The 115,343-nt window shown below is 37.2% G+C and carries 113 protein-coding genes and 2 pseudogenes (1 of these 115 running past the window's edge); 95 read left to right on the top strand and 20 right to left on the bottom strand.

Annotated features, from left to right (window positions below):
* The 9 genes from PCY10_RS04790 to PCY10_RS04750 all read left to right on the top strand — a co-directional run.
* A protein-coding gene (locus PCY10_RS04790; protein WP_021002994.1) for a response regulator transcription factor crosses the window boundary here: on the top strand, positions 1-631 show its 3' portion. It extends 56 nt beyond the left edge of the window; only the last 631 of its 687 coding nucleotides appear in the window; the start codon falls outside the window, past its left edge; its stop codon occupies positions 629-631.
* Positions 615-1,595, top strand: coding sequence for a sensor histidine kinase (locus PCY10_RS04785; RefSeq protein WP_021002992.1), 981 nt, complete (start codon positions 615-617; stop codon positions 1,593-1,595). The genes PCY10_RS04790 and PCY10_RS04785 overlap by 17 nt, the downstream gene beginning before the upstream one ends.
* A 122-nt stretch (positions 1,596-1,717) precedes the next feature.
* Positions 1,718-2,476 carry a TraX family protein gene (locus tag PCY10_RS04780; RefSeq protein ID WP_020998927.1) on the top strand — a complete coding sequence of 253 codons (759 nt, stop codon included), beginning with the start codon at positions 1,718-1,720 and terminating at the stop codon, positions 2,474-2,476.
* A gap of 217 nt (positions 2,477-2,693) precedes the next feature.
* Positions 2,694-3,473, top strand: coding sequence for an ABC transporter ATP-binding protein (locus tag PCY10_RS04775; RefSeq protein ID WP_021002991.1), 780 nt, complete (start codon positions 2,694-2,696; stop codon positions 3,471-3,473).
* A complete protein-coding gene (locus tag PCY10_RS04770; RefSeq protein ID WP_301558923.1) occupies positions 3,454-5,433 on the top strand; it encodes an FtsX-like permease family protein in 1,980 nt (659 codons plus the stop codon). Before PCY10_RS04775 ends, PCY10_RS04770 begins: the two co-directional genes overlap by 20 nt.
* A gap of 148 nt (positions 5,434-5,581) precedes the next feature.
* Positions 5,582-6,448, top strand: coding sequence for an ABC transporter ATP-binding protein (locus PCY10_RS04765; RefSeq protein WP_117283411.1), 867 nt, complete (start codon positions 5,582-5,584; stop codon positions 6,446-6,448).
* 1 nt (position 6,449) lies between these two features.
* Entirely contained in the window at positions 6,450-7,313 is an 864-nt protein-coding gene (locus PCY10_RS04760; protein WP_125363975.1) for an ABC transporter permease, read from the top strand.
* A 26-nt stretch (positions 7,314-7,339) separates the two neighbouring features.
* Positions 7,340-7,795, top strand: coding sequence for a LytTR family DNA-binding domain-containing protein (locus tag PCY10_RS04755; RefSeq protein WP_014829592.1), 456 nt, complete (start codon positions 7,340-7,342; stop codon positions 7,793-7,795).
* A gap of 12 nt (positions 7,796-7,807) precedes the next feature.
* Positions 7,808-8,197 (top strand): DUF3021 domain-containing protein, encoded by a 390-nt coding sequence (locus PCY10_RS04750; RefSeq protein WP_082311713.1) that lies wholly within the window; start codon positions 7,808-7,810, stop codon positions 8,195-8,197.
* Positions 8,198-8,270: 73 nt separating this feature from the next.
* Here the strand turns inward: PCY10_RS04750 and PCY10_RS04745 are convergent, their stop codons facing one another.
* Positions 8,271-9,236 (bottom strand): hypothetical protein, encoded by a 966-nt coding sequence (locus PCY10_RS04745; protein WP_301558922.1) that lies wholly within the window; start codon positions 9,234-9,236, stop codon positions 8,271-8,273.
* Positions 9,237-9,742: 506 nt separating this feature from the next.
* On the opposite strand from PCY10_RS04745, the gene PCY10_RS04740 reads away from it, so the two are divergent.
* The 7 genes and pseudogenes from PCY10_RS04740 (at position 9,743) to PCY10_RS04710 (ending at position 15,923) form a co-directional block, all read left to right on the top strand.
* Entirely contained in the window at positions 9,743-9,871 is a 129-nt protein-coding gene (locus tag PCY10_RS04740) for a hypothetical protein (protein WP_275895677.1), read from the top strand.
* A 139-nt stretch (positions 9,872-10,010) separates the two neighbouring features.
* Positions 10,011-10,778 (top strand): ABC transporter ATP-binding protein, encoded by a 768-nt coding sequence (locus PCY10_RS04735; RefSeq protein ID WP_009568235.1) that lies wholly within the window; start codon positions 10,011-10,013, stop codon positions 10,776-10,778.
* The gene (locus tag PCY10_RS04730) at positions 10,771-12,759 is read left to right on the top strand and encodes an ABC transporter permease (RefSeq protein WP_048784745.1); all 1,989 of its coding nucleotides are present in this window, start codon (positions 10,771-10,773) and stop codon (positions 12,757-12,759) included. The genes PCY10_RS04735 and PCY10_RS04730 overlap by 8 nt, the downstream gene beginning before the upstream one ends.
* 171 nt (positions 12,760-12,930) lie before the next feature.
* Complete coding sequence (locus PCY10_RS04725) at positions 12,931-14,319, top strand: APC family permease (RefSeq protein WP_301558921.1); 1,389 nt, start codon at positions 12,931-12,933, stop codon at positions 14,317-14,319.
* A 68-nt stretch (positions 14,320-14,387) separates the two neighbouring features.
* Positions 14,388-14,816, top strand: a complete 429-nt coding sequence (locus PCY10_RS04720; protein WP_301558920.1) for a GNAT family N-acetyltransferase — start codon at positions 14,388-14,390, stop codon at positions 14,814-14,816.
* Positions 14,817-14,828: 12 nt separating this feature from the next.
* Entirely contained in the window at positions 14,829-15,290 is a 462-nt protein-coding gene (locus PCY10_RS04715) for a GNAT family N-acetyltransferase (protein ID WP_301558919.1), read from the top strand.
* A pseudogene (locus tag PCY10_RS04710) lies at positions 15,287-15,923 on the top strand (RpiB/LacA/LacB family sugar-phosphate isomerase). The gene PCY10_RS04715 and the pseudogene PCY10_RS04710 overlap by 4 nt, the downstream one beginning before the upstream one ends.
* A gap of 145 nt (positions 15,924-16,068) precedes the next feature.
* Here the strand turns inward: PCY10_RS04710 and PCY10_RS04705 are convergent.
* Positions 16,069-16,272 carry a cold-shock protein gene (locus tag PCY10_RS04705; RefSeq protein WP_003069970.1) on the bottom strand — a complete coding sequence of 68 codons (204 nt, stop codon included), beginning with the start codon at positions 16,270-16,272 and terminating at the stop codon, positions 16,069-16,071.
* Between the two features lie 194 nt (positions 16,273-16,466).
* On the opposite strand from PCY10_RS04705, the gene PCY10_RS04700 reads away from it, so the two are divergent.
* From PCY10_RS04700 to PCY10_RS04645, 12 genes are all read left to right on the top strand, one after another.
* Entirely contained in the window at positions 16,467-16,703 is a 237-nt protein-coding gene (locus PCY10_RS04700) for a DUF2829 domain-containing protein (protein ID WP_003028259.1), read from the top strand.
* Entirely contained in the window at positions 16,696-17,394 is a 699-nt protein-coding gene (locus tag PCY10_RS04695; protein ID WP_021002985.1) for a 3-oxoacyl-ACP reductase, read from the top strand. The genes PCY10_RS04700 and PCY10_RS04695 overlap by 8 nt, the downstream gene beginning before the upstream one ends.
* 20 nt (positions 17,395-17,414) lie before the next feature.
* Positions 17,415-18,152 carry a GNAT family N-acetyltransferase gene (locus PCY10_RS04690; protein WP_021002984.1) on the top strand — a complete coding sequence of 246 codons (738 nt, stop codon included), beginning with the start codon at positions 17,415-17,417 and terminating at the stop codon, positions 18,150-18,152.
* Entirely contained in the window at positions 18,149-18,481 is a 333-nt protein-coding gene (locus PCY10_RS04685; RefSeq protein WP_301558918.1) for a hypothetical protein, read from the top strand. The genes PCY10_RS04690 and PCY10_RS04685 overlap by 4 nt, the downstream gene beginning before the upstream one ends.
* Positions 18,482-18,490: 9 nt before the next feature.
* Complete coding sequence (locus PCY10_RS04680) at positions 18,491-18,889, top strand: hypothetical protein (RefSeq protein ID WP_009568244.1); 399 nt, start codon at positions 18,491-18,493, stop codon at positions 18,887-18,889.
* Between the two features lie 35 nt (positions 18,890-18,924).
* On the top strand, positions 18,925-19,374 hold the full coding sequence (locus PCY10_RS04675; protein ID WP_021002982.1) for an ASCH domain-containing protein: 450 nt from the start codon (positions 18,925-18,927) through the stop codon (positions 19,372-19,374).
* Positions 19,375-19,458: 84 nt separating this feature from the next.
* On the top strand, positions 19,459-20,838 hold the full coding sequence (gene glmU, locus PCY10_RS04670; protein ID WP_301558917.1) for a bifunctional UDP-N-acetylglucosamine diphosphorylase/glucosamine-1-phosphate N-acetyltransferase GlmU: 1,380 nt from the start codon (positions 19,459-19,461) through the stop codon (positions 20,836-20,838).
* 8 nt (positions 20,839-20,846) lie between these two features.
* Positions 20,847-21,398: an NUDIX hydrolase gene (locus PCY10_RS04665; RefSeq protein WP_004233934.1), complete on the top strand. Its 552-nt coding sequence runs from the start codon at positions 20,847-20,849 to the stop codon at positions 21,396-21,398.
* Between the two features lie 10 nt (positions 21,399-21,408).
* Positions 21,409-21,717, top strand: a complete 309-nt coding sequence (gene macP / locus PCY10_RS04660) for a cell wall synthase accessory phosphoprotein MacP (protein ID WP_020998915.1) — start codon at positions 21,409-21,411, stop codon at positions 21,715-21,717.
* Between the two features lie 53 nt (positions 21,718-21,770).
* The gene (locus PCY10_RS04655) at positions 21,771-22,463 is read left to right on the top strand and encodes a 5'-methylthioadenosine/adenosylhomocysteine nucleosidase (protein ID WP_301558916.1); all 693 of its coding nucleotides are present in this window, start codon (positions 21,771-21,773) and stop codon (positions 22,461-22,463) included.
* Positions 22,464-22,480: 17 nt separating this feature from the next.
* Positions 22,481-22,789: a DUF898 family protein gene (locus tag PCY10_RS04650; RefSeq protein WP_020998913.1), complete on the top strand. Its 309-nt coding sequence runs from the start codon at positions 22,481-22,483 to the stop codon at positions 22,787-22,789.
* Positions 22,790-22,900: 111 nt separating this feature from the next.
* A complete protein-coding gene (locus tag PCY10_RS04645) occupies positions 22,901-24,442 on the top strand; it encodes an ABC-F family ATP-binding cassette domain-containing protein (protein ID WP_301558915.1) in 1,542 nt (513 codons plus the stop codon).
* A gap of 54 nt (positions 24,443-24,496) precedes the next feature.
* Here PCY10_RS04645 and PCY10_RS04640 read toward each other — a convergent pair whose 3' ends face one another.
* Positions 24,497-24,733 carry a zinc-ribbon domain-containing protein gene (locus PCY10_RS04640; RefSeq protein WP_301558914.1) on the bottom strand — a complete coding sequence of 79 codons (237 nt, stop codon included), beginning with the start codon at positions 24,731-24,733 and terminating at the stop codon, positions 24,497-24,499.
* Between the two features lie 35 nt (positions 24,734-24,768).
* Positions 24,769-25,572 carry a peptidylprolyl isomerase gene (locus tag PCY10_RS04635; protein WP_009570364.1) on the bottom strand — a complete coding sequence of 268 codons (804 nt, stop codon included), beginning with the start codon at positions 25,570-25,572 and terminating at the stop codon, positions 24,769-24,771.
* A 532-nt stretch (positions 25,573-26,104) separates the two neighbouring features.
* Between PCY10_RS04635 and PCY10_RS04630 the strand changes: the two genes are divergently transcribed.
* The 3 genes from PCY10_RS04630 to PCY10_RS04620 all read left to right on the top strand — a co-directional run bounded on the left by PCY10_RS04630 (position 26,105) and on the right by PCY10_RS04620 (position 29,194).
* Positions 26,105-26,314 (top strand): PspC domain-containing protein, encoded by a 210-nt coding sequence (locus PCY10_RS04630; protein ID WP_301558913.1) that lies wholly within the window; start codon positions 26,105-26,107, stop codon positions 26,312-26,314.
* Between the two features lie 89 nt (positions 26,315-26,403).
* On the top strand, positions 26,404-28,701 hold the full coding sequence (locus PCY10_RS04625) for a DNA translocase FtsK (RefSeq protein WP_301558912.1): 2,298 nt from the start codon (positions 26,404-26,406) through the stop codon (positions 28,699-28,701).
* A gap of 106 nt (positions 28,702-28,807) precedes the next feature.
* The gene (locus PCY10_RS04620; RefSeq protein ID WP_301558911.1) at positions 28,808-29,194 is read left to right on the top strand and encodes a VOC family protein; all 387 of its coding nucleotides are present in this window, start codon (positions 28,808-28,810) and stop codon (positions 29,192-29,194) included.
* 933 nt (positions 29,195-30,127) lie between these two features.
* Here the strand turns inward: PCY10_RS04620 and PCY10_RS04615 are convergent.
* On the bottom strand, positions 30,128-30,475 hold the full coding sequence (locus tag PCY10_RS04615; RefSeq protein ID WP_242758100.1) for a DUF3397 domain-containing protein: 348 nt from the start codon (positions 30,473-30,475) through the stop codon (positions 30,128-30,130).
* 161 nt (positions 30,476-30,636) lie between these two features.
* Between PCY10_RS04615 and rplK the strand changes: the two genes are divergently transcribed.
* The 7 genes from rplK (at position 30,637) to PCY10_RS04580 (ending at position 36,166) form a co-directional block, all read left to right on the top strand.
* Entirely contained in the window at positions 30,637-31,062 is a 426-nt protein-coding gene (gene rplK / locus PCY10_RS04610) for a 50S ribosomal protein L11 (RefSeq protein WP_004233911.1), read from the top strand.
* 89 nt (positions 31,063-31,151) lie between these two features.
* Positions 31,152-31,841, top strand: coding sequence for a 50S ribosomal protein L1 (gene rplA, locus PCY10_RS04605; RefSeq protein ID WP_003073378.1), 690 nt, complete (start codon positions 31,152-31,154; stop codon positions 31,839-31,841).
* A gap of 283 nt (positions 31,842-32,124) precedes the next feature.
* On the top strand, positions 32,125-32,865 hold the full coding sequence (gene pyrH, locus PCY10_RS04600; protein WP_003073377.1) for a UMP kinase: 741 nt from the start codon (positions 32,125-32,127) through the stop codon (positions 32,863-32,865).
* Between the two features lie 3 nt (positions 32,866-32,868).
* Positions 32,869-33,426, top strand: a complete 558-nt coding sequence (frr, locus tag PCY10_RS04595; protein ID WP_003069936.1) for a ribosome recycling factor — start codon at positions 32,869-32,871, stop codon at positions 33,424-33,426.
* A gap of 112 nt (positions 33,427-33,538) precedes the next feature.
* A complete protein-coding gene (gene cvfB / locus PCY10_RS04590) occupies positions 33,539-34,393 on the top strand; it encodes an RNA-binding virulence regulatory protein CvfB (RefSeq protein WP_301558910.1) in 855 nt (284 codons plus the stop codon).
* Between the two features lie 59 nt (positions 34,394-34,452).
* Positions 34,453-35,490 carry a DNA polymerase III subunit delta gene (gene holA / locus PCY10_RS04585; protein WP_301558909.1) on the top strand — a complete coding sequence of 346 codons (1,038 nt, stop codon included), beginning with the start codon at positions 34,453-34,455 and terminating at the stop codon, positions 35,488-35,490.
* A gap of 70 nt (positions 35,491-35,560) precedes the next feature.
* Positions 35,561-36,166 carry a superoxide dismutase gene (locus tag PCY10_RS04580; protein WP_021002972.1) on the top strand — a complete coding sequence of 202 codons (606 nt, stop codon included), beginning with the start codon at positions 35,561-35,563 and terminating at the stop codon, positions 36,164-36,166.
* A gap of 72 nt (positions 36,167-36,238) precedes the next feature.
* Here the strand turns inward: PCY10_RS04580 and PCY10_RS04575 are convergent, their stop codons facing one another.
* Positions 36,239-36,613 (bottom strand): hypothetical protein, encoded by a 375-nt coding sequence (locus PCY10_RS04575; RefSeq protein ID WP_041787483.1) that lies wholly within the window; start codon positions 36,611-36,613, stop codon positions 36,239-36,241.
* A 480-nt stretch (positions 36,614-37,093) separates the two neighbouring features.
* Between PCY10_RS04575 and PCY10_RS04570 the strand changes: the two genes are divergently transcribed.
* The 3 genes from PCY10_RS04570 to PCY10_RS04560 all read left to right on the top strand — a co-directional run bounded on the left by PCY10_RS04570 (position 37,094) and on the right by PCY10_RS04560 (position 40,865).
* Positions 37,094-39,244, top strand: coding sequence for a peptide cleavage/export ABC transporter (locus tag PCY10_RS04570; RefSeq protein ID WP_021002970.1), 2,151 nt, complete (start codon positions 37,094-37,096; stop codon positions 39,242-39,244).
* A 10-nt stretch (positions 39,245-39,254) separates the two neighbouring features.
* Positions 39,255-40,616, top strand: a complete 1,362-nt coding sequence (locus tag PCY10_RS04565; RefSeq protein ID WP_301558908.1) for a bacteriocin secretion accessory protein — start codon at positions 39,255-39,257, stop codon at positions 40,614-40,616.
* 96 nt (positions 40,617-40,712) lie between these two features.
* Positions 40,713-40,865: a ComC/BlpC family leader-containing pheromone/bacteriocin gene (locus PCY10_RS04560; RefSeq protein ID WP_003073362.1), complete on the top strand. Its 153-nt coding sequence runs from the start codon at positions 40,713-40,715 to the stop codon at positions 40,863-40,865.
* An 80-nt stretch (positions 40,866-40,945) separates the two neighbouring features.
* Here PCY10_RS04560 and PCY10_RS04555 read toward each other — a convergent pair whose 3' ends face one another.
* The 4 genes from PCY10_RS04555 to PCY10_RS04540 all read right to left on the bottom strand — a co-directional run bounded on the left by PCY10_RS04555 (position 40,946) and on the right by PCY10_RS04540 (position 44,090).
* On the bottom strand, positions 40,946-42,262 hold the full coding sequence (locus PCY10_RS04555) for a sensor histidine kinase (RefSeq protein WP_021002968.1): 1,317 nt from the start codon (positions 42,260-42,262) through the stop codon (positions 40,946-40,948).
* Position 42,263: 1 nt separating this feature from the next.
* Positions 42,264-43,010, bottom strand: a complete 747-nt coding sequence (locus PCY10_RS04550; protein ID WP_041787711.1) for a response regulator transcription factor — start codon at positions 43,008-43,010, stop codon at positions 42,264-42,266.
* A 168-nt stretch (positions 43,011-43,178) separates the two neighbouring features.
* Positions 43,179-43,892, bottom strand: coding sequence for a CPBP family intramembrane glutamic endopeptidase (locus PCY10_RS04545; protein WP_021002966.1), 714 nt, complete (start codon positions 43,890-43,892; stop codon positions 43,179-43,181).
* A gap of 18 nt (positions 43,893-43,910) precedes the next feature.
* Positions 43,911-44,090: a hypothetical protein gene (locus PCY10_RS04540; protein WP_041787481.1), complete on the bottom strand. Its 180-nt coding sequence runs from the start codon at positions 44,088-44,090 to the stop codon at positions 43,911-43,913.
* Positions 44,091-44,334: 244 nt separating this feature from the next.
* On the opposite strand from PCY10_RS04540, the gene PCY10_RS04535 reads away from it, so the two are divergent.
* From PCY10_RS04535 to PCY10_RS04460, 16 genes and pseudogenes are all read left to right on the top strand, one after another.
* Entirely contained in the window at positions 44,335-44,583 is a 249-nt protein-coding gene (locus PCY10_RS04535) for a bacteriocin class II family protein (protein ID WP_021002965.1), read from the top strand.
* 19 nt (positions 44,584-44,602) lie between these two features.
* Entirely contained in the window at positions 44,603-44,794 is a 192-nt protein-coding gene (locus PCY10_RS04530) for a class IIb bacteriocin, lactobin A/cerein 7B family (protein WP_021002964.1), read from the top strand.
* Between the two features lie 341 nt (positions 44,795-45,135).
* Entirely contained in the window at positions 45,136-45,357 is a 222-nt protein-coding gene (locus tag PCY10_RS04525) for a Blp family class II bacteriocin (RefSeq protein ID WP_021002963.1), read from the top strand.
* Between the two features lie 676 nt (positions 45,358-46,033).
* Positions 46,034-46,354 (top strand): hypothetical protein, encoded by a 321-nt coding sequence (locus PCY10_RS04520; RefSeq protein ID WP_039677379.1) that lies wholly within the window; start codon positions 46,034-46,036, stop codon positions 46,352-46,354.
* 7 nt (positions 46,355-46,361) lie between these two features.
* Positions 46,362-46,580: pseudogene (locus PCY10_RS04515) on the top strand (garvicin Q family class II bacteriocin).
* A 66-nt stretch (positions 46,581-46,646) separates the two neighbouring features.
* Positions 46,647-46,937 carry a bacteriocin immunity protein gene (locus PCY10_RS04510; RefSeq protein WP_301558907.1) on the top strand — a complete coding sequence of 97 codons (291 nt, stop codon included), beginning with the start codon at positions 46,647-46,649 and terminating at the stop codon, positions 46,935-46,937.
* Between the two features lie 150 nt (positions 46,938-47,087).
* Entirely contained in the window at positions 47,088-47,408 is a 321-nt protein-coding gene (locus PCY10_RS04505; protein ID WP_301558906.1) for a hypothetical protein, read from the top strand.
* A gap of 229 nt (positions 47,409-47,637) precedes the next feature.
* On the top strand, positions 47,638-47,856 hold the full coding sequence (locus PCY10_RS04500) for a Blp family class II bacteriocin (protein ID WP_020998889.1): 219 nt from the start codon (positions 47,638-47,640) through the stop codon (positions 47,854-47,856).
* 455 nt (positions 47,857-48,311) lie between these two features.
* On the top strand, positions 48,312-49,358 hold the full coding sequence (locus PCY10_RS04495) for a thiol reductase thioredoxin (protein ID WP_301558905.1): 1,047 nt from the start codon (positions 48,312-48,314) through the stop codon (positions 49,356-49,358).
* Positions 49,359-49,462: 104 nt separating this feature from the next.
* Positions 49,463-50,524 (top strand): serine hydrolase, encoded by a 1,062-nt coding sequence (locus PCY10_RS04490; RefSeq protein WP_020998887.1) that lies wholly within the window; start codon positions 49,463-49,465, stop codon positions 50,522-50,524.
* 133 nt (positions 50,525-50,657) lie between these two features.
* The gene (locus tag PCY10_RS04485; RefSeq protein ID WP_020998886.1) at positions 50,658-51,344 is read left to right on the top strand and encodes a Crp/Fnr family transcriptional regulator; all 687 of its coding nucleotides are present in this window, start codon (positions 50,658-50,660) and stop codon (positions 51,342-51,344) included.
* Between the two features lie 307 nt (positions 51,345-51,651).
* Complete coding sequence (gene arcA / locus PCY10_RS04480) at positions 51,652-52,881, top strand: arginine deiminase (RefSeq protein ID WP_009568298.1); 1,230 nt, start codon at positions 51,652-51,654, stop codon at positions 52,879-52,881.
* A gap of 23 nt (positions 52,882-52,904) precedes the next feature.
* The gene (gene argF / locus PCY10_RS04475) at positions 52,905-53,921 is read left to right on the top strand and encodes an ornithine carbamoyltransferase (protein ID WP_004233730.1); all 1,017 of its coding nucleotides are present in this window, start codon (positions 52,905-52,907) and stop codon (positions 53,919-53,921) included.
* 215 nt (positions 53,922-54,136) lie between these two features.
* Positions 54,137-55,084: a carbamate kinase gene (arcC, locus tag PCY10_RS04470; protein WP_003073322.1), complete on the top strand. Its 948-nt coding sequence runs from the start codon at positions 54,137-54,139 to the stop codon at positions 55,082-55,084.
* A gap of 237 nt (positions 55,085-55,321) precedes the next feature.
* On the top strand, positions 55,322-56,824 hold the full coding sequence (locus tag PCY10_RS04465; protein ID WP_003073321.1) for a YfcC family protein: 1,503 nt from the start codon (positions 55,322-55,324) through the stop codon (positions 56,822-56,824).
* Between the two features lie 20 nt (positions 56,825-56,844).
* Positions 56,845-58,185, top strand: a complete 1,341-nt coding sequence (locus PCY10_RS04460) for a dipeptidase (protein WP_301558904.1) — start codon at positions 56,845-56,847, stop codon at positions 58,183-58,185.
* Positions 58,186-58,494: 309 nt separating this feature from the next.
* Here PCY10_RS04460 and PCY10_RS04455 read toward each other — a convergent pair whose 3' ends face one another.
* Together PCY10_RS04455 and queA are read right to left on the bottom strand one after the other, a co-directional pair.
* On the bottom strand, positions 58,495-58,968 hold the full coding sequence (locus PCY10_RS04455; RefSeq protein WP_004233837.1) for an arginine repressor: 474 nt from the start codon (positions 58,966-58,968) through the stop codon (positions 58,495-58,497).
* Between the two features lie 10 nt (positions 58,969-58,978).
* The gene (gene queA / locus PCY10_RS04450) at positions 58,979-60,007 is read right to left on the bottom strand and encodes a tRNA preQ1(34) S-adenosylmethionine ribosyltransferase-isomerase QueA (protein ID WP_020998882.1); all 1,029 of its coding nucleotides are present in this window, start codon (positions 60,005-60,007) and stop codon (positions 58,979-58,981) included.
* 306 nt (positions 60,008-60,313) lie between these two features.
* Between queA and PCY10_RS04445 the strand changes: the two genes are divergently transcribed.
* From PCY10_RS04445 to alaS, 16 genes are all read left to right on the top strand, one after another.
* A complete protein-coding gene (locus PCY10_RS04445; RefSeq protein ID WP_301558903.1) occupies positions 60,314-61,021 on the top strand; it encodes a glucosamine-6-phosphate deaminase in 708 nt (235 codons plus the stop codon).
* A 116-nt stretch (positions 61,022-61,137) separates the two neighbouring features.
* Complete coding sequence (locus PCY10_RS04440; protein WP_301558902.1) at positions 61,138-62,496, top strand: DUF1958 domain-containing protein; 1,359 nt, start codon at positions 61,138-61,140, stop codon at positions 62,494-62,496.
* Positions 62,497-62,574: 78 nt separating this feature from the next.
* Positions 62,575-63,744: an MFS transporter gene (locus PCY10_RS04435; protein ID WP_301558901.1), complete on the top strand. Its 1,170-nt coding sequence runs from the start codon at positions 62,575-62,577 to the stop codon at positions 63,742-63,744.
* Positions 63,745-64,040: 296 nt separating this feature from the next.
* Positions 64,041-65,474 carry a 6-phospho-beta-glucosidase gene (locus tag PCY10_RS04430; protein ID WP_021002948.1) on the top strand — a complete coding sequence of 478 codons (1,434 nt, stop codon included), beginning with the start codon at positions 64,041-64,043 and terminating at the stop codon, positions 65,472-65,474.
* 88 nt (positions 65,475-65,562) lie between these two features.
* Positions 65,563-65,802, top strand: coding sequence for a SemiSWEET transporter (locus PCY10_RS04425; protein ID WP_020998876.1), 240 nt, complete (start codon positions 65,563-65,565; stop codon positions 65,800-65,802).
* Positions 65,803-65,917: 115 nt separating this feature from the next.
* Positions 65,918-66,232: a PTS cellobiose transporter subunit IIB gene (locus PCY10_RS04420; protein ID WP_009568310.1), complete on the top strand. Its 315-nt coding sequence runs from the start codon at positions 65,918-65,920 to the stop codon at positions 66,230-66,232.
* A gap of 55 nt (positions 66,233-66,287) precedes the next feature.
* Positions 66,288-68,279 carry a transcription antiterminator gene (locus PCY10_RS04415; RefSeq protein ID WP_301558900.1) on the top strand — a complete coding sequence of 664 codons (1,992 nt, stop codon included), beginning with the start codon at positions 66,288-66,290 and terminating at the stop codon, positions 68,277-68,279.
* A 12-nt stretch (positions 68,280-68,291) separates the two neighbouring features.
* Positions 68,292-68,609: a PTS cellobiose transporter subunit IIA gene (locus tag PCY10_RS04410; protein ID WP_006267580.1), complete on the top strand. Its 318-nt coding sequence runs from the start codon at positions 68,292-68,294 to the stop codon at positions 68,607-68,609.
* Between the two features lie 22 nt (positions 68,610-68,631).
* Entirely contained in the window at positions 68,632-69,138 is a 507-nt protein-coding gene (locus PCY10_RS04405; protein ID WP_301558899.1) for a hypothetical protein, read from the top strand.
* Positions 69,139-69,177: 39 nt separating this feature from the next.
* Positions 69,178-70,521, top strand: coding sequence for a PTS cellobiose transporter subunit IIC (gene celB / locus PCY10_RS04400; protein ID WP_021002945.1), 1,344 nt, complete (start codon positions 69,178-69,180; stop codon positions 70,519-70,521).
* Between the two features lie 88 nt (positions 70,522-70,609).
* Positions 70,610-71,641 carry a competence protein CoiA gene (locus PCY10_RS04395; RefSeq protein ID WP_021002944.1) on the top strand — a complete coding sequence of 344 codons (1,032 nt, stop codon included), beginning with the start codon at positions 70,610-70,612 and terminating at the stop codon, positions 71,639-71,641.
* Positions 71,593-73,395 carry an oligoendopeptidase F gene (gene pepF / locus PCY10_RS04390; protein ID WP_021002943.1) on the top strand — a complete coding sequence of 601 codons (1,803 nt, stop codon included), beginning with the start codon at positions 71,593-71,595 and terminating at the stop codon, positions 73,393-73,395. Before PCY10_RS04395 ends, pepF begins: the two co-directional genes overlap by 49 nt.
* Before the next feature lies 1 nt (position 73,396).
* Positions 73,397-74,080 (top strand): O-methyltransferase, encoded by a 684-nt coding sequence (locus tag PCY10_RS04385; protein ID WP_021002942.1) that lies wholly within the window; start codon positions 73,397-73,399, stop codon positions 74,078-74,080.
* Between the two features lie 106 nt (positions 74,081-74,186).
* The gene (gene prsA / locus PCY10_RS04380; protein ID WP_003073287.1) at positions 74,187-75,125 is read left to right on the top strand and encodes a peptidylprolyl isomerase PrsA; all 939 of its coding nucleotides are present in this window, start codon (positions 74,187-74,189) and stop codon (positions 75,123-75,125) included.
* Positions 75,126-75,349: 224 nt separating this feature from the next.
* Positions 75,350-75,835 carry an LURP-one-related family protein gene (locus tag PCY10_RS04375; protein WP_009568317.1) on the top strand — a complete coding sequence of 162 codons (486 nt, stop codon included), beginning with the start codon at positions 75,350-75,352 and terminating at the stop codon, positions 75,833-75,835.
* Between the two features lie 45 nt (positions 75,836-75,880).
* Positions 75,881-78,499, top strand: coding sequence for an alanine--tRNA ligase (gene alaS, locus PCY10_RS04370; protein WP_021002941.1), 2,619 nt, complete (start codon positions 75,881-75,883; stop codon positions 78,497-78,499).
* A 62-nt stretch (positions 78,500-78,561) separates the two neighbouring features.
* Here the strand turns inward: alaS and PCY10_RS04365 are convergent, their stop codons facing one another.
* The 5 genes from PCY10_RS04365 to PCY10_RS04345 all read right to left on the bottom strand — a co-directional run bounded on the left by PCY10_RS04365 (position 78,562) and on the right by PCY10_RS04345 (position 84,745).
* Positions 78,562-80,100, bottom strand: coding sequence for an ABC transporter ATP-binding protein (locus PCY10_RS04365; RefSeq protein ID WP_021002940.1), 1,539 nt, complete (start codon positions 80,098-80,100; stop codon positions 78,562-78,564).
* A gap of 61 nt (positions 80,101-80,161) precedes the next feature.
* Entirely contained in the window at positions 80,162-81,400 is a 1,239-nt protein-coding gene (locus PCY10_RS04360) for an aminoacyltransferase (protein WP_021002939.1), read from the bottom strand.
* Between the two features lie 12 nt (positions 81,401-81,412).
* A complete protein-coding gene (locus tag PCY10_RS04355; protein WP_301558898.1) occupies positions 81,413-82,627 on the bottom strand; it encodes an aminoacyltransferase in 1,215 nt (404 codons plus the stop codon).
* Entirely contained in the window at positions 82,627-83,436 is an 810-nt protein-coding gene (yidA, locus tag PCY10_RS04350) for a sugar-phosphatase (RefSeq protein ID WP_003073272.1), read from the bottom strand. The genes PCY10_RS04355 and yidA overlap by 1 nt, the downstream gene beginning before the upstream one ends.
* Positions 83,426-84,745, bottom strand: coding sequence for an HD domain-containing protein (locus PCY10_RS04345; RefSeq protein WP_021002937.1), 1,320 nt, complete (start codon positions 84,743-84,745; stop codon positions 83,426-83,428). The genes yidA and PCY10_RS04345 overlap by 11 nt, the downstream gene beginning before the upstream one ends.
* A gap of 123 nt (positions 84,746-84,868) precedes the next feature.
* Here PCY10_RS04345 and PCY10_RS04340 point away from each other — a divergent pair, with 123 nt between their 5' ends.
* The 8 genes from PCY10_RS04340 (at position 84,869) to ftsX (ending at position 92,685) form a co-directional block, all read left to right on the top strand.
* A complete protein-coding gene (locus PCY10_RS04340; protein ID WP_021002936.1) occupies positions 84,869-85,255 on the top strand; it encodes a DUF1934 domain-containing protein in 387 nt (128 codons plus the stop codon).
* 363 nt (positions 85,256-85,618) lie between these two features.
* Entirely contained in the window at positions 85,619-88,312 is a 2,694-nt protein-coding gene (locus PCY10_RS04335) for a cation-transporting P-type ATPase (RefSeq protein WP_021002935.1), read from the top strand.
* 57 nt (positions 88,313-88,369) lie between these two features.
* The gene (locus PCY10_RS04330; protein ID WP_021002934.1) at positions 88,370-89,161 is read left to right on the top strand and encodes a DUF2785 domain-containing protein; all 792 of its coding nucleotides are present in this window, start codon (positions 88,370-88,372) and stop codon (positions 89,159-89,161) included.
* Between the two features lie 162 nt (positions 89,162-89,323).
* The gene (locus PCY10_RS04325; protein ID WP_158459865.1) at positions 89,324-89,485 is read left to right on the top strand and encodes an HAD hydrolase family protein; all 162 of its coding nucleotides are present in this window, start codon (positions 89,324-89,326) and stop codon (positions 89,483-89,485) included.
* Between the two features lie 78 nt (positions 89,486-89,563).
* Positions 89,564-89,668 carry a hypothetical protein gene (locus PCY10_RS04320; protein ID WP_112384755.1) on the top strand — a complete coding sequence of 35 codons (105 nt, stop codon included), beginning with the start codon at positions 89,564-89,566 and terminating at the stop codon, positions 89,666-89,668.
* Between the two features lie 208 nt (positions 89,669-89,876).
* Positions 89,877-90,972, top strand: a protein-coding gene (prfB, locus tag PCY10_RS04315) for a peptide chain release factor 2 (RefSeq protein ID WP_100207842.1) whose coding sequence is annotated in 2 segments (ribosomal slippage) — positions 89,877-89,948 and positions 89,950-90,972 — 1,095 coding nt in all. Because the reading frame shifts where the segments join, the coding sequence is not laid out codon by codon here.
* 101 nt (positions 90,973-91,073) lie between these two features.
* Positions 91,074-91,766 carry a cell division ATP-binding protein FtsE gene (gene ftsE, locus PCY10_RS04310; protein ID WP_003073263.1) on the top strand — a complete coding sequence of 231 codons (693 nt, stop codon included), beginning with the start codon at positions 91,074-91,076 and terminating at the stop codon, positions 91,764-91,766.
* A complete protein-coding gene (ftsX, locus tag PCY10_RS04305; protein WP_003078109.1) occupies positions 91,759-92,685 on the top strand; it encodes a permease-like cell division protein FtsX in 927 nt (308 codons plus the stop codon). The genes ftsE and ftsX overlap by 8 nt, the downstream gene beginning before the upstream one ends.
* A 34-nt stretch (positions 92,686-92,719) precedes the next feature.
* Here ftsX and PCY10_RS04300 read toward each other — a convergent pair whose 3' ends face one another.
* The gene (locus PCY10_RS04300) at positions 92,720-93,355 is read right to left on the bottom strand and encodes an MBL fold metallo-hydrolase (protein WP_021002933.1); all 636 of its coding nucleotides are present in this window, start codon (positions 93,353-93,355) and stop codon (positions 92,720-92,722) included.
* Positions 93,356-93,491: 136 nt separating this feature from the next.
* On the opposite strand from PCY10_RS04300, the gene PCY10_RS04295 reads away from it, so the two are divergent.
* From PCY10_RS04295 to ezrA, 7 genes are all read left to right on the top strand, one after another.
* Positions 93,492-95,951, top strand: a complete 2,460-nt coding sequence (locus tag PCY10_RS04295; RefSeq protein ID WP_021002932.1) for a bifunctional DnaQ family exonuclease/ATP-dependent helicase — start codon at positions 93,492-93,494, stop codon at positions 95,949-95,951.
* A 120-nt stretch (positions 95,952-96,071) separates the two neighbouring features.
* The gene (locus PCY10_RS04290; RefSeq protein WP_021002931.1) at positions 96,072-97,052 is read left to right on the top strand and encodes a YeiH family protein; all 981 of its coding nucleotides are present in this window, start codon (positions 96,072-96,074) and stop codon (positions 97,050-97,052) included.
* 36 nt (positions 97,053-97,088) lie between these two features.
* A complete protein-coding gene (locus PCY10_RS04285) occupies positions 97,089-98,321 on the top strand; it encodes an FtsW/RodA/SpoVE family cell cycle protein (RefSeq protein WP_301558897.1) in 1,233 nt (410 codons plus the stop codon).
* A gap of 12 nt (positions 98,322-98,333) precedes the next feature.
* Complete coding sequence (locus tag PCY10_RS04280) at positions 98,334-98,882, top strand: DJ-1 family glyoxalase III (protein ID WP_117276031.1); 549 nt, start codon at positions 98,334-98,336, stop codon at positions 98,880-98,882.
* 127 nt (positions 98,883-99,009) lie between these two features.
* Entirely contained in the window at positions 99,010-99,573 is a 564-nt protein-coding gene (locus PCY10_RS04275; protein ID WP_021002928.1) for an HAD-IA family hydrolase, read from the top strand.
* A gap of 12 nt (positions 99,574-99,585) precedes the next feature.
* Positions 99,586-101,532: a DNA topoisomerase (ATP-hydrolyzing) subunit B gene (gyrB, locus tag PCY10_RS04270; protein ID WP_021002927.1), complete on the top strand. Its 1,947-nt coding sequence runs from the start codon at positions 99,586-99,588 to the stop codon at positions 101,530-101,532.
* Between the two features lie 87 nt (positions 101,533-101,619).
* Entirely contained in the window at positions 101,620-103,344 is a 1,725-nt protein-coding gene (gene ezrA, locus PCY10_RS04265) for a septation ring formation regulator EzrA (protein WP_021002926.1), read from the top strand.
* 115 nt (positions 103,345-103,459) lie between these two features.
* Here the strand turns inward: ezrA and PCY10_RS04260 are convergent, their stop codons facing one another.
* Positions 103,460-104,473 carry a lactonase family protein gene (locus PCY10_RS04260; RefSeq protein WP_041787479.1) on the bottom strand — a complete coding sequence of 338 codons (1,014 nt, stop codon included), beginning with the start codon at positions 104,471-104,473 and terminating at the stop codon, positions 103,460-103,462.
* Positions 104,474-104,861: 388 nt separating this feature from the next.
* On the opposite strand from PCY10_RS04260, the gene PCY10_RS04255 reads away from it, so the two are divergent.
* The 4 genes from PCY10_RS04255 to thrS all read left to right on the top strand — a co-directional run bounded on the left by PCY10_RS04255 (position 104,862) and on the right by thrS (position 109,817).
* A complete protein-coding gene (locus tag PCY10_RS04255) occupies positions 104,862-105,518 on the top strand; it encodes a response regulator transcription factor (RefSeq protein ID WP_003073252.1) in 657 nt (218 codons plus the stop codon).
* A complete protein-coding gene (locus tag PCY10_RS04250; protein ID WP_301558896.1) occupies positions 105,515-106,891 on the top strand; it encodes a HAMP domain-containing sensor histidine kinase in 1,377 nt (458 codons plus the stop codon). Before PCY10_RS04255 ends, PCY10_RS04250 begins: the two co-directional genes overlap by 4 nt.
* 327 nt (positions 106,892-107,218) lie before the next feature.
* Positions 107,219-107,860 carry an AAA family ATPase gene (locus PCY10_RS04245; RefSeq protein ID WP_080654573.1) on the top strand — a complete coding sequence of 214 codons (642 nt, stop codon included), beginning with the start codon at positions 107,219-107,221 and terminating at the stop codon, positions 107,858-107,860.
* Positions 107,853-109,817, top strand: coding sequence for a threonine--tRNA ligase (thrS, locus tag PCY10_RS04240; protein WP_021002922.1), 1,965 nt, complete (start codon positions 107,853-107,855; stop codon positions 109,815-109,817). Before PCY10_RS04245 ends, thrS begins: the two co-directional genes overlap by 8 nt.
* A 223-nt stretch (positions 109,818-110,040) precedes the next feature.
* Here thrS and PCY10_RS04235 read toward each other — a convergent pair whose 3' ends face one another.
* A complete protein-coding gene (locus PCY10_RS04235) occupies positions 110,041-110,595 on the bottom strand; it encodes a TetR/AcrR family transcriptional regulator (RefSeq protein WP_020998849.1) in 555 nt (184 codons plus the stop codon).
* 135 nt (positions 110,596-110,730) lie between these two features.
* Here PCY10_RS04235 and PCY10_RS04230 point away from each other — a divergent pair, with 135 nt between their 5' ends.
* From PCY10_RS04230 to PCY10_RS04220, 3 genes are all read left to right on the top strand, one after another.
* Positions 110,731-111,432, top strand: a complete 702-nt coding sequence (locus tag PCY10_RS04230; RefSeq protein ID WP_021002921.1) for an ABC transporter ATP-binding protein — start codon at positions 110,731-110,733, stop codon at positions 111,430-111,432.
* A 10-nt stretch (positions 111,433-111,442) separates the two neighbouring features.
* Positions 111,443-114,808: an ABC transporter permease gene (locus PCY10_RS04225; protein ID WP_021002920.1), complete on the top strand. Its 3,366-nt coding sequence runs from the start codon at positions 111,443-111,445 to the stop codon at positions 114,806-114,808.
* A 91-nt stretch (positions 114,809-114,899) separates the two neighbouring features.
* The coding region (locus PCY10_RS04220) for a metallophosphoesterase (RefSeq protein WP_301558895.1) at positions 114,900-115,343 on the top strand (444 nt) is incomplete at its 3' end.

Below are 115,343 nucleotides of genomic sequence, written 5' to 3'. Positions count from 1 at the left end.
AATGCTGGAACAATGGGGATTTGAGGTGATTGCTGTAGAGGATTTTATGCAGGTGTTGACGATTTTTGTCAAGGAAGAACCCCATCTAGTCCTGATGGATATTGGTTTACCGTTGTTTAATGGTTATCATTGGTGCCAAGAAATTCGCAAGATTTCTAAAGTGCCTATTATGTTTTTATCTTCACGTGATCAGGCGATGGATATCGTCATGGCTATCAATATGGGGGGAGATGACTTTGTCACCAAGCCTTTTGACAACAATGTTCTTCTTGCTAAAGTGCAAGGATTGTTGCGGCGCTCTTACGAGTTTGGTACTGATCAAAGTTTGCTGGAATACCATGGGGTTATTCTCAATCTCAAGTCCATGGATATGATGTATGGTGGAGAAGTGATTACGTTAACGAAAAATGAATTTCAAATTCTGCGTGTGCTATTTGAACATTCTGGCAGTATTGTTTCGCGTGATGATCTCATGAAAGAACTTTGGAATAGTGATTTCTTTATTGATGATAATACCTTATCTGTGAATGTTGCACGGCTGCGCAAGAAATTAGAAGAAGTTGGTCTCAAGAATTTCATTGAAACAAAGAAAGGTATAGGGTATAGGTTAATCAATGGAACATCAGAATAAGCATCTATTTTTCAAATATTATCTGCGTTCTCGAAAACTTTTATGTTCATTGTTATTTATTTTTTATAGTTTGTTGTTTATTTTTTCTTATCTTTTTGAAGATGAACGCACCGTTTTGCAATATGTTATGATACTCTTGCTTTTGACGAGCTTAATAGGACTCATCTTAGACTTTGTGAAACAATATCAAAATTTTCGTCATGCTGTCTTATATGGTGAAAGCGATGCGTACACTCCTTTAGAAGCATTGCTCACCTCCAAAATTAGAACTTTAGAAAAAGATAAAAAAGAGCTAAAAATACAGCATCAAGAAAAGCAGAGTGATTTACTGGATTATTACACACTTTGGGTGCATCAGATTAAGACACCAATTGCTGCTAGCAAGTTATTGGTACAGGATTTACAGGAGCAAATGCTCAAAAATCAATTGGAGCAAGAGTTGTTTAAGATTGACTCTTATACGAACTTAGTCTTGCAGTATTTGCGGTTAGAAAGCTTCCATGATGACTTGGTCGTAGAGAAAGAAAATATAGGGGATTTAATCAAAGAAGTCGTCAAAAAATATGCGCTTTTCTTTATTCAGCAAGGTCTTAGTTTGAATTTGCATGATTTAAATCACACCGTTATTACAGATAAAAAGTGGTTTCTTGTCATTTTAGAGCAAGTGCTTTCTAATAGTCTCAAATATACGAAGCAAGGTAGCATTGAAATTTTCTTTCAGGAAGATACCTTGTATATGAAAGATACTGGTTTGGGGATTCAAAATTCCGATCTTCTCCGCGTATTTGAGCGAGGTTTTTCTGGTTATAATGGACGTTTGACGCATCAATCTTCAGGATTAGGGCTCTATTTATCTAAGAAAATTGCGGATAAATTGGGCCATGAATTACATTTGCATTCTGTGGTCGGCGAAGGGACAACTGTGATGATTACGTTCAAAGAGAAGAAATTGTTATTTGAATGAATGCAATCTTACAAAATTGTAAGGTTGATATCTAAAAATGAAAGGTTATGTTATGGTAGCAGCCTTTCTTTTTTTGTATCATAAGATTAGAAAATAAACAATGTTTGATAAAGGAGGTAGTCATGAAAACAAAAGGATTGAATGCTTTTCAGCTGAAGCTCTTCATGGCTTTATTAATGGTTTTTGATCATCTTGGGAAAATACCAGGCTTACTGTCTGGTGAATGGGAGGGGATTTTTCATGCTTTGACACGTTGTGTAGCTGTTTGGTTCGCCTTCGCAGCAGTAGAAGGGTTTCGATACACACGGAGTCGCTTGCTTTACAATCTGCGTCTCTTTTTCTGGGCAATGATCATGTTTGTTGGAAATACTATTCTCAATCTGCTATTTCAGTCTAAAGGAATTCAGATCTACAATAATATTTTCCTAACGTTAGCTTGCGGTGTACTTGCGTTAATTCTCTTTTTTGGAATTTCGCCCAATGACGACCCAATTAACATTAAACGGCAGCCCATCCGCTTTATCTTAGGACTTATCGTTTGCTTATTAGCTGGGTTTGTAACGGAGGGTGGTCTACCTATCATTCCATTTATGCTGATTACGTATATCTGTCGAGAAAAGAAAAAGTTACGAAATCTTCTATATGGTATTTTAGCAGTAATCTTATTTTGTATGAGCATTCAGATTTATCCGACATGGGTTACAACCCTCTCAATGATGCTTTACAATTCGGATTGGCTCTTTATTACAGTGCTGCCATTCATTTCGCTCTATAATGGTGAGCGCGGTTCTATGACTAAGTGGAGCAAGTATTTCTTTTATATTTTTTATCCTGCTCATTTGTGGTTGATTACATGTATTGCTTATCTTGTCCAAAAATGAGAAAATTATGATGGAATAATGATTTAGCAGCGAGTAATTTGTTATAAACAAAGTCATCTCAAAAAGGAAGAACAAGATGATATCTGTTAAAATTTTTTTGAAACAAGCTAAAAATTGCTTCAGTAGAGAGATAAAGACATTGAAAAAGTACAATTTGGCTACGAAGTGAGTCAATTAGTATAACATTTATATTTTGGATTTCAAAGAGGAGCAAACGATGACACTATTAGATGTACAACATGTAAAGAAAATTTATAAAACACGCTTTCAAGGAAATCAAGTGGAAGCACTGAAGGACATTCATTTTACAGTAGATGAGGGTGACTATGTAGCGATTATGGGTGAGTCTGGGTCTGGAAAATCTACCTTACTCAACATTCTAGCCATGCTGGATAAGCCAACTGAAGGACGTGTCTTTCTCAACGGTACTGATACAGCAACGATTAAAAACAGTCAAGCTTCTAGCTTCCGTCGGGAGAAATTAGGTTTCGTCTTTCAAGATTTTAACTTGTTAGACACACTGTCAGTCAAGGACAATATTCTCTTGCCACTCGTCCTATCGCGCCGTCCCATCACGGAAATGATGCAAAAGCTAGTCACAATTTGTAACGAATTGGGAATTAACCAACTGCAAGAAAAATTTCCCTATGAAATCTCAGGTGGTCAAAAACAACGGGTGGCAGTAGCACGTGCTATTATCAGTAATCCAGAAATTCTGTTAGCAGATGAACCAACTGGAGCGTTGGATTCCAAATCGTCTGCGGCTCTTTTAGATGTCTTTGACGACATTAATGATCGTGGTCAAACGATACTTATGGTGACGCATTCGACCTCTGCAGCAAGTCGTGCTAAGCGGGTACTTTTCATTAAGGATGGCATTTTGTATAACCAAATTTTCCGAGGCGATAAGACGGAGCGGCAGATGTTCCAAGAGATTTCTGATACCTTAACGGTCATGGCGAGCGAGGTGAATGATTATGTTCAAACTAACGAATAGATTAGCCATCTCAAATCTGGTAAAAAACCGTAGTTTATATTATCCTTTTGCGTTGGCAACGATTGTAGCAACAGCAATTTTATATAGCTTTGTATCACTTGCTCACAGTCCAAACTTAGAAGCTACTTACGGTGGTACTGCGGCTCGTATGACTCTACAATTTGGTATCTCAGTCATTCAAATTGCAGTTCTTATCTTGATTACTTATGCCAATAGCTTTGTCATGAAAAATCGTTCCAAAGAGTTAGGATTATACAGCATTTTAGGAATGGAGAAACGTCATTTGTTGCTGATGACTTTCTTTGAAATGTTTTATTTCTCTCTAGTGACTATTGGACTTGGACTTGCTTTGGGTCTCCTTTTAGACAAAATCCTTTTTGCCGTTTTACTCAAATTCATGGGAATGAAAGTAGTCATTGCCTCGACCTTCCAATGGTTGAATGTCTTTATTGTTCTAGCCAGTCTAGGTCTTGCCTTTGCGTTGATTCTATTTTTAAATTCCACGCGTCTGCTTCGGTACAGCTCGCTTCATTTGATGAAAGAAAAGAAGGCTGGAGAGAAGAAAGGACGATTTCTTGGCTTGCAGACACTTTTAGGACTTGGACTTCTTGCTGTGGCTTATTATATTGCGCTCACAGTTGAAAAACCAGTTGCTGCGATTTTTAATTTTTTTATCGCAGTTCTCATGGTTGTTTTAGCAACCTATCTTCTCTTTAATGCAGGAACGATTACGCTTTTGCAATTCTTAAAGAAACGAAAGAGATACTATTACAAAATACAAAATTTTATTTCTGTTTCGAATTTGATTTCTCGTATGCGTAAAAATGCTGCAGGTCTGGCTACAATTTCTATCCTTTCAACTATGCTGTTAGTAACCTTGGTTGGCTCTATTAATATCTATGTTGGTGGGAAAGATTATATGACTTCTTTGCATCCAAAGGATTATAATATTTCAATTACAAGTAGAACGATGGCTAAAAATGCTGCAATTTTACAGGCGGTAAAAGACGTAGTGCACAAAAAAGGGATACGCGATGCTAAGTATGAAGATTATAGTTATCAAATTTCTTCTATTTCAAAAATCAATGGCAATCAGCTAACGATTCCTGAAAATACAGCCAGATTAAATGTAGAGGAAGCTCAAAAATCAATGGCTACTTTCCTTGTCATTAGCTCTCAAGAGTATGAAAAAATGACTGGGAGAAAGGTTAATTTAACGGATAATGAAACGCTTCTTTATACCAAAAATCTTCAAATCAATCAAAAACAAGATCTGACCATCAATGGGAAATCGTGGAAAATCAAAGAGCGTTTGACAACAGATTTTGCACATGGAAAGATTGCCAATGCATCCAGTATAGTATCGCAAAAAATGATGTATCTGGTTGTCAATCAACCAAGTCAAGTGGGTTTGAAAGATGGTTACACGTATTTTATTGGTATTCAATCGGCTAATAAAAAGGTTAATCTGCAAGAGAGTATTTTTAATGCTCTTCATAATCAGCAAGGGAAAGAAAGTAAAATTATCAGTGTTTCTGAACGTTATCACATTGAAAAAGAATATCAGGGTGTGATTGGGACTCTTCTCTTTATCGGAATTTTCCTTTCTACGATTTTCCTACTTGGGACAGTTCTTGTGATTTATTACAAACAAATTTCAGAAGGTTATGAAGATCGTGAAGGCTTTATCGTTCTGCAAAAAGTTGGACTGGATGAAAAGCAAACGAAGGCAACGATTCGAAAGCAAATCGTAACAGTTTTCTTCTTACCACTTATTTTTGCCTTTCTTCATATCGCTGTTGCTTTTCATATGTTGCAGCTGATTGTAGCTCTCTTAGGTGCAACAAATGTAGCACTTTTAATCCGAACTACAATAATTACTTGTGGCATCTTCTTGCTTGTCTATATTCTTGTTTTCACATTAACATCTAGAAGTTATCGAAAAATCATAGCAAGATAAGCGTTTTAAACCATTCGTCTTTTGACGAGTGGTTTTATCTTGCAATTTTGACCTCTTATCTATTCCAGAGAACCTCTTATCTAAAAATGCGAGATTTTTTTAAAACTGAGGAGTATGATAAGCTTATAAAGTTTATTGGAGGAATGTTATGATACTAGAAACACGACATCTTAGTAAAATTTATGGTAACAAGAGAGCAGTTCATGATCTGAATCTTCAGATTGAAGCAGGTAGTTTTACGGCTATTTTAGGGCCAAATGGTGCTGGAAAGTCCACAACAATTCAAATGTTAACCAGACTTTTACAACCTACAACAGGAGAGATCTTGTATAATAGTAACATTAAATTAGGCGTTGTTTTCCAAAATAGCGTTTTGGATGATATGCTAACAGTACGAGAAAATTTAGACATTAGGGCAGGTCAATATAATAGGATTGACAAAGGAAAAGTTGATAGTTTAATTGAGCAATTAGGGTTGAAAAAATTTTCAACACAATTATATGGGACTTTATCAGGTGGGCAAAAGCGACGAGTAGATATCGCACGTGCTTTATTGAATAACCCAGATGTTCTCTTTCTTGATGAACCAACTACAGGTTTAGATATTCAAACCAGAAAGGTTATATGGGACTTGATACATCACTTACAAATGAAAGAAAAAATGACTGTTATCTTAACTACTCATTATTTAGATGAAGCTGATGATGCGGATATGATTTATATTGTGGATTATGGGCAAGTCATTGCCAAAGGTTCTGCTGATCAAATTAAGGAACAATACGCCCAGAATTTTCTGAAGGTATTTGTGACGAATTCTGCTGACTTTAAAGAAATTATGGAAGGAAATATTTCTTTTGAGGAAGTCAGACCAAATGAATTTTTGATACATCCAGAAACGACAGGAATGGCTTTAGGACTTCTAACACGTGGTCGTTCTTTTATTCGGCAATTTGAATTTCGCCCAGGAACAATGGATGACGCATTTATGTCATTAACAGGAAGAGAGGTACGTTAACATGATGATGCTAATGAAAAGAAATATTTTGCTCTATTTTCGTAATCGTAGTGGGGTAATTTTATCGCTTCTTGGAGCTATGATTTCCTTTATTTTGTATTTAGTCTTTTTAAAAGTAAATATCAAGGATTCATGGAGTCAGGTTCCTCATAGCAATCAATTATTGGATTCGTGGCTCATTGGTGGGACACTTGCTATTACAGGATTGACCACGACATTTTCCGGTTTCTCTCAACTAGCAAAAGATAGAGAAAGCAAAGTAACACAAGATTTGATTCTGACAGACTTGGGACGTTGGGGCTTGTCTATCAGTTACCTTCTGAGTACGACCTTTATTGGATTTTTGATGCAAATCATTATGTTTGCTGTCATGGAAGGCTACTTTATTTGGGAAGATCAGATTATCTTTGATTGGACTTTGCTGCCTCAAATTCTCCTTATTATGGTGCTCAATGCACTCTTATGTTCTATTTTTAATGGTATTCTTGTGAATCGTTTCAAATCAGTAGATACGCTTGGAAAGTTAGCAACAATTATCGGAGCTGCTTCTGGCTTCTTAGTTGGAACTTACATTCCAATAGGAGTTCTGCCATCGTTTGCTCAAATGATTATGAAATGTACCCCCTCTACTTATGTTGCGTCTCTCTTTAGGCAAGTAATGATGAAAGATAACTTAGCCACTACTTTTCATCATAATACAGCAGCGCAAGATTATTTTAAAAAGATGATGGGGATTCAATTAAAATGGGACTCTCTATTGACAATAAAAGAAACATGCTATATAGTTGTAATAGTTTTAGTTGCTTTGTTTTTTATTTGGATAATCCAACAGATTGCTACCAATCGGTGGACTAAAACTGCTTAAATTGATGGAAAGTTAGAGATATTCTTTTGCAGACTAAATTTACAATGGATCCGACCATTCCTTCAAACGATCCACTTGTCATGATTAAAGCGGATAGGTTGGAAGATGAAGCTAAAGAAATTTTTGAATATGTACATCGTTATAAGTCATCCTATAACAATGTGATTCCTATAAAAACAGATGATAAAATTGTTATGCTGAAAACGGATCAAATTATCCTGGCAGATATCAACCAAACAACACTGATGTTGTATTGTATGGATGCTATTTATACTACAAAAGAAACGCTTACGCATTTTCAAAATCGTGTCAATCGCCAAAATTTTGTTCAAATTTCTAAGCATGCGATTATTAATATCGATCATTTGTTGTCATTATCGGATAGTTTTTCAGGGAATATGACAGCTAGATTGACAAACAATATTAAATCAAGTGTCAGTCGAAAATATGTCAAGTTGTTGATGGATTATCTGGGTCTGTAGAAAGGAGCGAACATGAAAAAAATTGCAACTTCTATGTTAGAAGGCCTGCGTACGGGTTCTTTAGCATATTTACTTGTTTTGGCTTTTCGAATCCAAGAATCACCTGTTACGACTTCTAACATTCTCAGTATTTTGATAATGAGTGCTTTGATTGGCTTGTTTTCCTTGCTGTTTGAAATTGAACGTTTTTCTTATTTGGTACAGTTGATGATTCATTTTTTTCTTACTTTAATGGTGGTTAGTGTCATGATGGTCTATAATGGTTGGGCTTTTAATCTGGCACGGACTGAATTTTGGTTGGATTTTATTGTTATCTACATTTTAATTTGGCTGTTCGTTCGTTTAGACATTTATCTAAAAACAAAGAAAATCAATGAGGCGTTGTTAAAACGGAGACAATAACATAATTATGACCATCAGTGTCGTCATATAAAGAAAAACAAAATGAGGCTCTCAGGACCTCATTTTGTTTGTTTTAAACACCTAGTATGATGGTTGGAAAATGGTCGTTGATATATGCAAAGGTACTTTGTAGTTGCTCGTCTGTGTGTTTACCAGTGTTTTTGAAAGCCAATCTTTGTTTTTTCTGTTTACCATTTTGCATGTGAATGGCAATCAAAGTTGATTGACGATTGGTAACAAAGAATCCAGAATAAGTTTTAAAAATATGATGATAAAGCTGAACCGTTTGATGTAAGTCTGTAATAGCAAAACCTTTATAGTAAGTAATCAAGTGATTCTTATAAATGACAATCTGTAACTCTGCATCATGAAACTGTGCTTCAGAGAGAAGATGCTCTACATTTCCTTGCAATTCTGGGTACTCTTGATAGAAATCATCGTAAGCTTGATTTATTTTCTTACGAACAAAGAACGCATTTCCTAGGAAAAAGAGTGCGATACCCAAACAGACTATTCCCATTAAGAGTGTAAATAGATTATCTGACTTTGCTCCTGAAAGAGACAGGTAAGTATTAAATGAAAAATAGCGACTGAATTTAGGATAGCGTAGGAAGAAATTACGCATATACCCAGAATAGTTTTTGATCGTTTTCTTTGTACTTCCAGTTCGTACATTGTAGAATTTTACTACAAGTTTTTCAGGTTTATTTTTTAATTGCTCAGCCTTATTTTGCAATTTTTTGATCGTTTTATCATTTTTATCAGCTTGCAATCCAACATAGCCTTTTTGATAAGCAACCAACCATATTTCAGTTTTATTATCCACTTTAGCGATTGGCCTTTTAGAAATTCCGTAAACATCAATGGAAACTAAACCGTTTTTGGGTTGTGTAGCTTCGCTATTGAAAGCAGGAAAATCAGCAGGTTTACTTGATGACAAGCTTTTATGATAAACAAAAAATGCGATAGAACAAGTAAGTACAATGGCAGCTACAACTAAGTTAGCCACAAAGCCTTTATTTCGTTTTTCTTTTAACATGAAAATCCCCCTATAAAAAAGTTTGAAAATCAAATAGATTTTTAAATAACTATATCATATTTGCTGAATGAATTTCAAGTATTGATCAAATTTTTATGTGAATAGATTTAAGGATAATTTTTACGGAAGAGCTATTGATGTCAGATAAAGCTAAGAAAATTTTAAGATGGAAACGAGGTTTAAAGAGATTTCAAAGAGCAGGCTTTAAGCTCGTATATTTGTATAGCTTGATGATTGTATTAGTGAGTTCATGACTGGGATTGTATTTTGATCTGTGTATTGAATACTCCATCTTACCGGAAGAAACAATGCGAAAATAGATTTTTGAAAAGTAGGGTGCCAATGTGTTTGTACGAATCTCAAATGCAGTAATTGGATTGGAGTCTAGATTCAAATTTTTCTTACAAAAATGTAAGCTTTTAGAGCCTAAATGAAAGATTATGTTATGGTAGATGCTTTGCGATTTTTGTATCATATAAATGTAAAGAAAATAAAGGAGAAACAGCATGAAAACAATGTTCTTTAAGCAAGCATCCATCTCTAAGACAGAAAAAATTACAAAAGAGGATATTGAAAAAACAAAACTTGGCTGCGCATCTAGTCAATATTATTTCTGGTTACAATATAATCATTAAGATACATTTATTGATATAAACGCAGTTTCAGGTAATCTTACAAAAATGTAAGATTAAAATAAAAAATGAAAGGTTAAAGTATGGAAACTTACTGTTCTTTTCAGTATGATAGATATATAAAAATTGTGAGGAGCAAACGATGACATTATTAGATGTACAACATGTAAAGAAAATTTATAAAACACGCTTTCAAGGAAATCAAGTGGAAGCACTGAAGGACATTCATTTTACAGTAGATGAGGGTGACTATGTAGCGATTATGGGTGAGTCTGGGTCTGGAAAATCTACCTTACTCAACATTCTAGCCATGCTGGATAAGCCAACTGAAGGACGTGTCTTTCTCAACGGTACTGATACAGCAACGATTAAAAACAGTCAAGCTTCTAGCTTCCGTCGGGAGAAATTAGGTTTCGTCTTTCAAGATTTTAACTTGTTAGACACACTGTCAGTCAAGGACAATATTCTCTTGCCACTCGTCCTATCGCGCCGTCCCATCACGGAAATGATGCAAAAGCTAGTCACAATTTGTAACGAATTGGGAATTAACCAACTGCAAGAAAAATTTCCCTATGAAATCTCAGGTGGTCAAAAACAACGGGTGGCAGTAGCACGTGCTATTATCAGTAATCCAGAAATTCTGTTAGCAGATGAACCAACTGGAGCGTTGGATTCCAAATCGTCTGCGGCTCTTTTAGATGTCTTTGACGACATTAATGATCGTGGTCAAACGATACTTATGGTGACGCATTCGACCTCTGCAGCAAGTCGTGCTAAGCGGGTACTTTTCATTAAGGATGGCATTTTGTATAACCAAATTTTCCGAGGCGATAAGACGGAGCGGCAGATGTTCCAAGAGATTTCTGATACCTTAACGGTCATGGCGAGCGAGGTGAATCAAGGTGCTTAGATTAGCGGGAAAATTAGCGGTTTCTAACCTAGTGAAAAATCGTAGATTATACTATCCATTTGCGTTGGCAACTTGTTTAGTCGTCGCTATTTCATATATTTTTAATTCTTTAACGTTTAATCCTCATTTACAAAAAATGCAGGGGGCAAGTTCTATTTCATTTGTCTTGGCTCTTGGAGTAATTATTGTGACGATTGCTGCAGCGATTATCGTTTTTTATGCTAATAGCTTCGTCATGAAAAATCGTTCGAAAGAGCTAGGTCTTTATGGAATGCTAGGGCTTAATAAACGTCATCTCTTTACCATGGTGTTCATTGAGTTATTGATTTTAGGATCGACGACTGTCACGATTGGTCTTGGATTTGGTATTGTATTTGATAAACTGATTTATGCCTTTTTACTGAAATTGATGGGGTTAAAAGTTGTCTTAGTATCCACGTTTCAATGGTTAGTTCTTATTTCAGTTGTTGTCATCTATGGCGTTATTTTTGCGGGCTTGGTGCTTGTCAACGGTTTGAGGATTCTACGTTTTAATGCTTTGCAATTGGCCAAGGAAAAGAATAGCGGTGAAAGAAAAGGACGATTTCTTCTGATTCAAACGATTATTGGATCGATTTCTTTAGGCTATGCTTATTACCTAGCTCTGAGTGTCAAAAATCCACTGACAGCAATTGGTATATTTTTTATAGCTGTTCTCTTTGTTATTTTAGGGACTTATCTGCTGTTCAATGCAGGAGTTACAGTATTTTTACGGTTGCTTCAGAAAAATAAACGGTATTATTATCAACCTAATAATATGATTTCTGTGTCCAATTTGATTTTTCGGATGAAGAAAAATGCAGTGGGATTGGCAACGATTGCGATTCTTTCAACGATGGTTTTGGTCACCTTGGCTGGAGGTGTCAATATTTATGCAGGTGCTGGTTATCTTAAAAGCGTGATGTATCCCCAAGATTATACGATAAAGGGGAAGGGAGTGTCAGCTGCTCAATTGGATCAGGCATTGACAGAATTTGCAAAAGAGAATCATTTAACAGTCACTAAGAAAAATGCTTATCAATATTATTCGATGGGAATTAAAAATCAAAAGGGCAATCAGCTTGATATTTATCCAAAAGGTGAAACACGAGTTTCTCCACAGGCTTATATTCTGCTGTTTTCAGCTGATGATTATCGGAAAATGACGGGCAAAACATTGAATTTAAAAGATAATGAGACAGTAATCTTTGCAAAAGGAATCTCTATCAGGCAAACTCAGCCTCTTAAGCTGAACGGGCAAGAATTGATAGTTAAAGAACTTTTAAAAGAGGACTTTGTTCTTGGAAACATTACAGATCAGTATAATATCATTATCCCTCAGTCACTTTTTATGGTGGTCAATGACCCACAAAAATTGGTGGATTCCCAAAAGCAACATTACACGATTAATACAGAATTATATGGCGGCTTGAATATCAGGGCTTCTAATAAGAAAAAGGGCGATTTGGATACAGCTTACCAGAAGAAGCTGAAACAGTTCAATACGACGTTCCTCGATAATGCCGGTGTGTATGGTTATACAAGAATCCAAGGTGTGCAGGAAATTATGAGTATGTTAGGTGGCGTTTTCTTTATTGGTATTTTCCTTTCAATTGTCTTTATGCTGGGAACGGTTTTGGTAATCTACTACAAACAGATTTCAGAAGGGTATGAAGACCGAGACCGCTTTGTAATTTTACAAAAGGTAGGATTAGATGAAAAGCAGACCAAGCGCACCATTCGCAAACAAATTTTGACTGTGTTCTTCTTACCGCTTGCTTTCGCTTTTGTGCATCTGGCATTTGCTTATCATATGCTGAGTCTCATGTTGAAAGTTTTAGGTGTGTTGAATGCATCATTAATGCTAACTGTTACGCTTAGTGTTTGTACTATCTTCTTTATCGTCTATGTACTTGTCTTTCTCATCACATCACGCAGTTATCGAAAGATTGTGTCGATGTAAGTTGGAGATTAGTGATAAGCATAATGAAAAATGTTATTGACATAGTAATTAAAACAGGAGTAAGTTAAATCTTACTCCTGTTTTAATTTCCTTCATAAAAAATAGTCTGTCGGATTCCTTTTTAGTTGCTTTTATGGTAGAATAATTCAATCTAGGAAATTGGAGTTTGGGATGGGTATATTTAGAAAAAAAGATGTTAGTCGAGATCGGACTGGCATGCGGCGTCATTTACGATTGTTGGATTTGATTTTGTTAGGAATTGGCGCTATGGTAGGGACGGGGATTTTTACGATTACTGGAACGGCAGCTGCCACATTAGCTGGTCCTGCTTTAGTTGTTTCGATTATTATTTCTGCTCTTTGCGTGAGTATGTCTGCTTTCTTTTATGCAGAATTTGCGTCGAGAATTCCTGCAAATGGGGGTGCTTATAGTTATCTTTATGTTGTTCTTGGTGAGTTTCCAGCTTGGATAGTAGGCTGGCTGACCATTATGGAATTTATGACAGCTGTATCTAGCGTGGCATCTGGTTGGGCATCCTATTTGAAAGGTTTGCTGAATGGATTTGGTTTGAGTATGCCCAAAATGCTCAACGGAACCTTTAATCCGCAGGCGGGGACTTATATAGATTTACTGCCGATACTGGTTTTGGTATTTGTAACTGGCGTGGTGCTGTTAAATTCTAGAGCAGCTTTGCGGTTTAATTCTGCTTTGGTTGTTTTGAAGTTCTCGGCACTTGCTCTTTTTATTCTGGCAGGAATCTTCTTTATTAAGCCTGAAAATTGGTCTCATTTTGCTCCATTTGGATTTGGTAAACTGTATGGTGGTGAAGTTGGTATTATGGCTGGTGCCTCTCTGATGTTCTTTGCCTTTTTGGGTTTTGAGTCCATATCTATGGCGGTAGACGAGATAAAGGAGCCACAAAAAAATGTTCCACGAGGGATTGTGTTGTCTCTATCCATTGTAACAGTTCTTTATATATTAGTGACATTGGTTTTGACAGGGATTGTTCACTACAGCAAGTTAGATGTAGCCGATGCAGTCGCTTTCGCCCTTCGTGCTGTGGGACTTAGCTGGGCGGCTAATTATGTGTCGGTGGTGGCTATTTTGACGTTGATTACTGTCTGTATTTCCATGACCTATGCTCTGTCGCGCATGATTTATAGTATTGCGCGTGATGGTTTGCTGCCAAGGTCCTTTAGAAAATTAACTGCTACTAGTCGAGTTCCGAAAAATGCTACGATTTTGGTGGGAATAGCTACAGCAGTTTGTGCGGGGATGTTTCCTTTAGCAAGTATTGCCTCCTTTTTGAATATCTGTACATTGGCTTATTTGATGTTGTTGGCAGTTGCTATTCTGAAGCTTCGAAAGGACAAAGGACTTCCTCAAGCAGGGGAATTTAAAACTCCTTTGGTACCGTTGACGCCTATCTTATCGATTATTATCTGCCTGTCTTTCATGAGCCAATATGGCTCTGACACTTGGCTAGCATTTGGGCTTGCTTTACTAGTCGGAACGATAATCTATTTTGTCTATGGCTACCACCATTCGGAAATCAATTGATGAGTTTTAATCCAGACAGCCGGCTAGGCTGTTTTTTGATATAATAGAAGCAGAAATGAGGTGTTTTGATGATTTGTCATGTAAAATTGTCAGATGTAGCAGCTATCCAAAAAATCAACTTGGAGATCTTGGGTTACAATTATGATGTTGGAGCAACGAAAGCTCAATTAGCACGAGTTTTGCAGCAGCCAGAACAGATTATTTTAGTAGCCAAAAACCAAGCTGGACAAGTGATTGGCTATGCCCATGCGGCTAGCTATGATTGCCTCTATTTTCCGCCTTTACTCAACCTGTTGGCATTAGCAGTTGACAAAGATTTTCAAGGTCAGGGATATGGCAAAGCTTTGATGCAGGCCATTCGTGAAGAGGGTGTGGCAGCGGGTTACACAGGTATTCGAATAAACTCTGGTATTTCACGAATGAAGGCTCATGAGTTTTATCGAAAATTGGGTTGTGAGGAAAAAGCTGATCAGAAACGTTTTTATTGGGAATTTTGAGAAATGATATCTATGAAGATTGAACCATCAAGGCAAAGTAATGCAGAAGAAATTGCTAATAATTGGCATTATGAAGGAATTTATAGCTTTTATGATATGCAAGCAGACCCTGAGGATTATGAAGAAATTTTATCTCCTGAAGCGCGTGGCAATCACTATTATCAAATTCTCAAAAATGATGAATTGTATGGTTTTTTCTGTCTTTTCCCAATTGGTAAAGACAAGCAAGAACTAGGTTTAGGGATGAAGCCAGAGTATTGTGGTAAAGGTCAAGGGGAAGAGTTTTTACAAACCATTCTGCAGTTTATTGAAGAAAATATCTCAGTAAAAAGCCTAACTCTCTCAGTTGCAGATTTTAATCAAAGAGCTCAAAAGCTCTATCTTCATTGTGGTTTCAACGTGATTGGGCGGAAGCCTCAGGAAAGCAATGGCGATAGTTACCTTTTTGTCAAAATGGAAAAGGAGTTGAAATGAGAGTTGCGGTTATCCAAGGAACCACTCGAAGAAATATGAATTCGCTGCTATTTGAATCTGTAAAAAAAGCAGTCCAATCGTCTGACGAAGTATTGAATTTTGGTATTTTTGAGGAGGAGAACGAGCAGTATTCTTATGTTGAGATAGCGATGATGATTAGTCTCTTAATCGAAAGTGGAGCAGTGGATTTTGTTGTAACAGGTTGCTCTTCAGGTCAAGGTATGATGCTTCTGTAATAGTTTACCGGGTCTTTTGTGTGGCTATATAGAGACCCCACAAGATGCTTTCCTCTTTGGACGAATCAATGGAGGAAATGTTGCTTCCCTGCCATTAGGGTTAAATTTTGGTTGGCAAGGAGAATTGAACCTACAATATACATTGGATAAATTATTTGATGGTGAGTTTGGTATGGGTTATCCTGAAAATGAAGCGGAAAGAAAACGGTTGGAAGCAAGTGCCCTAAAGGACCTGAATCAGTTGACGAAACGAAGTTGGGAAGAATTAGTTGAACAACTTCCAACTGATACTTTCACTAAATTGTTGCAAAGAAAGATAGTGATGAATGCTATTATAACGAATGGAACCAATGAAGAGTTCATCCGTTTGCTGAAAGCAAAAATAGGTAAAAAGTGAAATGAAAAAGCGGAGGCACTAAGTAGATGTCCCTACACATTTCATTATCTTTGCAAATTTGACTGTTTATGGTAAAAATTGAGCTTGACATTATAACGTCATTTTAAAACAATAAAAAGACTGGGATTTCCAGTCTTGTCTTGTTTTATGCTAATGTTGTAATATTGACTGCTTGAAGACCACGCTGACCTTCTTCAATGTTAAACATTACTTTGTCACCTTCATTCAGTGATTTGAATCCGTCGGATTGAATCGCTGAAAAGTGAGCAAAAACGTCTGGTCCATTGTCCTGTGAAATAAAACCATAGCCTTTTTCAGCATTGAACCATTTTACTGTACCTTGTGTCATACATCTTACTTCCTTTCTCTAAAAGATTGTGTAAAAAATAGAAAAAGTAAAGATGAAAAACAAAAATACTTACTCAAAATTCATTTACTCTTGCTAGTCTAGCAGAAGTAGCAGCAAAAGGCAAGGAAAAAACAGCGTAGGACATCATATTTTGCTATACTAGTTATATGAAAAGAAGAAAGAGGTAGAAGATAATGACATTTGAAGAAATTTTACCAGGTCTGAAAGCTAAGAAGAAATACGTTCGTACTGGTTGGGGTGGGGCAGAGAACTACATCCAGCTTTTTGACAGCATTGAACAAAATGGAGTGACACTTGATGTGACTCCGTACTTTCTTATCAACGTGTCAGGCGAAGGGGAAGGTTTTTCCATGTGGAGCCCAACTCCTTGTGATGTCTTAGCAGATGACTGGGTGGAAGTTCATGACTAAGACAGTATTGGTGACGGGAGTCAGTTCAGGGATTGGACGAGCACAGGCACAGCTCTTTTTGGAAAATGGCTGGCGCGTCTATGGTGTAGACCAGTCTAAAGAACCAAATCTGACAGGAGATTTTCATTTTCTTCAACAAGATTTAACGCTGACGCTTCAGTCAGTTTTTAACTGGTGCCCGCAAGTGGATGTCCTCTGCAATACAGCTGGAGTACTAGATGATTATAAACCTTTACTGGAGCAAACTGCTCAAGAAATCCAAGAAATTTTCGAGATTAACTATGTGACACCAGTAGAATTAACACGTTATTATCTGACACAGATGTTGAAGAAAAACTCAGGCATCATTATCAATATGTGCTCTATCGCATCGAGTTTAGCTGGTGGTGGCGGTCATGCTTATACCTCTTCTAAGCATGCTTTAGCAGGATTTACCAAGCAATTAGCACTTGATTATGCTGAAGCAGGAATTCAGATTTTTGGAATTGCACCAGGAGCAGTCAAAACCAAGATGACTGCGGCAGATTTTGAACCAGGTGGCTTAGCAGATTGGGTTGCTGAAGAAACGCCGATCAAGCGCTGGTTAGATCCTCAAGAAGTGGCTGATGTCACCTTTTTTCTAGCTAGTGGCAAGGCAGCTGCTATGCAGGGTGAGATTCTCAAAATCGACGGTGGTTGGAGCTTGAAGTGAGGAAATCAAAGGTGAAAGCAATGAAGACTAAGTATTTTTACTCTTGGTCTAAAAACATGGTTGTTTACGGCTTGGATACTGGACTAGGGAAGCTCTTCATGAATGAATCTGAGACAGCCTGCCTATACCAATTAGGAAATTTCATCTTTCCGGCTGGTCAGGCGGATTCGGATTTTTGGCAGGATTATAGAGCTAAATACAGATTGGCTGACAAGGTTATTGTCTCCGAGGAGCCTAGTTGGCAGGAGTTCTTGGATAGCCAGAGTGAGCTGCATCGGTTTACTCGCTATGCTTTTGCTGACAGGGCCGACTTTGACACAGAGACTTTGGAGAAATGGCAGAGCAGGATACCAGCAAACTGCCAACTTTTTCTGATTGATGAGACGAGATATAAGCGTCTAGCTGAGGAAGTTTGGTCCCAGGATTTACAGGGTGACTTTGCTGATTTTAAACAGTTTCAAGCAGCGGGTGGTTTTGGCTTTCTACTCTGTTCAGGAGAAGAAATAATCGCCGCTGTATCGACAGGATTGGTCTATCATGGAGCCCTTGAGATTGAAATTGCTACCAAGCCAGCCTACCAAAGGCAGGGCTTGGCCAAAATCTTGGGTGTCCAGATGATTTTAGAAGCCCAAAACCGCTCACTCTTTCCTCTCTGGGATGCGCACAATGAAGCTTCCAAGAAGGTTGCAGAAAGCTTGGGCTATCAGTGTCTAGGAGCTTATCCGGCTTATGAATGGAAAGGGACTTTTGACCAATGAAGAAAAACCAAACCTATGACTTAAAAGATATCATGGAGGCTGTAAAATCGGAAGAGCTAGATGATGATTTCTGTTTGTATGCTAAGGAAAATGGAGAACTGAATTTTCAGACTAGCTACTGGCTTGCAGATTATCCTCAAGTGGTGGATAATAAGGATGTTTATCCTAGACAAGTAAGGGAGCAAGAGCTGGAGCTGATTTATTACGGTGAAGATTTTGCGGATGTTCTCTTGTCAGTCATGGAGCAGAAAGCAGAAGTGACTGACGAAGAGTGTTTACAGGCTCTGCTTTACTATTATGAGCATGATGACTTTATGGATTTTGAATGAGGAAAACGTATGGCTTTTATAAAAGGATTAATGATATTAGGGAATATAGAAAAATTTATGGCAGAGGAAAGTGAGTTACTGTTAGACTATTGTAGCCATATCTCTATTTTGACTTTTACTAGTTTGAGATACGAACGCCTTACCCAGTCGGAAGAAGAAATTTCCTACCAAGTGTATTTGTATGCATTTGATGAAAATCCAATCAAAGAAAATGATTTCCATCTCTCTTTAGAAATTATTTTTGATTTGCAAGACTCTAACATTGAAATTCGTCCTCAGTTTGGACGATATACAGCTGAAGAGAACTTTGGACTGGGAGATGGCTTAAATTTTATCAAGGATTCTTTAGAGGCAGATTTTTTTATTGATTTTGATAGTGATATGGAGTGGGATGAAGATTTCCTATAAGTAATAATTTTTAACTTAGGAAGGCAGGAACAATTATGACCCCAAAAGAAATGTGGCAGGCATATAAGAAAATCAATCCAGAGATTGGCGATGAGATTGATGCCTGGGCCTTTGGTGCCTTGGCAGATGAGCTTGCCGACTTAGTGCTTCGTGGAGAGAAGACAGCGACAGCTTCGGCCTATGAGCTCTATAAGCTTGAAAATGAGCCCTTGCCGCAGGCAGGAAGCTTTGATGTCATTTTAGACAGTCAGGATAGGGCAGTCTGTATCGTTGAAATCACCAAAGTCTCTGTGTTGCCTTTTAATCAAGTTTCAGCCGATCACGCCTTTAAGGAAGGAGAAGGAGATAAATCCTTGGCCTACTGGCAGCAAGTCCATCAGGCATTTTTCACAGAGTGTCTGGCGGAAGCAGGTTTGGAATTTTCGCAAGAAAGTGGTGTTGTCTTAGAAGAATTTCACAAGGTTTATCCACTATCAAAGATATAGATCAAAGCGCTGCAGAGAGAATCTTAACAAATGATATAAAAAATGCTATAATAAAATAAATTTATTTTGATAAAAGGAACTATTATGACAAACTATGCAATTATTTTAGCAGCTGGAAAAGGCACTCGTATGAAATCAGATCTACCAAAAGTGCTCCACAAAGTTGCTGGAATTTCCATGTTAGAACATGTATTTAGAAGTGTTGCTGCTATTACACCAGGAAAGACTGTGACGGTGGTTGGGCACAAAGCAGAAATGGTTGAGCAAGTATTAGCAGGTCAGACAGAATTTGTCCGTCAGACCGAGCAGTTGGGAACTGGTCATGCAGTTATGATGGCAGAGCCTGCACTGAAAGGACTGGCAGGACAAACATTAGTGATTGCAGGAGACACTCCTTTGATTACAGGAGAGAGCCTGAAAAATCTGATTGACTTTCATATCAATCATAAGAATGTTGCAACGATTTTGACAGCAGAAGCGGAAAATCCATTTGGTTATGGTCGGATTGTCCGTAATCAGCATGAAGAAGTACTCAAAATTGTGGAGCAAAAAGATGCTTCGGATTTTGAAAAACAAATCAAGGAAATCAATACAGGAACTTACGTTTTTGATAATGCTCGTCTCTTTGAAGCATTGAAAAATATCAATACCAATAATGCGCAAGGAGAATACTACATCACAGATGTAATCAGTATTTTCCGTGAAAATGGTGAAAAAGTCGGTGCTTATACTCTGAAGGATTTTGATGAAAGTCTGGGAGTTAATGACCGCATAGCGTTGGCAACAGCAGAAGGCATTATGCATCGGCGCATCAATCAAGCTCACATGCTAAATGGTGTTAGTTTTGTTAATCCAGAAGGGACTTATATTGATGTAGATGTAGAAATTGAACCAGAAGTCCAAATTGAAGCTAATGTTACCTTGAAAGGAACAACGAAAATTGGTGCAGGCAGCATTTTGATAAACGGTACGTATATTGTTGACTCTATTATCGGAGAACAAACTGTGATTACAAATTCGATGATTGAGGAGTCTACAGTTGCAGATGGTGTAACGGTAGGACCTTACGCTCATGTCCGTCCAGATTCACGTCTTGCTAAAAATGTACATGTAGGAAATTTCGTTGAAGTGAAAGGGTCTTCTATCGGTGAAAATACCAAAGCTGGACACTTGACCTATATTGGAAATTCTGAAGTGGGAGCAAATGTTAATTTTGGTGCTGGAACGATTACAGTGAATTATGATGGACAGCATAAATTTAAGACAGTCATTGGAAATAATGTTTTTGTAGGTTCTAATTCGACCATTATTGCGCCAGTGGAGCTTGGAGACAATTCTCTTGTCGGTGCAGGCTCAACCATTACTAAGGATGTACCAGCAGACGCTATTGCCATCGGACGTGGTCGTCAGATTAACAAAGATGAATACGCAAAACGCTTACCACATCATCCAGATAATAAGTAGGAACGGCTATGGATTTTGAAGAAAAAACGCTAAAACGAACAGAAATTTATCAAGGCCCTATTTTTAACCTTGTCAAAGATAAAGTTCAGCTACCGGCTGGGAAAGGTACAGCTTATCGTGATTTGATTTTCCATAATGGTGCTGTAGCAGTTATTGCATTAACATCAGAAAATAAAATGATTTTGGTCAAGCAGTACCGCAAAGCTATTGAAGCAACCTCTTATGAAATTCCAGCAGGCAAGTTAGAAGTTGGTGAAAATGCGGATCCTAAAGCTGCTGCTTTGCGTGAATTGGAAGAAGAAACTGGCTATACCGGTGAATTGGAGTTGCTCTATGATTTCTATTCGGCGATTGGCTTTTGCAATGAGCGAATCAGACTTTATAGCGCTAGCCATTTAACAAAAGTTGAAAATCCTCGTCCACAAGATGAGGACGAGACGTTAGAACTCTATGAAGTGACATTGGAAGAAGCGAAAGCGCTCCTTGCTAGTGGTGATATTTGTGACGCCAAAACCATCATTGCACTCCAGTATTGGGAAATGAAAACAAATCGAAGATAGGGGGATGCTCATGGGAAGACCTTTATTAACAGATGAAATGATTGAAAGGGCAAATCGTGGTGAAGATATTTCAGGTCCACCTTTGCATGATGAAGAAGAAACCAAAATTTTAAAAACGACTAGAAGCCAGTTTGGTTATTCCTCTCTAAATAGCAGCTTCAATCAAGATACACTACAAATTAATGTGGAACCAACAGTGACCAAAAGCCGACGGATTGAAAATGCAAAACGTGGCGTATTTCAAGCGAAATTAAACAAAATTCTATTTTGGATTGTCCTACTTTTGATTGCTTTAATTGTCGCTATTATTTGGTTATAAAAAAGCGAGAAGCTTAGACTTTCGCTTTTTTTATGATAGAACGAGAGGAAAACATGAAAATTGGAATTATTGCGGCTATGCCTGAGGAGTTAAAGATTTTATTGGAGCATTTGGAAAATGCCGAAAAATACTTACGGTTGGGTCATGTCTATCATACAGGCTCTATCGGTCGTCATGAAGTGGTGTTGGTCGAAAGCGGGATTGGCAAGGTCATGTCCGCTATGAGTGTGGCTGTTTTAGTCAATGACTTCAAGGTTACAGCTGTGATTAATACAGGATCAGCTGGAGCAGTAGCAGAAGGTCTGGCTATTGGCGATGTGGTAGTCGCAGATCATCTGGTTTATCATGATGTGGATGTGACGGCCTTTGGCTATGATTATGGGCAGATGGCACGGCAGCCGCTTTATTTTGAAGCTAGTCGCTATCTGGTTGCTGAAATGAAGAAAGTTTTGGAAAAGACCCATCAAATCGCAAGAGTAGGGTTGATTGCGACAGGTGACAGCTTTGTTGCCGGTCAAGATAAGATTAATCGCATCAAGGAGCATTTTCCAGATGTCTTAGCCGTCGAGATGGAAGGCGCAGCTATTGCCCAAGCTACTCACTCGATTGGTCTGCCTTTTATGGTTATTCGGGCTATGAGCGACACAGCTAGCCATGATGCTAATGTCACTTTTGATGAGTTCATTCTTGAAGCTGGTAAACGTTCTGCAGAAACACTGATTCAGTTTCTGAAAGAGTTGGTTTAGATAGAGGAGGAGATATTATGTACAAAGAGTCTTATTTTGATGGTGGTCTATTTTCTTACATTGGTCATGCTATTTTAGCTATCTTGATTACAGTTTTGACGCTAGGTATCTGTGCACCTTGGGGCATGTGTATTCTGTATAATTGGAAGGTAAAGCATACGGTCATTGACGGGCACCGTCTCTATTTTGACGGTACTGCAATACAGCTTTTTGGAAATTGGATTAAGTGGTGGCTCTTGACGCTTGTTACTTTTGGTATTTATAGTTTTTGGCTTAATATCAAACTGACCCAGTGGATTACTAAGCATACGCATCATGCGAATTGAGAACAAGTAAGCGAGACTTAAGTGGCTCGTTTTTCCTTTTCTTCTGTCTTGCCAAAAAATCTCTTTTGATGGTATAATCAAGGAACTGGAATCAATGATAGAGGAGAAAAGATGAGTATTTTAGAAGTAAAAAATCTCAGCCACGGTTTTGGTGACAGGGCTATTTTTGAGGATGTATCCTTCCGTCTACTCAAGGGTGAGCATATCGGCTTGGTTGGTGCTAATGGTGAGGGGAAGTCAACCTTTATGAGCATTGTGACAGGGAAAATGCTACCGGACGAGGGTAAGGTTGAGTGGTCTAAATATGTGACTGTTGGCTATCTGGATCAGCATGCTGTGTTGGAGCAAGGCCAGTCTGTCCGCGATGTCTTGCGCACAGCTTTTGACGAGCTTTTCAAAACTGAGGCCCGTATCAATGAAATTTATATGAGCATGGCTGAGGAAGGAGCCGATGTTGATGCTCTTATGGAGGAAGTGGGCGAGCTACAGGATCGCTTGGAAAGCCGAGATTTCTATACTCTAGATGCCAAGATTGACGAAGTTGCACGGGCTTTGGGTGTTATGGACTACGGCATGGAGAGTGATGTGACAGAGCTATCTGGTGGGCAGCGCACCAAGGTTCTCTTAGCTAAGCTTCTTCTGGAAAAACCGGATATCCTGCTCTTGGACGAGCCAACCAACTATCTGGATGCTGAGCATATTGACTGGCTTAAACGCTACCTACAGAACTATGAAAATGCCTTTGTTCTGATCTCGCACGATAGTCCTTTCTTGAATGATGTGATTAATATCGTTTACCATGTGGAAAATCAACATCTAACCCGTTATTCTGGCGACTACTATCAGTTCCAGGAAGTCTATGAGATGAAAAAATCTCAGCTGGAAGCGGCTTATGAGCGCCAGCAGAAGGAAATTGCGGACCTAAAAGACTTTGTGGCCCGCAACAAAGCCCGCGTGGCGACTCGTAATATGGCTATGTCTCGCCAGAAAAAGTTGGATAAGATGGACATTATCGAGTTGCAAAGTGAAAAGCCAAAGCCATCCTTTGGCTTCAAGTCTGCCCGTACACCTGGCCGCTTTATCTTTCAAACCAAGGATTTGCAGATTGGTTACGACCGTCCGCTGACCCAGCCCCTTAACCTGACCTTTGAACGCAATCAAAAGGTAGCGATTATCGGGGCAAATGGAATTGGGAAAACGACCCTGCTCAAGAGCCTGCTGGGTATTATCTCGCCTATTGCAGGTCAAGTCGAGCGTGGGGACTATCTGGAACTGGGTTATTTCGAGCAGGAAGTTGAAAGCGGCAATCGTCAAACACCGCTCGAAGCAGTCTGGAACGCCTTCCCAGCTCTTAATCAGGCAGAAGTTCGAGCAGCTCTGGCCAGATGTGGTCTGACTTCCAAGCACATCGAGAGCCAGATCCAAGTTCTTTCAGGTGGGGAGCAGGCCAAGGTTCGCCTTTGCCTCCTCATGAACCGAGAAAATAATGTTCTAGTGCTGGACGAGCCAACCAATCACCTGGATGTCGATGCCAAGGAAGAGCTCAAACGAGCTCTGAAAGAATACAAGGGCAGCATTCTCATGGTCTGCCACGAGCCTGATTTCTATGAAGGCTGGATGGACCAGATATGGGATTTTAACCAGTTGACTTGATCAAATGAAGCAGAAGCAAAGAGACGATTCATTGCGAATCGTCTCTTTCTGCTATCAATAATTCAAAAACTGTTCGATTTCCTGCTTCTCAATCTGTTTGCCGTGCTGGCAGATAGGGCAGGTGAGGTAATGTTTTTTACCGTAAGAAAAGGTAGGAATCCAATAGAGTGTAAACTTTCGGCCCGTTTCAATAATGTTCCAAGGTGTGACATTGTGGCAGTTAGCACACTCGATATTGCTTTGGGTCTGGCCTACGTTTTTCTGATAACCTTTATATCCCCAGATAATCATATTGATTTCCCTCCTTTATTACTTGGATCGCAAGCTTATTTTTTGAAATCATAGTCCTTGATAATCTCGATTTTCTCAATTTTGATTTCTTTTTTAGGTTTGTCATTTTCGCCGGTTTCAGTAGCAGCAATTTTATCAACGACATCCATACCAGAAACGACTTGACCAAAGACGGTGTAGTTTCCGTCTAAACTTGGGTTTCCACCTTTTTGATAGGCTTCAATGATTTTTTGAGGATATGTTTCACTAGAAAGTTGATTGGAACTATCCTTAGTATTTTGATTGATGAAGAATTGACTACCGTTGGAATTTGGATTGGAAGAGCGTGCCATAGCTAATGCGCCACGAATATTGTAGAGATAAGATGAAATCTCTGTTTTAAAGCCGCTGCCAGAATCAATGTTAGAATTTTTTCCTTTCCAAATAGACTCACCACCTGTCCCATCTCCTTTAGGATCTCCTGTTTGAATCATGAAATCCTTAATGACACGATGGAAAGTCACGCCATTATAATAACCTTCTTTAGCATGTGTTAAGAAATTTTCTACCGCAAGTGGTGCATATTTTGGAAAGAGCTTCATGGAAATAACGCCTTCTGTTGTTGTCATCTTTACTTCTGCTTCATCTTCAGCCACCTTGTCAGATAACTGTGGAAAATGAGCATTTTTATCTGTTAGAGCCGCTTTTTGTTTTTCTTTTTGTTTTTTAGCCGCTTTTGAGCTGGATTCGGAAGCAAGACTTGAATCTACATAATCATTTCCTTTGATAGCTCTTTGTAAACTAGTGCAGCCTGTCAAAAATAACCCCGTAGTGAGACTTAAGATAAGTAATTTTTTCATAGGTATCCTTTCTGAATATTGAGTTATTCACATTTTACTATAAATAAAAGTCTTTTTCAAACCCTTTGAGATGTCTCTGTACGACCTGCAAGTTACTATTGACTTACTTTTTTGTCTAAAAATAGCTAGTACCTGAAGATACGAAAACATTTTCTTACGAGAAAAAATTTTTGTGCTACAATAACGTTTATTAACAAAGGATAGAGCATTTAATGCCAAAGAATTTTAAGGAATTATTATTTTTGACAGTTCTCATGTGTAGCATGATGGTATTTGGAATCTGTCTGTTGTAGGCCACTTTTTATGGGCTTATCTAGCAGTAGGAGATATCTCTGGATTCATAACCGCATTGCCCTTGAATTTTATTATTGTCGAACCAATCTTTCGCTTTATTTTAAGTCAATTTCAAAAATAAGATTTCTAATTTTGTTGATGGCTGAACTTTTGATAATTGATTCATAGAAATTCTTTATTAAATTATTTAATGGTAAAAATTTTATGTTATAATACATCTATAAAAGGAGGAACAGAGATGACTAAACGATTGACAAGAGATGTGCGAAATAAGAAAATTGCAGGTGTATGCGCAGGAGTAGCAAATTATTTCGAAATTGATCCTACCATTGTACGCCTAATCTGGGGAATAGCATTTTTAGTATATGGAATCGGCTTTATTCCTTATTTGATTTTATGGTTCGTCTTGCCAAAGAATGATGTAGATGATGAAGTGATTTGGAAGTAGACAATGTTGTTTAAAAAGTGGAAGCAGATAGAACTTCTACTTTTTTTCTTGCATTGGATTAGTGTGTGATTTGTGATATAATAAAGTTTATGGCAAGTAAGAAAAATAGTAAGAAAGGTCGGACAACAAGACGACCTACAAAAGCAGAATTAGAACGTCAGAAAGCTATTCGGAGGATGTTAGTAACTTTTGGGATTGCTTTTTTACTTCTTTTTGCAGCATTAAAATGGGGAGCTGTTGGAATCACCCTTTACAATCTTATTCGATTATTGGTGGGAAGTTTAGCCTATATCGCTATTATAGCCAGTCTCATTTATCTTTTCTTTTTTAAATGGGTTAATAAGCACGAAGGGTATAAATCAGGCTTTTTCAGTATTTTTATCGGTTTGTTGCTCATATTCCAAGCTTATTTTGTAAATGTTTTAAGCTTAAAAGGACAGGTTCTAAGTACAACCTTATCACGAATTTTAACGGATTTAAGCTCATTTAAAGTAAGTGCTTTTGCTGGCGGTGGTTTATTAGGAGCGGTTCTTTATACTCCAGTGGCCTTTTTATTTTCAAGTATGGGTTCCTACTTTATTGGTGCTCTTCTGATATTGTTAGGGATTCTTTTAATCAGTCCATATTCGATTTATGATATTTTTGAAAAATTAAGTGATACTTATCACGTCTGGAGTGAAAAGCGAGAAGCCAAGCGCCAGCAACGATTTGTAGAAAAAGAAGAAAAAGCTGTGCAAGATGCAATGAATGCTATTCAGGTAGAGCAAGAAGAATCTGAAGTGGATCCTGAAACGGGAGAGATTTTAGATGATGAGGACTTGTCACACTTACCTGTGGACTTTGACGAGGCAGACTATGATGAATTGGGAGAATATGACCCTCATGAACCTCTGGACTTCGGCCACGATGAGGAGATGGCGGAAGCAGATGCAGATGTTGAGGTCGATTTTACTACCAAGGAAAGTCTGGACTACAAGCTGCCGACCATCAACCTCTTTGCGCCTGACAAGCCTAAAAACCAGTCCAAGGAAAAGCGTATTGTCCGAGACAATATCAAGATTTTGGAAGAGACATTTGCCAGCTTTGGGATAAAAGCTACAGTTGAGCGGGCTGAAATCGGACCTTCCGTCACCAAGTATGAGGTCAAACCAGCTGTTGGAGTACGGGTTAATCGGATTTCCAATCTGGCGGATGACTTAGCTCTAGCTCTAGCTGCTAAGGATGTGCGGATTGAAGCGCCGATTCCTGGAAAATCCCTGGTCGGAATTGAAGTACCTAACTCTGAAGTTGCGACTGTGACTTTCCGAGAACTCTGGGAGCAGTCTAAGACAGATGACAAGAAATTGCTTGAAATTCCATTGGGGAAAGCTGTCAATGGATCTGTTCGTACATTTGACTTGGCAAAGATGCCCCACCTCTTGGTGGCGGGTTCTACGGGCTCTGGTAAATCTGTGGCAGTTAACGGTATTATTGCGAGCATTCTCATGAAGGCTAGACCAGATGAGGTCAAGTTCATGATGGTTGATCCTAAGATGGTGGAGTTGTCTGTTTATAACGATATTCCTCACTTGCTCATCCCTGTCGTGACCAATCCTCGCAAGGCTAGTCGTGCGTTACAGAAGGTTGTAGACGAGATGGAAAATCGTTATGAACTCTTCTCTAAGGTCGGTGCTCGTAATATTGCTGGGTATAATGCTAAGGTAGCTGAGTATAATGCCCAGTCAGAGTACAAGCAGGTTCCCCTGCCTTTAATCGTTGTCATCGTAGATGAGCTGGCTGACCTTATGATGGTGGCTAGTAAGGAAGTAGAAGATGCTATTATCCGTTTAGGGCAAAAGGCGCGGGCAGCTGGGATTCACATGATTCTGGCAACTCAGCGTCCATCTGTAGATGTTATTTCCGGTCTGATTAAGGCTAATGTTCCGTCTCGGATTGCTTTTGCTGTCTCTAGTGGAACAGACAGCCGAACCATTCTCGATGAGAATGGAGCAGAAAAGCTTTTGGGCCGTGGGGATATGCTCTTTAAGCCTATTGATGAAAATCATCCGATTCGACTGCAGGGCTCCCTTATCTCAGATGAAGATGTGGAGCGAATCGTTGCCTTTGTCAAGAATCAAGCGGAAGCTGACTACGATGATAGCTTTGATCCGGGCGAAGTATCTGAAAGCGATATGGAGTCTGGCAGTGGCGATGATGGAGGAGATCCCCTCTTTGAAGAAGCCAGAGCTTTGGTGATTGAAACTCAAAAAGCGAGTGCATCAATGCTCCAACGTCGCTTATCTGTTGGTTTCAATCGAGCAACCCGACTCATGGAAGAGTTGGAAGCAGCGGGCGTTATTGGTCCTGCCGAAGGAACGAAGCCGAGAAAAGTTTTGCAGACGAATTGATTCTAATTTCACTAGTCTGCTAGCAAGAAAATCATTCTATAAAAACAAATCTGCCAGCAGTCAGCCGGCAGATTTTCTCTACTTACCAAGGAAGGAAAAATAAGTTATGAAATTAGATACCATTCACCACATAGCCATCATCGGTCATGATTATATCAAGACTAAGGCTTTTTATGTAGATAAACTAGGCTTTGATATATTAGATGAGCACCACCGGCCTGACAAACAGGATATTCTTTTTAACGTTTGTAAAGGGAATCTAATTCTGGAAATTTTCATCAAGAAGGAGGCTCCCAAACGACCATCCCTGCCTGCTCCAGAGCACACTGGTCTGCGGCATTTAGCCTTCCGAGTGACGGATGTCGAAGAATGTTTGATGGAATTTGACCGTTTAGAAATTCCCCATACTGAACTGCGCTATGATGACTTTGACGGCCGTAAGATGGCTTTCTTTTTTGATCCGGATGGCCTACCTTTAGAGATTCATGAATAAGCTTTCATCTTGACTTAGGTTTTAAATTTTCTAAATGAATGTCTGCCTTCCTCTTAAGAGACTGGTCAGCACCAAAATAATCAATAATTAGTTCCAGGAGATTTGGATTTCCTAGGATAGCTGTATCAATATAAAATTTGTGAAAATCAGCTACCTGCTCCTCTGAAAGGATAGAGCGGATATGCTTGCTACAGAAAAAAGCATATCCCTAGCGTGATGAACAATGATTTTCAGGTCTGTGAATTCTTAATAAAGTCCTGCTTAAGCGATTTGCAGCATGGCTTAGGCTCACGAACAGACAATTGGGTTATCAGTTTTTCTGAAGCCAGATTGGCAAGCTAAGACATGCACAAGCATTAAAGACAGGATAGAGGTGAGGCTATTGATTGTCCTAAAGCACTGAACACCAATTAATTTATCAGACTTAGGGGCCCTCTTCTAAAATTTTCAAGGCTTGGCCTAGATTATTCATGGGAATCATAGCAACTTCTGTAGCAAACATACCCAGATGGACGTGCATAATCTTTCAGGTCTGGCTTGGCTTCTCTACAAAAGTTTGGTAGGCTTTTGGAAGCAACATCATCTTCAGGCCTCACATTGACATAAGAGATGATTTGCTTGGCCTTGCCATTCCAAGTTGTACGGGAGCGTAGCTAAGTCTGTTAAGTGCGGATGTCGGATGAATGAGAACTGTTCGATCAGTCTCGGTTTGATGATCTGCATCTTTTTATAAAATTTAGACAGTAAAAAACGAGTGAATATATCAATTTTATCTTATATAAATCTAACTCCTTTCTTACCAACATAACAGGAATGAGGACGCTTTTGTAAAATGCAAAGGATATGTTATAACTATCTTTCTAGATTTTCAAAACATAGGAATATGCAAAAAACCATCGGCTACTCCATGACCGATGGGTGTGTTTTACATTGTTACAAAAAAAGACCGATGACCATGGCTAGATACATGAAGAAGGTCAAAATAAAACCAGCTCGCCAGAAGAATTTAAAAAATCTGGGATAGTAAAAGCTACGTTTAACTTTAAGAAAATAAACGGTAATAGCAATTGCTAAGGCAGAGAGCGCTAAAGTCAGTTCTGGCAATAAGCTGTGATAGAAAGCTTTATCTGAGATGACATAGAACTCTAGCACGAGAAGTGGAAAGGCCAAATCAGCAAAATTTAAGCCAAATCGTTTCAGACGAAATAATTTGGTGATAATAATAGTTAAAATAATAGTTAAAAAGATAAATAAAACAGAAGCTATTTTTAATAATGTCATAAGTTTATTTTACCATAAAAACTGGAGAAAGATAGAAAAATTTTTCGTGTTTTTTCTTGCAATTAATCAGTTTTAGTGTATAATAGAAAGGTATGCATAAGCATACTTGTGGGAGGTAAAAATATTACGTTACCGCCAAAACCACAAAGGAGGATTTAAAAATGGCTAAAAAAGTCGAAAAACTTGTAAAATTGCAAATCCCTGCTGGTAAAGCTACTCCAGCTCCACCAGTTGGTCCTGCGCTTGGTCAAGCTGGTATCAACATCATGGGATTTACGAAAGAGTTCAACGCTCGCACAGCTGATCAAGCTGGCATGATTATTCCAGTTGTCATCTCTGTATACGAAGATAAATCATTTACTTTCGTTACAAAGACTCCACCAGCTGCTGTCCTTTTGAAAAAGGCTGCCGGTACTGACAAAGGATCAGGCGAACCAAATAAGAAGAAAGTTGCAACAGTTACTCGTGCACAAGTACAAGAAATTGCTGAAACTAAGATGCCAGATTTGAATGCTGCAAACCTTGAGTCTGCAATGCGTATGATCGAAGGTACTGCTCGTTCTATGGGATTCACTGTTGTTGACTAAACAATAACACCCAAACCCGCAAGACTTCATCAGACGAGAAGGACGTGGGAGATGAAAATCGATTGAACCACTTACAAGGAGAATAGAAAATGGCTAAAAAAAGCAAACAACTTCGTGCTGCTCTTGAAAAAATCGACAGCACAAAAGCATACAGTGTAGAAGAAGCTGTAGCACTTGCAAAAGAAACAAACTTTGCAAAATTTGATGCAACTGTAGAAGTTGCTTATAACTTGAATATTGACGTAAAAAAAGCGGATCAACAAATCCGTGGTGCAATGGTTCTTCCAAACGGAACTGGTAAAACTCAGCGTGTGCTTGTGTTCGCACGCGGTGCAAAAGCAGAAGAAGCAAAAGCTGCTGGTGCAGACTTCGTTGGTGAAGATGATCTCGTTGCAAAAATTAATGACGGCTGGTTGGACTTTGACGTAGTAATCGCTACACCTGACATGATGGCACTTGTAGGTCGCCTTGGACGTGTCCTTGGTCCGCGTAACCTGATGCCAAACCCTAAAACTGGTACTGTAACAATGGACGTTGCAAAAGCAGTTGAAGAGTCTAAGGGTGGTAAGATTACTTACCGTGCAGACCGTGCAGGTAACGTACAAGCTATTATTGGTAAAGTTTCATTTGAAGCTGACAAGTTGGTTGAAAACTTTAAAGCATTCCACGATGTGATTGCCAAAGCAAAACCAGCTACTGTAAAAGGAACATACATGACAAATCTTACTATCACTACTACTCAAGGCGTAGGTATTAAGGTTGATGTCAACTCACTTTAATTTAAGAATAAAAACTCTATCTATGGATAGGGTTTTTTTATGAATAACTCATATTTAAATGGAGTTTATCAGACTGATAAAAATAACAGATAAAAGCAACAACGTTTTTGGAATAAATCAATTAATCTATTAAGAGAAAAAAGGATATGCTACATACATTATTGAAGTAGGAGTCAGTCGAAAAAACTAAATTTCTTTTGTTAATTTTGATATTTTGAAAATAGGACTATATAAAAATTAGAAATTATGGTAAAATAGTACAGATAAAATAAGGAGAGTAAAAATGGTAGTCCCGAAATATAAACGTATTTTAATCAAGTTATCAGGTGAAGCTCTTGCTGGTGAGAAAGGGATAGGAATTAACATTTCAACCGTTCAAAAAATGGCAGAGGAAATCAAGGAAGTGCATGATTTGGGTATTGAAATTGCCCTTGTTATCGGTGGTGGGAATCTCTGGCGTGGAGAGCCTGCGGCAGAAGCAGGAATGGATCGTGTGCAGGCTGACTATACTGGAATGCTTGGGACCGTTATGAATGCTTTGGTGATGGCTGATTCATTGCAACAAGTAGGTGTGGATACTCGTGTACAAACTGCGATTGCAATGCAGCAAGTGGCAGAACCTTACATTCGTGGACGAGCACTTCGCCATCTGGAAAAAGGTCGTATCGTCATTTTTGGTGCCGGTGTTGGCTCACCTTATTTCTCAACGGATACAACAGCTGCCCTTCGTGCGGCCGAGATTGAAGCTGATGCGATTCTTATGGCGAAAAACGGTGTTGATGGGGTCTATAATGCAGATCCAAATAAAGATAAGACAGCTGTGAAGTTTGATGAATTGACTCACCGTGATGTGATTAACAAAGGATTGCGGATTATGGATTCAACAGCTTCTACCCTTTCAATGGACAATGATATTGACCTTGTTGTGTTCAATATGAACGAATCTGGTAATATTAAACGAGTTGTTTTCGGAGAACAAATCGGAACAACTGTTTCAAATAATGTAGAAAAAGAAGAGGATTAAGTTATGGCAAATGCAATTGTAGAAAAAGCGAAAGAAAGAATGACCCAATCACATCAAAGTTTAGCGCGTGAATTTGGTAGTATTCGTGCTGGGCGTGCGAATGCTAGTCTTTTAGATCGCATTACAGTAGAATACTATGGAGTGGAAACTCCACTCAATCAAATTGCTTCTATCACAATTCCAGAAGCGCGCGTGTTATTAGTAACACCTTTTGATAAATCATCTATCAAAGATATTGAACGTGCTTTGAATGCTTCTGATCTGGGTATTACACCTGCTAGTGATGGTTCTGTTATCCGTCTCGTCATTCCTGCTTTGACGGAAGAGACTCGTCGTGATTTGGCTAAAGAAGTTAAAAAAGTTGGAGAGAATGCTAAGATTGCTATCCGGAATATCCGCCGTGATGCTATGGATGAAGCGAAAAAGCAAGAAAAAGCAAAAGAAATTACTGAAGATGAACTGAAAGGTCTTGAAAAAGACATTCAAAAAGTGACAGATGACGCTGTTAAACACATCGATGAAATGACTTCTACTAAGGAAAAAGAATTGCTTGAAGTGTGATGTTTCTTTCCATGATTGAAAATGAAAAACTAAAACTCAGTTAGTTTGGCTAGCTGAGTTTCTTTTGAAAGGGAGCTGAAGCAATGCTCCTTTAAATGATAGAAAGAGAAAAATGAATACAAATCTTGCAACATTTATAACAGGTCTAGTAACTGATGAAAACGATCGTTTTTACTTTGTTCAAAAGGATGGTCAGACTTATGCTTTAGCTAAAGAAGAAGGTAAGTATCAGCTAGGAGAAACGGTCAAAGGTTTTGTCTATAGTGATATGAAACAGAAACTTCGCCTGACGACTCTCGAAGTCACAGCAACTCAGACGACTTTTGGTTGGGGGATGGTAACAGAAGTTCGCAAAGATCTGGGGGTCTTTGTCGATACAGGACTTCCGGATAAGCAAATCGTAGTGTCGCTGGACATCTTGCCGGAGATAAAAGAACTCTGGCCCAAAAAAGGAGATCGGCTTTATATTCGCCTAGATGTCGATAAAAAAGACCGAATCTGGGGACTTTTGGCCTATCAGGAGGATTTCCAGCGCTTAGCTCGTCCTGCCTACAATAATATGCAAAATCAAAATTGGCCAGCCATTGTTTATCGACTCAAACTCTCTGGCACCTTTGTTTATCTGCCGGAGAATAATATGCTGGGCTTTATCCACCCTAGCGAACGTTATACCGAGCCACGTCTCGGTCAAGTGCTAGATGTGCGGGTGATTGGCTTTCGGGAAGTTGATCGTACCCTTAATCTTTCACTCAAACCTCGCTCTTTTGAGATGCTGGAAAATGATGCTCAAATGATTCTGACATACCTAGAAAGTCAAGGAGGCTTTATGACTTTGAATGATAAGTCGTCCCCAGAGGATATAAAGACTACCTTTGGCATTTCCAAAGGACAGTTTAAAAAAGCTTTAGGCGGTCTGATGAAAGCTGGCAAAATCAAGCAGAATGGGACAGGGACAGAGTTGATTTGAAATACCAATTTATCTTGTTTTCAAAGAGTTAAAATAAAGCTCACAAAAAGGAGGTCATTGTGTTAGCGATTGAAGAGTGCAAAGCTGTAAATCTGACAAATCTACCTAGTTTGACGATTTTGACTGGTGATGATACAGGACAATTTGAATGGATGAAATCACAATTTTTGCATCAAATTCAATATGATGTTGCAGATTTAAATGTAGCTTATTTCGATATGAAAGAATCTGCTTATCCAGATGTGGAGATCGATTTAGTGAGTTTGCCCTTCTTTTCCGAAGAGAAAATCGTTATTTTGGATCATCTTCTGGACATAACAACGGCTAAAAAGCGCTATTTGACAGATGAGGAATTAAAATCTTTTGAGCAATATTTGGAAAATCCTGCAGATACGACAAAATTAGTCATTTTTGCAGAAGGGAAGTTAGATAGTAAACGGCGAATTGTAAAATTGCTCAAGCGAGATGGTAAAATTTTTGAAGCAAGTGAGCCCAAAGAACAAGAATTGCGAACCTACTTTAGTAAGCTAGCTCAAGATCAAGGATTAGAATTTAGCTCACAGGTTTTCGAGGAATTACTTGTTAAATCCGGCTTTCATTTTAGCGAAATTAACAAAAATATTGCTTTTTTAAAAGAGTATAAGAAAGAAGGCGTGATTACAAGCGAGGATATTGCAGAAGCCATTCCGAAAACCTTGCAGGATAATATTTTTGACTTGACTCAGATGATTTTGCATCAAAAGGTGGACGCAGCGAGAAGTTTGGTACGAGATTTGACTTTGCAAGGTGAAGATGAAATCAAGCTGATTGCGATTATGTTGGGCCAGTTTCGTACATTTGCACAAGTGAAAATCCTCTTTGAAAATGGACGTAATGAAAGCCAGATTGTAGCAGAGTTGTCTAGTTATTTGGGACGAAAGGTGAATCCTTTTCAAATTAAATATGCCTTGCGTGATGTCCGCTCATTACCCTTGGAAGTTTTACAAAAGTCTCTCTCCTGCTTGATTGAAACAGATTATCAGATTAAATCAGGAGTTTACGAAAAAGGTTACTTATTTGACTTGGCTTTGTTAAAGATCATGACCCACAACTTATAAGCAAATAAGTTGAAAATTTTATAGGTCTACGTTATCATTTTCATATAAAATGAAAAAGAGGAACAAAACAATGGCAATTATTTTACCTGATCTACCTTATGCTTATGATGCTTTGGAACCATATATTGATGAAGAAACTATGCATTTGCATCATGACAAACATCATAATACCTATGTAACCAACGTGAATGCTGCACTGGCAAAACATCCTGAAATCGGCAAGGCTTTAGAACAACTTTTAGCTGATGTGGAGTCTATTCCAGTCGATATTCGTCAAGCGGTTATTAATAATGGTGGTGGACATTTGAATCATAGTCTTTTTTGGGAATTGATGACACCAGAAGAAACAGCACCATCAGCAGAATTAGCAGCAGACCTTGAAGCAACATTTGGTTCATTTGACAATTTCAAAACAGCCTTTACAACAGCTGCAACAACTCGTTTCGGTTCAGGCTGGGCTTGGCTAGTGGTAAACAAAGAAGGTAAGCTAGAAGTGATGTCAACTGCTAACCAAGATACGCCAATCTCTGAAGGAAAAACACCTATTTTGGGAATTGATGTTTGGGAGCATGCTTACTATGTGAAATATCGCAATGTTCGCCCAGACTACATTAAAGCTTTCTTTTCAGTTATCAACTGGAATAAGGTCAATGAATTGTACAAAGCAGCGAAATAAGACAACAAATTAGATAGAAAAAGACGAATCTGAAAAGGATTCGTCTTTTTCTGCTATCATATATCATAAAAATTACTTATAAATTCCAGCCAAATAAAACCAGATTTGCTCCTTGAGAAATTTTAGAGAACGATCATTGGTTCGATCAATGACGCCGAAAACAAGATAGTGATTTCTAAACAGCAATTCATAATCAATATGCTCTCCAATAAGGATAATCTTTCCCATTTTATCATATTTCCGGATTGTTTCAATTCTTTTGGTGGCATCTTCAAATGAGAAAAATTTGGATTGTACTACAAAATAAGTAGTCGGGCGAAAAGTTCGTTGCGCAGGATGCGTCAATCGCAGCTTTATTTTAAAGAATTGATGGACTGTTCGAAGATAGAGAGCCGTAAAATAGAGAGAAATAGAGCTAATAAAAGAATAAGGTTGAATTTGAATCATTATTTTTCCTCCTAGCTTATATCCTACCATATCAAATGAAAGATAACGGAGCAAATCCTGAACGGTATGTATAATGGCCTGAACAGCATTTTTGAACCATTCAGGCCATTATACATACCGTTTAAGATTTTTGTAATTTATTTAAAAATATTTTGAGATAATCATATTATAACGATGAAAGGGCTTATTCTATCAGATGATTATTTTAGATAAATTTTTCAGTCCGTCAGCCACAGTGCTATTAAGACTAGAAAAATTTCAAAATTGGGGAAATAGCAATGCCACAGCACTGTTTATTCTTTTTTTATCACTCAGCTATTTATTTATCCATTCTATTCCCATATTAAGTATTCTACTAACCAGCTTTGCTTTTAGTATGATGATAAGTTATGTTTTAATAGATGTTTATCTCAAATTACGTGTCTACTATTACCTACGTAAAAAATAATCCGAGTTTATTTTAGAAAGGAAATCATTGTTGTGAATGTTAAGAAAACATTTGTTCCTCAAATAGATGCAAGAGATTGCGGTGTCGCTGCGCTTGCTTCCATTGCAAAATACTATGGTTCAGACTACTCTCTTGCACATCTGAGAGAACTTGCTAAGACAAGTAAAGAAGGGACAACGGCTCTTGGAATTGTTCAAGCAGCGCAAGAAATAGGTTTTGAGACACGACCGATTCAAGGGGATATGTCTTTGTTTGATATGGAAGCTATTCCCTATCCTTTTATCGTTCATGTTCAGAAAAAAGGTAAACTCCCACATTATTATGTTATCTATAAAAATACGAAAAAAGGTCTGCTAGTTGGAGATCCTGATCCAAGTGTAAAAATAACCAAGATCTCAAAAGAAACATTTGCAACAGAATGGACTGGTGTTGCTATTTTTTTAGCACCAGAACCTAGCTATAAACCACATAAGGATAAGAAAAATGGTTTGATAAGCTTAATTCCTCTTATTTTTAAACAGAAAATGCTGGTCACCTATATTGTTTTAGCTAGTCTGCTTGTGACACTCATCAATATTGTTGGATCTTACTACCTACAAGGAATTTTAGACGAATACATTCCAAATCAAATGAGATCAACTCTTGGAATAGTGTCTATTGGTCTGATTATTACTTATATTTTGCAGCAAATGATGAGTTTTTCCAGAGATTACTTATTGATTGTACTTAGTCAGCGGCTGACCATTGATGTGATTTTATCATATATTCGACACATTTTTGAATTACCAATGTCTTTTTTTGCTACGAGACGCACTGGAGAGATTATTTCTCGTTTTACAGATGCTAATTCCATTATTGATGCTCTCGCTTCTACAATACTTTCACTCTTTCTTGACCTTTCTATTTTGATAATAGTAGGAGGGGTATTATTATTACAGAATACCAACCTTTTCTTCCTCACTCTGCTTGCTATTCCTATCTATACGGTGATTATTTTTGCTTTTATAAAGCCTTTTGAAAAAATGAATCATGACGTCATGCAAAGCAATTCCATGGTAAATTCTGCTATTATCGAAGATATTAATGGCATTGAAACCATTAAATCTTTAACAAGCGAAGAAGCTCGTTACCAAAAGATAGACAGCGAATTTGTAAATTATTTAGATAAATCTTTTACGCTTAGTAAATATTCTATTTTTCAAACAACCCTTAAACAAGGATTTCAATTAATTTTAAATGTGCTTATTTTATGGCTCGGTGCGCATTTAGTTATATCTGAGAAAATCTCAATTGGGCAGCTCATCACATTTACGGCTCTACTTTCTTATTTTACAAATTCTCTTGAAAGTATTATTAATCTGCAAACTAAGCTGCAGTCGGCTAAGGTTGCTAACAAGCGGTTGAATGAAGTTTATTTAGTAGAGTCTGAATTTAAAACTAAGCAAACACTTACAGAGAAAGGTTTCTTGGCTGGTGATATTACGTTCCATAATGTCTCCTATAAATACGGCTTCGGACGAGATACGTTATCGGATATTAACTTAACAATAAAAACAGGAGATAAGGTGAGCTTAGTCGGCATCAGTGGTTCGGGAAAGACAACACTTGCCAAAATGATGGTTCATTTTTATGAGCCTTATAAAGGGCAAATCCGTCTCAATGGAAATGACCTTAAAATGATTGATAAGAAGACACTTCGTCAATATATCAATTATTTACCACAACAAGCCTATATTTTTAGTGGTTCCATCTTAGAAAATCTTACATTAGGGACGAATCAAATATTTTCTCAAAAAGAGATTATTCGCGCTTGTGAAATTGCAGAAATTCGTTCGGATATTGAACAAATGCCTATGGGATATCAAACAGAATTGTCCGATGGAGCTGGTCTATCAGGTGGACAAAGGCAACGAATTGCTCTAGCACGCGCCCTCTTAACAAAGTCACCAATTCTTATTCTTGACGAAGCAACGAGCGGATTGGATGTTCTAACTGAGAAAAAGGTCATTGACAATCTGATGGGTTTAAAAGACAAAACGATTATTTTTGTTGCTCATCGTCTCAGCATTTCAAAGCGGACAAATCAGGTTATTGTTCTTGATAAAGGGCAGATTATTGAAACTGGATCCCACGCTGAATTGATGGAAAGACAAGGCTTTTATCATCATTTATTTAATAAATAAGGAGTGAATTATGAATCCCAATCTGTTTAAAAGTGCAGAATTTTATCATCGAAGATACCATAACTTTGTGACCGTTCTTATTCTTCCTTTGGTATTGTTCGTTCTATTTCTGGTTCTTTATTCTTTTATCGGTCAAAAGGAAGTGACTATCAAATCTATCGGTGAAATTACACCAACGAAAGTCATTGCTATGATCCAATCAAGCAGCAATAATACGATTTTGATTAACCATTTAGCTGAAAATAAGGCAGTCGTAAAAGGAGAGTTGTTGATTCAATATGCAAAAAATATGGAAGTCTCTCAACAAACAGCTATTAAAACTCAACTTGCAACTTATCAACGACAAAAAGCCTGTTTAGAAACACTCAAATCGAGTTTGCATCAAGGGACAAATCTTTTCTCGGGTAAAGATGAATTTGGCTATGCCAATACTTTTAACAATTTTATCAAACAATCACAAGACCTATCACTAGGAATTTCAAAAAGCAATACTGAAGTCGGTAAACAAGCTTCTTTGGCTAACAACACAATTGCTGCGATTGATCAGCAAATCAATGATTTAACAAAACAGATAAATGATTATCGTGGACTGCATCAGGCCATCTCGGAGAATGCTTCGCATTTACCCAAGAGTAATCCACATCAAACAACATTCAACATGTATAAAAAACAATATCAAGCTAATCCTGATGCCGCCCTCACAAATCAGTATTTGTCTCAAATTAACACCAATATATCCAATCTAAAATCTTCCATTGCTAATCTAAAGATTCAAAAAGCTGGTACTGGAACTGCGGCGACTTACGACAATAGTCTTTCTACAAAAATTGAAGTGCTCCGCACACAATTTATCCAAACGGCTGACCAACAGTTAGCAACCCTTATAACGCAAATCACTGATTTACAAAATCAATTGAATCAAGCAAATGTACAGCTTCAAAACAATAGATTAGTCGCTCCTGAAACAGGTGTTCTGCATATTAGTGAAAGGTTAAAAGGGAACAACTTATTACCTAAAGGAACTGAAATTGCCCAAATCTATCCAGATATTACCAAAACAAACGAAGTCCTTATCACTTATTATGTACCTTCAGCTTATATGACCAATCTAAAAAAAGGACAAACTACTCGTCTAACTTTAGAAAAAATTGGAAAGCAGTCCATCACCATTATCGGAAATATCAATAAAATTGATACTTCCGCTACTGAAACAAAACAAGGAAACCTTTTTAAAGTAACTGCCAAAGCTAAAATTTCTAAGTCCAATGGACAAGTTATCAAGTATGGCCTACAAGGAAGAGTCACCATTGTCATTGCGAAAAAATCATTCTTTAATTACTATAAAGATAAATTGTTGAATAATATCGAATGACCATTTAGGACAAAATCACTACCATTTAAGATTTAACAATTGATTATTTAACAAGTCGGGTTATAATAATACATGTATCAAAAGGGAGGTTCTATTATGGACAAAAAACAAACATTGGATCATTTTCGTACACTCACAAGTCAAGAACTTGAACAAGTCGTCGGTGGCGGCTGGTTGGAAGACTTGCTAAAACATTTTTCAGGATATAATAGTTTAACAAAGGGAGATTCAAATAATACATTAGGCTAAAAATACAAATAACCTCATTGGGCTTAACAAAGCGATGAGGTTATTTGTATATGTACGATTTTCAATTCTTTATTGTAACTCTAATTCAGATGAATCTCAAGGATGTGCTGAAAGCAGTGATTCTGGCTAGTACTAGCAAGTGAAACATTTGGATATCGATCCAGAATTGCTAAGACATTTGATAATCCAATTCCTCGCCCAGATCCTTTAGAACTAACTCCCGCATCAAAAATATAAGACATGTCTATATGCTCTTCTTTTATAGCATTTTCAATGGAGAATACCTGCTTGTTTCCTGACAAAACATAAGCAATCGTCATAGTTGGAGCAGCAGCTTCAATCGCATTATCACACAAAATGGAGACAATGGTGATAAAGTCAACTAATTCCATTCCTTGTGGACAAATATCTTCTGGAACCTCCAATGAAACGGATACATTATGCTCTTGAGCTTGTGCAAATTTAGCAGCTAGCAGGCTTTTTAAGGCATCGTTTTTGATATGGACTAACCGTCCAATATCATACTTGGGATTGCGAAAACGCTTATTGGAATCTTTCAAAACAGAATGATAAACATTCTTTACAATGCCTATATCATTTTGCTCAATTCCTAATTTCAAGGTTGTTAAAATATTTGCGTAATCATGCCGAAAGCTCCGAACTTCTGTGTACAATTCCTCAATGTGATGACTGTAGTTTTCCAAGTTTTTTAACTGTAAATCTTTTTGAAGCATTAAATCACTTTGGATTCTCTCCCGTAAATGAAGGTCCAGTCGGTTAGTAATAATCAAAAAGAATACTAGATAAATAATAACCAATGCTTCTCTAACAAAAAGAGTTGTTGTAAATTTAGTGTATTCTATATACGCCAATAGTTGGAGAATGATATAGTACAATACCATACTCACATTTGTGATAACAAGAATTCTTTTGTCTTTATAATTTATAGATTGGTCCGCTAAACTATGAAACTGATATTGATTTCCTTTTAGAAATAAAAATGCTATCACTGATGTAAAAATAGAGAGAAGTCTATTTCCCAGTAAGCTAGCATTTAGTATGTTTACACTAACTCCAAACAAAGGAAGAATAAAAATTCCTATTAAGCGATGTAAAATATTAATTAAAGTAATAGGAAAAAGTGCATAAAATATTTTTAAGGTAGTACTTCCTTCTTTTCCAAGTATCCACGAAATCACAATAAAATAAATTGGATGAATTAAATAATTTATAAAATTTTCAGGGGTAGACATTAACAAAATACCTATAATAAAATTGCCTAATATTATAGAAATATAGGTTAATATATTGAACTCCTTTCCGCTGATTAATGAATATAAAATAGGTACACAAGCCATCTCTGATATAATTACAAAAAGTTGTAATAGTATATACATATCATTCCCTCCAGTGCAGGGCTGCAATAGCTTCTGTTAACCCTTTTATTTTTGATCTAGAAACAAGACAAGTAGCACCATTCTGGAAGTGAAGGATATGATTTACTTTATCCACTTGATGAACATTAGCTGGGTTAACAACAAAGGAACGATGACATTGGTAGAACCGTTTTTCTTTTTTTAACATATCTGAAAGATTGGCAGTAAATTCCGTACGCCCTCTATGTGTGTAAAGTACTAAACGGTGAGGACGAGAGGAAGTTTCAATGTAAAGAATATCTTTAAACGGCACTTGTATTTGTGTATGAGGTGTTTCAAAGAGAAGAGAATCGTCTGCCAGGCCTTTGCCTGTTAGGTTTTCAGTATGTAGCAGCGCAGTTTCGATCCGTTTTTTCAAAGCTTCTTTTGATAACGATTTGTCAAGATAGTCAAGGGCGCCGACTTGCAGTTTAAACGCTGCCGGCATCAATTCAGAGTGACTGGTTACAAAGACAATAATGGCATAAGGATCTATCTCGCGTATCTTTTTGGCGACGTCTAAGCCCTTTTTTTCTTCAGTTTTGATTTCAATATCCAAAAAGAAAACCTGATGGCTTCCTTTCTCAGATATGGCTTCTAGTAATTGTTTAGGTTTTCCAAAAACTTCAAAATGGTGATATTGAAGACGATGTTTTTCGATAATTTCTTCAACAATAGTCTCCATATAATATTGTTGAGTAAGATCATCTTCTAAAATAAAAATATTCATTTTCATAATGTTCCCGATTGATAAAATATGTAAGAATTATGTGTAATTCTAGTATTTATTATATAAAAAGGATTGGAAGTTCACAAGAACAAAATATAAAAATATTCGATAGATTTAAAAAATAAACAAACTGATAACACTTTATAGCTATCAGTTTGTTTTTGCTTACTAAAAAAAGAAATGAAAATAAATCCAATTATAAAGGATATACCAGATAGAGGCTATGAAAGTATATAAATTCCATGATACATGAAAGAGAATCTGAAGTCGGATGTTTTGACTATAACGGTAAAATAGAGATAGTGCCAATCCACTTAAAAAGTAAAAACTGAGATTGACCCAGTCTCTCTGAAGCAAGATCATGTGTCCTAACGTAAATAGACTAGCAGAAAGCAAGACGTCTAAATAATAGTTTGAATTGGTAAAGAACCGAGACATGACATACCCTCGATAAAAAAGTTCTTCTATAATTGGACTAATCAATACCGTTATGAGAATACTACAAATATCAAAAATTTTTCCTCCACTCCAGATACCAACCTTACTGTAAAGTTTGGTATTCATAGTCGTTCGCGCCATATATTGCACCAAGTCTTTCCTTATGTCTGCCAATAAGAAAAAGATGAACAGTAAAGCAAGAAAAGCTGCGATATCACGTTTACGGTTTTTCTTCCTTTTAAAAATAGAGGATAAATCTGCTCGTTTCAAGAGATAAAGAATGAAGAACAGCATTAACATCTCTTGAATCAACACCATAACACCAACTGCTGCCAAATTCCACTGAAACAAAATAGCAATATGAAGGGCTAAAGTTTCTGGAAGACCTGCCAGTAAAATAGTAAAAAGTATTATAAAAATGAGTGAAAATGCTAATTTCTTCATCGTATCTCCTATTTTGAATTATGGAAGAATGCCATATGCCCATGCAGTCATACGTGCATGTAAAGCTTGTGGGCTTAATGCTTGACTATAATATGGTGGGGGTGGAAATTCACCACGATAAGCTTCAAAAGTGTATCCACCACCGTTATAGCTCGCTAAATCTTGCTCAGATAGTTCAATAAATGTGTTATGATTCATAAAAGTTTCTCTTTTCTATAAATTATTTTTGTAACGTTACATCCTCATTCTACAAAATTTTTCCTAAAAATTTTGCAAAAAATCCTGAATGGTACTTCTGACGTCCTGAATGGTATTTTTAACCATTTAGGACGTCAGAAGTATCATTCAGGATTTGCAGATTTATAAAATATGTTATAGGCTATACTAGATTCGTCAGGTTGCAACAGGATAAAAATATGAAAATAAAAAGGAGGTATTCATCATGAATACAAAAACATTGGAAAAATATGAAGTACTGAACTCTGAAATGCTGGCAAGTGTTGAAGGGGGATATAACACTTCCGATTGCTTAAAAGATTATGGAAAAGGATTTTTATCTGGCACAGCAGCAGGTGCTGCATGGGGATCAATAGCAGGAGGAATAGGAGCCCTTCCAGGAGCTTTTGTAGGTGCTCATGTAGGTATAATTGGTGGTGGTCTTGCATGTATTGGTAACATGTTAGGAAAATAAGAAGTTAGGAAAAAATAAAATGGATAAACAATTTGGATTTAAATCACTCTCTGAAGCGCAATTAACAGAAATTAATGGCGGAAAAATTAATTGGGGTGGTGTAGTTGGTCATTGTATTGGTGGAGGTATCATCGGTTCATTTGGTGGCGCTGCGGGTGCATTTAGTGGATGTGTTATTGGTGCAGGTTCAGCTATAATAGATGGATTATGATAAAATTATTACTAATTAGTTTATTATATTTACTGGTTCTTTTGATAACATATTTTGTAACTTCACATAAGAAATTTATTATCATTCTTTCATTTCTATCAGTATCCTATTTATGGTATGTTTTCGTTCATATTTTAAATTTTTAAGAAAATTTATCATTTGATATTGAAATTATCGACAGGAAAACAATTCATTTGTTTTCCTGCTTCTTACTTTTTACCATTCAGAACATGAGAGCTACCATTCAGGATTTGTAGATTTATAAAATATGTCATATGGTATACTAGGTTTGTGAAGTTGCAACAGGTTGAAATTATTAAAATAAAAAGGAGATATTTATCATGAATACAAACTCACTCGAAAAATTTGAAGTACTGAACTCTGAAATGCTGGCAAGTGTTGAAGGGGGAAAGAGACCAGGAGGAGCACCTGTTACAGGTATGACACAAGCACATTATACTTGTTTAGCCGCAACATGGGGAGCGACATTTGGAGGAATGTTAGCTCCGATTAGTTTAATAGGTAGCGTTCCGGGAGTATTAGCTGCATGTAGTGGTTTATAGTACAAACTAATAAAGAGGATAGACATAATGACCTATTTAAAGAAGCTACAATTATGTATTTTGTGTGGCTTGATAGGAGCCATGTTATTAGATTATTGGGCACATGATTTAAAGCAGCTTTATGCGATTATTTTAACTTATGCAGTGAGTTCAGTCTATATTTTTATCTGTATAAAAATATTGAAACTGAATAATAAAGTTACTTTGATATCTGCTATTACTTTGTCAGCTATAGTGATGTTTATTTTTCTACATGTTTTACCCCAGTTTACTATGTGACAAATTGAGTTTTATGTAATATTTTATCAAAAAATAGGCACGGTTTTTCAGAAAAAAGGTTCTAAGTGATTCGTTATTTAGAACCTTTGGTTTTTTGGTAGACTATTTTAAGATTTATACCATTCAAGATTTGGACAGCTACAAAGATAAAAATGTTATATCAAGTTTATTAGATTGAAATAGAACAAAGTGAGCTAAAAAATAGGTATTATGATGAATATAAAAATATTAGAAAAATTTGAAGTGTTGAATTCTGAAATTCTTGCAAATTTGGTAGAGCTAGTTATTAGGGAAACAATTTATTTGTTAAGGAGGTTAAAAGGGGATAAATATGAAGAATACACAGAGAGCAATAATAACAATGCTGATATCTATTATATTAATTACTATAGTAGGAATGTATTTTAAAATTAAAGTGATTAACATACTAAACCTTGGTCTCTCTAGTTTGGTATTAGAAATATTAATTCATTATTTTGCATACAAACAGAATAGACCTGAAATTACTTTATCAAAAACTTTTGATTTATACAAAAAGTTTGTTAAAAAAACATTGCTGATCTTTATTGTTATAATTACATTTGTTGGTTATAAAATTTTCTTCTCAGATATTCCTAATATTTTGTCCTTTTTCTATTGTCATATTATTGTTGTGTTTTATACTGTTGGTTATATTTTGTGTTTAAATAATAATATATTAAAAAATGAAAGAGAGTGAGAATTTTATGTTAAATCTAAAAGGTGAAGTTGTAAATGAGCTATCAGATGTTCAGCTTTCCGAAATTAGTGGTGGAGGTTCAGGATATTGAAAGCCTGTTATGGTAGGAGCAAATGGTTATGCATGTCGCTATAGTAATGGTCGATGAGATTATAAAGTTACTAAAGGAATATTTCAAGCAACTACAGATGTTATTGTTAAAGGCTGGGCAGAATATGGTCCGTAGATTCCAAGACATTAACAAGTCTTTTAAAAGCGAATATAAAAATTAGATTGTTTTAGGAGTAATATTATGGGAACTTTAAGATGGTTTGCTGGTGGGCAGGAAAGAAGAGGACGAGCAATTTTTCTTATCAACCAAATGTTTTCTGAATTTGATAGTAAAAACGCGAATCCACTATATCAAGTGCTGGATTCTTATCGAACAGAATTGAAGTTTGATGAGACATCTACACCTTATATATTGAATCGTATAAATATTGATATTTCTAAAGTACTTTTAAACAATAATATACGACTGTCAAGTACTGAATCAAGTCAGTTAAAGGAGCTGAGGGCTTTGTCTCATATTAGAATAATCTAGGTATTTGTGTGGATTGATAATTAGCTTCTATTAAGACCACTGAAAAGATTGGTACTGGACATGGTATAATAAAAGTGGACACAAAATTGTGTGGAAAATAGGAGAGTAGCATATCAAGAAAGATTTTCGATAACATCTGGGAGGGTGTAAATGAAAGCGATTTATAAAAATAAAATAGCTGATGTTTGGAAAATTAGCAGAGAAGCTGAACAACCTGATTGGGTGAAAGAAGCGTTTGCTAAAAATTACTTGTATTGGTTGGATGATCATCTTCGGATTTTAATGGCAGGATTAAATCCTTCTACTGTGGAGAATTTGAAAATTGGTGCGATTGGAACAGCAGGTGGTGGATTTGCTGGTTATGGTATGTATATATTGGGCTATATTGGTGATTATTTGGATATAAGCAATCATCGGGTAGTTTCTCAAAAAACATTTGAAAAAGAATACCGTATTCAAGAGAGTTTGTAGATAAATAAATTGATTTTTCTGACCACTTTTATAGCATTTCTAAAAAGGCTCTAAGTTATAATTCACTTAGAGTCTTTGATTTTTAGCAGACCAATTTGGAACAATCACTATTCAGGACGTCAGAAGTACTATTCAGGATTTGCAGATTTATAAAATATGTCGTGTGCTATACTAAGTTTATTAAGTTGCAACAGGTTGAAATTATTAAAATAAAAAACAGGTATTCATCATGAAAACAAAAACATTGGAAAAATTTGAAGCACTGAACTCTGAAATGCTGGCACGTGTTAAAGGAGGAGGTTGTAATTGGGGTGATTTTGCAAAATTGGGTATTGCTGGTGGTGCGGGTAATGGATTGAGATTAGGAATCAAGACCAGAACATGGCAAGGAGTAGTTGCAGGAGCTATTATTGGTGGAGTTGGTTATGGAGCTACTTGTTGGTGGTAAGTGAAATGGGGGAATAAATGTTTGATATAAAAAGTTTCGCACTAGGTTTTATCACTATGATGATATTAACTTGGTTAGATAAACCAATTATTTACTTTCTGGATAAATGTAAGAAAATCTCAAAAAAATAAGATGATGATGAAATTTTTACTAATTAGTTTATTATATTTACTGGTTCTCTTGATAATATATTTTGTAACTTCACATAAGAAATTTATTATCATTCTTTCATTTCTATCAGTATCCTATTTGTGGTAGTATATTTTCGTTCATATTTTAAATATTTAAGAAAATTTATCATTTGATATTGAAAATTATCGACAGGAAGACAGCTTGTTTGTTTTCCTGTTTCTTACTTTTTACCATTCAGGCTATCAGATCTACCATTTAGGATTTTTGAAAATGAAACCGAGATAGTTGTATTATACTGTAAATAGAACATAAAGGAGTTTAAAATGATGAAAAAACAATTGCTAAAATCACTTTTATTTAGTTCGATGCTATTGCTTGCTTTTGGAAATGACATGGTTTTTGCTGATGGAGTTCATAGGGAGGAGCAACGCCCAGATACAACTGAAATAGTGTCTGAAGCTTCGACAGCAGCTGTTGTTAAAAATGACGCAAATCAAGGCTCAATTGTAACAGATACAAAACCTGTAAGTATGCCAGAGTCAAAGGAAGATACAGTTGTAGAAAAGGAAAACTTGACAAACAATAAATCTGCTTCTACTTCAGATAAAACCTCTGCAACAAATGGTATTCCAAATTCTCAAGAATCAAAAGAGGTTGCTATTGCTACTTATCGTGAGAATATAGCTGAACTTCCTAAGGCTACGATAAAAGATGTTTATTCAGCTTTTACTTCGGATAATAAAGAACATACGATTTATGTAGGACGAGAAACTTGTTATTTTTGTCGACAATTTTCTCCTGAACTAAAAAAGTTTAATCAATTAACAGGTGGAAAATTAGAATACTATAATACAGATGGTGAAGATTTTGATGAACATGCAAAAGAATTTTTATTTAATACAGTTGGTATTCCTGGTACCCCAACGATACTCTATCTTAAAAATGGTACATTAACTTCTGGTTGGGTCGGTGGAGGTATCACTGCTCAAGAACTCTATGATTATCTGTATTTTCATAAAGCACCGGCAGGCAAAAAGCAAGAAGATAACCCTCAACATCAAGAGAATAAAAATGACAAAAAAGTTAAACAAAGCCAAGCACCAGCTTCTATTGACTTAAAAAACAATGAGGAATCTTTACCAAAAGACGTTAGTGTCAGTTCAGAGTCAAATAAAGAAGATGCTAGGAATCAAAATTTAACGCCATTAACAAATAGGCAAATTAAATATACTCAAAATAACATGCAATTTCCCAAGACTGGCATCAAAAAGAGTAAAGGATTATTCCGATTTGGGTTGGCAATGGTTCTTCTTACATTATCATTTTATCTAGGGATGAGAAAAGGATTGAATGATAGAAAACGCTATTGAATCATCATTGGTAAGAATTAAAAACGGATGATGATTCTGTTCATTCCATCTTGTCAAATGTCCATTCTTCCTATATAATGAGGTATATAAGTTAGGAGGAGTATGTGAGTAAAAAGACAACAATTTTTTGTTTGATTAGTTGCTTTATGATGTGTGGTGTATTAGTGTCAAGTGCTGTGTACTTTGGTCAAGCTAGAAAGCCACATCATACAAGGGTTGCTACAAGTTACACTGTTAGTGCTAGTCAAGAAAAGACGAGAAGCTCCTCAAAAGAGTCAATATCATCTACTCGGGTCTCGTCAAAGAGTATGGAAGAAAAACAGACGGTTATGGAAGCTGATCTACCTGTAATGGGAACCTATGGTTTGTATTATGATTATGCTCATCTAAATTTGGTTCAAGTTGTACAGGCATATCTAGATGAAATGGGAATAGATCATTCACATGTTGCGTTTTCTTATAAGGATTTAACGAGTGGTCAAACTTATGCTATGAATGAAACACAACCGATGACAGCTGGCTCAACTTATAAATTACCGTTAAATATGTTAGTTGTTGATGAGGTAGAAAAAGGAAATTTATCGATGACTGAGCGATTTGATATTACACATACTCGCTATGAATATATCGGTGAACACAATAATTATGTAGCGGCGTTTAATGGGACGATGAGCATTCCTGAGATGCAGAAATATTCTCTTCTATATTCGGAAAATACACCAGCCTATGCTCTAGCTGAGCGCTTAGGTGGTTTGGATAAAGTTTACGCGATGTATCAGCGCTATGGAAAAGGCAAGGGGGAAGTTGAGACGATCAACCAACAAAATCAAACCACGACTGACTATTATATTCAGGTTTTGGATTACCTTTGGAAACATCAGGAAAAGTATAAAGATCTTTTGTATTATATTGGTGAATCTTTTCCAAACGAATACTATAAACGGTATGTAAGAGATATTCCAATTTATCAAAAGCCAGGTTACGTTGCAGAAGCTCTGAATATAGACGCAATTGTATGTGAGACAAAGCCTTATTTGATTGCCCTTTATACGGCAGGTCTAGGGGGGACGACTTCCGAAAGCAATGAGATTAGCGGTGTTGGTATTACACAAGTTGGGCAATTAGCTTATGTTATCAATGAATGGCATCGTGTGAATATGAATTAAAATATATAGATTTAGATATCAAAAACTGTGGCAAAAGGATAGAATTTCATTAAAAATGTAAGGGCTCTCTTTTAGAGGAGGGCCTTTTATGTTATAATTAAGAATAGAATGTAAAGAGGACTACAAGAATAGCATGATTAACAAAGAGCATTATCGTTACATCAGAGAACATCCTGCTTTTAAAAATTTGCCAGTTGAATATTTTGATAAAATAGCTGTTGAGATTCAATTTCGTAAAGTGCCAAAAGGGCAAATTATTTTCTTTTCTGGAGATAAGCGAGAGCGACTTTTTTTGATTTATAAGGGCTATGTTCGGATTGAGCAGTATGATCAGACAGATTCGTTTAATTACATTGACTATGTGAAAGAAAATACTATGTTTCCTTATGGAGGAATTTTTGAAGATGAGACTTACCACTATTCTGGCGTATCTGTGACAGATTTGGAATATTTTTCGATTCCTGTTGACTTGTATGAATACTATTCGAAACAAACGATAGAGCAGATGTTATTCATCACACACAAGCTGTCAAATATTTTACGTTTTCATGAGTTGCGTTTGCGAAATTCTGCTTTAGCTAGTGCGACAGAGCGAGTCATTCAAGCAATCTCAATTTTATGCATTGATTTTTGTCAAGATAGAGATGATATTCCTTTTGCACTCAGTATGAAGGAGTTGGCTAAACTAGGGGCAACCACTCGTGAAACGGTGAATCAAGTATTGAAAAGATTAACAGAAGAACATATTATTCAATATAATCGAAAAAAACTTATCTTTTTGAAAAAAGAATACTTTTCAAAATATTTTGAAGATGTATAGAAAAGAAGGGCAGAATTGCAGTTGAAGACGCAATTTTTACTCTTCTTTTTAGTTTCGAAGGAGATAAGTTTAAAAACTTGATTTATTTTCAAAAAATAATTATTTATAAAACTCATAAAATGCACAAAATATTCATAGAAAGCGTTTTATTTTGAAATAATATTAGAATTTCTTTTTAAAAAAGCAAAGGATTTGGCATTTTAAATGTATAATCGATTGTGAAAGCGCAAACAAAAGGTATTACAATAAAACATGTAAATAGACCTTAAGGAAACTTAAGTCACAAAGAAAAAGAGGAGGACATAAGATGTCTACACATCCTATTCATGTTTTTTCAGAAATAGGAAAACTGAAAAAAGTTATGCTACATCGTCCTGGTAAAGAGTTGGAAAATTTGATGCCAGACCATTTGGAACGTCTGCTTTTTGATGATATTCCATTCTTGGAAGATGCCCAGAAAGAGCATGATGCTTTTGCGGACGCTCTTCGTAAAGAAGGTATTGAAGTTTTATACCTTGAAAAATTGACTGCTGAGTCATTAACGTCTCCAGAAATTCGTAATGAATTTATTGAAGAATATTTGAATGAAGCAAATATTCGTGGAGCACAAACAAAAGTGGCTATTCGAGACATCCTTCATGGTATAGAAGACAATCTTGAACTGGTTGAAAAGACAATGGCAGGCTTCCAAAAAGCAGAATTGCCAGAAATTCCTGAAGAAGCAAAAGGCTTGACAGACTTGGTTGAATCTGACTATCCATTTGCCATTGATCCGATGCCAAACCTTTATTTCACACGTGATCCATTTGCAACGATTGGTAATGCTGTATCATTGAACCATATGTACTCAGACACACGTAATCGTGAAACACTTTATGGTAAATACATTTTTAAACACCATCCAGTATATGGTGGCAATGTTGAATTGGTTTATAACCGTGAAGAAACAACTCGTATCGAAGGTGGAGATGAGCTTGTTCTTTCTAAAGATGTCCTTGCAGTAGGTATTTCACAACGTACAGATGCAGCCTCTATTGAAAAACTCTTGGTCAATATCTTTAAGAAGAACGTTGGCTTCAAGAAAGTGATTGCATTTGAATTTGCTAACAATCGTAAATTTATGCACTTGGATACAGTCTTCACAATGGTTGATTATGATAAATTTACTATTCACCCAGAAATTGAAGGCGACCTTCGTGTGTACTCTGTTACTTATGAAAATGAAAAACTTCATATTACAGAAGAAAAAGGTGATTTAGCAGAATTGCTTGCTAAGAATCTTGGTATTGATAAAGTTCATTTGATTCGTTGTGGTGGTGGAAATACTGTTGCTGCTGCGCGTGAACAATGGAATGATGGTTCAAATACTTTGACAATCGCTCCAGGAGTTGTTGTTGTGTATGATCGTAACGTCGTTACCAACAAGATTTTGGAAGAATATGGCCTTCGTTTGATTAAGATTCGCGGAAGTGAATTGGTTCGCGGTCGTGGTGGACCTCGTTGTATGTCAATGCCATTTGAACGTGAAGAACTTTAAGATTAGAAAGAGGAAATAATAGAATGACAAACTCAGTGTTCCAAGGACGTAGCTTCTTGGCAGAAAAAGATTTCACACGTGCGGAATTAGAATACCTTATTGGTTTAGCAGCTCACTTGAAAGATTTGAAGAAACGCAATATTGAACATCATTATCTAGCAGGTAAAAATATTGCTCTCTTGTTTGAAAAAACGTCAACTCGTACTCGTGCAGCGTTTACAACAGCAGCTATTGACCTTGGTGCTCATCCAGAGTACCTAGGAGCTAATGATATTCAACTTGGTAAGAAAGAATCTACTGAAGACACGGCTAAAGTATTGGGACGTATGTTTGACGGAATTGAGTTCCGTGGATTTAGTCAACGTATGGTAGAAGAATTGGCAGAATTCTCAGGTGTACCAGTATGGAATGGTTTGACAGATGAATGGCATCCAACTCAAATGCTAGCTGACTATTTAACGGTTCAAGAAAACTTTGGTCGCCTAGAAGGATTAACTCTTGTCTACTGTGGTGACGGACGTAATAACGTTGCAAATAGCCTTCTTGTAACGGGGGCTATCCTAGGTGTCAATGTTCATATCTTCTCTCCAAAAGAACTTTTCCCAGCTGATGATATTGTGAAATTAGCAGAAGGATACGCAAAAGAAAGTGGTGCACATGTCTTAATCACTGACAATGCAGATGAAGCTGTTAAAGGTGCAGATGTACTTTATACAGATGTTTGGGTATCTATGGGTGAAGAAGATAAATTTGCAGAACGTGTCGCACTGTTGAAACCTTATCAAGTAAATATGGACTTGATCAAGAAAGCGGATAATGAAGATTTAATTTTCTTACACTGCTTACCAGCTTTCCATGATACAAATACTGTCTATGGTAAAGATGTTGCTGAAAAATTCGGCGTTGAAGAAATGGAAGTAACTGACGAAGTATTCCGCAGCAAATACGCTCGCCAATTTGACCAAGCTGAAAACCGTATGCATACTATTAAAGCAGTTATGGCAGCAACTCTTGGTAACCTTTATATTCCAAAAGTATAATTTAAAACCAAAACCGTTTACCAACAGCTATGAGGGCTGCGACTAATAGCTTTAGTCCAGTCCTCATTTTTAATAGTGCTCGTATCAACAGTAACATTACTATTGACAACAAAATGAATGTTATAGGTTCAAAAACAATTTATATCTGGAGTTCGTTGTTGACATTAGAATGGAAAAGCACTATAAAAGCAACTCTAAAAGGAGGACAACTATTTATGGCAAATCGTAAAATTGTTGTGGCTTTGGGAGGAAATGCCATCCTTTCATCTGATCCATCAGCAAAAGCACAACAGGAAGCATTGGCAGAAACAGCAAGTCATCTTGTGAAATTGATTAAAAATGGTGACGACTTGATTATCACTCATGGTAATGGACCACAAGTTGGAAATCTTTTGTTACAACATTTAGCAGCAGATTCTGAAAAAAATCCAGCTTTTCCACTTGACTCGCTTGTTGCGATGACAGAAGGAAGTATTGGCTACTGGTTGCAAAATGCTCTTCAAAACGCTTTGCGTGAAGAAGGTATTGAAAAAGAAGTGGCTTCGGTTGTGACACAAGTAGTGGTTGATAAAAAGGATCCAGCTTTCACAAATCTGAGCAAACCAATCGGGCCATTTTATACAGAAGAAGAAGCAAAAGCAGAAGCTGAAAAGAGTGGTGCAACTTTCAAAGAAGATGCTGGCCGTGGTTGGAGAAAGGTCGTTGCGTCACCAAAACCAGTTGGAATCAAAGAAATTGAAACCATTCGTACGCTTATCAATGCTGGACATGTCGTTGTAGCTGCTGGTGGTGGCGGCATTCCTGTTATCAAGGAAGACAATGGTCATCTTGCAGGCGTAGAAGCAGTAATTGACAAAGACTTTGCTTCACAATGTCTGGCGGAATTGGTCGAAGCAGATCTCTTTATTGTTTTGACAGGTGTGGATTATGTCTATGTTAACTATAATAAGCCAAATCAAACTAAGTTAGAGCGTGTTAATGTAGCTCAATTGGAAGACTACATTGAACAAAATCAATTTGCACCAGGAAGCATGTTACCAAAAGTGCAAGCAGCTATTGCTTTTGTCAATGATCGACCAGAAGGTGAAGCTGTCATTACTTCTCTTGAAAACTTAGGTGCTTTGATTGAGTCTGAAAGTGGAACGATTATTGAAAAAGGATAGCAGAGTGATATCATTGCTTCGTTTAAAATTGTAATAAAACTTTTAAAATAATATCGGTGTTTCCTATTTTTAAATTTGCTTTCTTTTACCTTATTTTATTGTTAAAATATGAAAATTTTTTAGAGAATTACTAGTTTTTTTCAGTTGAATATGTTAAAATAAACTTCAAAGGAAGCGCTTTCTGAAAATGGGATTCGGCTAAATTTTTACACTTTGTTACATTTAGGAGGAAAACAAATGAGTGAAAAAACAAAAAAAGGGTTTAAGATGCCGTCATCTTATTCCGTTTTGATGATTATCATTGCAATTATGGCTGTGTTGACTTGGATTATTCCTGCTGGTCAATACAATGCCGATAAAGCTGGTAATTTAATTACAGGAACTTACAAGACAGTTTCTCAAAATCCACAAGGGATTTGGGATGTTTTGATGGCTCCTATTCGTGCGATGCTTGGGAAAGAGCCAACTGCAGCAGCAATTGATGTTGCCTTCTTTATCTTGATGGTCGGCGGTTTCCTTGGCGTAGTGAATGAAACAGGTGCTTTGGATGTAGGGATTGCTTCTATTGTCAAGAAGTACAAAGGTCGCGAAAAGATGTTGATTGTCGTTTTAATGCCTTTGTTTGCTCTTGGTGGCTCAACTTATGGTATGGGCGAAGAAACTATGGCTTTCTATCCACTTCTTGTGCCAGTTATGATGGCAGTAGGGTTTGATAGTTTGACCGCGGTAGCTATTATCCTTCTTGGTTCTCAAATTGGTTGTTTAGCTTCTACTCTGAATCCATTTGCGACAGGTATTGCTTCTGCAACAGCAGGAGTTGGTACTGGTGATGGTATCTTACTTCGTTTGATCTTCTTTGTTGTGATGACAGCTTTGGGTACTTATTTCGTTTATCGTTATGCAGATAAAATCCAAAAAGATCCTACAAAATCATTGGTTTACAGTCATCGTGAAGAAGATTTGAAACATTTTAATGTAGATGGAGTTGCCAAGGTAGAATCCACTCTTAGCAAAAAACAAAAACAAGTTTTGGTACTTTTTGTCTTGACCTTTGTTCTCATGATTATGAGTTTTATTCCATGGACAGACTTGAAGGTAACTGTTTTTGAAAGTTTCAATAAATGGTTAGTTGGACTTCCATTCATTGGTAAGATTGTTGGTAGTTCTACATCTGCTTTGGGTACTTGGTACTTCCCAGAAGGGGCAATGCTCTTTGCTGTGATGGCTATTGTTATTGGTTTTGTTTACCGCATGAAAGAAGATCGCTTCATTACTGTATTTATCAATGGTGCAGCTGATCTGCTTGGTGTTGCGCTTATCGTAGCCGTTGCTCGTGGTATTCAAGTCATTATGAATGATGGTATGATTACTGCTACAATCCTTCACTGGGGTGAAGTCGGACTCAAGGGTCTATCATCTCAAGTATTCATTGTATTGACTTACCTATTCTATCTGCCAATGTCATTCCTTATCCCATCAACCTCTGGTCTTGCCAGTGCAACAATGGGAATTATGGCACCACTTGGAAAATTTGTCAATGTGCAAGCAAGTTTGATTATTACAGCTTACCAGTCAGCTTCTGGTCTTTTGAACCTGATTACACCAACTTCTGGTATTGTAATGGGAGCTCTAGCTCTTGGACGTATTGAATTAGGTACTTGGTGGAAGTTTGTTGGAAAATTAGTTGCTGTAATATTTGTAGTAAGTATTCTACTTCTAATTTTAGGAACATTTTTCTAATTCACAATTGAGGTGTCTGAATGAAAGAATTTTTAACTGAACAAATTAAGGCTGATTATTTAAAATCGTTAAAAACGCTTGTTTCCTACCCATCAGTCCTTAATGAAGGAGAAAACGGGACACCTTTCGGACAATCTATCCAAAATGTCTTAGAAAAGATGTTAGAAATCACAAGAAGTCTAGGTTTTAAGACTTATCTTGATCCTAAAGGATATTACGGATATGCAGAAATCGGTCAAGGAGAAGAACTCCTGGCCGTTCTCTGCCATTTAGACGTTGTTCCTGCGGGAGATTTGTCCGATTGGGAAACCCCTCCATTTGAAGCAACTATTAAAGATGGTTGGATACATGGACGTGGAGTGCAAGATGACAAAGGGCCGTCACTAGCAGCGCTTTATGCAGTCAAAGCATTGATGGATGCAGGTGTGAGATTTAACAAGCGGATTCGTTTTATCTATGGGACAGATGAAGAAACACTATGGCGGTGTATGGCTCGTTACAACGAGCTAGAAGAAACAGCAACGCTTGGCTTTGCACCGGATTCATCTTTTCCGTTAACTTACGCAGAAAAAGGTTTGCTGCAAATTAAATTACACGGTTCTGGTTCAGAAGGACTGACCATTGAAGCAGGAGAAGCCTTCAATGTTGTTCCTGCGAAAGCCAGTTATACTGGATCTTTGGCTGATTTATTGGAAGCTGAATTGAAAAAACAGGCTTTTGACTACGAACGAACTGCCGATTCAGTAACAGTTGTTGGGATTCCTAAGCATTCAAAAGATGCTGCTGAAGGAGTGAATGCGATTATTCGCTTAGCTAAAGGGTTAGCGCCTTTATTGGATGATACGACTCTTAACTTTCTCGCAGAAGCAGTTGGTGAAGATGCGACAGGAAGTAACTTGTTTGGAACTGTTTCAGATGAGCCTTCAGGAACGTTGTCATTTAATGTTTCTGGGCTGACTATCGATCAAGATAAGTCTGAAATTCGGATTGATATGCGGATTCCGGTTCTTGCTGATAAGGAAAAACTAGTTCAGGAATTACGTCAAATTGCTGAAAAATATCAATTGTGCTATGAAGAATTTGACTATCTTGCACCGTTATATGTGCCGCTTGATAGCAAATTGGTTAGTACCTTAATGGCTGTCTATAAAGAGAAAACAAAAGATGATAGTCCTGCTGTATCTTCTGGAGGTGCTACATTTGCTCGTACCATGCCAAATTGTGTAGCTTTTGGAGCACTTTTCCCTGGTGCTTTGCAAACAGAACATCAAGCGAATGAACGAACTGTGATCGACGATTTGTATAAGGCAATGGATATTTATGCTGAAACGATTTATCGATTAGCTGGAGAAGTTAGTTAATCACAAGTAATAAAAAGCTAGTACTACTTAGAGACGAACTGCTTTGAAAGTTGGACAAATAATTATTTTAAGGATTTAGTTCTGTATTGGACAGGATTAAGTCCTTTTAGTTTTTAGTTATATATTTTGGGAGAAAAAATATACTCAATAAGGATAAGTCTAGTGGCGGTAGGGGCATCGTAGATGATAATTGTCAATTGGTTCTTTCTTTCGTAAGGTAACTTCATCAGAAAAGCACCCCAAAAGTTAGATTTCTTGACTAACTTTTAGGGTGCAGTCGATAAAGGTAAGTGTTAGCTTTTTTCTTTTTCAATCTTTACTGAAAAAGAATGGGGGTGCAAATTGTTTTAATTTGTTAAAACATTCTTGTGCTTTTTGATTGTCTTCACAGATGATAAGGCAGACGTCATCACCGCAGACAGTTGCAACAATTTCGGAAAATTCCAAAGCATCTAGGATGGACCCAAATGATTGTGCCAAACCAGGAAGTGTTTTCATGATAACCTGGTTTTGAACAGGGCGTAGCATAATTAAAGCATCTTCCATATAAAGACGTAGCCGTTTTTCCCAGCGTGAAGGTGCCGTACTGTTAATAATGTAATAAGAAACATCAGCTTCGTGTACTTTTACTAGGTTCAGCGCTTTAATATCTCGAGAAAGTGTAGACTGAGTGACTGTCACGCCATTTGCTGAAAGCAAATCTTGTAATTCTTGTTGTGTGTGAATTTTTTTTTCTAGGACCAGTGAGCGAATTAGTCGGTGACGGCTTTCAATTTTATTCATATTTCACCTATTATTTTATAAACATAGCATCTCCAAAGCTGAAAAAGCGGTATTTTTCATCAATGGCATGTTGATAAGCGGAGAGTACCAATTCTCGACCTGCAAAGGCTGAAACGAGCATAACGAGAGTTGACTTGGGCAGATGGAAATTGGTAGAGAAAGCGTCTACAACTTTCCAATCGTAACCTGGTTTGATAAAAATGTTGGTCCAGCCGGAGTCAGCTTTAATTTCTCCATTAAACTTTGAACCAATTGTCTCTAGTGTACGGATAGAAGTCGTTCCGACAGCTATGACACGTTTTCCACTAGCCTTGACTTGTCGAAGCGTTTCGGCTGCCTCTTCTGATAAAGTGTAAAATTCTGAGTGCATTTCATGTTCATCTACATTGTCTACAGAGACAGGTCGGAAGGTTCCTAGCCCGACGTGAAGGGTTAGATAAACTAATTTCACGCCTTTTGCTTCAATCTTAGCAAGTAATTCTTTTGTAAAATGAAGCCCCGCAGTTGGAGCAGCGGCTGAGCCATTTTCCTTGGCATAGACTGTTTGATAGCGTTCACGATCTTTTAGTTTTTCGTGTATGTAAGGTGGTAACGGCATTTCACCGAGACTTTCAAGCACTTCTAAGAAAATACCTTGATAATGGAAGCGCACGATGCGTCCACCGTGTTCCAATTCTTCTAAGATGGTTGCTGTTAATCGACCGTCCCCAAAGGAAATTTGTGCTCCAACTTTTAAGCGTTTGGCTGGCTTTGCCAGCACTTCCCAGTCATCACCTTCAGTGTTTTTCAAGAGTAGCAATTCAACATGCCCACCTGTTTCAGGTTTTTCACCGTGAAGGCGTGCTGGTAAAACGCGCGTATCATTCATGACCAAAGCATCTCCAGGATGTAGTTGATCAATGATTGCATCAAAATGAGTATCTTCCATTTGACCAGTTTTATGATTTACGATCAAGAGACGCGAGGCATCTCGCTTTTCTAAAGGGGTTTGTGCAATTAATTCTTCTGGTAAATGAAAATCAAAATCAGCAGTATTCATATATTCTCCTTAGGCTGTAACTAAAATCCATAACGAATAACAACAAGCAACAAGTGGTAGGCACATGAGAAAAATGCCTATAATCAGTAAGAGATAATGCCACATTCGCTTGGTGTTGAGAAAGAGTGCAGTAATAAGAAAAGCAACTCCCATGAAAAATAAACAGAACAAATAGACTAGCATTCTTCTATTATAGCACGATTTTTCGTGCAAACAAGCGTGGATTTTTTAAAAAGAAACAAATTCTCTTGACAAAAATTGGTCTATACCATATAATATAATTAAGTAAAGAAAAGGAGCTCAACGATGAGAATTATTCAAGTAGAAAATCAAGCAGCCGGTGGCAGAGTAGCCTTTGAATTGTTAAAAGAAAAATTAGCTGAAGGAGCAAACACCTTAGGTTTGGCAACAGGAAGCAGTCCTTTGAGTTTTTATGAGCAAATTGTTGAAAGTGACCTTGATTTGTCAGACTTAACCAGTGTGAATCTAGACGAGTACATAGGATTAAGTGGGGAAAATCCTCAATCTTATCGCTATTTCATGCAAGAACATTTATTTAATCAGAAGCCATTTAAGAAAAGCTTTTTACCAAATGGTGTTGCAGAAGATGTAGAAATGGAAACCAGACGCTACAACCAAATTTTGGTAGAGCATCCCGTTGACCTGCAAATTTTGGGAATTGGTACAAATGGTCACATTGGGTTTAATGAACCAGGGACGAGCTTTGATAGCACGGTTCATGTAGTGGATTTGGAGCAGTCAACTATTGAAGCGAATGCTCGTTTCTTTGATAAAATAGAAGATGTACCGACGCAAGCTTACTCAATGGGGATTCGGAATATTCTTGATGCAAAATCTATTATTTTATTTGCTTATGGTGCTTCAAAAGCTAAAGCAATTGCAGGAACAGTAGAAGGACCGATTACTGAAGAATTGCCTGGAAGTGCCCTTCAAAAACATGAAGATGTTGTCATTATCGCAGATAAGGAAGCTTTAAGTCATTTGAAAAAATAAGAATCTATTTCCTATCTAATTTTTAGGTAGGTTTTTTGGTATTTTGAAAAAGTTTGTTATCTTAATAAAAAAAGTATGTTATACTAGAAACCGAGTGAAAATTTAGGAGGATTCTAGTGAAAAAGCTGTTAGCTATTGTTTGTTTTTTGGCATTGTGTTGGGGAGTAACTTCTATTCATGCGGACGAGTTAGTTGATATGGCACAAAAGATGTATCCAAACGAAAAAGTCAATCCAATCAATCGTCCCAAATCATCCTTGATAGTCGATGCTAATACGGGGAATGTTCTGTGGCAAGACAATATTGATGAAGTTCGTGACCCAGCTAGTATGAGTAAACTTATGACCTTGTATTTGGTATTTGAAGCGATTCAGCAAGGAAAATTAAATGAAAATACAATCATCAAAGCAACAGCACGTGATCAGGCTATTGCAAACATTTACGAAATTTCCAATAATAAAATTGTGGCGGGAGTAGATTATACTGTCTCTGAATTGATTACCATGACAGCGGTTCCTTCATCCAATGCAACAACCGTTATGTTGGCTAATTATCTATCAAACAATGACCCAGATGCTTTTTTAGACCGAATGAATGCAAAAGCTAAAGAGCTGGGTATGACCAATACGAAATGGTTTAATGCCAGTGGGGCTGCAGCGGTTTCTTTTAAAGGCTTGTACACGCCACAACGTTATGATAATAATGCTGCGAATCAAACAACAGCGCGCGATTTAGCTATTTTAGGTTATAATTTTGTTAAGCATTATCCAAAGATTTTAAATTATACCAATCAAGCTAAAGTGACGGTCAAAAAAGGAACTCCTTATGAAGAAACTTTTGAAACCTATAATTACTCACTTCCTGGTGCAAAATATGCTATAAAGGGGGTTGATGGCTTAAAGACAGGATCAAGTCCACAAGGAGCTTTTAACTACATTGCAACGATTAAGCGTGGAGAACAACGCTTGATTAGTGTTATCATGGGAGTTGGGAATTGGTCTGACCAAGACGGAGAATATTATCGTCATCCATTTGGTAATGCCTTGATTGAGAAAGCTTATGCTGATTATGAGTACAAAAAAATTTTCAAGGCTGGAGAACAAACAATCAATGGAAAAAGATATAACCTGTCAAAAGATTTCTATGCAACTGTGAAAAAAGGGGCGTCAGCAAAACCAGTTGTGGAAAATGGAGTATTGAAAAATGATAATGGTCTGAAGCAACTTTCTTCGCTCATTGCGGATGGAGAAAGTGTTACAGACGTAAAGGAAAGAGCAACATCAACAGTACAAAGTACTATAGCAAAGTCTAACGGAAAAAGTTTGAAGCAACTCTTTTTAGATTATTATATTTTTATTGCAGTTCCCATAGTGATTTTTTTGTTGATTATTGTTTTTGAAATCATGAGACGAAAGCAAAAAAGAATTCGGCGAGATCATAGTGATACCCGGCTTTCTCGTCGTCGGAAGCGTTAAATATATAGTATGGGACAGAAAACTCGATTGGTGATTCCAGTCGAGTTTTATCACTCTGTTTAGGGGGAAGGAAACATTATGTTTAGGAAATTTCAAAATAGCTATTTTGCTTATTTTTTAATGTATAACTTTTATTTTTTATCATATGCACTTTTTTCGACTTTAATTTCAGTATACATGCTTGATAAGGGATATTCAGCTAGTCAGGTGTCACTTGTTGTCTCTGCCTCATTCTTTTCTTCTATGATTGTTCAGCCACTCATGGGGATTTTAAATGATAAGATTGGCATTAAAAAAGTGACCATTTATAGTTTTCTTCTGATTAATATCGCTGCAATCTTTTTTATGCAAGCCAATAATCTTTTATTGTTGACAGTCTGGTATAGTGCTGTTTTAATGTTGGTCAATGGAGTCAATCCTGTTATGGATGTGTTGGCTGCTAGAAGCCCTTATACTTATGGGAAAATTCGTATCTGGGGTACTTTTGGTTATGCAATGGGCTCACAATTAGCAGGATTGATTTATAAATTCATCTCACCGCAAGCAATTTTTATCGTGTTTATCGGTATGATGTGTGTGAGTATTCTTGGGGTATTTGGGATTGAGCCAAAACATAATCAAGGTTCAAAAAAAACCACACAAATGAAAAATGACTCTTCTATTGGGCAAATTTTCAAAAATAAAACGTATTTGTTTTATATTCTTATCGTGGCACTCTATTCTGGAGTTGGAAATACAGGGCATACATATATCCCTTCTATGCTAGAGCATAGCGGTTTAAGTGTTAATATGGCGACAACTGTGGTAGCTATTTCTGTAATTTGTGAGTCGCCATTGATTTTCTTTTCTTATCTTTTTATGGATAAGGTTCCAATTAAAAAATTGCTCTATATTCCTTTGGGAATTTTACTTTTACAGTATGTGATTTATGGATTGGATTTGGGACTTACTTCCAAAATCCTCTTAACTTTAATGTCAAAGCATGCTACAGGTATGTTGTTGATTATGGTGACTTTGAAGATTGTTGCTAACATAGTAGATGAGAATTATTTGGTCACAGCTATTGCTTTGGTGCAGACAGCGCGCAATTTGGGAACCATTCTTATTCAAAATATTGCAGGAGATATTATTGATAAATCTGGCTATGAAATGATGAGTTTTTTCTTAGCTGGTGTAATGGTTCTAGTGCTTGTTTTAGCTTTCTTTTTGAAAGTACCAAACAAGTCAAGTCAGAAATTGTTTGGTTAAGAGAAGTATAAAGGGACTGGATTTTTTTCCAGCCCCTTTATTAAGTACTTTGTTACTTTTGCTGTTTGAATGAAAAGAGGTATGTACAGATAATGGAATCAATAGCTCGATAGATAGCTAAAAATGATAGTCTAATAGTAAAAGGTGATATCAAAGCAAGGGAAGTTCCGTTTATTAAAGTCTACCTAATGAATACGAATCTATCATTTTTCCGCATTATTGTGGCAAAAATATAGATTTTAAAAGCGCTTTCTTAGATGTATAATGAAAATATAAAAATCAGGAGGACTTTAGATATGTCAACTTTTAAAGATGGATTTCTCTGGGGTGGAGCTGTTGCAGCACATCAACTGGAAGGTGGCTGGCAGGAAGGTGGAAAAGGTATCAGTGTGGCGGATGTTATGACCGCAGCTCGTCACGGAGTGCCCCGGGAAATCACGCCGGGCATACTAGAAGGCAAGTACTATCCTAACCATGAGGCCATTGATTTTTATCATCGTTACAAGGGAGATATTGCTCTTTTTGCAGAGATGGACTTCAAGTGTTTCCGGACTTCTATTGCCTGGACGCGGATTTTCCCTAAAGGAGATGAAACAGAACCTAATGAAGCTGGCCTGCGATTTTATGACGACCTTTTTGACGAATGCCTCAAGTATGGTATTGAGCCTGTTATTACTTTGTCTCACTTTGAAATGCCTTATCATTTAGTAACCGAGTACGGTGGTTGGAAAAATCGTCAGGTGATTGACTTCTTTGTCCGCTTTGCAGAAGTTGTTTTTGAGCGTTATAAGGATAAAGTCAAATACTGGATGACTTTCAATGAAATCAACAACCAAGCTAATTATCAGGAAGATTTTGCCCCCTTCACCAACTCCGGGATTGTCTATAAAGAAGGCGATGATCGCGAAGCAATCATGTATCAGGCTGCTCACTATGAGTTAGTAGCTTCAGCACGAGCAGTTAAGGTTGGTCACGAAATCAATCCCGACTTCCAAATCGGTTGTATGATTGCCATGTGCCCTATTTATCCGTCTACTTGTAATCCAAAGGATATTCTTATGGCTATGAAAGCTATGCAGAAGCGTTATTACTTTACAGACGTGCATGTCTTTGGTCGATATCCTGAGCATATTCTCAAATACTGGGAAAGAAAGGGTATCAAGGTGGACTTTAGCGAGCAGGATCAGGAAGACTTGCTGGCGAGCACTGTTGACTATATTGGCTTTAGCTACTACATGTCCTTTGCTATTGACTCCCATCGGGAAAATAATCCTTACTTCGACTATATAGAGACTGAAGACTTGGTTAAAAATAATTTCGTTAAGGCTTCTGAATGGGAATGGCAGATTGACCCAGAAGGACTGCGTTATGCTCTCAATTGGTTTACGGATCATTATCACCTGCCGCTTTTCATTGTGGAAAATGGCTTTGGAGCTATTGACCAAGTGGGAGAGGACGGTATGGTTCACGATGATTACCGGATTGACTATCTGGGCGCCCATATCCGCGAGATGAAAAAGGCCGTAGTAGAAGACGGTGTGGATCTCATGGGCTACACGTCTTGGGGCTGTATTGACCTAGTGTCAGCAGGTACGGGTGAAATGCGCAAACGCTACGGATTTATCTATGTCGACAAGGATGACGATGGCAAAGGAACATATGAACGTTCCCCGAAAAAGTCCTTTAACTGGTATAAGGAAGTCATTGCATCAAATGGAGCTAATCTTTAGCCGGGTATAAGTTTACTATAAAATATAGAGGAGGAGATGGCAAGCTTGCTGCTTTCCGCCTCTTTTTTGGAAAAATTAGGAGAAAAACATGATTGGAAGTATTGCAGCAGTTTTAACAACCTTTGCTTTTTTGCCACAGGTCATTAAGGTCATCAAAACGAAGGATACGGAGTCTATTGCACTTGGCATGTATCTGATGCAAGTTGTCGGTATTACTTTGTGGTTGTTTCATGGCTTAGTGATTGATGATTTACCTTTAATTATGGCCAATAGCATTTCGTTGATTTTATCGGGAATTATTCTCTGTTATAAGTTGAAATATAAGTAAAAAATACTAAGGAACTGTTTCCGTTTTACTACGGAAAAAAATCAGATGGAGGTCGTAATCGTTTTCATATATAATGAATGCATAAAATAAATTTTATTTGCAAGGAGAAAATCTTATGGCTAAAGCATTAATTATTTGTGCAGCAGGTATGTCATCTTCTTTGATGGCAAAGAAAACAACAGAATTTCTAAAAAGGAAAGGGCATGACATTGAAGTAGATGCTATTAGTGCGACAGAAGGCGGCAAGGCAATCGCAGCAGCTGAATTTGATCTGTATCTTGTCAGCCCTCAAACAAAGATGTATTTCAAGCAATTTGAGGATGCAGGAGCAAAAGTTGGTAAACCTATCGTGCAAATCCCTCCACAAGCCTATATTCCGATTCCAATGGGGATTGAAAAAATGGCAAATCTGATTTTGGAAAATATCTAAATATTCTGCTCAAAAAGGGTAAAATAGTTCTTATAAATGCGAAAGGAGAACTGTATTGCTACATCAGAAAGAAAAATTGATTCTTCGTTCTTTATTGGAAAATAAAGATTGTTATATTACAAGTAAGAAATTGGCTGATCAACTTTCTTGCTCTGATCGTACGATAAGAACTTACCTAAAAAAATTGATGGATTGGAAGCCCACTGAAACGGGCTGGAAGATTACAGCCAAGCAAGGTTATGGGTATCGACTTGAACTTCAAGATAAAGCTCTTTATCAAAATTTTATAGAAACAGAATACTTTACAGAGAAAAATTCTGCTAAAACTGAAAATATAGAAGATCGTTACAATTATATTTTAAATAAATTGATTTTTGAGCAGGAGAAGCTTTATTTTGATGATTTGGCAGAAAAGCTATTTGTAAGTCGCTCAACTTTGTCAGCAGATTTCAAAAAAATCAGAAAATACTTGGCAAAGTATGACTTGCAAATCGAGAGTAAAGCTAATCGTGGTGTCTATGTAAAAGGCAGCGAATGTGATAAGCGACGTTTTATCATGGACTACTTTTTTCGAGGTAATTTCTTTCAAAGTTTGCACAATTATATCAATATCGATGTTCCTGGACGGCAAATCAGTTTAGAAGAATTGACAATTATCGTATTGGATGAATGTCGCGAAGGATACTTAAAGTTATCAGATTTTGTGATTCAAAATTTGGTCATTCATATTGCTCTATCGATTAAAAGGCTTGCTGAAGGTTTCCAAATCAGTAAGATTGAAGACTGGGAGCAAGAGAATTACCGTGCCGAACGAAAGATTGCTGAGAAGATTTTACGCCGAGTGTACTTGACAACGGGGTTGGAATTTCCAAAAGAAGAAGTGGATTATATCACGCTTCATTTGATTTCAAAAGGTTCTTGTAAAGAAAGACAAAATACAAAAATAGGGGTCAATGAAGAAATCCGAAAACAATTGATTGCTACTTTGGAGAAACGTAACTATATCAAAGATTATCAATTTCAACACGATTTTCAATTAGTTGAAGGAGTTGTTACACATTTATCTACTTTCTACGTTCGTTTGCAAAATCATGTGAAACTTGAAAATCCTCTTTTAAAGGATATTCAACAGCAATCACCAGCTGTTCTGAAGATGACAAGAGAAATTTTGCAAGAAATGCCAATCTTTTCTAAGGAAAATTTATCAGATGATGAAGTGGCTTATGTAGCACTACATTTTATGGCTGCTTTAGAGCGATTAAAGGAGAAGCAAAAGTTTAATATTTTAGTCATTTGTGCTACAGGTTATGGATCGGCACAAATGCTAAAAAATCGGATTGATAATGAGTTAGGAAATTTAGTTCATATTGTGGATGTGATTGGTTATTATGAGTTGGATGATGAACGTTTGAAAGGCATTGATTTTATTATTTCATCGATTGATTTGTCAAACTTAGTCTTTAGTGTTCCCGTTTTCACTGTTAGTATCTTTTTAAATGCAGAGGAATTAAAGTCCATCAAGCAAAAGGTCAGTCAGTTAAAGCCGATTGGAACCTGTTTGCCAGTTAAAGCGATGATAACATTTGATAAAGATAGTGAAAGGATTTTTGATGAATATTTCTCTCCATCTTGTTTTATTCTAACGCAAGATGTGACAAAAGAACAAGTTTTGCAAGAGTTATTAACAAAAATGGAGCGAGGAGAAGACAAGGATTTTATCACACACATGCAAAAATTAATCAAGCAACGTGAACAGATGAGTTCAGTCGTTTTTTCGGAACAAGTTGCGGTGCCTCATCCAATTAAGCCCATTGCAAAAAATCATAAAATTGGTGTTGCTATTGTGAAAAATGGCGTGCGGTGGAATGACGAAAGTTCTAAAATTCAGCTCATTTTTCTTCCTTCTCCTTCCATTTATGGAAATGAAGAAATGGCAACGTTAACATCAAAAATTGTTGACTTGTTAGAGCAATCTGACTTGCAAGCAAAGATATTGCGTTGTCAGTCGTTTACAGAATTTAAAGCATTATTTTTGAACATAAAGTAAAGGAGATTATCTATGAATCAGGAAGAATTACAAGTTGTAGCTTTTGAAATTATCCTGCATAGTGGTTCAGCTCGGACAAGTGTCCATGAAGCGTTCGCGGATATGCGCGAAGGGCATTATAATGAAGCTGCTGAAAAGTTAGAAGTTGCCAATGCAGATCTATTGGAAGCTCATCATGCACAAACAAACTTGCTGCAAGAATATGCAAGTGGAACTGACATTAAAATTGAAATTATCATGGTACATGCTCAGGATCACTTGATGACAACGATGACCTTGCGTGAGGTAGCACTTGAAATGCTCAACCTTTATCGGAAGATTGAAAAGTAAAAAAAGAATGAAAGGGGAAAACATGACTGAAAAAGAGAAACAAGAATTAGAAGTAAGACGAAAAGAAGCAGCAATAAAAAATATGTATTATACGCGCTATTTTTCAGTCCGTTATGCAACAACATTTTTCTTCTTTGTCAATCTTTATTGGGTATTAATGTTGTATCTTTCAAAGGCCGGTTTGGTTTTGCTATTTCCCTTGTTGCTAACAGTTCTCGCGATGTTGGCAATATGGGAACAAACAAGAATGTATACTATTCATCAAAAAGAAGCTATATTAACGCGGTTCTTTTACAATGTTTCTATTTTAGCAAATGTTTTGTTGCTGATAATTGTTTTTGTGGGACAGTATCATCTCCTCTTTCCGTTTTTCTCGATTAGTACAACCACTATAAGCGTTTTAACGGTTGTACTTTCCTTGGGGCTCCTTTTAGCTATTCTTATGTTAAGAAAATTAAGTCGGATTCATCACCATACAGATAAGCAATATAAGCGTATTCAAGAATATATTGCAACTGTTCAACGTTAGTTTATAAAGTATATTTCAAACATCATAGGAGGATATATTATGAATAAACTGTTTGAATTTCTAGAAAAATACCTCATGGGACCAATGGGGAAAGTTTCAACATGGCGCCCAGTGCGTGCTATTGTCGCTGCCGGAATGGCCAGTATCCCCTTCACCATCGTAGGTTCTGCCTTCTTGGTCCTTAGTGTTATACCGCAGGCCTTTAATATTCAGTTTATTGTTGATTTGTGGGGAAATTCCTTTGATAAGATTCAAGCTCTCTACTTGTTAGCTTATAAATGTACAATGGGAATTTTGTCTCTCTATTTTGCCGTTGTTATTGGATATGAATACACAAAGATCTACGTTGAAGAAGAAGGGCTCAACCTCAATCCACTTAATGGTAGTTTGTTAGCAGTATTTGCTTACTTTTTGACTATTCCTGAATTAACGTATTCAAAAGGAATGATTTTAGCTGTTACAGGAAAAACAACAATTGGCGGCTGGACTATTGGTGGAGATAGTTTGACACGTCTATCTACATCAGGTATGTTTACTGCAATTTTGATGTCAATTCTTGCTGTGCAATTGTATCGCCTTTGTGTGAAGAAGAATTGGGTCATCAAGATGCCAGAAGCTGTTCCAGAAGGAGTTGCTCGTTCTTTTACAGCCCTTATTCCAGGCTTTGTCATTGCATTTGTCGTATTGCTCATTAATGGCATCTTTATCCTATTTGGTACAGATATTTATAAAGTTATTGCAATTCCGTTTGCCTTTGTTAGCCATATCACTAATACATGGCTAGGTATTGTTGTGATTTACTTATTGGTTCATGCTCTTTGGATTGTTGGTATTCACGGTGCTAATATCGTTATGGGACTGGTTAATCCAATCCTGCTTGCTAATATGGCACAAAATGTTGACGGTAAATTCATTGCCTATGCAGGTGAATTTACCAACTCTTATGTAACAATCGGTGGTTCTGGTGCGACCTTATTGCTTTGCTTCTATATTGCTTTCCGTGCGAAGTCAGATCAATTACGTATGCTTGGAAAAGCAGCTATGGGTCCAGCTATTTTCAATATCAACGAACCACTTATCTTTGGTCTACCAATTGTGTATAATCCAATATTGACCGTTCCATTTATTTTGGCTCCCATCGTCTCTGCTTCGATTGGTTACTGGTCTGTTCAACTTGGACTAGCTGGTAAAGCGATTGCCCAAACACCATGGCCAACACCTATTGGTATTGGAGCTTACGTTGGTTCAGGTGGTAATATTGGTGCCTTTGTAGTTGCATTTATCTGTGCTCTGGCTGCCTTTGTAATTTGGTATCCATTTATTAAGATGTATGATACTAAGTTGTACAAAGAAGAAATGAACAGTGCTGAAGCGATTCAATAAATTTATTTCCCCTTATAAAAGATTTGAGAAACTTTTTCGGAAGTTTCTCTTTTTTGCGAATAATTTCAGTAAAAGGAGAAAATAATCTATGTTAATAGCTTGTCAGGAAAATGGGAAACTACTAAATGCTGTGGAAGATACAGTAAATCCGCTGGATAAATTTCTCTGTCCAGCTTGTTTGGAGGCGGTCCGTTTTAAAAAAGGAAGAATCATGCGACCGCATTTTGCTCATATTTCTTTAAAAGACTGTCATTTTTATACGGAAAATGAAAGCGCAGAACACTTGAATTTGAAAGCTGCTTTGTTTACTTGGGCCAGAAAGTCTAATCATGCAGTTCAAGTGGAAGCGTATTTACCTAAATTGCAACAAATTGCAGATCTGTTAGTAGAGAAACAGATTGCGCTTGAAGTTCAATGCAGTTCACTGAGTCAAAAGCGCTTAAAAGATCGTACAGACAGTTATCATCAACATGTTTATCATGTTCTTTGGCTATTAGGAAAGAAACTTTGGCTGAAAGATTCTTTAACTAATTTGCAAAAAGATTTTCTTTATTTCAGTCAAAATATGGGCTTTTATTTATGGGAATTGGATGATAAAAAGCAGGAGCTTCGGCTTAAGTATCTGATTCACGAAGATTTGCATGGCCGAGCTCAATATAAGGTCCAGTCTTTTCCTTTTGGTCAGGGCAGCCTTTTGACTGTTCTGCGAACGCCCTTTCAACGGCAGGAGATGGCCAGTTTTTTAGCAAAAGAGGATAAAAATATTTGCCGTTATGTTCGTCAACAGCTCTATTATCAACAACCTAAATGGATGAAATTACAGGCAGAATTGTATCAAGCAGGTGATAATTTATTAACCAAAACGGCTAGTGACTTTTATCCGCAGGTTCATCCGGTTTGTGCCAGCTCTTTCTGTCAAATTTTTCAAGATCTGACTCCTTATTATCAGCAATTTTCAGCTTATTATAAAAAAGCAAAAAATAAAAATCTACAAGTTCTCTATCCGCCAATTTTTTATGCAAAGATTTTTGGTAGTATTTATGATAGAATAGGAAAGACGGAGGAAATTTTATGGCAAAACAAAGAAATGAAATTGAAGAAAAATATACTTGGAATTTAACAACGATTTTCCCAACAGATGAAGCGTTTGAAATGGAATTAGCGCAAGTTTCAAAGGAATTAAAAGAAGCTAGTCATTTAGCAGGTCATCTTTTGGATTCAGCCGATAGCCTTTTAAAAACGACAGCCATCCAAATGGATTTAATGCGTCGCATTGAAAAGCTCTATTCTTATGCTCACATGAAAAATGACCAAGATACGCGTGTGGCAAAATATCAAGAGTATCAAGCTAAGGGCATGGCTATTTATAGCGAGTTCGGGCAGGTGTTTGCTTTCTATGAGCCAGAATTTATGGCAATTACAGATGAACAGTACCAGGCTTTCTTAGCTGAAAAACCTGAATTGCAAGTCTATCAGCACTTCTTTGACAAGTTATTGCAAAAGAAACCTCACATCCTTTCTCAACGTGAGGAAGAATTGTTGGCAGGTGCTGGTGAAATTTTTAGTGCCGCTGGTGATACTTTTGGAATTTTGGATAATGCCGATATCGTCTTTCCAATTGTACATGACGAGGAAGGCAATGAAGTACAATTAACGCATGGAAATTACATTAGCTTAGTGGAGGCAAAAAATCGTACAGTCCGTAAGGAAGCTTATGAAGCACTTTATAGTGTTTATGAGCAATATCAACATACTTATGCTAAGACACTTCAAACAAATGTTAAAGTGCATAATTACAACGCAAAAGTACGTAAGTTTTCTTCAGCACGCGAAGCAGCCTTGTCTGCTAACTTTATTCCAGAAAGTGTTTATGAGAGTTTGGTGTCTGCAGTCAACAAACATTTACCACTCTTACATCGCTATGTTCAGTTACGAGCTAAGATTTTAGGCATTTCAGATCTCAAGATGTATGACGTTTATACACCGCTATCAGAGGTAGATTATAAATTTACCTATGAAGCAGCTTTGACGAAAGCGGAAGAAGTTTTAGCAATTCTTGGAGATGATTATCTTAACCGAGTGAAAAAAGCCTTTTCAGAGCGTTGGATTGATGTTTGTGAGAATCAAGGTAAACGGTCAGGAGCTTATTCTGGTGGCTCTTACGATACTAATGCTTTTATGTTGCTGAATTGGCAAGATACCTTAGATAATCTCTTCACCTTGGTTCATGAAACGGGGCATAGTATGCATTCTAGCTATACTCGTGAAACACAGCCTTATGTTTATGGTGATTATTCTATTTTCTTAGCTGAGATTGCTTCTACTACCAATGAAAATATACTGACGGAGAAATTATTGGAAGAAGTAGATGACGATCAAACTCGTTTTGCGATTCTGAATCATTTCTTGGATGGCTTCCGCGGAACTGTTTTCCGCCAAACTCAATTTGCTGAGTTTGAGCATGCTATCCATAAGGCTGATCAAGAAGGTCAAGTCTTAACTAGTGAATTTTTGAATGATTTATACGCAGATTTGAATGAAAAATATTATGGCTTGACGAAAGAAGATAATCCACAAATTCAATATGAATGGGCACGGATTCCGCATTTTTACTATGACTATTATGTATTTCAATATGCGACTGGTTTTTCAGCAGCATCTGCTTTAGCTGATAAAATTGTCAATGGAACACAAGAAGATAAAGAGAAATATCTCCATTATCTCAAAGCAGGAAATTCTGATTATCCGCTGAATGTCATTAAAAAAGCTGGTGTTGATATGGAAAAAGAAGACTATCTCAATGCTGCCTTTGCAGTCTTTGAACGTCGTCTTGATGAATTTGAAGCACTTGTAGAAAAGTTAGGCTTGGCATAAAATGGTTGAATCCTATAGTAAAAATGCTAATCACAATATGCGTCGCCCCGTTGTCAAGGAAGAAATAGTTGATTTTATGCGGACACGGCAAAAACGAGTTTCGGGCTCTTTAGAAGAGCTCGAAAATTTTGCTCATGCAGAAAATATTCCCATTATTCCTCACGAAACAGTTGCATATTTTCGTTTTTTGTTAGAAACGTTACAACCTGAAAAAATTTTGGAAATTGGGACAGCCATTGGTTTTTCAGCGCTCTTAATGGCAGAACATGCACCACATGCGCAAATTACAACGATTGATCGCAATCCAGAAATGATTGCTCTTGCCAAAGCGAATTTTACTAAATTTGATAAGCGCAAACAAATCACATTGCTTGAAGGAGATGCGATGGATCTTCTTCCTGGTTTGAAAGATCGCTATGACTTTGTCTTTATGGACTCTGCCAAGTCCAAGTATGTCGTCTTTCTGCCGGAAGTTCTGAGATGTCTTGCCTCAGGAGGGCTTATCATTATAGATGATGTTTTTCAAGGTGGAGATGTCGCAAAGGAGATAGGTGAAGTGCGCCGAGGCCAACGAACAATTTATAGAGGATTACATCAATTGTTTGATAAAACGTTGGATCAATCTGAAATAACCTCAGCTTTGTTACCGCTTGGCGACGGTATTCTTATGATTAGAAAAAAATGAGATTCTTAATATTTTCCTAAACTTTCAAAGTTTTTAGGAAAATTTAAGATATGAAATCTATTTTATGGTACAATAAGAAGGTGAATTAAAAAAAGGAGTATTCATAATGAAGAAAAAATTTCTAGCAGGAGCTATTACGCTTTTGTCGGTTGTAACGTTAGCAGCATGTTCACAAGCAGGTGGAAAAGATATTATCACGATGAAGGGGAGTACGATTACTGTTAGTGATTTTTACAACAAAGTGAAAAATAATGCAGCGGCTCAACAAGTGCTTCTAAATATGACAATCAAAAATGTTTTTGAAAAAAAATATGGTAAGAATGTCACAGAGAAAGAAGTTACTGAAACATTTAATAAAACTAAGAGTAGTTATGGGAATGCTTTTGCACAAGCATTGGCAAGAGCAGGATTGACAGAAGAGACTTACCGTGAACAAATTAAAACGAACAAATTAGTAGAATATGCGGTTAAAAAAGAAGCTGAAAAAAGCTTAACTGATGCTAACTATAAGAAAGCTTATGAGAGCTATACACCAGAAGTAACTGCTCAAATCATTAAAGTCAACAATCAAAATAAAGCAAAAGAACTTTTAGCAAAAGCAAAAGCTGAGGGTGCAGACTTTGGTAAATTAGCTAAAGAAAACTCCACTGATACAAAAACAAAAAATAAAGGTGGCGAAGTCAAGTTTGATTCAACTTCAACAGAAGTACCAACTGCGGTCCAAAAAGCAGCTTTTGCGCTTGAAGCAAATGGAATTTCTGAAGTTGTGACAGTCAAGACATCTGCGACTTCTACAAGTTATTATATTGTGAAAGTTAATAGCAAAAAGAAAAAATCTGATAATTGGAAAGATTATAAGACCCAATTGAAGAAGATGGTATTAGGTCAAAAGCAAAATGATCGTACGTTTATCCAAAAAGTTGTTGCCAAAGAATTGCAAGCAGCTAATATTAAAGTAAAAGATCAAGCTTTCCAAAATCTATTCTCACAATATGTTAAGTCAGATAACAAATCAACATCTAGCTCGTCATCTTCATCAAAATAAGTTGACGAAATGCTCATAAGTGAGTATAATAGGACTATTGAGAATTGATTTTTGCTCTCTTAGCACAGAGAATTGGCGGTGCTGCAAGCCATGTAAGAACGGAAATCATGCTACTCAAATAAAAAATTGCATACATAAATGAGAATGGCAAGTTCATTGAATGAAGGTGGTACCGCGGTTTTTCGCCCTTCGTCTAGTGGACTTGTCTTTTTGTGAGGAATGTCATGAAGACCTATCTTGTAAAACAGAAATTTCGCTTTGGTGGTGAAAAGTTTGATATCAAAGATGATCGAGGAAACGTTGATTATCAAGTGGAAGGAAGCTTTTTGAAAATTCCAAAAACCTTTACCGTTTATGACTACAAAGGTGAATTAGTTAGTCAGATTAGTAAAAAAGCACTTACAATTTTACCTCAATTTGAGATTCAATTACGCAATGGTTCGAATGTTTATATTCGTAAAAAATTTACCTTTTTACGAGATAAATATGAATTTGATAACTTAGGTTTGCGCGTGGAAGGCAATATCTGGGATTTGGAATTTCGCTTGCTAGATGATCAGGGACAAGTAATTGCAGAGATTTCAAAAAAACTTCTACACCTAATGTCCACTTATCAAGTCGTGATTCATGAAGATACTTACGCTGATTTAGTTATCTCTTTGTGTGTAGCTATTGACTATGTAGAGGCACTTGAAAATAGCTCTTCGTAGCTAATAGGAAAATCATCTAAAGAAAAGTTTTAAGGAGAAGAAAAAATGAAACAATTATCGAGCGCTCAAGTACGCCAAATGTGGTTAGATTTTTGGGCTTCAAAAGGGCATGCTATAGAGCCGTCTGTTAGTTTAGTGCCAGTCAATGACCCAACCTTGCTGTGGATTAACTCTGGTGTAGCAACGTTAAAAAAATATTTTGATGGTACTATTATTCCAGAAAATCCACGAATTACAAATGCGCAGAAGGCGATTCGGACGAACGATATTGAAAATGTCGGAAAAACAGCGCGGCACCATACCATGTTTGAAATGTTAGGAAATTTTTCTATTGGTGATTATTTCCGTGATGAAGCAATTGAGTGGGCCTTTGAACTCTTAACCAGCCCTGAATGGTTTGATTTCCCGAAAGATAAGCTCTATATGACTTATTATCCGGACGATCATGATTCTTACAATCGTTGGATTTCAGTTGGTGTAGATCCAAGCCATTTGATTCCAATTGAGGATAATTTCTGGGAAATTGGGGCAGGACCTTCTGGGCCCGATACAGAAATTTTCTTTGACCGTGGAGAAGCATTTGATCCTGAACATCAAGGACTTCGTTTACTTGCAGAAGATATTGAAAATGATCGTTACATTGAAATTTGGAATATTGTTTTGTCTCAATTCAATGCAGATCCATCTATCCCACGGAGTGAATATAAGGAGCTACCTCACAAAAATATTGATACAGGTGCAGGTTTAGAGCGTTTGGTGGCGGTTATCCAAGGAGCAAAAACAAATTTTGAAACAGACCTCTTTATGCCAATTATCCGCGAAGTAGAAAAATTATCCGGTAAGAATTATAATCCAGACGGAGATAATATGAGCTTCAAGGTCATTGCAGACCATATCCGTTCTTTGTCATTTGCTATTGGGGATGGTGCTCTTCCAGGAAATGAAGGACGTGGCTATGTTTTGCGCCGCTTGCTCCGTCGAGCTTCTATGCATGGTCAAAAATTAGGAATCAATGAGCCTTTTCTTTACAAACTCGTTCCAACAGTTGGAAAAATTATGGAAAGTTATTATCCAGAAGTGCTTGAAAAGCAAGATTTCATCGAAAAAATTGTCAAAAGTGAAGAAGAATCATTTGCTCGTACACTTCATTCAGGTCAACACTTTGCACAAAGTATTGTAAAGGAACTAAAAACAAAAGGACAGTCTGTTATTTCAGGAACTGATGTCTTTAAACTTTATGATACCTATGGTTTCCCAGTAGAGTTGACCCAAGAAATCGCTGAAGAAGCAGATATGACAGTAGATCGTGAAGGTTTTGAATTTGCTATGAAAGAGCAGCAAGAACGAGCGCGGGCTAGCGTTGTTAAAGGTGGCTCTATGGGCATGCAAAATGAAACCTTGCAAAACATCACAGCTGAAAGCCACTTTAATTATGAAAAAGAAACCTTATCCGCAAATTTGGTTGCGATTGTGGCAGCTGACGAAGAAGTTGAAGAAGTTTCAACTGGGAAGGCTTACCTTGTTTTTTCAGAGACGCCTTTTTATGCTGAAATGGGAGGACAAGTGGCAGACCATGGACATATTTTTGACTCTGAAGGTCAACTCGTTGCCCAAGTTGTAGATGTTCAAAAAGCCCCAAATGGCCAACCGCTCCATACGGTAGAAGTGCTAGCACCACTCACGTTAGGCCATGAGTATAAACTTGAAATTGACCACGATCGTCGTCACCGTGTGATGAAGAATCATACTGCAACACACCTACTTCATGCGGCTCTTCATCATGTCTTAGGTAAACATGCAACGCAAGCAGGCTCTCTCAATGAAGTAGAATTTCTTCGATTTGACTTCACTCATTTCCAAGCAGTTACAGCAGAAGAGCTACGTCGCATTGAGCAAGAAGTTAATGAAAAAATTTGGGAAGCGATTGACATTAAAACTATTGAAACAGACATTGATACTGCTAAAGAAATGGGTGCGATGGCTCTCTTTGGAGAAAAATACGGAAAAGAAGTTCGTGTGGTGACAATTGGAGATTACTCTATTGAGTTGTGCGGTGGTACTCACATGAAAAATACTTCTGAAATTGGTCTTTTCAAGATTATCAAAGAAGAGGGAATCGGCTCAGGAACTCGTCGCATTCTCGCTGTGACAAGTAAAGAAGCATTTGAAGCTTATCGTGAGGAAGAAGATACTTTGAAAGCTATTGCAACGGTATTAAAAGTCCCACAAATGAAAGAGATTTCGCGTAAAGTTGAAGCTTTACAAGACCAACTTCGCCAATTACAAAAAGAGAATGCAGAACTTAAAGAAAAGGCAGCGGCAGCAGCTTCAGGTGAAATTTTCAAGAACGTTCACGAAGTTAACGGATGTAGCTTTATTGCCAGTCAAGTTTCTGTATCCGATGCTGGAGCCCTTCGTACGTTTGCCGATACTTGGAAACAAAAAGACTATTCAGATGTTCTTGTCCTTGTGGCAGCTATTGGTGAGAAAGTCAATGTCCTTGTAGCTAGTAAGACAAAGGAGATTCATGCTGGTAATTTAATTAAAGAATTAGCACCAATTGTAGATGGTCGTGGTGGTGGTAAACCAGATATGGCTATGGCTGGCGGAAGCAACCAAGCAGCTATTCAAGAGTTACTAAAAGCCGTGCCAGAAAAGTTGTAATGAAAAAGCAATAACAAAAGATCGCAGGGATAAATCCTTGCGATTTTTTACTATTTTTAAATTTATAATTCAATCACTTGATCATAGCGCTTTAGAGTTTCATCTGAGTAATGATGAATGACTTCGATAACCGTTTGTGGAAGTGAAAATAAGACATCTTCGATTTCCTTTGCTGTTCGACTATCTAGATTTGATTTTACTTCATCTGCTAAAATAAAGTCTTTCTCATGATAAAGACTTCTAGCGATTTCTAATCGTTGTTTTTCGCCGCCGGATAAAGTTTGATTGCTGATTTTTTCTTTATCTTTTAGATGGAGAAGATGTACCTTTCTTAAAATCTCTTGCATCTTTTCAGAATGAAGGGGCTCACCTAAACTGATATTGTCATAAAAAGAAAGGTTATCAAAATAATGACTTTCTTGTAAAATGTAAGACCCGATTTGTTGTCTTGCTTCAGGGTTCAAATCTTTTCCATTAAAAGTAATTTGTCCAGAATCCGGTTTTAAAAAGCCAAATAGTACATTTAATAAAGTCGTTTTTCCACTGCCACTTTCACCGATAATAGCAATTTTTTCTCCAGAATGAATGGTGAAAGAAAAATCAGAGAGAATGACTTTCCCTTGATGACTGAAAGAAACCCGTTCAAATTGGATTGGAAAACAATTCTTGATAACTACTTTTTCATCACTGTTCTTACTTTCAGCTAAAAATTGGTATTTATCACAGAGATTTTTACTGGATTTTCGTGTATTGATGAAATAAGATAGCTCTTGAAATTGATAACCGATATTGTAAGACACAAGGTAAATAGCGACAAAACTAGCTGGAGTTAGCTTGCCATAATAAGTCATAAAACCGCCAATAAGAATGGGAAAAACGGAGCAAAACACATCAATGGTATTGATTAGAATATTGTTTATCGTTCTTTGTTTTTCAAACTGAACATTCTGATCCATATTGTTGAATAATTTCTTTTGGAAAATCGTGTAAAAGAAAGCCTGGCTATGATAGTTTTTGATCACTCTAGAACCAGCTATAAAACTAGACAGCAGAGAGATGTAGTCTTGATTGACTGTTGATTTTTTCTCAGATAGCCGATCTAGTTTTTTGGAGCCAATTCCACTGCATAGAGCTGGAATGGCATAGAAAATGATGAAAATGGCTCCTAACCAGAAGTTTGTCAATAAAGCATAAACGATAGAGACGCAGGTGAAACCAAGAGAACCAATGATAATCAAAGTGGATTCTACATAATTTTCTTCTATCTGTTTCACATCATTTTCTAAATCGGAAAGAATATCTTTATCTGATAGTTGATTGTCATAAAGAAAAGCCGCAAACATCTTTCCTTTTAGCTTCTTATTAAAGTCAGCAATGACCTTAGCATAGTAATAACGCTTTCCTGCTAAACCCAAGAGAATCAGGATATTTCCCAAAATTCCTAGTAGCAAGGTCTGCCAGAGAATCATTAAATTTTTCGCTTGAAAACTATCAATAATCATCCGAACGAGGGTAGGATTTAAGACCGACTCAACCCATGTCAGCACGATAAACAGAAAGTAAATGACTAATAGCTTTTTTGAGATAAAGTGTTTAAGCATATCTGATAATCCTTATCTAAAATACTATATTAAAAAACTCTCAAACAACTTTTTGAGAGTTTTAAGAGCGTCTTAAAAGTTGTTTAAGAAGACGAAGAAGTTTAAATTTGAGTGGTTGTGGATAGTAGCGGAAAGTGCCCATTTTACGAACGATGTAACCATTGAAGTTTTGTTTAAAACGGAGAACGCCGTCAGAACCATCAAATTGACCTGTAATTCCTAAAAAGTTGTAGAAAGGAATATTTCGTTTGATAGCTTCTTTCATGACATATTCTTGGAGAAGTGCTGGGGCGTAGAATTTGTTAAATTCAGGATAGGAACCACTAAAGAGGTAAGTCGCTTCCTGTGGTGTATAGATAAAGAGGCTGCCTGCAAGAACTTGGTCCTCTGTTCCATATTTATCTATCAATTCTTGCGCTTCAGCTTTGCGTGTTTCAAAACTTTCAAATTGGCTAGAGAATTCACGCAGTTGATTGTGCTTCTTCTCTGACTGAGGATTTTTTTCTAAATCCGCTTCTAATTTTTTGATCTTTTGTTCTAGTTTTTTTTGATCATTTTGCAGATGTTGCAAGTAATCTTGAAAATTAAGCGTTGCAATCATGAAGTCCGCTTGATTGCCAAAAGCATCATAGAAATCTTGATAATAATCTAATGCTTTATCGCTATATTCACGCCGTTCGGATGTGGCAGAAGTGATTTCCTTGAAAATATTTAATTCGTCTCTTTTCAGTTTTTTTAGTTGAATGCCGAAAGTACTCGCCTTTTTGACGGTTGATTTGCCATTTTTGCTGAAGGATTTAAGCAGATCCTTTTCAGTCAGTCCGGTTAAATCTTTGACATAGTGCCAATCAGGTTCGCCACCAGGATAGCCAGTCTGTAAGCCGTCAAATTCATAGCCCAAATCCGTCAATTCTTGTATCAACTCGGGTCTTTCTGGAGAGCTTGGCTGGCCATTGCTGTCAAATGTTTGATATGTTTCATACGGTTTGACAATTAGCTCTAAAGCACCATTTTCTTTAGCGTAGGTCTTGAGTTCATGGTAGAAATGTTGCAGGTCATGAGGATTTGTTGAAACAGGGCCGCAATTTATTTCCATGTGAAGTCCACCTGTCATGGGCATACTGTAGAGTACAGCCGAAACAGTCACTTCGTCATGCTCATTTGTATATCCTACATATTGACAAGTAAAGCCGCGTTTTGATAAGAGCTTCTCCATTTCTACCGTCTGCATAAAAGAACGTTGAGCGCAAGAAGTGCTATGTTTTACAAATTCTTCCTGACGAAGTCGTTTGAATGTCATGTAATTCCTTTCTTAGTGTTTACTGCGGAATTTTTTTCTCAGAGTATAGGCGATATTTGATAAGTGATAAAGAGGGTTGGTTGGGAGATTAAATTCACCAGCGTATTCCTCAATAGTCGGGTTGAATTTAGACTTGAAGTGGTAAAGCCCGCCGTCTAAATCATTTTCAACACCGCCCATATTTTGCCAATTAGCTCCGCGTTCAAAAGCGTGTTTAGCGGTTTCGTACCAAGTCAGGATAGCTGGTTGGTAGCGGCGGTATTCTTCGTCCATCCCAGCATAGATATTTTCAGAGGTAGTTCCATATTCGAGAACCAAAGTTCCAGATAGAGGCACTGTTATGGCTCCTTGAGTCATTTTTTCTGCTAAGAAGTCCATTTCTTCTTGCAGTCGTTTTTGTTCCTGCTTGTTGTTTTCAATTTTACCGGGCTTGGTTTTTTCAGTAAATTTGCTAGCTTCTTTTTCAGCTTTGGATTTTTGTACTTGGAGACTTTCTAGACGCTCGTTTAAATTAATACTTGCAAGTGTGATATAGGAATGCTCAGGGTAGGTATCCAGCAGTTTTTGATAATAATCTTGACCACGCAGATGGATACTTTTTCGGTTTTCTGTTTTTTTCATCAAAGCAGAGAAATCGTCCAAAAGCTCTGAACCACCAAACTGGACTTGAATACCTTTGTTGCGAGCAGTGCGAATGGCTTGTCGTGTGCTTTTCGATAAAAGTTCTTCGCTGAAATTATCCTTGTAAATATTTGCTTGAAAGCGTGGCTGAATGGTTTCATCCAATAATTCAGTGCGTCCAAGCCAGATAGCACCTGCTTTTTGCAAGTTGTTAATCAAATCAAGAGTTTTTGGATTGTCCTGTCTCTCTTCCCCACTTTGATTTTGAACTAAGAAAAGACTAGGATCAAACTTGATAAAAAGAGCTTTTTTAGTTTTAGCAAATTTTTTCAAAGAAGTCAGAACAAAGTGTAGCAATTCCTGATCTTGATAGTCCATAATAGGGCCACGCGGAATATAGAGCATGGTCATACTGAGTGGCAGCGGCTTGATGAGAATGCTAGCCGAGGCTACTAATTGATTATTTTTGTAAAAACCAATTCGTTCATTGTCCCAGTTATCTTTAACCTTTGCCCAAGAAGCACTTTGAAGTAAGTTGGTTTGAGAACTTTGCTTAACAAAATCATCGTGTGCTTGAACAGAGATTCCGATTTTATAAGTGTACATTAGTTTAAAACCCACTCTCTAATAGCGTATGCAACACCGGATTCGTCATTTGATTTGGTAATGTATTTGGCGATTTTTTTCAGTTCATCAGTTCCATTTTCCATTACAACAGGATTTCCCACGACTTCTAGCATAGAACGATCATTTTCTTCGTCACCAATCGCCATAGTTTCTTCTTTTGTCAATCCTAATTTTTCTGCCAGATGCACGACTGCAGCTCCTTTGTTGACAGTTTTTTTGACAATTTCTAAGTAAAAAGGTGCAGATTTTACGAGTGTGTATTTATCGTACAATTCTTTAGGAAGTTTCGTGATTGCTTGATCTAACGTTTCTGGTTCGTCGATATACATGATTTTGACGATTTCTTTGTCTATCATCTCTTCTGGGGTGCGATAGTAAACTGGCATATTGACCAGACCAGCTTCGTAAACAGTATATTTTCCAATATTGCGGTTAGCAGTATAAATGCCGTCTTTAGTGATAGCGTGCATGTGAACTCCTAGCTTGTGGCTGAGGTATTCAATATCCAAATAATCATCATAAGACAAGGATTCTTTAATATATTCCTCTCCTGTGACTGTATCTTGAACCAACCCACCATTGAAAGTAATGACATAGTTTCCTGGCTCATTTAGATGCAACTCTTCAAGCAAATTCCTCACTCCTGGAATAGGACGTCCGGTTGCAATGACAATTTTTACCCCAGCATCTTTTGCATCTTGTATAGCAGAAAAGACTTCTGGAGTGATTTCTTTTTTGCCATTTAATAAGGTTCCGTCAATATCAACGGCGACTAGTTTAATACTCATGTTTGTGTGATTCTCCATATATGAATTGATCGTTTTTAATATACGACAAGAAAGTTTTACTATTTTCACTAAAAAGTCCAGCATCTTTCAGCATTTCTTTTGGAAAATAGAAACGATTATCTCCATGTCTTGTTCCTGCTAGCGATTCAACAATAGGCGACAAAGTGGATAATTCAGCGAGACTGTTATCTTTTTGCACGATTTCAATCTGAGTTCGAGGTTTTTCGACATCTGGGCGATAGAAATCATAAGGTAGGTCAAAATTACGATGAATGGCCGTGTAGTAGTCGGGGTTAAAGCCGACTTCTGCAACTAAATTCCGCATGATATTCAGCTGTTTTTCATTTTTTTCAGAGAAAATAATAGATTTAAAGACCTTACGGTTGATGAAACGCTGTGCTAAATCCGATAAAATCGTATCAGGACTACTCATCCAGACTTGAAAATAAGTGTTCATCACGCCGTCATCCAATGCTAAATAATCTTTCAAAGTCACTCTTTTTTCAAAGAAAGGAATAAGGTTGGGAGAAGAAAGCAAAAAATAGTCTTTCTGCTTTTCATAGAGAAATTTAGCTCGTTTGAGTAAATTCTGTAAGAGTACCTCCATCGCACGACTAGCAGGATGAAAATAAACTTGCATATACATTTGATAACGACTGACGACATAATCTTCCACAGCATGCATACCGCTGCGTTTGAAAGCAATGCCATTTTCGACAGGGCAAATAACACGTAAAATTCGTGTCAAATCAAATCGTCCATAAGAAGCACCTGTGTAGTAAGAGTCTCGCAAGAGGTAATCCATACGATCCACATCAATCTGACTGGAAATGAGTTGCACCACCTGTTTGTTTGGATAGGTATGGTTGATAACGCTGGCTACTTTTTCAGGAAAATCAGGCGCAACTTGAATCAGCACTTGGTTAATCTCTGTTTCAGGGTTTGTGATAATTTGACGTGTGATTTCCTCGTGATTAGTATCAAAGAGGTGCTCGAAAGTATGTGAATAAGCACCATGACCTACATCATGCAAGAGGGCAGTCGTCATGACTAGGAGGCTCTCGTGTTGATCCCAAATTTCTGGGTATTTTTCGTCGAATATCTTTGTGATTCGACGTGCAATTTCATAAGCTCCAAGACAATGTGAAAAACGGCTGTGTTCACCGCCGTGAAAGGTATAGCCGGAAGTTCCTAACTGTTTAATGCGGCGCAGTCGTTGAAATTCTTTGGTATTTATTAAATCATAGATAACTTGGTGATCTACATGGATGTAATTGTGCACGGGATCACGAAATACTTTTTCAATCATGGCTCTATTATACCATAAACAGAAGAAGACCACACTGAAAAAATTAAGGGAAAGACGAGAAGAAATCTTTGACATTTTCTGGTAAAATAGAAAAAGAGAACTAGTAAATGAGGAGTTTGTAGTGTGAAGGTTAGAATCAGAAATCAGATTCAGTTCGATGAACAAGTAGAACAAATTGATCAAAGGTATGATGGAGAATGGATGCAAAAAGGGTCTTATTGCTATTTAGTCTTTAAAAATGAAGAAAATGAACAAGTAGTGCTGAAATTTCATGATAAAGAACTGACTATGACACGATTTTCTACTCCTAAATCTTTGATGCGGTTTATCAAAGGAGGGAAATCCGTGGTTGATATTCCCACGCCAGTTGGCATGCAGCAATTCATCACGGAAACCAGTCATTATCAAGTTGATTTGAAAAAACAAGTACTTGAACTTCATTATCAATTGAGAACACGTGATAGTGAGCAGATTTTTGCAAGTTATCAAATGGAGATTTCCTGGAAATAGGATAGAGAAAAATGATTCCCAGTTTAGCAATAGTTGCTATGTTGGTTGTCAGTAGATGTATTTGATTTTTCGTAATCAGAGACAATATGTCTTTAGATTCAATTTTGCCAAACTTCATAGTGATTATTTTATTTATTTCAGCTGGTTATCTGTTGAGTAAAAATAGGCAGTTACTGAACTTTTTTGCTTGAAAAAATCAAAAAATTTGATATAATAAAGACACTCAAGGGAGTAGCTAGCGGGATATCCGTTACAAGGTCGTCAATACGAAAGCAATTTCCGGCCTTGTATGAAACAGCGAGACTTGTTACAGTAAACAGGTCTCTTTTTGTTTGTCAAAAAGAGATTAAAGGAGGAACTATTTTGTCGAAAGAACAAAAGCGCCAAGCGTTTTATACGCAAAGTTCGGAAGAAGTTTTAAAGAATTTGGAAACTTCTGAGCAGGGTTTAACAAGCAATGAAGCTGCTAAGCGTTTAGATGAGTACGGTCGCAATGAACTAGATGAAGGAGAGAAAAAATCCCTTCTGATGAAATTCGTTGAGCAATTCAAGGATTTGATGATTCTCATTTTGCTGATTGCTGCTATTCTTTCAGTTGTGACTTCAGGTGGTGAAGATATTGCAGATGCGATTATTATCCTAGCTGTGGTCATTATTAATGCCATTTTTGGAGTTTATCAAGAAGGCAAGGCAGAAGAAGCAATTGAAGCACTAAAATCTATGTCTAGCCCAGCTGCGCGCGTGCTGCGTGACGGACATGTGACAGAAGTGGATTCTAAGGAATTAGTTCCAGGAGACATCGTTATACTGGAAGCTGGTGATGTGGTACCTGCTGATATGCGTCTTTTGGAAGCGAACACGTTGAAAATCGAAGAAGCAGCTCTGACTGGTGAATCTGTTCCTGTTGAAAAACATCTGACTGTTGATGTAGCTGCAGATGCAGGACTGGGTGACCGCATCAATATGGCTTTCCAAAATTCAAATGTTACGTACGGACGGGGAATGGGTGTAGTTGTCAATACAGGTATGTATACGGAAGTTGGTCATATTGCTGGTATGCTTCAGAACGCTGATGAAACAGATACTCCACTCAAGCAAAATCTAAATGGTCTGTCAAAAGTGCTCACCTATGCGATTTTAATTATTGCAGCTATCACTTTTGTGGTTGGTGTATTCGTTCAAGGAAAAGATCCACTGGGAGAATTGATGACATCAGTTGCACTTGCCGTTGCAGCAATTCCAGAGGGGCTCCCTGCTATTGTAACCATTGTCTTGGCACTTGGTACCCAAGTTTTGGCTAAGAGAAATTCCATTGTCAGAAAGCTTCCTGCAGTTGAGACGCTTGGCTCTACTGAAATTATTGCTTCTGATAAGACTGGTACGTTAACTATGAACAAAATGACAGTTGAGAAAGTCTTCTATGATGGTAGCTTGCACGAAGCAAAACAAGCTATTGACCTCGGACTCGACTTGCCTTTGCTACGCTCGGTTGTACTTGCTAATGACACTAAAATCGACCAAGAGGGGAAACTCATTGGAGATCCAACGGAAACAGCCTTTATCCAGTATGCTTTAGATAAAGGGTATGATGTCAAGGCCTTTTTGCAACAGTATCCTCGTGTAGCAGAGTTGCCGTTTGATTCTGAACGTAAGCTCATGTCAACTATTCATCCTTTGCCAGACGGTCGATTTTTGGTTGCTGTAAAAGGTGCGCCAGATCAACTCTTAAAACGTTGTGTGTCTCGTGACAAGGCAGGAACTATTGCTCAGATTGATGAGGCAACGACCCAGCTGATTAAAGATAATAACTCAGGTATGGCTCATCAAGCCTTGCGCGTGTTGGCTGGCGCCTACAAAATTATTGATGAAATTCCGGAAAATCTAACATCTACAGTTCTTGAAAATGATTTAATTTTCACAGGTATGATTGGCATGATTGACCCTGAACGTCCAGAAGCTGCAGAAGCTGTACGGGTTGCGAAAGAAGCAGGCATTCGTCCGATTATGATTACAGGTGATCACCAAGATACAGCGGAAGCTATTGCCAAACGTCTAGGAATTATCAATGATGATAGTAAAGACCATGTCATGACTGGTGCCGAGCTTAACGAATTGTCAGACGAAGAGTTTGAAAAAGTTGTTGGCCAATACTCTGTCTATGCACGGGTATCTCCTGAACATAAGGTGAGGATTGTCAAAGCTTGGCAACATCAAGGTAAAGTTGTTGCTATGACCGGTGATGGTGTCAATGATGCCCCAGCCCTGAAGACAGCCGACATCGGTATTGGAATGGGAATCACTGGGACCGAAGTTTCGAAAGGTGCTTCTGACATGATTCTGGCTGATGATAACTTTGCAACGATTATCGTGGCTGTTGAAGAAGGCCGTAAAGTCTTCTCTAACATTCAAAAGACGATTCAATATTTGCTTTCGGCCAATACGGCAGAAGTTTTGACTATTTTCCTAGCAACTCTTTTTGGTTGGGATGTGCTGCAGCCGGTTCACCTACTTTGGATTAATTTAGTGACAGATACTTTCCCTGCCATTGCTCTGGGAGTTGAACCTGCTGAGCCAGGTGTGATGACGCATAAACCGCGTGGTCGTAAGTCTAGCTTCTTCTCAGGTGGTGTCATGAGCTCGATTATTTACCAAGGATTCTTGCAAGGTGCTCTAGTGTTAGGGGTTTATGCCTATGCCTTGATGAATCCTGTTCATGTTGGGGATATGAGAGCTATTCATGCAGATGCCTTAACCATGTCTTTTGCAACACTTGGATTAATTCAACTCTTCCACGCTTTTAATGTGAAATCTGTTTATCAATCACTTCTGACGGTCGGACCATTCAAGTCTAAAACCTTTAATTGGTCTATCTTGGTCTCCTTTATCTTGTTGGCTTCTACTATTTTGATTGAGCCACTAGAAGGAATTTTTCATGTGACAAAATTGGATCTTTCACAATGGGCAGCAGTCCTTATTGGCAGTTTTTCAATGATTATCATTGTAGAAATTGTCAAATTTATCCAACGCAAACTTGGCTTTGATAAGAATGCTATTTAAGAAAGAAAAGTCATCTTCGGATGACTTTTTCTAATAATCTAATTGAAAAGGAAAGATATGGAAAAAATACTAAAAGAAAAATTAGCACAGGATATGCCGATTTATCAACAAGAAGAAATCCTTTGGATGTTAGATCATATTGGTCATCCAAATTATAAAATACGAGATGACTTAATCTTTGTTTCTCTAGCCAGAGCCATACAAGAACAGTTATTTACAAAGGACCAGTTTGATTTTGTAGTGGTTGAAGCTCTTAAACGACAGGGGCTTTTGTATAAAAAGGAAGAAGTTGGTCAGGCTACTCTGATTCGATCTTTTACGGCTTTATTATTCGCTAATTTGCTAAATGCAGATGCTAAGAAAAATTCACTTTATTTTAAAAGACTTTCTAGTCATCAAAGAATGGCTCTATTTGAACAAGGTCTGTCTTATTTATTGTATGAAAATGATAGCACTGGTTATTCTGAAGAATATGGTTGGGTGCATGCCTTTGCTCATGGTGCAGATCTTTTAGTTGAGATTATCTGTCATCCAGATTTTCCTATAACACGAGTAAATGAGGTTCTTCAAGTATTAGAAAAGATTTTTAAAAGAGTGGATTGGCGCTTTATTAGTGATGAAGATTGGCGTTTGGCACGAGTAATCTATCAAGCTGTTTTAAATGAGAGGCTCTCACAAACCAGAGTTGCGGTTTGGTTAACTTCGCTTAGCTTTCCGTTAGAAAACTCAATAGACTTTATACAGTTTTCCAATGTTCGTTCGTGCTTATTAGAAATTTATCTCCAATTAAATAAAGAAAAAGTTCTTGCAGACGAGCTGAGAGAAACCATTCACTTATTTTCGTACTAGATTTCAAAAGAGATAAGTGTAGCTACAATTTCTTCGTTAAAATGCTTCTTCTTGTATTTTAAAAAAAGAGATAGGAATGATTCTCGTCAAAAATCATAGGAATTTTTAAGTTTCTTAGTGTAAAATGGAGGTAAAGAGGAGGGATAAAAGATAATCAAATTAGTGGCATTTGATGCGGATGATACATTTCTGTGCTCTGACAATACCTATGATGTGGAGCACTTCGAGAAAATTTATCGAATGTTGCAAGATAAAGATATTAAAGTAGTTGTCATCTCAGATAATCAATATGCCCAACTGGCTTCGTTTTTTCCAAAACATTGACTTCACAGGAGATAATGGCTTTTGGAGATAGTGGAAATAACCTAAAAATGCTAGCTTGTGTTAGGATACAGCTATGCGATGAAAAGCAGCTCTGAAATAGTAAAGAGAGTAGCAAAATATCAAGCACCAGGTAATCAAGAATCAGGTGTTTTAGAAGCTCTTGAACAAGAGCTAGTAAAATAGTTCACTACTATATAAATCATTTTTCTGTATCTGTCTACTTAATATTCCTCTTCAGATGGCAATCTATCTAACAATCATGTAACAAAAAATGAAATTTCTTGATTACAACTTAGAAATTTTATACAATAACTATTATTGGATTCTGTCAGAAGTTAGAAAAAAATACTGATTTATGATATAATAAAATGATGCATGAAAAGAGGTAACTATGGATATTTCAGAAATTCGTCAAAAAATTGACGCAAATCGTGAAAAATTAGCTTCTTTCAGGGGGTCTCTTTGACTTAGAAAGTCTGGAAGAAGAAATCGCCATCTTAGAAAACAAGATGACAGAACCTGACTTTTGGGATGACAACATTGCAGCGCAAAAAACATCTCAAGAATTAAACGAACTCAAACAAACCTATAGTAATTTTCACCAAATGACTGATTTATTTGATGAATTGGAAATTTTACTGGATTTCTTGGCTGAAGACGCATCTGTGCAAGAGGAATTAGAAGAAAAGCTGGATGAGCTGGATAAGATGATGGGAAGTTATGAGATGACCTTGCTGTTATCAGAACCCTATGATCATAACAATGCTATCCTTGAGATTCATCCAGGATCTGGAGGTACAGAGGCGCAAGACTGGGGCGATATGTTGCTTCGGATGTATAATCGGTTTGGTAATGCCCATGGCTTTAAAGTCGAAGTGTTAGATTATCAAGCAGGAGATGAAGCGGGGATTAAGTCGGTGACCCTTTCATTTGAAGGACCACATGCGTATGGTCTGCTCAAGTCAGAAATGGGAGTTCACCGTTTGGTGCGGATTTCGCCATTTGATTCCGCTAAACGCCGTCATACTTCCTTTACCTCAGTAGAGGTTATGCCAGAGTTGGATGATACCATTGAGGTGGAAATCCGCGATGACGATATTAAGATGGATACTTTCCGTTCGGGAGGAGCCGGTGGTCAGAACGTCAACAAGGTTTCTACTGGTGTTCGTTTGACACATATACCAACGGGAATTGTAACTCAATCCACTGTTGATCGTACCCAGTATGGAAATCGTGATCGGGCCATGAAATTACTGCAAGCAAAACTCTACCAAATGGAGCAAGAGAAGAAAGCAGCCGAGGTAAACTCGCTCAAAGGAGATAAAAAAGAAATCTCTTGGGGGAGTCAAATCCGTTCTTATGTTTTTACACCATACACTATGGTTAAAGATCATCGAACTGGTTACGAAGTAGCTCAAGTTGATAAAGTCATGGATGGTGATTTAGATGGCTTTATAGATGCTTACTTGAAATGGCGATTAAATTAAACATGAATTTAAGAGAGTGGAACAGAGATTGTAATTGCATATAATTAAAGTTATCAATCCCACTCCTTCAACTATCTGATGAAAGGAACTCTTAACAATAAATGTCAATTATTGAAATGAGAGATGTTGTCAAAAAGTATGACAACGGGACAACAGCCCTGCGTGGTGTGTCTATTGAAGTAAATCCAGGAGAATTCACTTATATTGTAGGACCTTCTGGAGCTGGTAAATCAACGTTTATTCGTTTATTATATCGAGAAGTAAAACTTGATAAAGGTAGCTTACAAGTTGCTGGATTTAATCTGGCTAAGATAAAAAAACGCGATATTCCAATGTTACGTCGAAGTGTTGGTGTCGTTTTCCAGGATTATAAATTGTTACCTAAAAAGACGGTGTATGAAAATATCGCCTATGCTATGGAAGTTATTGGTGAACGCCGCCGGAATATTAAAAAACGTGTTATGGAAGTACTGGACTTGGTTGGCTTGAAGCATAAAGTTCGTTCTTTTCCAAATGAACTATCAGGTGGTGAACAACAGCGGATTGCAATTGCACGTGCTATTGTAAATAATCCAAAAGTTTTAATCGCAGATGAACCAACAGGAAATTTGGATCCAGATAATTCGTGGGAAATCATGAATTTACTAGAAAGAATCAATCTGCAAGGAACAACTGTTTTAATGGCCACTCATAATAGCCAAATTGTAAATACTTTGCGTCACCGCGTTATTGCCATCGAAAATGGTCGTGTGGTGCGTGATGAAGCAAAAGGAGAATACGGATACGATGAATAGTAGATTTTTAAGTCACCTGCTAGAATCGCTTAAGAGTTTAAAGCGAAATGGTTGGATGACAGTTGCTGCAGTCAGCTCCGTGATGATTACACTGGGCTTAGTCGCAATCTTTGTGTCAGTCATTTTAAATACAGCGAAGTTAGCAACAGATATTGAAAACAATGTACGGGTTATGGTCTATATGCGACCAGATACAGCGGACAATAAAAAGACCATTACAAAAGAAGGTCAAAAAGTCAAGAATGAGGATTATCATAAAGTTTATAACGCCCTCAATAAGATGTCTCATGTGAAATCAGTGAAGTTTTCTAGTAAAGAAGAACAATTAAAGAAATTAACAGAAGTCATGGGGAAAGATTGGAAACTCTTTGAAGGAGATGCTAATCCTTTGCATGATGCCTATATCGTGGATACAACAGAACCGAAGTATGTCAATTCTGTTGCAAATAATGCGAAGAAAATTGAAGGTGTTTCTGAAGTTGAAGATGGCGGTGCTAATACAAAACGTATCTTTGCTCTGGCTGAGTTTATCCGTACATGGGGAACCGTTGGGGTGCTTCTTTTAGTCTTTATCGCTGTTTTCTTGATTTCAAATACCATCCGTATTACAATTATTTCGCGTAGCCGTGAAATTCAAATCATGCGTCTAGTCGGCGCTAAAAACAGTTATATTCGAGGTCCCTTCTTGTTAGAAGGAGCCTGGATTGGATTGTTCGGAGCGGTTATTCCGGCTGGGTTAGTCTATTTTGTTTATGAAGTAGCTTATAAGTCATTCAATCCATCACTTGCCAGTCAGAATCTTTCAATGATTATGCCGCAAACCTTTGTTCCACTGATGATTACCTTCCTCTTTGTCGTAGGAATTATTATTGGGTCATTCGGTTCAGTTCTTTCCATGAGACGATTCTTGAGGATTTAGTAGAAAAATATAAAAAAGCCTGTTTAGGCTTTTTTTAATGTAAAAATGGATTAAACATTTTTTCGTGGACAATGGTGGTTTGAGAACCATGTCCGGGATAGACATCATAATCAGGTAAGGTTAGTAATTCTTTTTTGATACTCGAAATAAGTTGATCTGAGTTTCCGGTATATAAATCTGTTCGACCAATTGTCTCACAGAACAAGGCGTCACCTGTTAATACAAAATGTTCCTTAGGGAATATGATTGAAACGCCACCGATTGAATGTCCTGGTGTTGGTACGACATAAAAATAAAAATCATCTATATTGTAAGGAATATGATAGTCATAAAAAGCATTGGCGGGTTGGAGAACAACATCATCAATATTCTGATGGCGATCTAGTCCGGATAAATTATACTCTGGAGTATAAAGCCAGGCTGCTTCGCTTTCAGCCACGTAGACAGGAGGCTCGTGAAAGTCTTGACGAACTAAATCAACGCTCATAATATGATCGTAATGAGTATGAGTCAGCAAAATAGCTGTAATTGGCTTATTGATTTCTTGAATTTTTGCTGCAATTTTCTCCCAGTCACTACCCGGATCAACTACGATAAGATGATGCTCGTTTTCTAAATAATAAGTATTTTCGTATGCTTGAGAATTTAAAGTTTTATGAATTGTTATCATGAGAGCTCCCTTCCTTTCATAGTTTAACAAAAAATGTGAGAAATGACACAAAAGAAATATTGCTTTATTTGTCAAAAGAAAATAAGACATAAAACGTGATACGAAATAGTTGGATTTATGGTATAATTTTTCTAGTATGACACAAGAAAAAAGAAAATATGCTGTGGTAGATTTGGAGGCGACCAGTGCCCGCAGCAATGCAAAGATTATCCAAGTCGGAATTGTAATCATTGAAAATGGACAGATTGTCAAAGCTTATGAAACTGATGTGAACCCTCATGAGAAGTTGGATCCTCATATTCGCCAATTAACAGGATTGACAGATAAGCGATTGAGAAAGGCGCCAGACTTTTCTCAAGTGGCTCGTGAGATTTATGAATTGATTGAAGATGCCATTTTTGTGGCTCATAATGTGAAATTTGATGCCAATTTACTTGCAGAAGCCCTTTTTTGGGAAGGGTTTGAATTAGTGACTCCGAGGATAGATACGGTGGAACTTGCGCAAGTTTTTTTTCCAAAATTTGAAAAATATAATCTAGGAATTTTATGTGAACAGTTAGAAATTCCTTTAGAACACGCACATACAGCTCTTGCGGATGCCTCGGCAACAGCTACATTATTTTTAAAAATACAAGAAAAAATTCAAAAACTTCCAAAAGAGTTAGTGGAATATTTGTTAACGTTTTCGAATAGTTTGATTTATGAATCACGTTTGGCAATAGAGGATGCTTTTGATCATATGTCGGGTTTCACTTGCCATGATTTGATAAAGCAGCAGGGGATTTTTCTTAGAAAAAGTAAAAGGATTAAAAAAGCAAGGAAGTTATCCAAAAATTTCCAACACAACATCAGTTTGTTGGATTTAGAGGAACGAAAAGAACAAGATGAGTTTGCCCATGCGGTAGAACAGGCTTTAAAAAGTCATCAATCAAGCTTTTTACAAGCTCAGACGGGGTTAGGAAAGACCTATGGTTACTTACTTCCAGCTTTGGGGCAAACGAGCAAGCAAATCTTGGTGACGGTTCCTACGAAAGTATTGCAGGATCAGATTGTGGCAAATGAAGGACAGAACTTAGAACAAATTTTTCATATTTCTCTTCATAGCTTAAAAAGTCCTGCCAATTATTTGAAACTTGACTTCTTTTATGATAGTTTGCAACAAGTAGATGATAATCGTCTGGTCAATCGTTGCAAAATGTTACTTTTAGTTTGGCTTACAGAAACAGAATCGGGCGATCTGGATGAAATTGGCCAACGACATCGTTATCAGACTTATTTACAACAGGTTCTTCATGACGGGAAATTGAGCAAAAAATCTCATTTTTGGGATACAGATTTTTGGCAAAAAGGTCAAGAAAAATCGAAGCGTAGTCGTGTGTTAGTGACGAATCATGCCTATTTTTTGACGCGGTTAGAAGATGATAAGTCAATTGTAGAAAATCGGCTTTTGATTGTGGATGAAGCGCAGAAGTTGTTTTTAGCTTTGGAAAATCTATCTCGAAAATCACTTAATATGACAAAATGCTTGCAGCAGATTCAATTGGAACTTGCAAGAGCAGATACCATTTTACAACGCCGTTTATTAGAAGATATTCAATTTGAGTTGGCTCATGCGGCGGAACAATTTCAACGCTACAAAAAAAATGAACTAACGAAAGAAGCCTGTTCTAAACTCAGACAAGATTTGTTAGAGTTAGCTCCAACGTCCCTTTTGGAATTACGTGCGATTTTTACTACAAAATATGACCAGTTTTGGTTGAAAGAAGACCAATTTGATGATTATCGGGTGATGATGTTAGAAGCTACTTGTCTAAAAGTGCTAGATTTTAGATCCTTGTTACCTGAAAAAGTTCAGGTCTTATTTGTTTCAGCAACGTTGGAAATTAGCAAAAAAGTTCATTTGGCCCATTTACTTGGTTTTGAAAATGCACCATTTTATCAGTTACCACAGAAAATGAAGTTTCAGCAGAAAATATGGCTGGACAAGGATTTCCCAAATGTGGTGGATTTAGATGTGGAGACATATGCAGATTTGATTGCTAAATGGGTTCATAAGTTAGCTGATCAAGAAATCCCTATTTTGGTTTTGTTTACATCAAAATCATTACTACTGGCTGTTTCAGAACGCTTACGTCTTCCTCATTTAGCCCAGTATAAGAATGGCGAAGCAGCTAATATTAAACGTCGCTTTGATAGAGGAGAAACTAGTATTTTACTAGGATCTGGTAGTTTTTGGGAGGGAACGGATTTTTCTAGTCAGAAGCAAATGATTGAAATGATTACGCGAATCCCTTTTGATAATCCGAGTGATTTCTTTACACAGAAACTTAATAATAAATTGCGACAAGAAGGTAAGAATCCTTTTTATGATTATAACTTGCCTGTCGCGATTTTACGCATAAAACAGGCTTTAGGTCGTACCGTTCGACATCAAGAACAGCAATCAGCAGTTGTTATTTTAGACAATCGCATTTTAAGTAAGCGATATGGACGCCAAATTCAAACAGCTCTAGAAAAAGTTTCTCCGCTATCCATCACAAGTATGAAACAAATTCCAAAAGAGATAGAGCAATTTTTGAAAAAGGAAACGATGTAACTTCAATTTATTAATGACTCAGTTCAAAGTAAACTGAGTTTTTTTGTTAAAAATACTAATTTTCTCCGCTGCTAGTTTTAAATTTTGTTATAATAGAAACACAAAGAAAGAAGGTTCAATATGTATCAAAAATATCTTCCAGGGATTGGTTTTGCTTTTGTATTAGCGGCAGTAGCAACCGTCTTGGGAAATTTCTTTCCCTTGATTGGCTCCAGCGTTTTTGCCATTCTTTTGGGAATTTTAGCCAATAATCTTTTTCATATAAAAAAGACTTATCATGCTGGTTTAGCCTATTCTGGAAAGAAATTACTGCAATATTCCATTATTTTGCTGGGGTTCAGCATGTCCATTGGCCATGTCTCTGCTACGGGTATTTCCTCATTAAAGATTAGTATTTTAACGATTCTCATCGCCTTTCTTTCAGCTTATGTGGTAGGTCGTTTGTTGGGGATGGGTAAAGTTTTAACTACTTTAATTGGGTTCGGGACTGCTATTTGTGGTGGTTCTGCCATTGCAGCAGCCTCGCCAATTTTAGAAGCAAAAGATGAAGATATCGCTTTATCTATTTCAACAATTTTTTTCTTTAACATTTTAGCAGTTTTTATTTTCCCATTTTTAGGACATCTGATGCATATGAATAATGCAACTTTTGGAACTTGGGCAGGAACAGCTATCAATGATACATCATCTGTTGTAGCAGCAGGATATACTTACAGTCAGTCGGCGGGAGATTTAGCGACAATTGTTAAACTGAGTCGAGCTTTAATGATTGTACCAGCCTGTCTCATTTTTGCAGGGATTCGATATATACACTCCCAAAACAGTCATCAAAAAGTTGATTTAAAGAATATTTTTCCTTGGTTTATTCTGTGGTTTGTCGTAGCGTCTATTGTTACTAGTATAGGCATCTTTCCAAGTTCCTTTGTACCAGTAACAAAATTCTTGTCACAATGGCTCATGGCAATGGCTCTTGCTGGGATTGGGGCGAGAGTATCGTTTGGACAATTTAGAAAAGCGGGTGCAGCACCATTGCTAACAGGTGCCTTTGCTTGGTTTGCAGTTGCATCATCTAGCTTAATCATTCAATACTTTTTTTCATAAAATACTTGACGTGTATTTGTTTACTTTGGAGGAGATATGCCTTATCAAAAGCGCTCGATTGATTCACGAGTGGATTATAGTTTAATTTTACCAGTATTTTGTTTGCTTTTTATTGGTGTTGTAGCTATTTATATCGCTGTTAATCATGATTATCCCAAAAATGTTTGGCCGATTGTAGGGCAACAGATTGCTTGGATTGCTCTGGGGACAGTTATCAGTTTGATTGTTATGCTATTTAATACAAAATTTCTTTGGCAAATAACGCCATACTTATATGTATTTGGCTTATTCCTGATGGTGCTGCCGCTTATTTTTTATAGTTCAGAATTAGTTGCGTCAACAGGAGCAAAAAACTGGGTGACTATAGGACGTGTTACTTTATTTCAGCCGTCTGAATTCATGAAAATTTCTTATATTCTGATGTTGTCACGGGTCGTTGTTAATTTTTTGAAGCGCTATAAAGATAGAGAGCGAACGATCCAATTGGATTTTTTCCTAATTTGTGAACTAGCAGTTTATACACTACCTGTTTTGATTTTATTGACATTACAGAGTGACTTAGGGACAGCTTTAGTTTTTATTGCAATTTTTTCAGGAATTGTTCTTTTATCAGGTGTATCTTGGAAAATTATTGTACCAGTTGTTTTAGCTATTTTGGTTATAGGTGGGGGTTTTTTGTTGATTTTTATTTCAAAAGATGGCCGAGCCTTTTTACACCAAATTGGGATGCCAACATACCAGATTAACCGGATTTTGGCTTGGTTGAATCCATTTGACTATGCGCAAACAACTACGTATCAACAGGCACAAGGCCAAATAGCAATTGGTAGTGGTGGTCTCTGGGGACAAGGGTTTAATGTATCCAATCTATTGGTGCCTGTCCGTGAAAGTGATATGATTTTCACTGTTATTGCAGAAGATTTTGGTTTTGTTGGTGCAACAGCTGTGATTGCACTGTATTTGCTATTAATTTATCGTATGCTAAAAATTACCCTAAAATCAAATAATCAGTTTTATACATATATTTCAACTGGTTTTATTATGATGCTACTCTTTCATATTTTTGAAAATATTGGAGCAGTAACAGGGATTTTGCCTTTGACAGGAATTCCGCTGCCATTCATTTCTCAAGGGGGTTCTTCCATTATTAGTAGTTTAATTGGTGTAGGACTTTTGCTTTCGATGAGTTATCAAAATAATCTATCAGATGAGAAACACTTACATTATCCTACAAGACGTAAAAAAGTAGTATTAAAACAATTAAAATAAAGGAGAATAAGTATGACGAAAGTAGCTGTTATGTTGGCCAATGGATTTGAAGAAATTGAAGCGTTAACGGTTGTAGATGTTCTGCGTCGTGCTGGTATTACTTGCGAAATGATTGGCTTTGAAAAGATTGTGACGGGTTCTCATGATATTTCAGTTCAAGCGGATCAAATTTGGGATGGAAAGTTAGATGATTATGACTTAGTGGTACTACCGGGAGGAATGCCCGGAGCAACTAATCTGAGAGATGATGATCGTTTGATGTTAGCTCTACAGAAGATGCAAGAAGAAGGTAAGCGGATAGCAGCCATTTGCGCAGCACCGATTGCACTCAATCGTGCAGGAATCTTAAAGGACAAACAGTTTACCTGTTACGATGGTATCGAGTCAGATATTGAAACTGGAACTTACATCAAACAAACTGTCGTTGTTGATGGGAAAGTGATTACCAGTCGAGGCCCTGCAACAGCCTTAGCTTTTGCTTATGAGTTGGTTCATCAGTTAGGTGGAGATAGTGATCAGCTTGCAACTGCGATGCTTTACAATGATGGCTATGGTGATTGACTTTTGTGAGACTAAAACTTATTTGGAATTTTCCAGATAAGTTTTTTATTTAAATCTTTCCTCCCCAAACAGCTTTCCTCCCCCTTTTAGCCGCCATTTTTTAGAAAAATATGTTATAATAAAAGGTATGGATTATCAAGATTATATTTGGGATTTAGGGGGGACTCTCCTCGATAATTACGAGACTTCAACTGCTGCATTTGTAGAAACATTAGCTGATGCTGGGATTCGAGCTAGCCATGATGATGTATACAAGGCATTGAAGATTTCCACTCCCTATGCGATTGCTCAGTTTGCATCCGGCATTCCTCAATTTTTGCAAACCTATAAAGCAAATGAAGCGATAGAATTAGCTCATCCTGTTTTATTTGAAGGGGCTTCGGACTTGCTTAAGAAAATTATTGCACGAGGAGGGCGTAATTTTCTGATTTCTCATCGAAATGATCAGGTTTTAGAGATTCTTGAGAAAACGGAGATTTTGACAGATTTTACAGAAGTTGTAACGTCTAGTCGTGGTTTTAAAAGGAAGCCAAATCCTGAGTCAATGCTTTACTTAAAAGACAAATATCAGATTGAGAACGGTTTAGTCATCGGAGATCGTTTGATTGATACAGAAGCTGGTCAAGCAGCTGGTTTTGCGACTTATCTCTTTGATAATATGGAAAATCTCGAGCAATTTATAAAAATATAGAAAAGGAATCGTATGTCAGAAGAAACGAAAGAAATGCAAGCACAGGATTATGATGCTAGTCAAATTCAGGTTCTTGAAGGGTTAGAAGCTGTTCGTATGCGCCCAGGAATGTATATTGGCTCAACTTCAAAGGAAGGGCTTCACCACCTTGTTTGGGAAATTGTGGATAATTCAATTGATGAGGCACTAGCAGGTTTTGCAACCCATATTCAAGTATTTATAGAAAAAGATAATTCGATTACAGTTGTCGACGATGGTCGTGGGATTCCTGTAGATATTCAAGAGAAAACTGGCCGTCCTGCAGTAGAAACAGTTTTTACGATTCTCCACGCTGGAGGAAAATTTGGCGGTGGCGGTTATAAGGTTTCCGGTGGCCTTCATGGGGTGGGTTCTTCCGTTGTTAATGCCCTCTCAACTCAGTTAGATGTTCGTGTTTATAAAAATGGACAGATTCATTTTCAAGAATATCGTCGCGGTCAGGTCGTAGCGGATTTGAAAATTATTGGGGAAACAGATCAAACAGGGACAACTGTTCACTTTACTCCAGACCCAGAAATCTTCACAGAAACTGTTGAATTTGATTTTGAAAAATTGAATAAACGGGTACAGGAACTAGCGTTCTTGAATCGCGGATTGCGGATTTCTATCACAGATAAACGCGAAGGATTGGAACAAACAAAAGATTACCATTATGAAGGTGGAATTGCTAGCTATGTCCAATACATCAATGAAAACAAAGACGTTATCTTTGAGAATCCTATATATACAGACGGAGAAATGGATGATATTACTGTTGAAGTAGCTATACAATACACAACAGGTTACCACGAAACAGTCATGAGTTTTGCAAATAATATCCACACCCACGAAGGTGGAACTCATGAACAAGGATTCCGTACAGCACTCACGCGTGTCATCAATGACTATGCGAAGAAAAATAAACTTTTAAAAGAAAATGAAGATAATCTAACTGGTGAAGATGTTCGTGAAGGTTTGACAGCTGTCATCTCTGTCAAACATCCTAATCCTCAGTTTGAAGGACAAACAAAGACAAAGTTAGGCAATAGTGAAGTTGTTAAAATTACCAATCGTCTCTTTAGTGAAGCCTTTTCAGATTTTCTTTTGGAAAATCCTGCAGTTGCTAAGAAAATTATTGAGAAGGGAATTTTAGCATCTAAAGCTAGGATTGCAGCTAAGCGCGCACGTGAAGTAACCCGCAAGAAATCAGGACTGGAAATTTCCAACTTACCTGGTAAATTAGCAGACTGCTCTTCCAATGATCCACATGAAACAGAATTGTTTATCGTGGAAGGAGACTCAGCAGGTGGTTCAGCTAAGTCTGGTAGGAATCGGGAATTTCAGGCTATTTTACCAATTCGTGGTAAGATTTTAAATGTTGAAAAAGCCAGTATGGATAAAATCTTGGCAAATGAAGAAATTCGTAGCCTCTTTACTGCAATGGGAACAGGCTTTGGCGCAGACTTTGATGTGAATAAGGCTCGCTATCAAAAGCTAGTCATTATGACTGATGCTGATGTTGATGGTGCCCATATCCGAACTCTTCTGTTGACATTGATTTATCGTTATATGAAACCTGTTTTGGAAGCAGGATATGTTTATATTGCACAACCGCCTATTTATGGTGTTAAAGTTGGCAGTGAAGTGAAAGAATATATCCAACCCGGAGTCAATCAAGAAGAAGAGCTGCAGTTGGCATTGGAACGTTATTCTGAAGGTCGCTCCAAACCAAGTATCCAGCGTTATAAAGGGTTAGGTGAAATGGATGATCACCAACTTTGGGAAACAACAATGAACCCAGAACATCGCTTAATGGCGCGTGTTTCAGTAGATGATGCAGCAGAAGCAGATAAGATTTTTGACATGCTGATGGGTGATCGTGTAGAACCTCGCCGTGAATTTATCGAAGAAAATGCCGTTTATAGTACATTGGACGTTTAAAAAAATCTGAAAAAATTCACATTTACCAGTAAAATTATGATATAATAATCATGATTATTTTCAAGTAATATTTTGAAGGAGTTTTACATGTCTAACGGACTAATCGTACTAATTATAGTGATAGCAGTTCTCTTGATTGTTGCTTATATAGCTGCTGTCTTATTGAGAAAAAGAAATGATGCTTTACTTGCTAAGTTAGAAGAGCACAAAGAAGAACTTTATAATCTTCCTGTAAACGATGAGGTAGAAGCAGTAAAAAATATGCATTTGATTGGCCAAAGTCAAGTTGCCTTTCGTGAATGGAATCAAAAATGGGTTGATCTTTCTTTAAATTCTTTTGCAGATATTGAAAACAATCTCTTTGAAACAGAAGGTCACAATAATTCGTTCCGCTTTTTAAAAGCAAAACACGGTATTGATAAAATCGAAAGTCAGATTGACCTAATTGAAGAGGACATTACTGCTATTCGTAATGCACTTGCTGAATTAGAAAAGCAAGAATCAAAAAATAGTGGTCGTGTCTTGCATACCTTGGAGTTGTTTGAAAAGCTACAGGTATCTGTTGCAAATGATACAGAAGGTTATGGCTCTGCACTTCCTGAGATTGAAAAACAATTAGAAAAAATTCAATCTGAATTTTCCCAATTTGTAACTTTAAATTCATCAGGAGACCCTGTTGAAGCAGCAGAAATTTTGGATCAAACAGAAAATCATATTCTTGCCTTGACGCAGATTGTCGAAAAAATTCCAGCGCTTGTCTCTGATTTGGTTCACAAATTGCCCGAACAGTTAGAGGATCTGGAATCTGGTTATCGCAAATTGCTGGAGTCAGGATATCACTTTATTGAAACGGATATTGAATCTCGTTTTCAACAATTACATACTAGTTTAAAAAGGAATAGTGAAAATATTGCCAGTTTGGAATTGGATAATGCACAGTATGAAAATACGCAAATCCAAGAAGAAGTAGATGCTTTGTATGACATGTTCAACCGCGAAATTGCGTCGCATAAAGTAGTTGTCAAATTAGTCAATAGTTTACCAGATTATTTGAACCATACAAAAGAAAACAATCAAAATCTTTTGACAGAGATTGCTCGCCTTTCAAAACTATATCTATTGACGGAAAGTGATACGAATCATATTTGTCGACTTCAAAGTGAACTTTCGAGTTTAGATGATGTTGTTTTAGAAGCTATTGAAGATTCTTCAGAAAGAAAACAAGCTTATTCTGTTCTTCAAGAAAACCTTGAAACCATTCAAAAACGAGTTAAAGAAATTGAAGATGAACAATTAGTATTGAGTGAAAAGTTGTCAAAAATCGAAAAGGATGATGCCAATGCTCGACAAAGAGTCAATATTTATATCAATAAACTGCATACAATTAAACGTTATATGGAAAAACGCAATTTACCAGGTATTCCACGGAGCTTCCTGACTGTTTTCTTTACTGCAAGTGATAATACAGAAGCCTTATTAGCAGAATTGGAGCAATACCGTATCAATATCGAGTCAGTAAACCGTATGCTGGAAATTTTGACAAATGATATGAATGAACTTGAGAATGAAACCTATCGGATTGTTGAAAATGCAACGTTAACAGAACAACTATTGCAGTATTCAAATCGTTATCGTTCATTTGACGAGGGAGTACAGACTGCTTTCAACCGTGCATTGGAAATTTTTGAGAATGACTTTGATTATCAAGCTTCATTTGAAGAAATCTCACAAGCATTGGATGTAGTAGAACCTGGTGTAACCAATCGTTTTGTTACATCTTATGAAAAAACACGTGAAAATATCCGATTTTAAACGGAGATTAAAATGGAGATAAGAAATTATTTTCTTATCTCCATTTTTCTATATCTTATAACTTTTCGTACAAAATAAATACCAGCCACATTAATTGATGTGATTGGTATATTTTTTAATGGGTAAAAGTGACACAAACGCCTTCTGGGACAAAGAAATCATGTGAGATTTCTGTTAATTTTCCTGTTTTTGGATCGCGTTTGAAAACAGTGGCATTATCTGAGTCTTGATGAACCGCAATCACATACTGTTGGTCTGGTGTGATATTAAAATCGCGCGGGTTTTTTCCATTTGTCGGAACAATTTCTACGAGTTCAAGAGTTCCGTCGCCAGCCACTTTATAAACTGCAATTGAATTGTGCCCACGGTTGGAACCATAAAGGAATCGACCGTCAGCAGATAAGCGAATGGCAGCTGTTCCATTGAATTCTGAAAAGTTTTCTGGTAAGGTTGAAATAGTTTGCATACGTTCAAATTGACCATCTCCATCATAAATTAAAACTTCAATAGTGGAGTTTAATTCACAAATGAGATAAGCGATTTTGTAGCTTGGGTGGAATACAATGTGACGTGGACCAGCACCAGGTGTCGCATGATAGGTTTCCAAACGATTTAAGCGTCCATAGTCACTAATTTCGTATGTTACAACTTCATCCGTACCCAAATCACATGTAACCAGATATTTATCAGGCGTTAGATCCGCATAATGCACGTGAGCAGCCGTTTGGCTTTCGTGAGGGCCATAACCGATATGGACATCGGAATCCACTAATTTTAGACTACCATTTTCTTGTCGCCTATAAACTAATACTTGTCCTTTATGGTAATTCGCTCCGTACACAAGACTTCTTGCTTCGTCGACACTCACATAGCATAGCGGAGCACCTTCCGCTACGACGTGATTAAGGAGTTGTCTAGCTTTGTTAAAAGCTGCAATACCTCCCTCACCGTGTTCAGCTCCAACAGAATATAGATAATGTTGTTTGTCAAAAGCTAAATAAGTAGGATGTGGTTCTTTTGCAACAAGTGTTAAATTTGCTAGTTTGCCTGTACTAGTATCAAAATCAGCTTTGTAAATTCCTTCAGAGCTACGACGTGTATAAGTTCCAAAATAAACTGTTTGAGTCATCATTCACCTCGAAAAAATTTGGTACTTTTATTATAACATAAAAATAGATGAAATAGTTTTCATAAATGAAAGCGCCTGTTAGTCTTATGCCTAAAAAATAGATAAAAAATAGATTTGAGGTAGAAAGGGAACAGATGGCTTTGTTACAATAAAAATAGATTTACGAGAATAGCATTAAACTGATTCAGATGACAGAAACGTTGTAAAGTTTTTGTGTTATCGGAAGGGTTTAAGGAATGTTGTTCTCGCTTCTAAAATGTTTAGATTTTTTGAAAAAAATTTTGTCCTAGATCACGAAGTTCAATCTTTGTAAGTTCGTGATTTTATTGTATAATAAAAGTAATCTTTATACGGATGATTAGTAATTTTATATTTTAAGGAGTAAAAAATGCATAAGATTTTAGTAGTAGAAGATGACACTACCATTAATCAAGTGATTTGTGAATTTTTAAAAGAAAACCATTATGAAGTGACAGCCGTTTTTGACGGTGCAGAAGCTTTGCGTATATTTGAAGAAAAATCATTTGACTTAATCGTTTTGGACGTTATGTTACCTTCCATGAGTGGTTTGGATGTGCTAAAGGAAATCCGAAAAACATCACAGGTACCAGTTATGATGTTAACTGCACTAGATGATGAATATACTCAACTGGTCAGCTTTAATCATTTGATTAGTGACTACGTCACCAAGCCATTTTCACCATTGATTTTGATGAAACGGATTGAGAATATTTTCCGTAGTACAGTAACAGAATCTGAAATTATTGTTGGGGATTTGCGTGTTTCAGTTGATGATTGCACGGTTTATTGGCAAGAAGAAAAAATGTCTCCAACCAAAAAAGAATATGAAATTATCCAAGCTCTGGCTAAAAGAAAAAATCATTTAGTGACACGAGATCAATTGATGAATACAATCTGGGGTTATAGCGAACTAGATAGTCGTGTTTTAGATAATCATGTAAAAAATATTCGAAAAAAAATCCCTGGAATTCCTCTTAAAACAATTACTGGTATGGGGTACCAACTTGGGGGAGAAGAAGAGTGAGAATTGCTAAAAAGCATTTCCTTTTGACAGGAACGATTATTTTTATTGTCGTGACAACGGTTCTGGCGACACTTTATTTTGTGATGCCTGTTTATTATGATCAAGTCAAACATCGAGAGGCTAAAAGTGAGTTTTCCAAAATTGCCCAGCAGGTTCAAGGGAAGCCGTCAGATGACATAGGAAAGCTTTTAAGTGACTACAATCGAAAGAATACACGCGTTTGGTTTAGCATATTAGATGCAAAAGGAAAACTTATTTATCCTCGTATTGATTTAGCGAATGAAAAGGGGGAATTTCAATTAACAATTTTACCCTCTGACATGAGTTTGAATAATCAAACCAAAAGTATGAGTAAGAAGATAAAAACGGCGGAAGGTACCACATTGACTTTGCGTGGAGAATATTCTCTCCAACCAATATCGGATGCTAATTATGTGCTGTTAAGCCTCTATCCTTATATCTTATTCTTTTCTTTAGCATTAGGTGGTGTAGCGGCTTTTCTTTACAGTCGATTTGCAACCAAACGCATTAAAGAAATTTCAGAAAGTACGCGTAAGATGGCAACACTTTCTCCAGATGTAATTTGTCCCGTCAAAGGTCATGATGAAATTTCTAATCTTGCTCAAGATATTAACACTCTTTATCAAAATCTGTTGATGAGTATTGAAGCTTTGCGATTGGAAAATGAAAAAGTGGCTGAAAGCGAGCGGGAGAAAGCAGAGTTCCTTCGTATGACCTCTCATGAGTTGAAGACACCAATCACTAGCATGATGGGAATTGTAGATGGTATGATCTATGGAGTTGGCGATTTCAAGGATAAAGATAAATATTTACATAAATGCCGTGAAATTTTGGAAGAACAATCTAGGCTTGTGCAATCCATTTTGGCGATTTCTAAGATTGAAATGCGTATAGAAGCGGAAGAAGAGGAGTTTTCACTTAAGCAGCTTTTAGAGGAAAATTTAAATACTTATAAAATGCTGGCTGATATGAAAGGTTACAAGTTTATCGTTCATTTAGAAGAACTTTATGTTCAGGGTAACAAAATGTATTTATTAAAGGCAATTAAAAATTTATTGGACAATGCTTTTCATTACGCATTAGCTGGTGGAGAAATTCTTTTAATTGTCGAACATGGTCGGTTCATCATTGAAAATGACGCAGAGCATGTATTAGATGAACAGCAAATTCAGAAGATTTTTCAACCGTTTTATCGTCCAGACTACAGTCGTAATCGTAAAGATGGTGGGACAGGTTTGGGACTCTTTATTGTTCAACAAATTTTGGAGAAACACAACTTGCATTATTGTTTTGAGGCTGTTGATGGCACGCGAATGCGTTTTACAATTTTTTTCTCAGGTAATAAACGTTAAAAGCAGTTATCTGTTCAGGAACTGAACAGATGATTGCTTTTTTATATCGTATGGACATAGAGCTTGCAAATTTTTTCAATCGTGCTATAATGTTTTCTAGAGACATATCATCTGCAGGAAATCTTGTAGAGAGCGCGTGAAGCTGGAAATCGCGTAGAGGATGCAGTTGGGACTACTCTATTAGCTTTTATGCAAACATAAAACGGTGGCTACGTTAGAGCCAATCAGAGGTGTCAACAGTTTTTGTTGTACATAAATGAAGGTGGAACCACGTTGCGACGTCCTTTTGAGGATGTCGTTTTTATTTTGTCAGAAGGAGGAAGAATGATGCTTTATATGATTGGAGGATCGCCTTGTAGTGGGAAGTCAACAATTGCTTCACTTCTCGCTAGACAGTATCAGCTGCTTCATATCAAGCTGGATGATTTGGTGGACGAGATGATGAGTCAAGCAAGTGTAGATTCACAGCCGATTTGCCTTCTTAGACAGGACAGAAATCCGGAACAAATCTGGATGAGAAATCCAGAAGAGATGGCAGATGAAGAATGGCGCTTTTATGAAGAGATTTTTCCTTACGTAAAATCTTACTTGATAAAAAATCAAGATAGACCACTCTTGGTGGAGGGGGCAGGGCTTTTGCCTCACTTGGTAAAGGAGCTTGAATGGCCAGCGTCTTCCTATCTATGCTTGACTCCGACAGCTGATTTTCAGAAAAAGCATTATAAACAGAGAGAATGGGTTCCTTATGTCTTAGAGGGAACAACCAATCCTGAGCAAGCTTTTGAAAACTGGATGCAGCGAGACATTCTTTTTGCCCAAATGGTTCGGAAGGAAGCGATGAAATTAGGCTATCCTAGGCTCATAGCAGATGGTAGTCAATCAGAAAAGCAGACTGTGGAAGAGGTTGCTCGGCTCTTAAAATTGTCCAATATAAACAGAATAGATACTAAAGGAGAAAATTATGATTAAGATTACTTTCCCAGATGGCGCTGTGCGTGAATTCGAATCTGGCGTGACAACTTTTGAAATTGCTCAATCTATCAGCAATTCTCTTGCTAAGAAAGCCTTGGCTGGTAAATTCAACGGCAAACTCATTGATACCACTCGTGCCATTACAGAAGATGGAGCGATCGAGATTGTAACACCTGACCACGAAGACGCTTTGGATATCTTGCGTCACTCTGCTGCTCACTTGTTCGCTCAAGCGGCGCGCCGTCTCTTCCCAGAGATTCACTTAGGAGTTGGTCCTGCTATTCAGGACGGTTTCTACTACGATACGGACAATACAGCTGGTCAAATCTCTAACGAAGATTTGCCTCGTATCGAAGAAGAAATGAAGAAGATTGTCAAGGAAAATTTTCCGTCAATCCGCGAAGAAGTGACAAAGGATGAAGCACGAGAAATTTTCAAAAACGATCCTTACAAGTTAGAATTGATTGAGGAGCATTCAGAAGACGAAGGAGGTCTTACGATTTACCGTCAAGGTGAATATGTGGATCTCTGCCGTGGACCTCACGTACCGTCAACTGGACGTATTCAAATTTTCCATTTGCTCAATGTAGCAGGTGCATACTGGCGTGGGAATAGTGACAATGCTATGATGCAACGGATTTATGGAACAGCATGGTTTGATAAGAAAGACCTAAAAAACTATCTTCAAATGCGTGAAGAAGCCAAGGAACGTGATCACCGTAAGCTCGGTAAAGAGCTTGATCTTTTCATGATTTCTCCTGAGGTTGGGCAAGGTCTTCCGTTTTGGCTTCCAGATGGTGCGACTATTCGTCGTATCGTAGAACGCTATATTACAGACCGTGAGGTTAATGATGGTTACCAACATGTATATACACCACCACTTGCAAGTGTAGAACTATATAAAACTTCTGGTCACTGGGAACATTACCAAGAAGATATGTTTCCACCGATGGATATGGGAGATGGTGAACAATTTGTTCTTCGTCCGATGAATTGTCCACACCATATCGAAGTTTATAAAAATCATGTTCATTCTTATCGTGAGTTACCCATTCGTATTGCGGAACTTGGTATGATGCATCGCTTTGAAAAATCAGGTGCACTTTCAGGACTCCAACGTGTTCGTGAAATGACCTTAAACGATTCTCACTTATTTGTCATGCCGGAGCAAATTCAAGAAGAGTTTAAACATGTGTTGGATTTGATGATTGATGTTTATAAAGACTTCAATATTACAGACTATCGTTTCCGTCTGTCTTATCGTGATCTGAATGACAAACATAAATATTTTGATAATGATGAAATGTGGGAAAATGCTCAACGTATGCTAAAAGGAGCAATGGATGATTTAGGTTTGGACTACTTTGAGGCAGAAGGCGAAGCTGCTTTCTATGGTCCTAAGTTGGATGTCCAAGTAAAAACAGCTCTTGGAAATGAAGAAACTCTTTCCACGATTCAATTGGATTTCTTGTTACCAGAACGTTTTGATCTCCATTATATCGGAGCAGACGGTGAAGAGCATCGTCCAGTCATGATTCACCGTGGTATTGTGTCTACGATGGAACGCTTTATTGCTTACTTGATTGAAACTTACAAAGGTGCGTTCCCAACTTGGCTGGCACCTCATCAAGTGACGGTCATTCCAATTTCTAATGAAGCGCATGCTGATTACGCTTGGAAAGTAGCGAAAGAACTACGCAATCATGGTGTTCGTGTGGACGTTGATGAACGCAATGAAAAAATGCAATACAAGATTCGTCAAAGTCAGACTCATAAAGTTCCTTATCAATTGATTGTTGGAGATAAAGAGCAAGCAGATGGTACTGTAAATGTTCGTCGTTATGGCAGCAAACAAACGCATACAGAAGCAGTTGATGAATTTGTAAATCATATTGTAGCTGATATTGCTAGAAAATCATGTCCAGATAATAGTAGAAACGAAGCTGACAAGTAGATGCAGGACTGGAGTGACGTTGTGGTTACTTATAAAAATGCCACAGTGTATGTCTGTCGCCTCATTTTACCTTCTTTTCAATTTCTGAGCTGAAGCTAGAAAAGATGTTTATTAAAAACTCTATTCTATAAGGGATTTTGAACAGCACTCTAAAAGTTGGATCTTTTATGTCTAACTTTTGAGGGCAGTTCATTTCCTACTATAGAATAGAGTTTTTTTAATTTTATAAGTGCCAAGCATCGTAATCAAAGGTTTGTAAAATCATATCCGTCATTTCTTCTGGCGTTTCTTTCGCACCGCTTGAAATCCAGAGTGAGATAATACCTTCTATGCTAGACAGAAAGACTTCAAGCGCATATTTTTTAGAAATGGTGAAATTTTCTTTTAAAAAGTGTTCGGTTTGAAGTTTATACTGATTATGCATTAAAATACTGAGCATAAATTCACGGATTGTCTCACGAAAATTGAGATAATGACTTTGAGAAACAGCATAGATTAAGTCATGGTTTTGTTGGAGATAATTTAGATTGGTGATAAGCAAGTTGCGTGTACTTGTCGTTTCTTCAAAATTTTTTCGTAATTGGACGATAATTTCTTCTTTTAGTGTTTCAATTAGGTCGAATTTATCAAGATAATGAAGGTAGAAAGTTCCACGATTAATACCTGCCCGTTTACATAGTTTGCTAACGGAAATGGTTTCAAATTTTTCTTCTAATAACAGTTGAATAAGTGCTTTTCTAATCTGTTGCTTGGTTGTTGTCTGTCGGTTTTGCACCATGATGCTCCTTAAATGAACACTCTGTTGATAATTGATGATTGCTTTTAAACTAAGGTCATTATATAATATTGCTAGAAACAAATCAACACGTTGTTGATTTATCCGTTTGATGAAGTAAGAAAAGGAAGAGAAAAGATGGCTTATATTGAAATGAAGCATAGTTATAAACGGTATCAAATGGGAGATTCGGAAATCATTGCTAATAATGACATCTCTTTTGATATCGAAAAGGGTGAACTGGTCATCATTCTTGGAGCGTCTGGAGCTGGGAAATCAACAGTCCTAAATATTCTTGGTGGAATGGATAGCAATGACGAGGGAGATGTGTTGATTGATGGGCAAAATATAGCATATTATAATGCTCGTCAATTAACAGATTATCGTCGGAATGATGTTGGTTTCGTCTTTCAATTTTATAATTTAGTTCCTAATTTGACAGCTTTGGAAAATGTTGAGCTGGCTTCAGAAATTGTTCAAGATGCACAGGATGCAGCAGAAGCGCTAGCAGCAGTTGGCTTGGAAAATCGGCTTCACAATTTTCCAGCACAATTATCTGGTGGTGAGCAACAGCGTGTTTCTATTGCGCGTGCGGTGGCAAAAAATCCGAAAATTTTGCTTTGCGATGAGCCGACCGGTGCGCTCGATTATAAAACTGGGAAGCAAGTATTGCAGATTTTGCAGGACATGGCTCGGAATCAAGGAGTGACAGTGATTATTGTGACTCATAATGGCGCCTTAGCTCCAATTGCAGACCGCGTGATTCATATCCATGATGCACGGATTCAATCCGTTACTTTGAATGAACAACCTCAAAATATTGCTAGTCTAGAATATTAGGAGCAGTTCGATGAAAAAATCCATTTTAAAAAAGGATATCTGGCTTTCTTTCCGTCAGTCTAAAGGACGCTTCCTTTCTATCATGTGTCTCATGATGTTAGGCTCTTTTGCGTTGGTTGGTTTAAAGGCTGCTAGTCCAGATATTGAAAATTCAGCTCATCGTTATCTCGTAAAGATGAAACTGATGGATTTAGCAGTCATTTCAGATTATGGGATTAGTCAAGATGACCAAAAGGAGTTGGATACCCTAAAACATGCCCGTGTGGAATATGGTTATTTCAAGGATACAGTAATCGAAGATAGTTCCACATCTGTTCGAGTCTTCTCTCAAACAAATAAGATTTCACGTTTTCGTCTTGTATCTGGAGAGTTTCCTAGAAACGAAAATCAAATTGCTTTGGCTAGTTTTTATCAGAGAAAATACAAGATTGGTGATAGTATTACTTTAAATGAGGAAGGAAGTAATAAATCTGTTTTAAAGCAACATACCTTTACGGTGACAGGTTTTGTCAATTCAAGTGAATTGGCTTCAACAATATCGCTCGGAGAGTCTACATCTGGTAGTGGTAGCCTGTCAGCGTATGCAGTGGTTAGTCCTAAAACGTTCAAGAGTTCAGTTTATACAGTGGCTCGTGTGACTTATGAAGATTTGACAAATCTAAATTCATTTGGTGATATTTATCGAAAGAAATTAAAGATACATCAAAATGATTTGAAGAAGATGCTGGCTGATAATGGAAAAAATCGATTATCTACTATTAAATCCGAAGCCCAAAAAAAGATTACAGAGGGTGAAGTGACAATCAAGAAAACACAGCAAACATTGGCTGATGCACAAAAGCAATTAACCGCTGGACAGAGAACAATTGACCAGAAGAAAGCAGAATTACAAGAAGTTCAAAATCAACTGCTAGAAAAAGAAAGTCTGCTTGCTCAAGGAGCCACTCAAATTGCTCAAGCAGAGCAGACATTAGATAAGTCGAAAATTCAATTAAATACAGCTGCAGATCAGCTTACAGCAGGATGGATTCAGCTGAATCAGAACAAGGCACACCTAGACAGTGCTAATAATCAATTAACAGCAGCTAAGGAAAAACTGACTAGCAGCCAAGCAAAATTATCTGCAGCTCAAACTGGATTAGAACAAGGACAAGCACAATTGGCAAGTGCTAAAATAGCCTTGCAAGAAAAAATTGGTCAGCTCAAGGCTCAAGGGATTGATCCATCAACTGTGGCAGAGATTGTAGCGGCTCAAGCGCAAATCACAAAGAAAGAAGCAGAATTGAATGTTGCTAAGACTGAATTAGCGAACCAACAAGCGATCTATCGGCTTGCTTTGGCTCAGTATCAGCAGCAGGAGCAAGCTTATCAGGTAGGAAATCACCAATATCAAGCAGCCCTTGCAACATTGAAACAAAAACAGAGCGAGTACAATGTAGGAAAAGCCCAATACCAAAGTGGACTGGCGGTTTTAGAAAGCAAAAAAAAGGAATATCAGGCAGGACAAGTGCAATTAGAGCAAGCAAAACAGAAAATTGCAACTGGCCAAAGCCAAATTACTCAAGCTCAAAGAGAATTAAATGATAAAAAATCTCAATATGACAAAGAGAAAAAAGAAGCAGAAATCAAAATTAAAAATGGACAGGCTGATATTCAAAAAGCAAAAGATGAATTCGCAGGTCTAACTGTTCCATCTTATCACATCTATACACGTCGAACGTTTCCAGGTTCCCAAGAATATCTGACAACAGGCACACGAGCACATGGAATCTCATCGGTAGGCAATGTCTTTCCAATCGTTCTTTATCTGGTTGCTGCTCTCGTTACAGTAACGACAATGACACGTTTTGTTAATGAAGAACGCATCAATGCAGGGCTTTTAAAGGCGTTAGGCTACAAGAATCAAGATGTGGTGAAAAAATTTGTAGTATATGGTTTGGTTTCCGGCTTGTCAGGAACAGTTATTGGGATTTTAGCAGGGACTTATTTCTTGCCTTATATTCTAGGAAAAACGGTTTTTAGAACAACAACTTACCCACCAGTACGATTGGATTTTTACTGGGAAATTAGTTTATTAGCACTTCTTTGTTCGATTTTGTGTAGCGTAGTACCTGCCCTTTATATCGCTAGGAAGGAATTAAAAGAAGTTCCAGCTCAATTGTTATTACCAAAAGTACCAAATAAAGGATCTAAAATTTTATTGGAGCAGGTTGGCTTTATTTGGAAACGGCTCAATTTCACGCAAAAAGTAACCGCGCGGAATATTTTTCGATATAAGCAAAGGATGCTAATGACAATTTTTGGTGTAGCAGGTTCAGTTGCTCTTCTATTTGCTGGTTTGGGGATGTCCTCTTCTATGGGAGGGATTGGAGAGCGCCAGTTTGGTGACATTATCAAATATGATGCTGTTATCTCACAAAAAAATCATATCAGTCAAAAAGAACGAGCTGATTTAAATCATTTACTGAGTAGTTCTAAGATTACGCAAAAGGGAAGTATTTACCATCAAGATTTTACAAAAACCATCAAAGGTCTCAAAGATGAGCAAACGCTCTCCTTATTTGTGACACCAGAAAAAGATTTTCAGCATTTCATTGAAATGTATGATAGCAAAACAAAATCACCTTTAAAATTATCAACACGAGGTGCAGTTATTTCACAAAAGCTAGCTGATGTTCTTCATGTGTCAGCAGGTGATACATTTGAGTTGACATCAGATGATGGAAAACACTATAAAATCAAAGTTATAGCTATTTCAGAGATGTATGCGGGGCACTTTATTTTTATGAATAAAGCCTACTATAAGGCAGCATTTAAGAGTGATTTTCACACAAATGCCTATTTAATCAAATTGAAAAATTCTTCAAGTAAAAATGTACAAGATATGGCTGCGGCATTTATGAAATTATCAGGTGTGCGTGCTGTTGTACAAAATACTTCAATGATTGAGCAAATTCATACAATTGTCAAATCTCTTGGCTTTGTGATGCAAATTTTAACTTTGGTATCAATTTTACTGGCAGTTGTCATTTTGTATAATTTGACAAATATCAATGTTGCTGAACGAATTCGAGAACTATCAACGATTAAAGTACTAGGTTTTTATAATAAGGAAGTTACGCTTTATATCTATAGAGAAACGATAGTTCTTTCCATTATTGGGATTATTGTTGGGATCTTTTCAGGAAAATTGCTGCACAGTTTTCTCTTGCAGATGATTGCCCCAGAGAACATTCTTCTTAATCCGAACGTTTCCTCAACTGTTTATCTCGTTCCAATTCTTTCAATTATGTTAATCTTAATCGTTTTAGGGTTTATGGTGAATTACATTCTAAAACGAGTGGATATGTTGGAAGCATTGAAGTCAGTTGATTAATGAAAGTAGAAAACTTTCACTCAAACTTAAGAGTGGAAGTTTTTTCTTGGTTTGTTATAATATTTTTATAAAGGACACGTAAAATAAGACGATGAAACAAAAAATTGCTTTATTATCAGACATTCATGGAAATATCACAGCATTAGAGGCTGTCTTAGCAGATGCGAAGAAACAAAAAGTGACCGATTATTGGTTCTTGGGAGATTTATTAGCGCCAGGAACGGGTCGAAGGAAGATTCTTGACTTAGTAGCTGCTCTACCGATCAGTATTCAAGTGCGAGGAAATTGGGAAGATAGTATTTGGAATGCCCTTCATGGGAAATTAGATATCAGTCGCCCTAGTCATTTATATATGGTTTGTTTATGCCAGTATCTTTTGGAAGAAGTCACACCTGAAGAACTAGACCGATTGCATGAGTTGCCCTTGCAGCTTTTGACAAAAGTTGGCGATTTAGAAATCGCTGTGACTCATCATTTGCCAGATAAAAATTGGGGACGAGAGTTGATTCATATTGGTCAACAAGAGAATTTTGAT

This window comes from Streptococcus sp. SI1 (assembly GCF_030439945.1).
GTDB lineage: Bacteria > Bacillota > Bacilli > Lactobacillales > Streptococcaceae > Streptococcus > Streptococcus intermedius.
Note: the sequence above shows the minus strand (reverse complement) of the source record. Positions and strands in the feature narration are given on the sequence as shown.

Bases quoted from the DNA above. Each gene is read 5' to 3' on its own strand.
- PCY10_RS04785 (WP_021002992.1), top strand. From the start codon at position 615: ATGGAACATCAGAATAAGCATCTATTTTTCAAATATTATCTGCGTTCT.
- PCY10_RS04780 (WP_020998927.1), top strand. From the start codon at position 1,718: ATGAAAACAAAAGGATTGAATGCTTTTCAGCTGAAGCTCTTCATGGCT.
- PCY10_RS04775 (WP_021002991.1), top strand. From the start codon at position 2,694: ATGACACTATTAGATGTACAACATGTAAAGAAAATTTATAAAACACGC.
- PCY10_RS04770 (WP_301558923.1), top strand. From the start codon at position 3,454: ATGTTCAAACTAACGAATAGATTAGCCATCTCAAATCTGGTAAAAAAC.
- PCY10_RS04765 (WP_117283411.1), top strand. From the start codon at position 5,582: ATGATACTAGAAACACGACATCTTAGTAAAATTTATGGTAACAAGAGA.
- PCY10_RS04760 (WP_125363975.1), top strand. From the start codon at position 6,450: ATGATGATGCTAATGAAAAGAAATATTTTGCTCTATTTTCGTAATCGT.
- PCY10_RS04750 (WP_082311713.1), top strand. From the start codon at position 7,808: ATGAAAAAAATTGCAACTTCTATGTTAGAAGGCCTGCGTACGGGTTCT.
- PCY10_RS04745 (WP_301558922.1), bottom strand. From the start codon at position 9,236: ATGTTAAAAGAAAAACGAAATAAAGGCTTTGTGGCTAACTTAGTTGTA.
- PCY10_RS04740 (WP_275895677.1), top strand. From the start codon at position 9,743: ATGAAAACAATGTTCTTTAAGCAAGCATCCATCTCTAAGACAGAAAAA.
- PCY10_RS04735 (WP_009568235.1), top strand. From the start codon at position 10,011: ATGACATTATTAGATGTACAACATGTAAAGAAAATTTATAAAACACGC.
- PCY10_RS04725 (WP_301558921.1), top strand. From the start codon at position 12,931: ATGGGTATATTTAGAAAAAAAGATGTTAGTCGAGATCGGACTGGCATG.
- PCY10_RS04720 (WP_301558920.1), top strand. From the start codon at position 14,388: ATGATTTGTCATGTAAAATTGTCAGATGTAGCAGCTATCCAAAAAATC.
- PCY10_RS04715 (WP_301558919.1), top strand. From the start codon at position 14,829: ATGAAGATTGAACCATCAAGGCAAAGTAATGCAGAAGAAATTGCTAAT.
- PCY10_RS04705 (WP_003069970.1), bottom strand. From the start codon at position 16,272: ATGACACAAGGTACAGTAAAATGGTTCAATGCTGAAAAAGGCTATGGT.
- PCY10_RS04700 (WP_003028259.1), top strand. From the start codon at position 16,467: ATGACATTTGAAGAAATTTTACCAGGTCTGAAAGCTAAGAAGAAATAC.
- PCY10_RS04695 (WP_021002985.1), top strand. From the start codon at position 16,696: ATGACTAAGACAGTATTGGTGACGGGAGTCAGTTCAGGGATTGGACGA.
- PCY10_RS04690 (WP_021002984.1), top strand. From the start codon at position 17,415: ATGAAGACTAAGTATTTTTACTCTTGGTCTAAAAACATGGTTGTTTAC.
- PCY10_RS04685 (WP_301558918.1), top strand. From the start codon at position 18,149: ATGAAGAAAAACCAAACCTATGACTTAAAAGATATCATGGAGGCTGTA.
- PCY10_RS04680 (WP_009568244.1), top strand. From the start codon at position 18,491: ATGGCTTTTATAAAAGGATTAATGATATTAGGGAATATAGAAAAATTT.
- PCY10_RS04675 (WP_021002982.1), top strand. From the start codon at position 18,925: ATGACCCCAAAAGAAATGTGGCAGGCATATAAGAAAATCAATCCAGAG.
- glmU (WP_301558917.1), top strand. From the start codon at position 19,459: ATGACAAACTATGCAATTATTTTAGCAGCTGGAAAAGGCACTCGTATG.
- PCY10_RS04665 (WP_004233934.1), top strand. From the start codon at position 20,847: ATGGATTTTGAAGAAAAAACGCTAAAACGAACAGAAATTTATCAAGGC.
- macP (WP_020998915.1), top strand. From the start codon at position 21,409: ATGGGAAGACCTTTATTAACAGATGAAATGATTGAAAGGGCAAATCGT.
- PCY10_RS04655 (WP_301558916.1), top strand. From the start codon at position 21,771: ATGAAAATTGGAATTATTGCGGCTATGCCTGAGGAGTTAAAGATTTTA.
- PCY10_RS04650 (WP_020998913.1), top strand. From the start codon at position 22,481: ATGTACAAAGAGTCTTATTTTGATGGTGGTCTATTTTCTTACATTGGT.
- PCY10_RS04645 (WP_301558915.1), top strand. From the start codon at position 22,901: ATGAGTATTTTAGAAGTAAAAAATCTCAGCCACGGTTTTGGTGACAGG.
- PCY10_RS04640 (WP_301558914.1), bottom strand. From the start codon at position 24,733: ATGATTATCTGGGGATATAAAGGTTATCAGAAAAACGTAGGCCAGACC.
- PCY10_RS04635 (WP_009570364.1), bottom strand. From the start codon at position 25,572: ATGAAAAAATTACTTATCTTAAGTCTCACTACGGGGTTATTTTTGACA.
- PCY10_RS04630 (WP_301558913.1), top strand. From the start codon at position 26,105: ATGACTAAACGATTGACAAGAGATGTGCGAAATAAGAAAATTGCAGGT.
- PCY10_RS04625 (WP_301558912.1), top strand. From the start codon at position 26,404: ATGGCAAGTAAGAAAAATAGTAAGAAAGGTCGGACAACAAGACGACCT.
- PCY10_RS04620 (WP_301558911.1), top strand. From the start codon at position 28,808: ATGAAATTAGATACCATTCACCACATAGCCATCATCGGTCATGATTAT.
- PCY10_RS04615 (WP_242758100.1), bottom strand. From the start codon at position 30,475: ATGACATTATTAAAAATAGCTTCTGTTTTATTTATCTTTTTAACTATT.
- rplK (WP_004233911.1), top strand. From the start codon at position 30,637: ATGGCTAAAAAAGTCGAAAAACTTGTAAAATTGCAAATCCCTGCTGGT.
- rplA (WP_003073378.1), top strand. From the start codon at position 31,152: ATGGCTAAAAAAAGCAAACAACTTCGTGCTGCTCTTGAAAAAATCGAC.
- pyrH (WP_003073377.1), top strand. From the start codon at position 32,125: ATGGTAGTCCCGAAATATAAACGTATTTTAATCAAGTTATCAGGTGAA.
- frr (WP_003069936.1), top strand. From the start codon at position 32,869: ATGGCAAATGCAATTGTAGAAAAAGCGAAAGAAAGAATGACCCAATCA.
- cvfB (WP_301558910.1), top strand. From the start codon at position 33,539: ATGAATACAAATCTTGCAACATTTATAACAGGTCTAGTAACTGATGAA.
- PCY10_RS04580 (WP_021002972.1), top strand. From the start codon at position 35,561: ATGGCAATTATTTTACCTGATCTACCTTATGCTTATGATGCTTTGGAA.
- PCY10_RS04575 (WP_041787483.1), bottom strand. From the start codon at position 36,613: ATGATTCAAATTCAACCTTATTCTTTTATTAGCTCTATTTCTCTCTAT.
- PCY10_RS04565 (WP_301558908.1), top strand. From the start codon at position 39,255: ATGAATCCCAATCTGTTTAAAAGTGCAGAATTTTATCATCGAAGATAC.
- PCY10_RS04560 (WP_003073362.1), top strand. From the start codon at position 40,713: ATGGACAAAAAACAAACATTGGATCATTTTCGTACACTCACAAGTCAA.
- PCY10_RS04555 (WP_021002968.1), bottom strand. From the start codon at position 42,262: ATGTATATACTATTACAACTTTTTGTAATTATATCAGAGATGGCTTGT.
- PCY10_RS04550 (WP_041787711.1), bottom strand. From the start codon at position 43,010: ATGAATATTTTTATTTTAGAAGATGATCTTACTCAACAATATTATATG.
- PCY10_RS04545 (WP_021002966.1), bottom strand. From the start codon at position 43,892: ATGAAGAAATTAGCATTTTCACTCATTTTTATAATACTTTTTACTATT.
- PCY10_RS04540 (WP_041787481.1), bottom strand. From the start codon at position 44,090: ATGAATCATAACACATTTATTGAACTATCTGAGCAAGATTTAGCGAGC.
- PCY10_RS04535 (WP_021002965.1), top strand. From the start codon at position 44,335: ATGAATACAAAAACATTGGAAAAATATGAAGTACTGAACTCTGAAATG.
- PCY10_RS04530 (WP_021002964.1), top strand. From the start codon at position 44,603: ATGGATAAACAATTTGGATTTAAATCACTCTCTGAAGCGCAATTAACA.
- PCY10_RS04525 (WP_021002963.1), top strand. From the start codon at position 45,136: ATGAATACAAACTCACTCGAAAAATTTGAAGTACTGAACTCTGAAATG.
- PCY10_RS04520 (WP_039677379.1), top strand. From the start codon at position 46,034: ATGTATTTTAAAATTAAAGTGATTAACATACTAAACCTTGGTCTCTCT.
- PCY10_RS04510 (WP_301558907.1), top strand. From the start codon at position 46,647: ATGGGAACTTTAAGATGGTTTGCTGGTGGGCAGGAAAGAAGAGGACGA.
- PCY10_RS04505 (WP_301558906.1), top strand. From the start codon at position 47,088: ATGAAAGCGATTTATAAAAATAAAATAGCTGATGTTTGGAAAATTAGC.
- PCY10_RS04500 (WP_020998889.1), top strand. From the start codon at position 47,638: ATGAAAACAAAAACATTGGAAAAATTTGAAGCACTGAACTCTGAAATG.
- PCY10_RS04495 (WP_301558905.1), top strand. From the start codon at position 48,312: ATGATGAAAAAACAATTGCTAAAATCACTTTTATTTAGTTCGATGCTA.
- PCY10_RS04485 (WP_020998886.1), top strand. From the start codon at position 50,658: ATGATTAACAAAGAGCATTATCGTTACATCAGAGAACATCCTGCTTTT.
- arcA (WP_009568298.1), top strand. From the start codon at position 51,652: ATGTCTACACATCCTATTCATGTTTTTTCAGAAATAGGAAAACTGAAA.
- argF (WP_004233730.1), top strand. From the start codon at position 52,905: ATGACAAACTCAGTGTTCCAAGGACGTAGCTTCTTGGCAGAAAAAGAT.
- arcC (WP_003073322.1), top strand. From the start codon at position 54,137: ATGGCAAATCGTAAAATTGTTGTGGCTTTGGGAGGAAATGCCATCCTT.
- PCY10_RS04465 (WP_003073321.1), top strand. From the start codon at position 55,322: ATGAGTGAAAAAACAAAAAAAGGGTTTAAGATGCCGTCATCTTATTCC.
- PCY10_RS04460 (WP_301558904.1), top strand. From the start codon at position 56,845: ATGAAAGAATTTTTAACTGAACAAATTAAGGCTGATTATTTAAAATCG.
- PCY10_RS04455 (WP_004233837.1), bottom strand. From the start codon at position 58,968: ATGAATAAAATTGAAAGCCGTCACCGACTAATTCGCTCACTGGTCCTA.
- queA (WP_020998882.1), bottom strand. From the start codon at position 60,007: ATGAATACTGCTGATTTTGATTTTCATTTACCAGAAGAATTAATTGCA.
- PCY10_RS04445 (WP_301558903.1), top strand. From the start codon at position 60,314: ATGAGAATTATTCAAGTAGAAAATCAAGCAGCCGGTGGCAGAGTAGCC.
- PCY10_RS04435 (WP_301558901.1), top strand. From the start codon at position 62,575: ATGTTTAGGAAATTTCAAAATAGCTATTTTGCTTATTTTTTAATGTAT.
- PCY10_RS04430 (WP_021002948.1), top strand. From the start codon at position 64,041: ATGTCAACTTTTAAAGATGGATTTCTCTGGGGTGGAGCTGTTGCAGCA.
- PCY10_RS04425 (WP_020998876.1), top strand. From the start codon at position 65,563: ATGATTGGAAGTATTGCAGCAGTTTTAACAACCTTTGCTTTTTTGCCA.
- PCY10_RS04420 (WP_009568310.1), top strand. From the start codon at position 65,918: ATGGCTAAAGCATTAATTATTTGTGCAGCAGGTATGTCATCTTCTTTG.
- PCY10_RS04410 (WP_006267580.1), top strand. From the start codon at position 68,292: ATGAATCAGGAAGAATTACAAGTTGTAGCTTTTGAAATTATCCTGCAT.
- PCY10_RS04405 (WP_301558899.1), top strand. From the start codon at position 68,632: ATGACTGAAAAAGAGAAACAAGAATTAGAAGTAAGACGAAAAGAAGCA.
- celB (WP_021002945.1), top strand. From the start codon at position 69,178: ATGAATAAACTGTTTGAATTTCTAGAAAAATACCTCATGGGACCAATG.
- PCY10_RS04395 (WP_021002944.1), top strand. From the start codon at position 70,610: ATGTTAATAGCTTGTCAGGAAAATGGGAAACTACTAAATGCTGTGGAA.
- pepF (WP_021002943.1), top strand. From the start codon at position 71,593: ATGGCAAAACAAAGAAATGAAATTGAAGAAAAATATACTTGGAATTTA.
- PCY10_RS04385 (WP_021002942.1), top strand. From the start codon at position 73,397: ATGGTTGAATCCTATAGTAAAAATGCTAATCACAATATGCGTCGCCCC.
- prsA (WP_003073287.1), top strand. From the start codon at position 74,187: ATGAAGAAAAAATTTCTAGCAGGAGCTATTACGCTTTTGTCGGTTGTA.
- PCY10_RS04375 (WP_009568317.1), top strand. From the start codon at position 75,350: ATGAAGACCTATCTTGTAAAACAGAAATTTCGCTTTGGTGGTGAAAAG.
- alaS (WP_021002941.1), top strand. From the start codon at position 75,881: ATGAAACAATTATCGAGCGCTCAAGTACGCCAAATGTGGTTAGATTTT.
- PCY10_RS04365 (WP_021002940.1), bottom strand. From the start codon at position 80,100: ATGCTTAAACACTTTATCTCAAAAAAGCTATTAGTCATTTACTTTCTG.
- PCY10_RS04360 (WP_021002939.1), bottom strand. From the start codon at position 81,400: ATGACATTCAAACGACTTCGTCAGGAAGAATTTGTAAAACATAGCACT.
- PCY10_RS04355 (WP_301558898.1), bottom strand. From the start codon at position 82,627: ATGTACACTTATAAAATCGGAATCTCTGTTCAAGCACACGATGATTTT.
- yidA (WP_003073272.1), bottom strand. From the start codon at position 83,436: ATGAGTATTAAACTAGTCGCCGTTGATATTGACGGAACCTTATTAAAT.
- PCY10_RS04345 (WP_021002937.1), bottom strand. From the start codon at position 84,745: ATGATTGAAAAAGTATTTCGTGATCCCGTGCACAATTACATCCATGTA.
- PCY10_RS04330 (WP_021002934.1), top strand. From the start codon at position 88,370: ATGGAAAAAATACTAAAAGAAAAATTAGCACAGGATATGCCGATTTAT.
- PCY10_RS04320 (WP_112384755.1), top strand. From the start codon at position 89,564: ATGAAAAGCAGCTCTGAAATAGTAAAGAGAGTAGCAAAATATCAAGCA.
- ftsE (WP_003073263.1), top strand. From the start codon at position 91,074: ATGTCAATTATTGAAATGAGAGATGTTGTCAAAAAGTATGACAACGGG.
- ftsX (WP_003078109.1), top strand. From the start codon at position 91,759: ATGAATAGTAGATTTTTAAGTCACCTGCTAGAATCGCTTAAGAGTTTA.
- PCY10_RS04300 (WP_021002933.1), bottom strand. From the start codon at position 93,355: ATGATAACAATTCATAAAACTTTAAATTCTCAAGCATACGAAAATACT.
- PCY10_RS04295 (WP_021002932.1), top strand. From the start codon at position 93,492: ATGACACAAGAAAAAAGAAAATATGCTGTGGTAGATTTGGAGGCGACC.
- PCY10_RS04290 (WP_021002931.1), top strand. From the start codon at position 96,072: ATGTATCAAAAATATCTTCCAGGGATTGGTTTTGCTTTTGTATTAGCG.
- PCY10_RS04285 (WP_301558897.1), top strand. From the start codon at position 97,089: ATGCCTTATCAAAAGCGCTCGATTGATTCACGAGTGGATTATAGTTTA.
- PCY10_RS04280 (WP_117276031.1), top strand. From the start codon at position 98,334: ATGACGAAAGTAGCTGTTATGTTGGCCAATGGATTTGAAGAAATTGAA.
- PCY10_RS04275 (WP_021002928.1), top strand. From the start codon at position 99,010: ATGGATTATCAAGATTATATTTGGGATTTAGGGGGGACTCTCCTCGAT.
- gyrB (WP_021002927.1), top strand. From the start codon at position 99,586: ATGTCAGAAGAAACGAAAGAAATGCAAGCACAGGATTATGATGCTAGT.
- ezrA (WP_021002926.1), top strand. From the start codon at position 101,620: ATGTCTAACGGACTAATCGTACTAATTATAGTGATAGCAGTTCTCTTG.
- PCY10_RS04260 (WP_041787479.1), bottom strand. From the start codon at position 104,473: ATGACTCAAACAGTTTATTTTGGAACTTATACACGTCGTAGCTCTGAA.
- PCY10_RS04255 (WP_003073252.1), top strand. From the start codon at position 104,862: ATGCATAAGATTTTAGTAGTAGAAGATGACACTACCATTAATCAAGTG.
- PCY10_RS04245 (WP_080654573.1), top strand. From the start codon at position 107,219: ATGCTTTATATGATTGGAGGATCGCCTTGTAGTGGGAAGTCAACAATT.
- thrS (WP_021002922.1), top strand. From the start codon at position 107,853: ATGATTAAGATTACTTTCCCAGATGGCGCTGTGCGTGAATTCGAATCT.
- PCY10_RS04235 (WP_020998849.1), bottom strand. From the start codon at position 110,595: ATGGTGCAAAACCGACAGACAACAACCAAGCAACAGATTAGAAAAGCA.
- PCY10_RS04230 (WP_021002921.1), top strand. From the start codon at position 110,731: ATGGCTTATATTGAAATGAAGCATAGTTATAAACGGTATCAAATGGGA.
- PCY10_RS04225 (WP_021002920.1), top strand. From the start codon at position 111,443: ATGAAAAAATCCATTTTAAAAAAGGATATCTGGCTTTCTTTCCGTCAG.